The organism is Pseudarthrobacter niigatensis (genome assembly GCF_030812615.1).
In the GTDB taxonomy this organism is placed as follows: domain Bacteria; phylum Actinomycetota; class Actinomycetes; order Actinomycetales; family Micrococcaceae; genus Arthrobacter; species Arthrobacter niigatensis.
This window is the reverse complement of sequence record NZ_JAUSTB010000012.1, coordinates 1-115343: the sequence shown is the minus strand read 5'-3', so window position 1 is coordinate 115343 and position 115343 is coordinate 1. Positions and strand designations below refer to the sequence as shown.

Annotated in this window: 98 protein-coding genes (1 of these 98 running past the window's edge); 48 read left to right on the top strand and 50 right to left on the bottom strand. The window is 65.0% G+C overall.

All coding sequences use genetic code 11. The features are described 5' to 3' along the window. The 3 genes from J2T23_RS16370 to J2T23_RS16360 form a co-directional block, all read left to right on the top strand. A protein-coding gene (locus tag J2T23_RS16370; protein ID WP_236801310.1) for a DUF979 domain-containing protein crosses the window boundary here: on the top strand, positions 1-476 show its end. 496 nt of this gene lie to the left of the window's left edge; 476 of the gene's 972 nt are visible here — the last part of the coding sequence; its start codon lies beyond the left edge, outside the window; the stop codon is at positions 474-476. Positions 477-511: 35 nt separating this feature from the next. After that, positions 512-1609, top strand: coding sequence for a DUF2891 family protein (locus tag J2T23_RS16365; protein WP_307361694.1), 1098 nt, complete (start codon positions 512-514; stop codon positions 1607-1609). Positions 1610-1816: 207 nt separating this feature from the next. After that, positions 1817-2119, top strand: a complete 303-nt coding sequence (locus tag J2T23_RS16360; protein ID WP_307361693.1) for a hypothetical protein — start codon at positions 1817-1819, stop codon at positions 2117-2119. A 4-nt stretch (positions 2120-2123) separates the two neighbouring features. Here the strand turns inward: J2T23_RS16360 and J2T23_RS16355 are convergent, their stop codons facing one another. The 5 genes from J2T23_RS16355 to J2T23_RS16335 form a co-directional block, all read right to left on the bottom strand. Beyond that, positions 2124-2285: a hypothetical protein gene (locus tag J2T23_RS16355; protein WP_307361690.1), complete on the bottom strand. Its 162-nt coding sequence runs from the start codon at positions 2283-2285 to the stop codon at positions 2124-2126. Then, entirely contained in the window at positions 2278-2919 is a 642-nt protein-coding gene (locus tag J2T23_RS16350) for a hypothetical protein (protein WP_168223103.1), read from the bottom strand. Before J2T23_RS16350 ends, J2T23_RS16355 begins: the two co-directional genes overlap by 8 nt. A gap of 104 nt (positions 2920-3023) precedes the next feature. After that, positions 3024-5852 (bottom strand): FAD-binding and (Fe-S)-binding domain-containing protein, encoded by a 2829-nt coding sequence (locus J2T23_RS16345; RefSeq protein ID WP_307361686.1) that lies wholly within the window; start codon positions 5850-5852, stop codon positions 3024-3026. Between the two features lie 16 nt (positions 5853-5868). Next, entirely contained in the window at positions 5869-6615 is a 747-nt protein-coding gene (locus J2T23_RS16340) for a FadR/GntR family transcriptional regulator (RefSeq protein WP_307361684.1), read from the bottom strand. 82 nt (positions 6616-6697) lie between these two features. Beyond that, entirely contained in the window at positions 6698-8443 is a 1746-nt protein-coding gene (locus J2T23_RS16335) for an L-lactate permease (protein ID WP_307361680.1), read from the bottom strand. Positions 8444-8630: 187 nt separating this feature from the next. Here J2T23_RS16335 and J2T23_RS16330 point away from each other — a divergent pair, with 187 nt between their 5' ends. From J2T23_RS16330 to ppsA, 5 genes are all read left to right on the top strand, one after another. Beyond that, positions 8631-9434 (top strand): (Fe-S)-binding protein, encoded by an 804-nt coding sequence (locus J2T23_RS16330; protein WP_175319279.1) that lies wholly within the window; start codon positions 8631-8633, stop codon positions 9432-9434. Beyond that, the gene (locus J2T23_RS16325) at positions 9431-10981 is read left to right on the top strand and encodes a LutB/LldF family L-lactate oxidation iron-sulfur protein (RefSeq protein ID WP_141180897.1); all 1551 of its coding nucleotides are present in this window, start codon (positions 9431-9433) and stop codon (positions 10979-10981) included. Before J2T23_RS16330 ends, J2T23_RS16325 begins: the two co-directional genes overlap by 4 nt. After that, complete coding sequence (locus tag J2T23_RS16320; protein WP_141157908.1) at positions 10978-11616, top strand: LutC/YkgG family protein; 639 nt, start codon at positions 10978-10980, stop codon at positions 11614-11616. Before J2T23_RS16325 ends, J2T23_RS16320 begins: the two co-directional genes overlap by 4 nt. 9 nt (positions 11617-11625) lie before the next feature. Then, entirely contained in the window at positions 11626-12444 is an 819-nt protein-coding gene (locus tag J2T23_RS16315; protein WP_141157907.1) for a pyruvate, water dikinase regulatory protein, read from the top strand. A gap of 146 nt (positions 12445-12590) precedes the next feature. Further along, on the top strand, positions 12591-15002 hold the full coding sequence (gene ppsA, locus J2T23_RS16310; protein WP_141157906.1) for a phosphoenolpyruvate synthase: 2412 nt from the start codon (positions 12591-12593) through the stop codon (positions 15000-15002). A gap of 10 nt (positions 15003-15012) precedes the next feature. On the opposite strand, the gene J2T23_RS16305 is transcribed toward ppsA, so the two are convergent. Beyond that, positions 15013-15447, bottom strand: a complete 435-nt coding sequence (locus J2T23_RS16305; RefSeq protein ID WP_141157905.1) for a nuclear transport factor 2 family protein — start codon at positions 15445-15447, stop codon at positions 15013-15015. A 169-nt stretch (positions 15448-15616) separates the two neighbouring features. On the opposite strand from J2T23_RS16305, the gene J2T23_RS16300 reads away from it, so the two are divergent. Further along, positions 15617-16666: a helix-turn-helix transcriptional regulator gene (locus tag J2T23_RS16300; RefSeq protein ID WP_307361674.1), complete on the top strand. Its 1050-nt coding sequence runs from the start codon at positions 15617-15619 to the stop codon at positions 16664-16666. An 86-nt stretch (positions 16667-16752) separates the two neighbouring features. On the opposite strand, the gene J2T23_RS16295 is transcribed toward J2T23_RS16300, so the two are convergent. Then, complete coding sequence (locus J2T23_RS16295; RefSeq protein ID WP_307361672.1) at positions 16753-17259, bottom strand: DinB family protein; 507 nt, start codon at positions 17257-17259, stop codon at positions 16753-16755. 23 nt (positions 17260-17282) lie between these two features. Next, a complete protein-coding gene (locus J2T23_RS16290) occupies positions 17283-18173 on the bottom strand; it encodes a potassium channel family protein (RefSeq protein ID WP_307361669.1) in 891 nt (296 codons plus the stop codon). Between the two features lie 66 nt (positions 18174-18239). Here J2T23_RS16290 and J2T23_RS16285 point away from each other — a divergent pair, with 66 nt between their 5' ends. Then, positions 18240-18776, top strand: coding sequence for a GNAT family N-acetyltransferase (locus J2T23_RS16285; protein WP_307361667.1), 537 nt, complete (start codon positions 18240-18242; stop codon positions 18774-18776). On the opposite strand, the gene J2T23_RS16280 is transcribed toward J2T23_RS16285, so the two are convergent. From J2T23_RS16280 to J2T23_RS16255, 6 genes are all read right to left on the bottom strand, one after another. After that, the gene (locus tag J2T23_RS16280; RefSeq protein WP_307361664.1) at positions 18733-20409 is read right to left on the bottom strand and encodes an FAD-binding dehydrogenase; all 1677 of its coding nucleotides are present in this window, start codon (positions 20407-20409) and stop codon (positions 18733-18735) included. The genes J2T23_RS16285 and J2T23_RS16280 overlap by 44 nt on opposite strands. 110 nt (positions 20410-20519) lie before the next feature. Then, complete coding sequence (locus J2T23_RS16275) at positions 20520-21548, bottom strand: PfkB family carbohydrate kinase (RefSeq protein ID WP_307361661.1); 1029 nt, start codon at positions 21546-21548, stop codon at positions 20520-20522. A 42-nt stretch (positions 21549-21590) separates the two neighbouring features. Beyond that, positions 21591-22646, bottom strand: a complete 1056-nt coding sequence (locus tag J2T23_RS16270) for an NAD(P)-dependent alcohol dehydrogenase (protein WP_307361659.1) — start codon at positions 22644-22646, stop codon at positions 21591-21593. A gap of 31 nt (positions 22647-22677) precedes the next feature. After that, entirely contained in the window at positions 22678-23589 is a 912-nt protein-coding gene (locus tag J2T23_RS16265) for a carbohydrate ABC transporter permease (protein WP_307361657.1), read from the bottom strand. Beyond that, positions 23586-24554, bottom strand: coding sequence for a carbohydrate ABC transporter permease (locus J2T23_RS16260; RefSeq protein ID WP_307361655.1), 969 nt, complete (start codon positions 24552-24554; stop codon positions 23586-23588). The genes J2T23_RS16265 and J2T23_RS16260 overlap by 4 nt, the downstream gene beginning before the upstream one ends. 27 nt (positions 24555-24581) lie before the next feature. Beyond that, positions 24582-25928: an ABC transporter substrate-binding protein gene (locus tag J2T23_RS16255; protein ID WP_307361652.1), complete on the bottom strand. Its 1347-nt coding sequence runs from the start codon at positions 25926-25928 to the stop codon at positions 24582-24584. Positions 25929-26204: 276 nt separating this feature from the next. Between J2T23_RS16255 and J2T23_RS16250 the strand changes: the two genes are divergently transcribed. After that, positions 26205-27128, top strand: a complete 924-nt coding sequence (locus J2T23_RS16250) for an AraC family transcriptional regulator (protein WP_307361649.1) — start codon at positions 26205-26207, stop codon at positions 27126-27128. Positions 27129-27196: 68 nt separating this feature from the next. Continuing rightward, on the top strand, positions 27197-28093 hold the full coding sequence (locus tag J2T23_RS16245) for a diacylglycerol/lipid kinase family protein (RefSeq protein ID WP_307361646.1): 897 nt from the start codon (positions 27197-27199) through the stop codon (positions 28091-28093). A gap of 24 nt (positions 28094-28117) precedes the next feature. Here the strand turns inward: J2T23_RS16245 and J2T23_RS16240 are convergent, their stop codons facing one another. From J2T23_RS16240 to J2T23_RS16220, 5 genes are all read right to left on the bottom strand, one after another. Next, entirely contained in the window at positions 28118-28384 is a 267-nt protein-coding gene (locus J2T23_RS16240) for a hypothetical protein (RefSeq protein WP_141161340.1), read from the bottom strand. A gap of 92 nt (positions 28385-28476) precedes the next feature. After that, positions 28477-28917 carry a hypothetical protein gene (locus tag J2T23_RS16235; RefSeq protein ID WP_307361643.1) on the bottom strand — a complete coding sequence of 147 codons (441 nt, stop codon included), beginning with the start codon at positions 28915-28917 and terminating at the stop codon, positions 28477-28479. A 261-nt stretch (positions 28918-29178) separates the two neighbouring features. Further along, complete coding sequence (locus J2T23_RS16230) at positions 29179-29700, bottom strand: hypothetical protein (protein ID WP_307361640.1); 522 nt, start codon at positions 29698-29700, stop codon at positions 29179-29181. Positions 29701-29840: 140 nt separating this feature from the next. Further along, positions 29841-30968 (bottom strand): alkaline phosphatase family protein, encoded by a 1128-nt coding sequence (locus tag J2T23_RS16225; protein WP_307361714.1) that lies wholly within the window; start codon positions 30966-30968, stop codon positions 29841-29843. A 2-nt stretch (positions 30969-30970) separates the two neighbouring features. After that, entirely contained in the window at positions 30971-32239 is a 1269-nt protein-coding gene (locus J2T23_RS16220; protein WP_141180910.1) for an alkaline phosphatase family protein, read from the bottom strand. Positions 32240-32604: 365 nt separating this feature from the next. Here J2T23_RS16220 and J2T23_RS16215 point away from each other — a divergent pair, with 365 nt between their 5' ends. Then, the gene (locus J2T23_RS16215) at positions 32605-33990 is read left to right on the top strand and encodes an OFA family MFS transporter (RefSeq protein ID WP_307361638.1); all 1386 of its coding nucleotides are present in this window, start codon (positions 32605-32607) and stop codon (positions 33988-33990) included. Between the two features lies 1 nt (position 33991). After that, the gene (locus tag J2T23_RS16210; protein WP_168223104.1) at positions 33992-34138 is read left to right on the top strand and encodes an MFS transporter small subunit; all 147 of its coding nucleotides are present in this window, start codon (positions 33992-33994) and stop codon (positions 34136-34138) included. A gap of 135 nt (positions 34139-34273) precedes the next feature. Here J2T23_RS16210 and J2T23_RS16205 read toward each other — a convergent pair whose 3' ends face one another. Next, complete coding sequence (locus tag J2T23_RS16205) at positions 34274-34705, bottom strand: DUF2177 family protein (RefSeq protein WP_307361635.1); 432 nt, start codon at positions 34703-34705, stop codon at positions 34274-34276. Positions 34706-34940: 235 nt separating this feature from the next. Here J2T23_RS16205 and J2T23_RS16200 point away from each other — a divergent pair, with 235 nt between their 5' ends. The 8 genes from J2T23_RS16200 to J2T23_RS16165 all read left to right on the top strand — a co-directional run bounded on the left by J2T23_RS16200 (position 34941) and on the right by J2T23_RS16165 (position 44542). Further along, complete coding sequence (locus tag J2T23_RS16200; protein ID WP_141161335.1) at positions 34941-35810, top strand: DUF1295 domain-containing protein; 870 nt, start codon at positions 34941-34943, stop codon at positions 35808-35810. Positions 35811-36059: 249 nt separating this feature from the next. Next, complete coding sequence (locus tag J2T23_RS16195) at positions 36060-37262, top strand: hypothetical protein (protein WP_307361631.1); 1203 nt, start codon at positions 36060-36062, stop codon at positions 37260-37262. Further along, positions 37259-39145, top strand: a complete 1887-nt coding sequence (locus J2T23_RS16190) for a metallophosphoesterase family protein (protein WP_307361628.1) — start codon at positions 37259-37261, stop codon at positions 39143-39145. The genes J2T23_RS16195 and J2T23_RS16190 overlap by 4 nt, the downstream gene beginning before the upstream one ends. 212 nt (positions 39146-39357) lie before the next feature. Next, entirely contained in the window at positions 39358-40389 is a 1032-nt protein-coding gene (locus J2T23_RS16185; RefSeq protein WP_307361625.1) for a TerC family protein, read from the top strand. Positions 40390-40666: 277 nt separating this feature from the next. Next, complete coding sequence (locus tag J2T23_RS16180) at positions 40667-42727, top strand: phosphocholine-specific phospholipase C (protein WP_307361622.1); 2061 nt, start codon at positions 40667-40669, stop codon at positions 42725-42727. A gap of 76 nt (positions 42728-42803) precedes the next feature. Continuing rightward, positions 42804-43391: a hypothetical protein gene (locus J2T23_RS16175; RefSeq protein ID WP_246839758.1), complete on the top strand. Its 588-nt coding sequence runs from the start codon at positions 42804-42806 to the stop codon at positions 43389-43391. A 290-nt stretch (positions 43392-43681) separates the two neighbouring features. Continuing rightward, positions 43682-44179, top strand: coding sequence for a hypothetical protein (locus tag J2T23_RS16170; protein WP_307361619.1), 498 nt, complete (start codon positions 43682-43684; stop codon positions 44177-44179). A 96-nt stretch (positions 44180-44275) separates the two neighbouring features. Next, on the top strand, positions 44276-44542 hold the full coding sequence (locus J2T23_RS16165; RefSeq protein ID WP_141180921.1) for a hypothetical protein: 267 nt from the start codon (positions 44276-44278) through the stop codon (positions 44540-44542). A gap of 11 nt (positions 44543-44553) precedes the next feature. Here the strand turns inward: J2T23_RS16165 and J2T23_RS16160 are convergent, their stop codons facing one another. From J2T23_RS16160 to J2T23_RS16150, 3 genes are all read right to left on the bottom strand, one after another. Then, positions 44554-45150 (bottom strand): TMEM175 family protein, encoded by a 597-nt coding sequence (locus tag J2T23_RS16160; protein ID WP_141180922.1) that lies wholly within the window; start codon positions 45148-45150, stop codon positions 44554-44556. 36 nt (positions 45151-45186) lie between these two features. Then, positions 45187-47820, bottom strand: a complete 2634-nt coding sequence (locus J2T23_RS16155; RefSeq protein WP_307361616.1) for a PEP/pyruvate-binding domain-containing protein — start codon at positions 47818-47820, stop codon at positions 45187-45189. Between the two features lie 66 nt (positions 47821-47886). Next, positions 47887-48204 (bottom strand): hypothetical protein, encoded by a 318-nt coding sequence (locus J2T23_RS16150; protein ID WP_307361614.1) that lies wholly within the window; start codon positions 48202-48204, stop codon positions 47887-47889. A gap of 277 nt (positions 48205-48481) precedes the next feature. Here J2T23_RS16150 and J2T23_RS16145 point away from each other — a divergent pair, with 277 nt between their 5' ends. Together J2T23_RS16145 and J2T23_RS16140 are read left to right on the top strand one after the other, a co-directional pair. Then, on the top strand, positions 48482-48802 hold the full coding sequence (locus tag J2T23_RS16145) for a GYD domain-containing protein (RefSeq protein ID WP_141161327.1): 321 nt from the start codon (positions 48482-48484) through the stop codon (positions 48800-48802). Positions 48803-50027: 1225 nt separating this feature from the next. Further along, the gene (locus J2T23_RS16140; protein WP_307361610.1) at positions 50028-50699 is read left to right on the top strand and encodes a DNA alkylation repair protein; all 672 of its coding nucleotides are present in this window, start codon (positions 50028-50030) and stop codon (positions 50697-50699) included. A gap of 56 nt (positions 50700-50755) precedes the next feature. Here the strand turns inward: J2T23_RS16140 and J2T23_RS16135 are convergent, their stop codons facing one another. From J2T23_RS16135 to J2T23_RS16125, 3 genes are all read right to left on the bottom strand, one after another. Further along, the gene (locus J2T23_RS16135) at positions 50756-50911 is read right to left on the bottom strand and encodes a hypothetical protein (protein WP_307361608.1); all 156 of its coding nucleotides are present in this window, start codon (positions 50909-50911) and stop codon (positions 50756-50758) included. A 117-nt stretch (positions 50912-51028) separates the two neighbouring features. Beyond that, positions 51029-51958: an NADP-dependent oxidoreductase gene (locus tag J2T23_RS16130; RefSeq protein WP_307361606.1), complete on the bottom strand. Its 930-nt coding sequence runs from the start codon at positions 51956-51958 to the stop codon at positions 51029-51031. Positions 51959-52077: 119 nt separating this feature from the next. Continuing rightward, a complete protein-coding gene (locus tag J2T23_RS16125; protein ID WP_307361603.1) occupies positions 52078-53364 on the bottom strand; it encodes a hypothetical protein in 1287 nt (428 codons plus the stop codon). Positions 53365-53686: 322 nt separating this feature from the next. Here J2T23_RS16125 and J2T23_RS16120 point away from each other — a divergent pair, with 322 nt between their 5' ends. Then, positions 53687-54094: a nuclear transport factor 2 family protein gene (locus tag J2T23_RS16120; RefSeq protein WP_141180928.1), complete on the top strand. Its 408-nt coding sequence runs from the start codon at positions 53687-53689 to the stop codon at positions 54092-54094. A 93-nt stretch (positions 54095-54187) separates the two neighbouring features. On the opposite strand, the gene J2T23_RS16115 is transcribed toward J2T23_RS16120, so the two are convergent. From J2T23_RS16115 to pxpA, 5 genes are read right to left on the bottom strand one after another with little or no spacing between them, the layout of a single operon-like run. Then, positions 54188-55174: a 5-oxoprolinase subunit C family protein gene (locus J2T23_RS16115; protein WP_141180929.1), complete on the bottom strand. Its 987-nt coding sequence runs from the start codon at positions 55172-55174 to the stop codon at positions 54188-54190. Beyond that, positions 55164-56069, bottom strand: a complete 906-nt coding sequence (locus J2T23_RS16110) for a 5-oxoprolinase subunit B family protein (protein WP_141180930.1) — start codon at positions 56067-56069, stop codon at positions 55164-55166. Before J2T23_RS16110 ends, J2T23_RS16115 begins: the two co-directional genes overlap by 11 nt. Next, positions 56066-57415, bottom strand: a complete 1350-nt coding sequence (locus tag J2T23_RS16105; RefSeq protein WP_307361597.1) for an acetyl-CoA carboxylase biotin carboxylase subunit — start codon at positions 57413-57415, stop codon at positions 56066-56068. Before J2T23_RS16105 ends, J2T23_RS16110 begins: the two co-directional genes overlap by 4 nt. 9 nt (positions 57416-57424) lie before the next feature. Then, positions 57425-57664, bottom strand: coding sequence for an acetyl-CoA carboxylase (locus J2T23_RS16100; RefSeq protein WP_018770516.1), 240 nt, complete (start codon positions 57662-57664; stop codon positions 57425-57427). A 13-nt stretch (positions 57665-57677) separates the two neighbouring features. Further along, a complete protein-coding gene (pxpA, locus tag J2T23_RS16095; RefSeq protein ID WP_307361591.1) occupies positions 57678-58442 on the bottom strand; it encodes a 5-oxoprolinase subunit PxpA in 765 nt (254 codons plus the stop codon). 99 nt (positions 58443-58541) lie between these two features. On the opposite strand from pxpA, the gene J2T23_RS16090 reads away from it, so the two are divergent. Continuing rightward, positions 58542-59987, top strand: coding sequence for a PucR family transcriptional regulator (locus J2T23_RS16090; RefSeq protein ID WP_307361588.1), 1446 nt, complete (start codon positions 58542-58544; stop codon positions 59985-59987). On the opposite strand, the gene J2T23_RS16085 is transcribed toward J2T23_RS16090, so the two are convergent. Further along, positions 59984-61039 (bottom strand): LacI family DNA-binding transcriptional regulator, encoded by a 1056-nt coding sequence (locus tag J2T23_RS16085; protein ID WP_307361585.1) that lies wholly within the window; start codon positions 61037-61039, stop codon positions 59984-59986. The two genes, J2T23_RS16090 and J2T23_RS16085, sit on opposite strands and share 4 nt — an antisense overlap. 265 nt (positions 61040-61304) lie before the next feature. On the opposite strand from J2T23_RS16085, the gene J2T23_RS16080 reads away from it, so the two are divergent. From J2T23_RS16080 to J2T23_RS16050, 7 genes are read left to right on the top strand one after another with little or no spacing between them, the layout of a single operon-like run. Then, positions 61305-62321 carry an asparaginase gene (locus J2T23_RS16080; protein ID WP_141180935.1) on the top strand — a complete coding sequence of 339 codons (1017 nt, stop codon included), beginning with the start codon at positions 61305-61307 and terminating at the stop codon, positions 62319-62321. A gap of 43 nt (positions 62322-62364) precedes the next feature. After that, the gene (locus J2T23_RS16075; RefSeq protein WP_307361582.1) at positions 62365-63255 is read left to right on the top strand and encodes a polysaccharide deacetylase family protein; all 891 of its coding nucleotides are present in this window, start codon (positions 62365-62367) and stop codon (positions 63253-63255) included. Then, positions 63252-64643, top strand: coding sequence for an MFS transporter (locus tag J2T23_RS16070; RefSeq protein ID WP_307361580.1), 1392 nt, complete (start codon positions 63252-63254; stop codon positions 64641-64643). The genes J2T23_RS16075 and J2T23_RS16070 overlap by 4 nt, the downstream gene beginning before the upstream one ends. Continuing rightward, complete coding sequence (locus J2T23_RS16065) at positions 64630-65397, top strand: SDR family NAD(P)-dependent oxidoreductase (RefSeq protein WP_141180938.1); 768 nt, start codon at positions 64630-64632, stop codon at positions 65395-65397. The genes J2T23_RS16070 and J2T23_RS16065 overlap by 14 nt, the downstream gene beginning before the upstream one ends. Before the next feature lie 27 nt (positions 65398-65424). Continuing rightward, a complete protein-coding gene (locus J2T23_RS16060; RefSeq protein ID WP_307361577.1) occupies positions 65425-66159 on the top strand; it encodes an SDR family NAD(P)-dependent oxidoreductase in 735 nt (244 codons plus the stop codon). A 42-nt stretch (positions 66160-66201) separates the two neighbouring features. Beyond that, complete coding sequence (locus J2T23_RS16055; RefSeq protein ID WP_307361575.1) at positions 66202-66540, top strand: hypothetical protein; 339 nt, start codon at positions 66202-66204, stop codon at positions 66538-66540. Beyond that, positions 66537-67640: an oxidoreductase gene (locus J2T23_RS16050; protein ID WP_307361572.1), complete on the top strand. Its 1104-nt coding sequence runs from the start codon at positions 66537-66539 to the stop codon at positions 67638-67640. Before J2T23_RS16055 ends, J2T23_RS16050 begins: the two co-directional genes overlap by 4 nt. A gap of 54 nt (positions 67641-67694) precedes the next feature. Here the strand turns inward: J2T23_RS16050 and J2T23_RS16045 are convergent, their stop codons facing one another. Continuing rightward, on the bottom strand, positions 67695-68123 hold the full coding sequence (locus tag J2T23_RS16045) for a MarR family winged helix-turn-helix transcriptional regulator (RefSeq protein WP_307361570.1): 429 nt from the start codon (positions 68121-68123) through the stop codon (positions 67695-67697). Further along, complete coding sequence (locus tag J2T23_RS16040; RefSeq protein WP_307361568.1) at positions 68123-68539, bottom strand: SRPBCC family protein; 417 nt, start codon at positions 68537-68539, stop codon at positions 68123-68125. The genes J2T23_RS16045 and J2T23_RS16040 overlap by 1 nt, the downstream gene beginning before the upstream one ends. Before the next feature lie 353 nt (positions 68540-68892). Here J2T23_RS16040 and J2T23_RS16035 point away from each other — a divergent pair, with 353 nt between their 5' ends. Continuing rightward, complete coding sequence (locus J2T23_RS16035) at positions 68893-69984, top strand: methyltransferase (protein WP_307361566.1); 1092 nt, start codon at positions 68893-68895, stop codon at positions 69982-69984. A 55-nt stretch (positions 69985-70039) separates the two neighbouring features. Here J2T23_RS16035 and J2T23_RS16030 read toward each other — a convergent pair whose 3' ends face one another. The 4 genes from J2T23_RS16030 to J2T23_RS16015 form a co-directional block, all read right to left on the bottom strand. Then, positions 70040-71581 (bottom strand): HD domain-containing phosphohydrolase, encoded by a 1542-nt coding sequence (locus tag J2T23_RS16030; protein WP_307361711.1) that lies wholly within the window; start codon positions 71579-71581, stop codon positions 70040-70042. Positions 71582-71637: 56 nt separating this feature from the next. Beyond that, positions 71638-72393, bottom strand: a complete 756-nt coding sequence (locus J2T23_RS16025) for a hypothetical protein (RefSeq protein ID WP_307361564.1) — start codon at positions 72391-72393, stop codon at positions 71638-71640. 83 nt (positions 72394-72476) lie between these two features. After that, positions 72477-72926 carry an SDR family oxidoreductase gene (locus J2T23_RS16020; RefSeq protein ID WP_307361561.1) on the bottom strand — a complete coding sequence of 150 codons (450 nt, stop codon included), beginning with the start codon at positions 72924-72926 and terminating at the stop codon, positions 72477-72479. A gap of 168 nt (positions 72927-73094) precedes the next feature. Beyond that, the gene (locus tag J2T23_RS16015; protein WP_307361559.1) at positions 73095-73706 is read right to left on the bottom strand and encodes a hypothetical protein; all 612 of its coding nucleotides are present in this window, start codon (positions 73704-73706) and stop codon (positions 73095-73097) included. Positions 73707-73855: 149 nt separating this feature from the next. Between J2T23_RS16015 and J2T23_RS16010 the strand changes: the two genes are divergently transcribed. The 3 genes from J2T23_RS16010 (at position 73856) to J2T23_RS16000 (ending at position 77625) form a co-directional block, all read left to right on the top strand. Beyond that, a complete protein-coding gene (locus J2T23_RS16010; RefSeq protein ID WP_307361557.1) occupies positions 73856-74536 on the top strand; it encodes a hypothetical protein in 681 nt (226 codons plus the stop codon). Positions 74537-74655: 119 nt separating this feature from the next. Then, positions 74656-75477 carry a hypothetical protein gene (locus tag J2T23_RS16005; protein ID WP_307361555.1) on the top strand — a complete coding sequence of 274 codons (822 nt, stop codon included), beginning with the start codon at positions 74656-74658 and terminating at the stop codon, positions 75475-75477. A 315-nt stretch (positions 75478-75792) separates the two neighbouring features. Continuing rightward, the gene (locus J2T23_RS16000; RefSeq protein WP_307361551.1) at positions 75793-77625 is read left to right on the top strand and encodes a DUF262 domain-containing protein; all 1833 of its coding nucleotides are present in this window, start codon (positions 75793-75795) and stop codon (positions 77623-77625) included. Between the two features lie 1182 nt (positions 77626-78807). Here J2T23_RS16000 and J2T23_RS15995 read toward each other — a convergent pair. The 4 genes from J2T23_RS15995 to J2T23_RS15980 form a co-directional block, all read right to left on the bottom strand. Then, complete coding sequence (locus J2T23_RS15995) at positions 78808-78990, bottom strand: hypothetical protein (protein WP_307361549.1); 183 nt, start codon at positions 78988-78990, stop codon at positions 78808-78810. 44 nt (positions 78991-79034) lie between these two features. After that, positions 79035-80693, bottom strand: coding sequence for a thiamine pyrophosphate-binding protein (locus tag J2T23_RS15990; protein WP_307361546.1), 1659 nt, complete (start codon positions 80691-80693; stop codon positions 79035-79037). A 330-nt stretch (positions 80694-81023) separates the two neighbouring features. Further along, a complete protein-coding gene (locus J2T23_RS15985; RefSeq protein ID WP_307361543.1) occupies positions 81024-81518 on the bottom strand; it encodes a hypothetical protein in 495 nt (164 codons plus the stop codon). Positions 81519-81653: 135 nt separating this feature from the next. After that, entirely contained in the window at positions 81654-82157 is a 504-nt protein-coding gene (locus J2T23_RS15980) for an Lrp/AsnC family transcriptional regulator (protein ID WP_307361541.1), read from the bottom strand. 93 nt (positions 82158-82250) lie between these two features. Here J2T23_RS15980 and hisC point away from each other — a divergent pair, with 93 nt between their 5' ends. Together hisC and J2T23_RS15970 are read left to right on the top strand one after the other, a co-directional pair. Then, complete coding sequence (gene hisC / locus J2T23_RS15975) at positions 82251-83348, top strand: histidinol-phosphate transaminase (RefSeq protein WP_307361538.1); 1098 nt, start codon at positions 82251-82253, stop codon at positions 83346-83348. Positions 83349-83391: 43 nt separating this feature from the next. Next, positions 83392-84804, top strand: coding sequence for an amino acid permease (locus J2T23_RS15970; RefSeq protein ID WP_307361535.1), 1413 nt, complete (start codon positions 83392-83394; stop codon positions 84802-84804). Between the two features lie 277 nt (positions 84805-85081). Here J2T23_RS15970 and J2T23_RS15965 read toward each other — a convergent pair whose 3' ends face one another. Continuing rightward, on the bottom strand, positions 85082-85717 hold the full coding sequence (locus tag J2T23_RS15965; RefSeq protein ID WP_307361531.1) for a hypothetical protein: 636 nt from the start codon (positions 85715-85717) through the stop codon (positions 85082-85084). Positions 85718-85852: 135 nt separating this feature from the next. Here J2T23_RS15965 and J2T23_RS15960 point away from each other — a divergent pair, with 135 nt between their 5' ends. Continuing rightward, positions 85853-86614, top strand: a complete 762-nt coding sequence (locus J2T23_RS15960) for an APC family permease (RefSeq protein WP_307361709.1) — start codon at positions 85853-85855, stop codon at positions 86612-86614. Positions 86615-86662: 48 nt separating this feature from the next. Then, on the top strand, positions 86663-87442 hold the full coding sequence (locus tag J2T23_RS15955; RefSeq protein ID WP_307361529.1) for a carbon-nitrogen hydrolase family protein: 780 nt from the start codon (positions 86663-86665) through the stop codon (positions 87440-87442). 198 nt (positions 87443-87640) lie between these two features. Here J2T23_RS15955 and J2T23_RS15950 read toward each other — a convergent pair whose 3' ends face one another. Continuing rightward, entirely contained in the window at positions 87641-87790 is a 150-nt protein-coding gene (locus J2T23_RS15950) for a hypothetical protein (RefSeq protein WP_307361528.1), read from the bottom strand. A 342-nt stretch (positions 87791-88132) separates the two neighbouring features. Between J2T23_RS15950 and J2T23_RS15945 the strand changes: the two genes are divergently transcribed. The 5 genes from J2T23_RS15945 (at position 88133) to J2T23_RS15925 (ending at position 95286) form a co-directional block, all read left to right on the top strand. Beyond that, positions 88133-88834, top strand: a complete 702-nt coding sequence (locus J2T23_RS15945) for a hypothetical protein (protein WP_307361526.1) — start codon at positions 88133-88135, stop codon at positions 88832-88834. Between the two features lie 229 nt (positions 88835-89063). Continuing rightward, a complete protein-coding gene (locus J2T23_RS15940) occupies positions 89064-89714 on the top strand; it encodes a hypothetical protein (protein WP_307361524.1) in 651 nt (216 codons plus the stop codon). A gap of 92 nt (positions 89715-89806) precedes the next feature. Continuing rightward, positions 89807-92962: a DEAD/DEAH box helicase gene (locus tag J2T23_RS15935; protein ID WP_307361522.1), complete on the top strand. Its 3156-nt coding sequence runs from the start codon at positions 89807-89809 to the stop codon at positions 92960-92962. 265 nt (positions 92963-93227) lie between these two features. Next, a complete protein-coding gene (locus J2T23_RS15930; protein ID WP_307361519.1) occupies positions 93228-93548 on the top strand; it encodes a nucleotide pyrophosphohydrolase in 321 nt (106 codons plus the stop codon). A gap of 187 nt (positions 93549-93735) precedes the next feature. After that, a complete protein-coding gene (locus J2T23_RS15925; protein WP_307361517.1) occupies positions 93736-95286 on the top strand; it encodes a DNA/RNA helicase domain-containing protein in 1551 nt (516 codons plus the stop codon). A 170-nt stretch (positions 95287-95456) separates the two neighbouring features. Here J2T23_RS15925 and J2T23_RS15920 read toward each other — a convergent pair whose 3' ends face one another. Genes J2T23_RS15920 through pglW form a run of 6 tightly spaced genes read right to left on the bottom strand, consistent with a single transcriptional unit; the run spans position 95457 to position 113252 of the window. Then, a complete protein-coding gene (locus J2T23_RS15920) occupies positions 95457-97595 on the bottom strand; it encodes a DEAD/DEAH box helicase (protein ID WP_307361515.1) in 2139 nt (712 codons plus the stop codon). Then, positions 97592-98944, bottom strand: a complete 1353-nt coding sequence (brxD, locus tag J2T23_RS15915) for a BREX system ATP-binding protein BrxD (RefSeq protein ID WP_307361513.1) — start codon at positions 98942-98944, stop codon at positions 97592-97594. The genes J2T23_RS15920 and brxD overlap by 4 nt, the downstream gene beginning before the upstream one ends. Continuing rightward, positions 98937-101693, bottom strand: a complete 2757-nt coding sequence (pglZ, locus tag J2T23_RS15910) for a BREX-2 system phosphatase PglZ (protein ID WP_307361511.1) — start codon at positions 101691-101693, stop codon at positions 98937-98939. The genes brxD and pglZ overlap by 8 nt, the downstream gene beginning before the upstream one ends. Beyond that, positions 101690-105481: a DUF6079 family protein gene (locus J2T23_RS15905; protein WP_307361509.1), complete on the bottom strand. Its 3792-nt coding sequence runs from the start codon at positions 105479-105481 to the stop codon at positions 101690-101692. Before J2T23_RS15905 ends, pglZ begins: the two co-directional genes overlap by 4 nt. Beyond that, on the bottom strand, positions 105478-109035 hold the full coding sequence (gene pglX, locus J2T23_RS15900; protein ID WP_307361507.1) for a BREX-2 system adenine-specific DNA-methyltransferase PglX: 3558 nt from the start codon (positions 109033-109035) through the stop codon (positions 105478-105480). Before pglX ends, J2T23_RS15905 begins: the two co-directional genes overlap by 4 nt. Beyond that, entirely contained in the window at positions 109032-113252 is a 4221-nt protein-coding gene (pglW, locus tag J2T23_RS15895) for a BREX system serine/threonine kinase PglW (RefSeq protein ID WP_307361505.1), read from the bottom strand. Before pglW ends, pglX begins: the two co-directional genes overlap by 4 nt. 491 nt (positions 113253-113743) lie before the next feature. Here pglW and J2T23_RS15890 point away from each other — a divergent pair, with 491 nt between their 5' ends. Both J2T23_RS15890 and J2T23_RS15885 read left to right on the top strand, forming a co-directional pair. Beyond that, on the top strand, positions 113744-114805 hold the full coding sequence (locus J2T23_RS15890; protein ID WP_307361502.1) for an IS110 family RNA-guided transposase: 1062 nt from the start codon (positions 113744-113746) through the stop codon (positions 114803-114805). A gap of 20 nt (positions 114806-114825) precedes the next feature. Further along, positions 114826-115343 (top strand): helix-turn-helix domain-containing protein (locus tag J2T23_RS15885; RefSeq protein ID WP_307361500.1); only part of this gene is annotated, 518 nt, incomplete at its 3' end.

Genomic DNA, 115343 nt, shown 5'->3' with positions numbered 1-115343 from the left:
AAAGCCGCCGCATCCTGGAATCGATCGGCTGGGCTGCGCTGCTGCCGCAGATGCTCACCACGCTGGGCATCCTCTTCACCAAAGCCGGCGTGGGCACCGCCGTGGGCAACCTGGCCTCAGGCCTGCTGCCCAAGGGCTCACTGATCGCCGGCGTGCTGGTCTACTGCATCGGCATGTTCCTGTTCACGGTGCTCATGGGCAACGGCTTCGCGGCTTTCCCCATCATGACCGCGGCGATTGGCTGGCCCGTGCTGGTGCAGACCTTCCACGGCGATCCCGCCATCATCTTCGCCATCGGCATGCTGGCCGGCTTCTGCGGCACGCTCTGCACCCCGATGGCCGCCAACTTCAACCTGGTGCCGTCCGCACTGCTGGAGATGAACAACAAGTACGGCGTCATCACGGCGCAAGTGGGCACGGCCATCCCGCTGCTGGCGGTGAACATCGCCCTGATGTACTTCCTGGCCTTCCACTAAACCTCTTCGCCGACCCCGGCTTTCTAAGGAGCATGATGGACAACGACCTCCGCGTACAGGCGGCCCCGGACTACGCGGCCGTGGTGCTGGGCAACCTCTCCGAGCCCTACCCGCACTCGGCGCACCACACGCAGGTGTCGGCCGAGGACCGGCCCACCCCGGAGCAAATCCACCCCGCGTTCTACACCTCCTTCGACTGGCACTCCTGCGTGCACATGCACTGGCTGGGGGCCAGCCTGCTGGGCGGCACCCCCGGGTCACCCCTTGGCGGGGCTGCACCGGAAGGAGCGTCCGACGACGGCCCGGCGGCCTGGGTGGATAGCCCCACAGAGGCGTCGCTCCGGGAAGCCCTGGGCGCCAACCTCACGCCGGCCAAGCTGGCCGTGGAGCGGGACTACCTGCTGGCTAATCCGTCCTGGGAACGGCCCTACGGCTGGGCATGGCTGATGCGGCTGGCCGCGACGTGCTCTGCGTCCGCCGATGCGCAGTTGCGTGAGTGGGGCACTGCGCTGGAACCGCTGGTGGATGCCGTGGCGGACCTCAGCGCTGCGTGGATGCAGAAGGCCCAGTACCCCGTGCGCCACGGGCTGCACACCAACGCCGCATTCGGCGTGGGCTACATGCTGGACGCGTTCCGGTCACTGGGCCGCGTTGATGCTGCAAAGGCGTGCGAGGAAGCGGCACGTGGCTGGTTCGGTAACGACCGCGACTGGCCGGGCGACTGGGAGCTCAGCGGCCAGGATTTCCTGTCCGCCGGACTCAGCGAGGCGGACCTGATGCGCCGCGTGCTGTCCGCGGACGAGTTCGCCGAGTGGTTCGCCGGGTTCCTCCCGGGGCTTTCCGCGGAGTCGCGCATCCTGCAGCCGGTAAGCGTCACCGATGAAACCGACGGCTACCTGGTGCACCTGCACGGGCTGAACCTGACCCGGGCCGGGCAGGTTGCCCGGATCATCGCCACGCTTCGGGAATCCGGCAGCGCCGAGGCATCCGCCGCCGCTGCCGTCCTGGTCGAGGCGCTGGATCCGCTGCTGAAAGCCGGACTCCACGGGCTGGAGAGCGGCGACTTCATGTCCACCCACTGGCTGGCCAGCTTCGCTTGGGACGCGCTGGGATCCGTGGCGGCTTTGGACTGATTCTTTCCTGGCGGTGTATTCACTGGGGTCCGCCGGCGTCAACGGCCCCTCGGAACGGAGCAGTCATACTCCGTTCCGAGGGGGCTGTTTGTGCATCCGGGAGTACCGCCGCGTTAGTCTTGCTGCACCACGCCTGGTGGCGTGACCTGGGAGCAGCGGGCAGGGTTGTAATGAGCTGACCGTCCGCCCGCGAGCCAGAGGAAGCCGATGCGCCAGCACACCAGCACCTGCCCGTCAGACCCTGCGATGGCAGGGAAAGCAGCCACGCCCAGGCCTCGAAGGAAGCGGGCCAGGCATCCGCGGCTGGCGGTGGGGGACAGGGTCCGCTTCGCCGAGGGAACCCTGGCCGGCACCGGCGTGGTGGACGCCGTGACCTCCGACTACTCCATCATCTGGGTATGGACCGACGAGGGCCAGGGCCGGCGGATGTTCGTGCAGGGTTACGGCAGCATTGTGTCCGCGCTGCAGGAAGAGGCTGCGGAACAAGAGGACCCTGTAGCCGCCTGCTGACCAGCTAACCGCCGAGCCGTTCCGACTCGTCCGCTGCACGCCGCCTGCGCCGCTCATCCGCCTGGAGGATTCCGTCGCGGACGGCGGCGCGGACCACACCGTACAGGATGTAGAAGAAGACCGCGCCGAAGAGCGCAAGCAGGACAAGTCCGGTCGCGTTACCCATCAGTGCGCTCCTCCTCCGGCCAGTACGGCTGAACGGACGCCGCCGCCTGACGCAAGGCCCCGCCGTCGAGCATCAAGGACGTTTCCGCCAGGCCGAAGTCGGTCCATTGGGCTACCATCCGGAGATCCCCGGCAGGCGGCAGCGGCCACAGCCAGAGGGTGCCGCTGCCGGAGAACTCCGCATCGCCCCCGCCGCCACCGCCGCCGTTCAGGGCGAGGACCGGAGGCTCCGGGTTGGTGCCCGGTTCCATCAGCCCGTAGGGAATTTGGCTGCCGGTGCTCGCTTTTGAACCGTCAGGGAATTCGACGCCGAACATCAGCCCGGTCTGCCGTTCGCTGCGCCCCCGAAAGCCCCTGCCGGGCTGGAAGAACAGCGGCTGCAAATCGTCCCAGTCCCTATCGGATTGATCGGTCCGGCGGAAGAGCCAGGACAGACTGAACAGGCACCCGGTAGAGAAGACTTCGGCGCCTTTGACCGCCACCACCATTCCCGGTGTCCGGCTCACGAACCTGCCCAGATGGACAACGGCAGGCAGTTCGTAGGCGGGTGCAGCCACCCACGGCGGCGGGACGTACCTCGTGGTCCGCGGCCGGGGCGGCAGGGGAGGGACGGGAAAGTCCTGGAAGAAGGTCATGATGGTCCTTGGGTCCGCTGGCGGCGACCGACCAGCGGAACAAGCGGCTGCGCCGTCCTGGATCCCCCAATCCGTCCTTGCCCGGCCAGTCTAGCGGGGTTGCGTCAGGGCCGGGTGGCCTCCTCGAGGATTTCCAGCAGGTGGCGGTAGGAGTGGCCGGTCGCCTTGGACATCCCCAGCTCGCAGGTGCGGTTGGTGGAGGCATAGGCATCGAACTCCCGCTCGTTGATCTCGCCGGCCTGCCGGTTGGTGGCGGAGTCGGTGAGTTCAGGGTGGAGCAGGCCCCGGTCGCCGGCGAACGCGCAGCACCCCCAGTTGAGCGGCACGAACACGTCATCCGTGACGGCCCCGGCGATGTCGAGCAGCGCGGGGTTGGTTCCCAGCTGGGTGGATGAGCACGTGGGGTGCAGGGCCATGGAACCCAGGGGAGCGGTCACCGTGAGCTGGCCCAGGACGTGCTGGTGGACGAACTCCACCGAGTCAACGAAGCGCAGTCCGGCATACCGTTCCCCGTCCGCGCCGGCAAGACGCTTCATGGTCTCCAGGCCTTCCGTGCAGGAAGCGGCATCGCACACCACGGGCAGCCTGCCGCGGCCGCTGGCCTCGTACAGCTGGTCCAGGACCTTCACGGTCATGGCGTCGTAGCCCTGGGAGAAGCCCTTGGATTTCCACGGGGTGCCGCAGCACAGGCTCTCGATGCCTTCGGGGACGGTTATGCCCACTCCGGCACGTTCGCAGAGGTCCAGGAATGCCTGGGCCGAGCCCTTTCCCTTGCCTTCCGGGCCCTCCGCGGGGCCGAACATGGTGCCGATGCAGGCCGGGAAGAACACCGCCACGCTGCCTGGGTCCCGGCGTTCCCGGCGCCTGGAACCGCCGCCTGGCAGCACGTCGGCGTAGGCGGGCACCGCCTCCGGTCCCAGCAGCGCACGGCCGACGGCGGTGGCGGCCTTTGGCAGCGGCGCCGGCATGGCCTTGGCTACAGTCAGGGCCAGGCCGCCGCCGGCGGTCACGGCGCCCCAGTTTTCGGCGGCCTTGTTCCAGCCTGCCGCGGCGACGGTGTTGGCATTTTCCTTGCGCAGCCGCCGGACCAGGTCCCCGGTGTTGATCAGCACCGGGCAGGCGGTGACGCACATGCCGTCCGCAGCGCAGGTCTGCACGCCGTCGTAGTCATAGTCCTTGCGCAGTCTGGCGGCGAGGGCGTGGTCGCCGCGTTGCTCAGCGGCAGCAATGTCGCGCCGAAGCACGATGCGTTGACGCGGAGTAAGCGTGATGTCCTTGCTGGGGCACACCGGTTCGCAGTACCCGCACTCGACGCACCGGTCCACTTCCTCCTCGACGGTGGGAGCCACCTTGAGGTTTTCGATGTAGGAGAGGGGTTCGTCGGCGAGCAGCACGCCCGGGTTCAGGAGGTTGGCCGGGTCGATCAGCCGCTTGATTTCCTGCATAACCCCATAGAGCTCGTCGCCGTACTGGCGGCGGACGAAAGGCGCCATGATCCGGCCCGTCCCATGCTCGGCCTTGAGTGAACCGCCCGCGCCGAGGACCAGGTCCACCATCTCGTCGGTGAAGGCCTGGTAGCGCAGCAGTTGGTCCGGATCGTCGAAGCGCTCGTTGAGCATGAAGTGGACGTTTCCGTCTTTGGCGTGCCCGAAGATCACCGATTCCTTGTAATGGTGCTCGTGGAAGAGCCGTGTCAGTTCGCCGCAGGTGCCGGCAAGGGCGGGAACCGGGACAACGATGTCCTCCAGCAGTGCGTTGGTTCCGGAGGGGCGGGCGCCTGCCACGGCCGTGTACAGGCCCTTGCGGACGTGCCACAGGGCAGCCCGGTCTTTCGGGTCCGAGGTCAGCGCGAAGGGTGTTGCAAGGTCCAGCGAGTCGAACAGCTGCTGCGAGCCTGCCCGCTTGCCGGACAGTTCGGCGGCGTCCGAGCCCTGGTGTTCCACCAGCAGCGCGGCGTGTCCTTGGACCGGCAGGGTACGGATCGCGGCGGGGGCGTCGGCGGCGGCCTGGGCCACCTTCAACGCTGCCGCGTCCATGAGTTCGATGGTGGCAAGGCCGGTGGACACCAGGTCCGGCAGGGCTCCCATTGCCGCGTCGAGGGTGTTGAAGACCAGCAGCCCGGTGGCGGCGGCGGGTTTGACCTCGACGGTCCGGAAGACAGCCTCCGCCACGAAGCCCAGGGTTCCCTCGCTGCCGATCATCAGGTGCATCAGGATGTCCACGGGGCGTTCGTAATCCAGGAAGGAGTTCACGCCGTAGCCCATGGTGTTCTTCATCGAGAACAGTGAACGGATGATGCGGACGGACTGGTCGTTTCCCACCACCCGCCGGCGCAGCTTCAGGAGCCCCTCGTGGAGTTCCGGTTCCAGCTCGCGCAGCCGCCGGTCGGCGTCCGCATCAGCGGTGTCGATGACCGTGCCCGAGGGCAGCACCAGCACCATTGATTCCAGCGTCCGGTAGGTGTTGAGCTCAGTGCCGCACGCCATTCCTGAGGAGTTGTTGGCGATGACACCGCCCACGGTGCAGGCGATTTCGCTGGCGGGATCCGGGCCGAGCTTGCGTCCAAAGGGGGCAAGCCTGGCGTTGACGCTGCGCACCGTGGCGCCGGGCTGGACACGGACCCGGGCGCCGCCGTCGAGCACCTCAACACCGCGGAAATGCTGGCGGGTGTTGATCAGCAGGCTGTCACTCAGGGCCTGACCGGACAGGCTCGTGCCACCGGAACGAAAGGTGGCGGGAAGCCCAAGCTCCCGGCTGCGCCGGAGCAGGGCGCCAACGTCGGCGGCATTGCGTGGGGTGGCCACCCCTTGCGGGACCAGGAGGTAGTGCGAGGCGTCATGTGCCATGGCATGGCGGTCCAGGTCCCGCGTGCTGACGGTATCCGGATCCAGCAGGTGGACGGGGGATTCGGCTCCTGCGGCTGTGGTTCTCATGCGTGGCTCCAAGAAATCAGGTAATGGGGTGGGGCGGGGTGGCGTCCCCGGCGCGCTGGTAGAACCATTCGATGTGTTCGCGCAGCAGGCGTGCGGCGAGTTCGCCGTCACGGGACTGGACGGCATCAAAGATTCCGTGGTGTTGGGTGCGCAGGGCTGCCAGGACCGCCGGCCAGTCCTCCATCGCGTCCATGGCTCCCTTGACGTAGCCCACGATCGAGCCGCTGAGGGACTCCATGATGGTGGCCATGACTTCGTTGCCTGCAAGCGAACTCAGCGCCACATGGAACCTGGCGTCCAGCTCGTGGAAGGTTGCCCGGTCCAGCTCGGGCTGGTCCATAGCCTCCAGCAGTTGGGCCGCCTGTTTCCGCTCCGCGTCGCCACCTTCGCGCGCGGCACCGGCCCGGGCAGTCCACGTCTCCAGGAGGATACGGGTTTGGACGATGTCCTGGACCGGCAGCCGGTTGCTGGCAACATGCAGCCGGAGGGCGGAGGAGAGTCCGGCGGACGGATCGGAGACCACAATGGCACCGGAGGTGGGACCGGAGCCTACCGAGCTGCGGACCACGCCCATGGCGTCGAGGATACGGATGGCCTCGCGTACGGACGCCCTGGATATTCCATAGTTTTCCGCCAGGGTCCGTTCGCCCGGGAGCCGGTCTCCGACCTTGATTGTGCCGGCCCGCAGGTCCGCTTCAATGTCTTTCAGGAGCGCATCGTGGGTTCGAGGGCGGGGAGCTGCTCCGGCTGCGGGGGTTGTCACGGGCGATCCTCTGGGTGGGGGAGTGCGGGCCCCGGGTGGACCCGCACTCCGGTTTTGCGCGGGAAGTGGCCGCGGGTACTGGCTAGGGGAGCATCCAGCCCAGGACTGGGGTGGACTGCAGGTAGACGATGGTGCACAGCACCAGAAGCAACCCCACGCTCCATCCGACTACCTTACGCAGAAGGACGGACTCCTGGCCGTCGAGGTTCACGGCGGTGGCGGCAATGGCGAGGTTCTGCGGGCTGATGAGTTTGCCCACCACACCGCCCGCCGTATTGCCGGCCACGAGCAGGTTCGGGTCGATGCCTGCATTCAGGCCGGCGGTCTGCTGCAGCTTGGCAAACAGTGCGTTCGCGGAGGTGTCCGAACCTGTCACGGCCGTGCCCAACCAGCCGAGCACCGGGGAGAGGAACGCGAAGAAGCTTCCGGTGCCGGCCAGCCAGACGCCGATCGAGACCGTCTGGCCCGAGTTGTTCATGACGTAGGCGAGGGCGAGCACCGTGATGATGGTCAGGCCGGCCCAGCGCATCTTGAAGATGGTCCGTCCGATTTCGGCCACGGCGTTGCCTACTGTCATGTGGAAGCGGCCGCGGTCATCGAAGCGGGCGTAGACGGCCGCGACGATCAACCCCGTGATCAGCAGGAGCGTGCCCGGGCTGGACAGCCACTGGAAGACGTAGACGGTGGAGGACAGCGGCTTGCCGTCGGCGCCCACCAGGGCGTCGTGCAGGACAGGCCATGGAACCTTGACATCGGTGGCGGCGAGGGCAGCCGGAAGGTCGACGCCGAGCTTCCACAGTTTGGCGATGCCGAACACCACAATGACCAGGAAGTAGGGAAACAGTGCCAGCCACGTGCGTGCCGGGGTGAGGCTTTCGCCGTCGGCCGCCTCTACGGTGGCGACACTGCCGGACCGGGCGCTTCGCGGACCCTGGCCTGCCGGTGTGGTGCCGGCCGCAGCGGCCTCCGCGGCGACGCCCAGCCGGTCACGCGCTGCTGTGGTGCCCCGGGGCTTCCAGAAGCGGAAGAACAGCACAGCCGCGCCCAGGCCCACCAGCGAAGCCATGATGTCGGTGAGTTCGTAGGAGAAGAAGTTCGAGCAGAGGAACTGCGCTGCGGCGAAGGAGAATCCGATGACCAGCGCGGCCGGCCAGCAGTCCTTCAAACCCTTGCGTCCGTCCAGGATGAAGAGCAGGATCAGCGGAACGAAGGTTGCCAGCAACGGCGCCTGGCGGCCCACCATGGCACCAATGTCCGTGGCGTGCAGGCCGGTGAGTCCGGCAGCAGTGGTGATCGGGATGGCCATGGCACCAAAGGCGACCGGGGCGGTGTTTGCCACCAGCACGGCAGCAGCGGCCCGGAGCGGGGGCAGTCCCAGGGCAAGCAGCATGGTGGCGGTGATGGCCACGGGCGCACCAAAGCCGGCAAGGGCCTCGAGCAGGCCGCCGAAGCAGAACGCGATCAGGACGCCCTGCAGCCGGACGTCGCCGCCGCCAATGACATCGAACACCCGCCGGAGGTCTTCAAATCGGCCGCTAAGTACCGTGACCTGGTAGAGCCAGACGGCCATGACCACGATCCACAGCACAGGGAAGGCGCCGAAGACTCCGCCCTGGGTGGCGGACAGAAGCGCCAGTCCGGCGGGCATCTTGAAAGCCAGGATGCCTACCGCCAGGGCCACCAGCAGGGCGAAGGCCCCGGCCACGTGGGCTTTGGTCCTGACGACGGCGAGAAGGACAAAGAAGGTCAGCAGCGGCAGCAGGCCGACGATGGCCGACCAGGCAACGCTGTTCAGCACCGGGTCTGTGCTGGGGGTGAAGTGGTCCACGAAGTTCCTCCACGATGAGGGCGATGGGGATGGCTTTGGTCAGACCACAATGGTCCGACCACAGAAGTGTAGCCCACTTTCGGCCAAGATGTGAGCCGGTTCACCCTCCGCCGGCGGGGTTGTCAGTGGCCGCCATCACGTGGTCTACTGTGGTCAGACCATACCCTCACCCTTCCGGAAGGCCGTCATGAGAATTGCCTTGTTCGCCACCTGCATCGTGGACGCGATGTACCCGGCCACGGCGAAGGCCACAGTCAGGATCCTGGAGCGGCTGGGACACGAAGTGGTGTTCCCCTCCGGCCAGGCCTGCTGCGGCCAGATGCACGTCAACAGCGGCTACCTCAAAGAAGCTGTCCCGGTGGTCGCCAACCACGTGGCCGCATTCGATACCTCGGATTACGACGTCGCCGTCGCCCCGTCCGGGTCCTGCGTGGCCTCGGTCAAGCACCAGCACCCCATGGTGGCGCGCGCCTGCGGCGACGCTGCCCTGGAAGCCCGGGCCACCGCCGTCGGCACCAAAACCTACGAGCTGTCCGAACTCCTGGTGGACGTGCTGGGCGTGACCGACGCCGGGGCGCAGCTGGGTTCCTACTTCCCGCACCGGGTGACCTACCATCCCAGCTGCCACGGGATGCGGCTGCTGCGGCTCGGGGACAGGCAGTCCCGCCTGCTGCGGACCGTGCAGGGAATCGACCTTGCCGAGCTGCCCGAACAGGACCAGTGCTGCGGCTTCGGCGGCACGTTTTCCGTGAAGAACGCCGATGTTTCGTCGGCCATGCTCCAGGACAAGGCGGCCAACATCGAGTCCACCGGGGCCGAGCTCTGCACCGGCGGGGACGCCTCCTGCCTGATGCACATCGGCGGCGGACTGTCCCGCCAGGGCAGCTCCACCACCACCCTCCACCTGGCTGAAATCCTCGCCAGCACCTTGGAAGAACCGGCGTCCGTCACCGGCGAAGTCCGCGTCTCCACCGGAAAGGCCCTGCGATGACCACCTTCCTGGGAATGCCCTCCCTGCCGGCCTTCGGCTCAGGCAACCTGTTCGCCGGGGAGTCCTTCCCCACGGCGGCGCACCGTGAACTGGGCAACGCGCAGTTGCGCGCCAACCTTGGCCATGCCACCCACACCATCCGCGACAAGCGCCAGGCGGTGGTCTCCGAACTGCCTGACTGGGAACAGCTGCGTGATGCGGGGTCCGCCATCAAGCAGGCGGTGATGTCCAGGCTGCCCGAGCTCCTGGAGGAGTTTGAAACGAACTTCACCGCACGCGGCGGCGTGATCCACTGGGCACGCGACGCCGGGGAAGCCAACGAAATCGTGGCCGGACTGGTCCGGGACACCGGCGAAACCGAAGTGGTCAAGATCAAGTCCATGGCCACCCAGGAAATCGGTCTTAACGAGTACCTCGAGGAGCAGGGCATCGGGGCCTTCGAAACCGATCTCGCCGAGCTCATCGTGCAGCTGGACCACGACAAGCCCAGCCACATCCTGGTTCCCGCCATCCACAAGAACCGCACCGAAATCCGGGACATCTTCCTCCGTGAAATGCCCGGTGCCGATCCTGCGCTGACCGACGATCCCTCCGTCCTGGCCATGGCTGCCCGCGAGCACCTGCGCCGGAAGTTCCTCACGGCGAAGGTAGCCGTGTCCGGGGCCAACTTTGCCCTTGCCGATTCGGGCACCCTGGCGGTCGTGGAATCCGAAGGCAACGGCCGCATGTGCCTCACGCTTCCGGAAACGCTGATCACGGTGATGGGCATCGAGAAGCTGCTGCCCACCTGGCAGGACCTGGAAGTGTTCATGCAGCTGCTCCCGCGTTCTTCCACCGGGGAACGGATGAACCCGTACACCTCCCTGTGGACCGGAGTGACGGAGGGCGACGGGCCGCAGAACGTGCACCTGGTGCTCCTGGACAACGGCCGCAGCGCCGCGCTCGCCGATGAAATGGGCCGCTCCGCCCTGCACTGCATCCGCTGCAGCGCCTGCATGAACGTCTGCCCGGTGTACGAGCGCACGGGCGGCCACGCCTACGGCTCCACCTACCCGGGTCCCATCGGCGCGATTCTTTCCCCGCTGCTCACCGGCATCCAGGCGGAAGAAAACAACTCCCTGCCGTACGCCTCCTCCCTGTGCGGTGCCTGCTACGACGCCTGCCCCGTCAAGATCAACATCCCGGACATCCTGGTGCACCTGCGCAGCGTGGATGTGGACAGCAAACGCGGCAAGAAGAAGGTCCCCAGCCAGATGGACGTGGGCATGAAAGCCGCATCCTGGGCTTTGTCCTCGGGCAAACGGCTGGGCCTGGTGGAGAAGGGGCTGCCGCTGGGCCGCCTGGCTGCGGGGCCGGACAGGAAGATCACCAAGCTGCCCGGCATCGCCGCCGGCTGGACCCAAAGCCGCGACATCCCGGCGCCGCCGGCACAGTCATTCCGGGACTGGTGGGCCAAGGAACACCGGAACGCCGGCGACGCTCCCGGCACACCGGAAGCCGGTCCGTCCCGCACGCCGTCCCCAGACACAAAGGAAACCCCGCAATGACCGCACGCGAAGACATCCTCTCCCGGATCAGGGCCGCATTGCAGGACAGCCCGCAGGCGCCGCAGATTCCGCGGGACTACCGGGCAGCATCCGAACTCGACACGGACGCACTCATCGAGCTCCTGGTGGACCGGCTGGTGGACTACAAGGCGCAGGTGGCGGTGGTTCCGGAAACGGAGGTGCCCGCACGGATTGCCTCGCTCCTTGACGGGGCGAACAGCTTCGTCGTGCCCGAAGGGTTCGACGCCGGGTGGCTGGCAGGGACCGATGAAGGCGGCGGCGGCGGGTCCCGCCGCCGCGTCGACTCTCCGGCGGCACCGCTCAGCGTCGCCGAGCTCGATGGCATCGATGCCGTGGTCACCGGCAGCGCCGTGGCCGTCGCGGAGACGGGAACCATCATCCTGGACGGCAGCGCCAACCAGGGCCGCCGCGCCATCAGCCTGGTCCCGGACCACCATATCTGCGTGGTGAAGGCCGCCGATATTACCGGGATCCTGCCCGAGGCGCTGGGCCGGATCGACGGGACCCGGCCCATCACGATGATCAGCGGGCCGAGTGCCACAAGCGACATCGAGCTTGAACGCGTGGAAGGCGTCCATGGCCCGCGCAGGCTGGACGTCATCATTGCCCGCTAGAGTCATCCCATGACCACTGCTGCTCTACGGCCTGTCTACTTCCTGTCGGACAGCACCGGCATCACCGCGGAAACCCTGGGGAATACGCTGCTGACGCAGTTCCCCGTGGACAACTTCGACCGCGTCACCATCCCCTTCATCACCACGGCTGAACAGGCCCGCTCCGTAGTGCGGACCATTGACGGCCTGGCTGCCACAGGGCCGCAGCCGCTGGTCTTTTCCACCGCCGTCAGCAGCGAGATACGGCAGATCCTGGCCGGCTGCAAGGGTGTCATCGTGGACCTGATCGGTACGCACGTGGGGGTCCTGGAACAGGCGCTGGGGGCACCGGCCAGCGGCGAACCGGGCCGGGCGCACGGGCTGGGGAACGCCGCGCGCTACCAGTCCCGGATGGCGGCGGTGGAGTACGCGATGGAGCACGACGACGGGCAGAGCCTGCGTGCGCTGGAGAAGGCCCAGGTGATCCTGGTGGCCCCGTCCCGGTGCGGCAAGACGCCCACCACCATGTACCTGGCGCTGCAGCACGGGATCTTCGCCGCAAACTTTCCACTGGTGGATGAAGACTTCCAGCACGACGGGCTGCCCAAGCCGCTGCGGCCTTTCGTGTCGAAGTGTTTCGGCCTGTCCTCCAACCCGCTGCGCCTCAGCCAGATCCGGACCGAACGGCGGCCCAGCTCCCCGTATGCGTCCCTGCGGCAGTGCGGTTTTGAGCTGCGCAGCGCCGAGCAGCTGTACGTCTCGCACCGCATTCCGTACCTGAATTCGGCCACCGTCTCCGTGGAGGAGATGGCGGCCACCATCCTGCAGCGGATGAACCTCAAGCACTAGCCCGGAATTTCACAAACGTGGCGTAGCGCACATCATGTGGAAAGTCCGCTGCAGACCTGAAACTGTTAGCTGGATCTTTCTTCCGGCCGGCACTACCGTGCGCGGCCGGCGATGCCTACGCCACCCTCTGCAAAGGAGCAGTAAATATGACGACTGACGTTCTGTGGTTCTCTGAACTCGGACTCAAGGACCTGGACAAGGTGGGCGGCAAGAACGCCTCCCTGGGCGAGATGGTGCAGAACCTGACCTCTGCCGGCGTCCAGGTTCCGGACGGGTTCGCCACCACGGCCGACGCGTACCGCAGGTTCCTGTCCGATTCCGGCCTGGACCAGAAGATTGCCGACCGGCTGGTGGGTCTGGACACCGATGACGTGACGGCCCTGGCCGCCGCCGGCCAGGAAATCCGCTCCCTGGTCCGCGATACCCCCTTCCTGCCGGACTTCGAGGCGCAGGTCCGCGAGGCGTACCAGCAGCTGGTGGACAAGCACGCCGGCTCCGCCGACCTGTCCTGGGCCGTACGGTCCAGCGCCACCGCGGAGGACCTCCCCGATGCCTCCTTCGCCGGGCAGCAGGAAACCTTCCTGAACGTCCGTGGGATCGAGAACATCCTGCAGGCCATCAAGGACGTCTTCGCCTCCCTCTACAACGACCGCGCCATCGCCTACCGCGTGCACCACAAGTTCGAGCACGCCGAGGTGGCACTCTCCGCCGGCATCCAGCGCATGGTGCGTTCCGACGTCGGTGCGTCCGGTGTCATGTTCACCATGGACACCGAGTCCGGCTTCCAGGACGCCGTGTTCGTCACCTCCTCCTACGGGCTGGGCGAAGCCGTGGTGCAGGGTGCCGTGAACCCGGACGAGTTCTACGTCTACAAGCCCGCCCTGGAGGCCGGCCGCCCGGCGATCCTCAAGCGCGGCCTCGGCGAGAAGGCCCTGCAGATGACGTACACCAACAGCAGCGAGATCGGCCGCACCATCGATTTCGTCCCCGTCGAGGACTCCCTGCGCGCACGCTTCAGCCTGACGGACGACGACGTGGAGCAGCTTGCACGGCACGCCGTCGCCATTGAGAAGCACTACGGCCGTCCCATGGACATTGAGTGGGGCAAGGACGGGACCGACGGCGGCCTGTACATCCTGCAGGCACGCCCGGAAACCGTGCAGTCACGCCGCGCCCCCGGCAGCATGAGCCGGTTCCGCCTGAACGAAAGCGGTCCCGTGCTGGTGGAGGGCCGTGCCATCGGCCAGCGGATCGGCGCCGGCAAGGTCCGGATCCTCACCTCCATCGACCAGATGGCCTCCTTCCAGACCGGCGACGTCCTGGTGGCGGATATGACGGACCCCGACTGGGAACCCATCATGAAGCGAGCCTCCGCCATCGTCACCAACCGCGGCGGCCGTACCTGCCACGCCGCCATCATCGCCCGCGAACTGGGGATTCCCGCCGTCGTGGGCACCGGCAACGCCACTGACTCGCTGTCCGACGGCCAGGAGGTCACTGTCTCCTGCGCCGACGGCGAGACCGGCACCATCTACCAGGGCCTGCTGGACTTCAGTGTTGAGGAAACCGGCATCACCCAGCTGCCCGAGGCGCCGGTGAAGGTCATGATGAACGTCGGCACCCCGGAGCAGGCGTTCACCTTCGCCCAGCTTCCCAACCACGGCGTGGGCCTGGCGCGGCTGGAGTTCATCATCAACCGGCAGATCGGCATCCACCCCAAGGCCCTGCTGAACCTGGACAGCCAGCCCGAGGACGTGGCCGCCGAGATCCGGGAGCGGATCAGCGCCTACGACAGCCCCCGCGACTACTACATCAAGCGGCTGGCCGAAGGCGTGGCCACCATCGCCGCGGCATTCGCGCCGGAGCCGGTGATCGTGCGCATGTCCGACTTCAAGTCGAACGAGTACGCCAACCTGATCGGTGGACCGGCCTACGAGCCGCACGAAGAGAACCCGATGATCGGTTTCCGCGGCGCGTCCCGGTACCTGGAGCCGTCCTTCCGGGACTGCTTCGACCTTGAGTGCGAGGCGCTGTCCTTTGTCCGCAACGAGATGGGCCTGACCAACGTCAAGCTGATGATCCCGTTCGTGCGGACCCTGGACGAGGCGCAGGGCGTCATCGAACTGCTCGCCGAGAACGGCCTGCGCCGCGGCGAAAACGGCCTCGAAGTGATCATGATGTGCGAGCTGCCGTCCAACGCCCTGCTGGCCGACGAGTTCCTGGAGCACTTCGACGGCTTCTCGATTGGCTCCAACGACATGACCCAGCTGACCCTGGGCCTGGACCGCGACTCGGCCATCGTGGCCAACAGCTTCGATGAGCGGGACGCGGCCGTCAAGAAGCTGCTCAGCATGGCCATCAAGGCCTGCCGGGCCCGCGGAAAGTACGTGGGCATCTGCGGCCAGGGCCCCAGCGACCACGCAGACTTCGCCGAGTGGCTGGTGAAGGAGGGCGTCAATTCCGTGTCCCTGAACCCGGACACCGTGGTGGACACCTGGCTCCGGCTCGCCGGCGCGTCGGAGGAGACGCCGGATGTCGCCGCAACTGCCGGCGTCTAGCGCCTAGCCACTACCCCTGGGCCGGTTCGGGCAGCAGCCCGAGCTGGCCCAGGAGTTCCAGTTGGTCGAAGTAGGCATGGTGCGATGTGACCACGCCGTCCTGTACCGCGGTGACATCGCAGCTCCTGACCCTGACCTGCCTACCGGTGGGCGGCAGCGTACCGCCCGTAGGCAGGCCCAACTGCCCGGTGTTCGTGCCCACCACAAAGCCTTCGGCAACGGCCACGTCCCCGGCCTCATGTGTGGCTGTCCGTTCGTACCTGACGTCAGGCATCGCCTCCCAGAAGTGTGAGTAATAGTCCGCAATCGCCGTCCGGCCGCTGATGCCGGCCTGGTCAGGGGTCCGGATGACCGCGTCCTCGGCATAGCAGCCGGCCAAAGCGTCCCTGTCCTTTGCGTCCATGGCCGCCATCAGGCGGTCCATGGCATCACGTGCCTGTCCCATGTGAGCCTCCCCTGGGTGCCGGACGCCGGGCCCGGTGCCCGGCATCCATACAGGGAAAGTACGACGACGGAACGCACGGTTGCGATCCCCTCGCCGGGGGTTTCTGGGCACACTGGAATCCCCCCAACCAGGGGATTGCCGCACTGGCCGCCGGGACGATACTGGAAGTATGTGGGAGGAGCGCGCGGAGCGTGCCCGGCGGGAGATAGCGGCCATGGCCGCCGCCGGGATAGACCTGGCAGACCTCTACGCCTCGGCGCTCGCCGTCGTGCAGCGGGAGGTACCGTTCGAGCAGGGCTGCTGGGCCGGCGTCGACCCCGATTCGATGGCGATGACCTCCATCTCCAACTGGCAGCCATGGCCGGTGTCCAGCCACCAGTTCGAGGAGTACTTCCTGCGGTTTGCCCAGTCGGAGTACACCGGCCGGGAGCCGAACACTTTCGTGGAACTCCTGCGGCGTCCACGGCCCGTGGCCAGGATCTCGGACGCGCCGCACCGGGAGGTGGCCGGCAGCGTCCGGATCAACGACCTGCTCAGGCCGCTGGGCCTGGAACACGAGCTCCGCGCCGCGTTCCGGGTGGACGAGGCGTGCTGGGGAGTGGGCAGCATCTTCCGGGAAGCCGGCCGGGATTTCACCGACCGGGAGGTGGAGTTCCTCTCCGCCATCACCGCCACCCTGGCTGCGGCGACCCGCGCCGTGGTCCGCGTGGCGCGCGCCGCCGGACCGGCCGCCGTCGGGCCCGTCATTGTGCTGGCCGGCCTGCACGGCGACCTGCGCGCCGCTACCCCCGCGGCCGCTTCCTGGCTCGCAGCCGTGGAGGATGCGGCGCCGGGGCGGTTCAGCCAGACGCTCTATGCGGTGGTGGCGCAGGCCCACGCGGCAGTTTCCGGGACAGCCCGGGCACGGATGCGGGACGCCGCGAACAACTGGGTGGTGCTGCAGGCCAGCCGGCTGATCACCGGCGATGACCCGCAGCAGATGGTGGTCACCGTTGAACCGGCCACCACCCACGAACTCGCGAGCCTGCTGCTGATGGCGTACGGCGTCACAGCCCGGGAACGCGATGTGTGCCTCGAGGTGCTGACGGGCAGCTCGACGGCGGAAATCGCCCGTCACCTGTTTATCTCACCGCACACGGTCCATGACCACCTGAAATCGGTCTTCGGGAAGGTGGGGGTCGGCAGCCGGGGCGAGCTGGTGGCGCGGCTGGTGGCGTGACTGGCTGCGCCGACCTGCTGATGGTGGCAGGGAGATGCCTGGCGGGATCCAACCGGTCGAAGGACGAAGCACCGATCCACGCCGCGTCAGCCGGTGCTTTCCTCCGCCAGGATCTGTTCGCGCAGGATGTCCGCGTGGCCGCAGTGCTGCGCCAGTTCGCGAAGCATATGCAGGTACAGCCAGCGCAGCGGGACGGGTCCCCGCCTGTTCCCGGTTACCACGTCATCCAGGCCAAGGGGAGCGGCCGCGGCCCGGGACGCGGCGCAGGCCTCCCGGTGGGCTGCCCGGACGGAGGCGATGGTGTCGCCGGCATCCAGGATGAATGACTCGTCCGGCGTGGCAGGGATGCCGATCTCGCGGCGCGGGCGGCCGGTAAAGGCCTCATCGAACCAGACCTTCTCCACGAACGTGGCATGCTTTACCAGGCCCAGCAGCGTGGTGCGGGACGGGACCAGCCGCCGCCGTGCCTGCTCCTCGGTCAGCCCATCCAGGCAGGCGTTGAGCCCTGCCCGGTGCTCATCCAGGAAGAACTCGAACTGGACGCGCTCAGGCTCGTGGATGACGTCGTCCATGGAGTGGAAGTGGGAGGCCATACGCAGACCCTAGCAAGTGGACGTCAGCTTCGCGGAGCCGGGGGCCGCCGGTGCCGGTGGTGGAGCTCGTAGTGGTCGAACACGTCGGAGGACGTGTCTCCCACATGGCCGAACTTCCCGCGCAGCACGCCTGCCAGGTCCTCCAGGGCCGCGTAGAGCATCCGACCCGCAAACCGAAGTTCGGTGTTGTCGCTGTCCTGGGCTTCTGACGCCAACTGGTGGGCGTAGGCGAGGGTGGCCGGCAGCGATCCCCGCTGTTCCACCTCGTGGAAGTAGTACGTTTCGTGGAACGACAGGAGGTCGATGCTGACGGACGCCACATTTTCGGCCATCGACTCCAGCAGTGCCGCCGCGTGGCGGGCTTCCAGGGAGGCGATGCCGGCGGGGCCGGCCGCTTCCCGGAACAGGTTCAGCTGGTGGGCCAGGGCGCGGCGCCGGCTCAGTGCCGGGTAGGTCTGCAGGATCCAGGAAACCGTGGCCGTGAGCAGGCCAAAACCGGCCACCGCCTGGAAGGCCATCACCAGCCGAAGTATCGGATGGACGGCAACGATCTCGCCAAATCCCGCCGTGGAGAGTGCCACCAGCGAGATGTACAGCGCCTCGGCGAAGTCGGCCTTGCGGGGGATGTCGTTGGAGTAGGAGAAGCCGGCGGGCAAATGCGGAAGGTACAGCAGCGCCCAACCCACCGCGGCCAGGGTGGCCCAGGCGGCGATGACCGCAGCCATGGCCAGCGGCGCGGCGACGGAGGAGGCACCGCCCCTGAGTTTCCTGGACAGGAGCCAGAACCCGCGCATGATGGTCCGGCCCACCGGTCCTGAACCATGCGGATAAAGCAGGGTGTGGAAGACGTCGGCGATCATCAGCAGGATCAGTGCCGCCCCCACCGCCGTCAACAGCACGCCCTCGAAGTCCATGCCTCATCTTAAGTGCACCGGGATTAAGTACCGCGGAGTGCCCGGTCCGCTGCCTAGGCTGGCGCAATGGACTTTCAACTTCGCCAGGCCACGCCGGGGGATGCCGAAGCGGTGGTGCTCATGCAGACGCAGGCTCACGAGGAGTGCTACCCGCACCTGCTGTCGCCGGATTTTTTCCAGCAGCGCAGGGCGGCCATCCCGGAACGGGTGGAACGGCGGCGGGCTTTCCTGGACACCGAGGAGCCGCGCATCCTTGCGTTCGACGACTCCGGCCAGTTGGTGGGCTACGCGGACGCCGGTCCCGGACGCGAGGATGACGCCCCTGAAGCCCTGGAACTGTACTCGATCTACACACTCCGGCGGACCTATGGGACTGGCCTGGGGGCAGCACTGGTGAGCGCCGCCGTCGGCCCCGCCCCCACGTACCTGTGGGTGCTCGAGGACAATCCCCGAGCCTTGGCGTTTTACCTGAAGCAGGGATTCCGGCCGGACGGGAAGCGCAACACCCTCCCGCCCGAATGGGAGGCGCTGCCCGAATTCCGGCTGGTGCGGGCGCAGCTTACAGCGCTTGCGCCAGGGACCGCCCCACGGTCCGGCCGGTGAAGATACAGCCGCCCAGGAAGGTGCCTTCGAGTGCGTTGTACCCGTGGGCGCCGCCGCCGCCGAAGCCGGCGGCCTCGCCGGCAGCATAGAGCCCGGGAATGGGATCGCCGTCGCGGTCCAGTGCCTGGCCGGAGAGGTTGGTCTGGATCCCGCCCAGCGTTTTGCGCGTGACCACATGCAGGCGCACGGCGATGAGCGGACCTGCGGCGGGGTCCAGGATCCGGTGCGGCCTGACAGTACGGAACAGCCTGTCGCCCAGGAAACGGCGGCTGTTGCGGATGCCCGTTAGCTGGGCGTCCTTGGAATAGGGGTTCCGTATTTCGGCGTCGCGCTCCTCGATCTGCCGCGATATTTGCCCTTCATCCAGCAGCGGCTGGTCCGTCAGGGCGTTCATCCCGCGGACCAGGTCCGCCAGGGTATCCGCCACAATGAAATCCGCGCCGCGCTCCTTGAAGGCCTCGATGGGGCCGGCCGCGCCTCGGCGCAGCCGGGTCTTTAGCAGGAGCTTGAGGTCCCGGTTGGTGATGTCCGGGTTCTGTTCGGAGCCGGAGAGGGCGAACTCCTTTTCGATGATCCGCTGGTTGAGGATGAACCAGGAATGGCTGTACTGCTGGATGTCCGGTGTGGTCCGGAGGAAGCGGAGGGTGCCCAGCGTGTCGTACCCGGGCAGGCCGGGGGAGGGGAGCCGCCGGCCCAGCGCGTCGAACCACATGGAGGAGGGGCCCGGCAGGATCCGGATGGCGTGGTCCGGCCAGATGGGGTTCCAGTTCTGGATCCCCTCGGTGTAATGCCACATCCGGTCCCGGTTCACCAGCCGCACCCCGGACTGGTCGGCGATATCCAGCATCCGCCCGTCCACGTGCTGCGGAACTCCGGTGACCATCCTGCGCGGCGGTGTTCCCAGCCGGTCCGGCCACCAGCGCCGCACCTGCTCATGGTTGCCGCCGATCCCGCCGGAAGCGATCACCACCGTCTGCGCCCGCAGCTCAAAGTCCCCAACAATGTCCCGGTTGGAGGACACCCCACGCGGCGACGCATCAGGTGTCAGCACGGCGCCGCGCACCCCGGTGACCGTGCCGCCGTCGTAGCTTAGACCATCCACCCGGTGCCGGAAGTAGAACGTGATGCTGCCTGCCGCGGCAGCCTCGCGCGCCTTGTCCGCGAACGGTTCCGACACCCCCGTACCGGTGCCCCACGGGACATGGAAGCGCGGGACCGAGTTGCCGTGGCCGCCGGCCCTGCCGTCCCCGCGCTCGGCCCAGCCCACCAGCGGCGTGAACCGGACGCCCTGCTCCTGCAGCCAGGAGCGTTTCTCACCTGCGGCGAACTCCACATACGCCCGGCCCCACTGCACGGCCCACTCGTCCTCCGGGTGCGGGCCGTGCAGCCGGTCCCATTGCGCCGAGCCCTGCCAGTCCTGCCACGCCAGCTCGAAGGAATCTTTTACGCGCAGCCGGCGCTGCATGGGGGTGTCCACCAGGAACAGGCCGCCCAGCGACCAGAACGCCTGCCCGCCCAGGTTGGCGGCGTTTTCCTGCTCCACTATGGCCACGCGCTTGCCGGCGCGGACCAGCTCGTTGCTGGCCACCAGCCCGGCCAGGCCGCCGCCGATGATGATGACGTCCGCGTCCATGCGTGCCTGCCTGGTTTCGAAAGTTGTTGTGACTGCTTGCCAAGCTATCGCACGTTTTGGCCTGTGTCCGGCTTTTTCATGCCCGGCGCGGAGCGGCCGCCTGCCGCCTGCTAGCCTGCACGCCTGATGCGACGCGGCTGGGTCCGCAAGCAGGCGTCCGCGTCAGGCGATGCCGTCCCCAGCTCCGCCCTGCCGGGCGGGTCGGCGCCGGGGCGGGAACAGGTGATGGCCGCGGCCCTGTTTGCGTAGGCCGCCAGGACGTGCAGGCCACCGGGAGCAAGGGCCGCCAGGCGGGGTCTTGCCCCGGCTCCCAGGAGATCCAACTGCGACAGGCCGGCGATCAGGGCGGCCATGAAGGAGTCCCCCGCCCCGACCGTGTCTGCCACGTCAACAGGTTCGCCCTGCAGTTCCACCCGGCCCTGCCTGGTCATGAGCACAGGCCCCTGCGCGCCGCGGGTCAGGGCTACCAATGCGGGCCCGAGCTCCAGCCAGGCCGCCAGCGACTCGTCGGGAGTCCGTTCCGGATAAAGCCAGCCCAGGTCCTCGTCGCTTGCCTTCACGACGTCGCTCGCGGCCACGAAATCCTCAGCCTGCCGCCGGGCCGAGGCAACGCCGGGGCTGATACCCGGGCGGCAATTAGGGTCGTAGCTGACGGTGGCACTCCTCCGGGCCGCTTCCATCAGGGCAAGCGTGGCGTGGCTGCCCGGAGGAAGCAGCGTGGCGATGGAACCTGTGTGCACGTGCGTGGACGCTTCCACTGCCGCAAGGGCGGGAAGTGACGCGCCGTTAATGTCCCAGGTGACTTGGAAGGCATACGTTGCCGCGCCGTCGTCGCCGAGTGTTGCCGTTGCCGTAGAGGTGGGCGCAGTGCCGCCCCGGACCGGCGCGACGCCGTTGGACCGGAGATGCTGATCGACCAGCAGCCCGTAGGCGTCGTCGTCGTAATGCGTCACCAGGCTTGTCGCAAGGCCCAGCCGTGCGGTTCCCACCGCAACGTTCAGGGGGCTGCCGCCGGGGTGGGCGTGACGCCCGGCGAACCCCCGCCGCGGGTCATCGATGATGTCTACCAGTGACTCGCCGATCACGGTGACCCGCGGACCGCCGGCCGCGAAATCCGTTGCGTTGGAGGGTGTTGGCATGCTGCTTCCTTGCAGGGTGTTGGTGGGGATGTGGTGCCGTGGTCAGCGGCCGGGATAAACCACGGCCTTGAGCTGTCCGGCCTGCTTGCCTGCCTTCAGCGCCTCTTCAGACTCGGACAGGGCGAACTTTCCCGTCACCAGGACGTCCAGGTCCACCTTGCCGTCGGCGAGCAGTTGGATGGCGAGCGGCCAGGTATTGGTGTAGCGGAAGACCCCGGAAAGCCAGATTTCGCGGTTCTGGATGTAGGAGACGGGGAGTTCGACGTCGTCGGCCCCCAGCCCCACAAGGATGACCCTGCCGGCGGGGGCGACGGCTTTGATTCCTGAACGGACCGCCTGAGGTGCACCGGACGCATCGATGAACGCATCGACGTCGAGCCCTTCGGCGCTGTCAGTCCGGGCGTTCAGGGCGTGGGTTGCCCCATGCTCCAGGGCAAAGGCCAGCCGGTCCTCGGCGATGTCGGAAATGTAGATTTCGGTTGCACCGAACGCCCGCGCTGCCTGGGCCGCGATGATGCCGATGGGGCCGGCGCCGGCGATCAGGACCCGGCTGCCGGGCCTGATCTCCGCGCGCTCGCAGGCCCACAGACCCACGGACAGCGGTTCGATCAGGGCTGCGGCTTCATCGCTGACGCTGTCCGGAACGTCGTAGGCGAAGTCGGACTGGATGGTGACGTATTCGGCGAACGCGCCGTCTACCGGCGGGGTGGCGTAGAACTTGATGTCCGGGCACAGGTTGTAGCGGCCGGCCTTGCACTGCCTGCATTTGCGGCACGGCCGCTGGGGCTCGACGGCGACCCGTTGGCCGATGCGGGCCGGGTCAACGGCGCTCCCGACGGCGGCGATCCGGCCGGAGAGCTCGTGGCCAAGGATCAGCGGGTGGTCCACCACGTACGGGCCGATCCGGCCGTGCTCGTAATAGTGGACGTCGCTCCCGCAGACGCCGACGGCGGCGACCTGCACCAGGACCTGGTCCGCGTCGAGCTGCGGGAGCGGCAGGGTTGCCATGGCCATGTCGCCCTGGCCCTTCAGGATGTTGGCACGCATGGTTGCGGGCAGGCCGGCGGTGGGGGCGGGGGACTGGGCGGTGGTGGTCATCGGGATGTTCCTTTCGAAAGTGGCGGGCAAATTACTTGACGGCGCCCAGGGAGAGGCCCTGGACGAGTTTGTCCTGGGCGGCGAAGCCGGCGAACAGCACCGGCAGGGAAATGACGACGGCGGCCGCGCAGACTTTGGCGAGGAAGAGGCCCTGGCCGGATACGAAGCCGGTGAGGAAGACCGGTGCGGTGCCTGCCACCACGCCGGTGAGGACGCGGGCGAGGAGCAGCTCGTTCCAGCTGAAGATGAAGCAGATCAAGGCGGTGGCGGCGATGCCCGGCATCGCCACCGGGGCGATGACCTTGCGGAGGATGAGCAGGAGGTTGGCGCCGTCGATCTGGGCCGCCTCGAGCATTTCCTCCGGAACTTCGGCGAGGAAGGACCGCATCATCCAGACCGCGATGGGCAGGTTCATGGACGTGTACATCAGGATCAGGAACCAGATGTTGTCCAGGGCGCCGACGGTGCGCGCGAAAAGATACAGCGGCAGGATCGCAGCCACCACGGGCATCATCTTGGTGGAGAGGAAGAAGAACATCACATCCGTCCACTTCTTCACCGGCCTGATGGAAAGTGCGTAGGCGGCCGGGATAGCCAGCACCAGGACGAGGACCGTGGAGAGGATGGAGGCGGCAGCGGAGTTGATCAGGGACGGCCACGGGCTGACGCCGGAGGTTTCGCCGAAGAATTCCCGGTACGCGTCCAGTGTCAGGTTTGCCGCGATCGACGGCGGATTGGTGGCTGCGTCCGTCTCGGAGTGGAAGGAGGTCAGGATCATCCACACCACCGGGGAGGCGAAGAGCAGGGCCAGCAGCCATGCAGCGATGCCGGCGGCGGTGTTGTTGCGGGTGGGGTCCATCCGGGTCTTGCCGCGGCGTGCCCTCGTGCTGCCCGGGCTGGCGTGGGTGCTGCTTTGGGGCGCGGCGGGAGTAAGGGTGCTCATCGTGCTGCCTCCTTCTTGAAGAGCGAAAAGACGGTGCGGAGTGCGAAAGTGGCCACGATGATGGTGCCGATGACCACCACGACGCCGGCGGCGGACGCCAGGCCGTATTCGTTGGCGTAGTAGAACGTCTGGTAAATGGCGTAGGGCAGGTTTGCGGTACCCAGGCCGCCCGCGGTGAGGGTAAACACGGAGTCGAAGTTCTGCACGATGTAGATGGCGCCGAGCAGGCCGCCGAGTTCCAGGTACTGGCGCAGGTGCGGAAGGGTCAGGTGCCGGAAGATCGCCCACGGTGTGGCGCCGTCCATCTGGGCGGCTTCCACGGTGTCCATGGGCCGGGACTGCAGGCCGGCGAGCAGGATGAGCATCATGAACGGCGTCCACTGCCAGACCAGCGAAACGATGACAGCCATCAGGGGCGCCTGGGAGAGCAGGTCAAGCTGCGGCGGCGTGGTGTTCGCGAAAAGCGACCAGATCCAGGTAAGGATCCCGTTGACCAGCCCATAGGCGGGATTAAGGAGGGCGTGCTTCCAGATGAGGGCCGCGGCCACGGGGACCACCAGGAACGGTGCAATCAGCAGGGTTCGTGCAAGGCCCCGGCCCAGGAACTTCTTGTCCAGCAGCAGCGCCAGGCCCAGTCCGATGAGCAGGCTGGCCAGGACCACGGAGACGGTGAGGACGATGGTGGTGAAGATGGCCTGGCGGAGGTCGGGGTCGGTGAGGACCGTGGCGTAGTTCTCCAGGCCGGCGAAGGCTGTCTTGGTGGGGCTCAGGCTGTTCCAGTTCAGGAACGAGATGAACAGGGTCACCACGAACGGGAGCTGGGTGACGACGATAAGGAAGATCAGGGCGGGCAGCAGCGGCGCACGCCGTGCCCAGGCCATGGCGCGTTCACGCAACTTGGCACTTCGTGCGGGTTTGGCTGCGGTATGTCCCGGTCGGGAGATACGCGCCGTTGCGGTAGTCATGGGATTCTCCTGCGGTTTTGGTTGGTGCTACTTGTACTTGTTGCCGATTTTTTGGGCAGCGTCCTGGCCCTTGGCCAAAGCTTCAGCCACCGTGCCCTGCCCGGCGATGGCAGAACTGACGCCCTGGGAGACGGTGGTGCCCAGGGCCGCAAACTCGGGGATGCCCACAAACTGGATTCCGACGGCGGGCCGCGGCTGGGTGCCCGGGTTCTTGGGGTCAGCGTTCTCAATGGCAAAGCGTTCGGCCTGGAAGAACGGGGCTGCCTTCTGGAATTCGGCATTCTGGTAGGTGGAAATGCGTTTGCCGGACGGAACCTTCGCCCAGCCGAGCTTGGATGCCACGAGTTGTTCGTATTCCTTGGAACTGGCCCAGGCGATGAACTTCCCGGCGGCGTCCTGCTTCTTGGATGCAGCCTGCTCGGCCCAGGACCAGGTCCACAGCCAGCCGGAGGACTTGGTTTCCTTGACGGGGGCCTGGGCGTACCCGATCTTGCCCTTGACGGGGGAAGTGTCGGCTTCGAGGGCGCCTGCTGCGGAGGTTGCGTCGTACCACATGGCCGTCTTGCCCTGGCTCATGTTGTTCAGGCACTCAGTGAAGCCAGCCTGCGCGGCTCCCGCTTCGCCGTGCTGGCGGACCAGGTTGGTGTAGAACTCGGTGGCTGCCGTGAACTCCGGGCTGTTGACCCGGGCGTTCCAGTCCTTGTCGAACCAGGTTCCCCCGAAGGTGTTCACCACGGTGGTCAGGGGCGCGAAGACCTGTCCCCAGCCGGGCTGGCCACGGAGGCAAATGCCCTTCATCCCCGGTGCTGCGCCGTCCACTTTCGCCGCGATGTCCGCCACCTGGTCCCAGGTGGGTTTGTCCGGCATGGTGAGGCCCTTGGCCTCGAGGATGTCCTTGCGGTACATCAGGAAGGATGATTCGCCGTAGAACGGTTCGCCGTAAAGCTTGCCGTCCGCGCCGGTGAGTGAGGCCGTATAGGCGGGGAGAATGTCCGCCTGGTCGAAGCCGGGGTCCTTGGCAACACTGTCCAGGGGTGCCAGCCAGCCATTGGCGGAGTAGAACGGGATTTCGTAGTTGGACAGCGACGCGACGTCGTACTGGCCGGCCTGGCTGGAGAATTCCTGGCTGATCTTGGCGCGGACATCGTTCTCCGGCAGGATCGTGAAGTTGACGTTGATGCCGGTTTCCTTGGTGAAGTTGTCTGCGGTGAGTTTCTGCAGGTCCTCCATTTGGGGGTTGTTGACCATCAGCACATTGATGCTGTTGGGGTTGCCGGCGGAATTGCCTCCGCCGGCGCCCGCACAGGCCGTGGCGCTCAAGGCGATGCAGAGTGCCCCGGCAGAGAGGACGGCAGCGCGCGTTTTCGGGCGCATAAAGGACTCCTTTGTTCTTCAGGAAGATGCAGGACCGGTGCACCCGGATTGCTGCGTCGGGGTGCCGGGCTGGTGCGCGGCCACCCACCGGAATCCCCGGTGCGCCGTGCTGATGTTCCTCAAGGTTAGGTGTGGGACATACATCACAACTAGCGCCCTGGTTGCCCATTTCTGATACTTATTTTCCGCAGAGGCGCACTGCAGCACGCGCTACGCTGGGAGGGGCGGCCCGAACGCTGTCCGGAATTCATAACCAGCGGATGCACGGAGACCACCATGGCCACAGAGGATGCCGCGCAGGAAGCCACCGCGCGGCTGGCCGAAAGGCTGCTCGGCATGCGGGCCAACCGGGAGGTGATCCCACCGGATCCCAACCACTCGGTACGCTGGCACCAGCACAGCTACCCCAGCCCGCTGGCGCGGTGGAACTACCACCCGGAGTACGAGATCCACCTCATCCGGAAGGGCACCGGAAAGTTCATCGTCGGCGACCACATCGGAACGTTTGAGGCCGGCCACGTGTCGATCGTGGGGTCAGGCCTGCCGCACGACTGGGTCAGCGACCTGGAGCCGGGCGAAGTTTTGGAGAACCGGGACGCGGTGATCCAGTTCGACGGCAAGTGGGTGGAGCAAGCCTCGGCCCTGGTCCCGGAACTGGCGGAGGTCAAGCCATTGCTGGAGCAGTCGGCGCGGGGCATCGAGTTCCTGGGCCAGACCGCAGTGGCGGCAGCAGCGGCCATCGAAGACATGGGCCCAACCACCGGCCTGCAGCGGCTGCAGCACCTGTTTGAATTGTTCGCGCTCCTGGCCGGGGCGCCGGAAGGCGACCGCCGCTACCTGGCCGAAGCCTGGTTCAGGCCGCAGCTGGACGGCCAGGCTGCCGCCGTCGTCGACCTTGTCCTGGAGTACGTGTTCAGCAACCACGCCGGCAGTGTGCGGATGTCTGAGGCCGCCGCGCTGGTGGGCATGCCTGAGCCCACGTTTTCGAAGTACTTCAAGCGGGCAACGGGGCAGAATTTCAGTGACCTGGTCCGGAAGCTGCGTCTGGCCCACGCCCGGCGCCTGCTTGAGCGCAGCGACAAGCCCGTGTCCGAGATCTGCTACGAGGTGGGCTTTTCCAACCTGTCCAACTTCAACCGGCACTTCCTCAACGACGCCGGTGAGACCCCCCGGAACTACCGGCAGCGGCTGCAGGGGTGATTGGGCGGGAGCCCGCCTAGGGTTAAGCTGGAGCCACCCGCACCAGGAACCTGGAGAACACGTACGCCATGGCTGATGACGGAGTACCCACCGCACCTTTTGACCGTGCCGTCCTGATTTTCAACCCCGGCCGGCCCGGGATGGGCCAGCGGCTTGAAGAATTGCAGCGGGATTTGGCCACGGACCTGCCGGGCCTGCGCGTCGACCTGCTGCCCACTGACTTCGCGGGGCACGCCCGTGAGCTTGCGCGGACCGAAGCGGGCCGCGGCACGCCGCTCATCGTTTCGGTCAGCGGGGACGGCGGGTACAACGAGGTGGTCAACGGCGTGATGGACGTGCCCGCCAGCACGGCCGTCTGCACCGTCCTTCCTGCGGGAAACGCCAACGACCACTACCGGAGCATGCCGGTGCGGACCCTCCGGGAAGCCGTGTCGGCGGGCCGGGTCCGGCGGATCGACCTCTTGCGGATCACGTTCAGCACCAGGGCGGGGGAGCGGGTCCTGTACGCACACTCATACGTCGGGTTCGGACTGACTCCCTTGATGGCCATCGGCATCGAACAGGGCGGCAAAGGAAAAATCCTGGAGCTCATCTCCGTTGCCCGCACCCTCTCGGGACTTAAGCCCTTTGAGCTTGTGCGGGACGACGGGGCCACAGCTCGGTTCGACAGCCTGATCCTGGCCAACATTTCGCGCATGGCAAAGTACGGGACCGTCAGCGAGTCCCACCACCCGGACGACGGCCGGTTCGAGGTGGTGACGCTGCCACACGCCGGGCTGGTGAAAATGGCATTAATGACGCTCCGCGCCGTGACCCTTGGGCTGGGGCATCAGCCGAGCGTCAGCAGCTACGCCTTCTCGACCCGGGAGGCTGTCCCCTGCCAGATCGACGGTGAGGTGGTTTACGTTGAGGCCGGAACCCATGTCCTGGTTGAAAGTGCGCCGGGCGCCCTGGCCACTGTCTGAACCGCAGGCCGTCCAGAAGCGTGGCTAGGGCTGGACGGAGTCGAAGAATTTGTAGTCCGGGTCCGGTTGGCCGGGCTCGGCCTCATGGGATTTCATGCGAATGAAATCCACGTCCTGCTGGCAAAGCGTGGTCTCGCCGTGGGCATCGTCGTTGGTGCCTTGGCCCGTGGCCGCACTGATTTCCGCGGAAATTGTCCGCGGAAGGATCATGCAGCCGGGGTTGGCCAGCAACCACTGCGTCACCGGGCCGGGAAGCCGGTTCCACTGGTCTCGAATACGGATGTCTGTCATGGGGTGCCTTTCGTGGTGGGGGAGGGCGCTGCCACGCCCGGGATGCCATGGTGCCGGCCGCGGTGGACGCAAGCGGCTCGGGGCAGTAAGGCTTAGTCGAAGTGGATCTCAGCGGCGGCCCTGCGAAGGGATCCGCGGCGCTCTTCCTCGACCAGGCCCAGCGCATCCAGCTCGTTGCTGTGGTCAGTACGTTCCTGGGCCGCCTGGTTCGAGATATCACGCAGGATCAGGCCCACGAGATGGGCCAACCCCGCCTTGAGGTCAACCAGGTTGGTGTTGCTGATCAGGAGGCGGCGGTCCGAGACCCTCAGCTCCACGTCGCTGTACCCGGCATCGGCCAGGCGCTGGCGGGTACCGGCCCCGTGCAGCAGATCGACCTCGCGGGGCTGGGGCCGGCGGGAAAAGACAGCCGGCACGGTATACCGCGTTGGGCCTTGGGCAGTGCCCAGGTCGTGGGGCAACGCGGATGCGAGGACTCCGCTGACCGATAGCGCCGAGTCGGCGCGTACGGCAGAGTCTTGAATGGTGGTCATGGTGGTCTACCAGCCTTCTAAGGATGCACTGCCGGATCCCGGGACGCGGGCCGGAGGTGGCTGCGCAGGGGACCCGGGACCGGATCGCCTGCAGGGGAGGGCAACGGGTTATGCCGGTCTGGCCCGTGAATCACTTGCGGCCACCCTCGTTGTACCGATTCCTTGCCGCGCCGGCGTCGAAGTTACTCGGTACGGCGCGCGCCGGCGGCCGGTGAAGGCTGCCGGAGAATCAGGCTCATTTCCGGGGCAACGGATGTCCTGTCACGATGTCCCGAGATATTTTGAGTCTACGCCCAACAGCGGGTCCGCAGGGCGCGGAGCGGGAACCGGATCGCCGAATGAAGGACGCCGGCCGGACCGGTAGGCGGAATCAATGACGGATTCGACTTCGTCGAGCACTGTTTGGTTTCCGGGGAGGACCACATGGGCAAGGAATTCCGATTCAAGGGTTGCAATCCCCGCGGCCGCCGCGCCGAGCTTGCCGTCGATCGACATGGCCAGGGCTCGCCAGGATTTGCGGTTGGCCCGTTCGAGGACTTTCGCGTTGGCTTCGTGGACCCGGCTGTCCGCGATGTCCCCGCGAATGGCCAGGGCGCCATCTGACTGCAGCAACGGCATGACAATCCGGAATTGCCGTCCGGCGCCCCGGAACGCCACCGCGCTCCGGTCCCCTCGCTGGGTGAACAAGATGTCCGTTGCCCCGTAGTCCGTGAGCGCCTGCCTGATGTGCTTCCGGGAAGCCTCACTGCTGAAGGAATCGCCGCGGGTGTAAGGGCTTGTCATCTCCTAACTATGCGCCCCGCAGCCACCCTTTCCTAACATCGCCATAACGCATCAGCCGCGGAACAGCAATGGACCCGGCAAACGGTTCCATGCCGTCCGTTGCCGGGTCCATTCGAGGCAGGCGTGCAGCCCGGCCAGGCTCAGACGCCTGCGTTGTACACGTCCAGCCCAAACCGGTTCAGCCCGGGCGTCCCGGCGTAACCCAGGTAGGGCAGGCCGAAGGTATCCTCGATGCTGGCCAGCAGGCTGTAGTGGTTGTACGGCGTGGTGGACCAGGTGCCGCCCTTGGTGAACGGGGACAGCACCAGGGCGCCCACCCTCCCGCCGCCCATCCCGGTGATGCCGGGCAGTGCGGCGTTGGGTCCGGGACCTTCGCCGCAGCAGGCGCTGGCGTCGGACTGCGGCCCGTCTGACTCATCGAAGGTGATCACCAGGACGCCGTTCTGCTTAAACGCCGGGGAGCTGGTGATGACCGGAACCCATTGCTTGAGCCAGGCGTCAGCGCTGGCCAGTCCGCCGGGCTGCCCGTCCACGCAGGGGGAATCGTGTCCGTCGTGGCAGAGGTTGGGCGTGATCATGGACAGGTTGGGCGTTGTGGCAGCCGAGGCGAGGTCTGTCTGCAAGGCGGAGAGGTCGACGTCGTTCGTGGCGCAGTCCGGTGAGCCGGTGATCCCGGCGAAGTAGACGAACGGGTTGTGGCGGGCGGCGTACTGGTCGCCCACCTTGGCTTTCTGGGTGTCATCGACGGCGCCCAGCGCGGGGTGCCGGCAAGGGGTGCCCATGTCCTCCATGTACCCCTTCCAGGATTTCCCGGCGTCTTTGAGCTGCTCGGCCACGGTGGGAACGCTGGCCGGGAACACGCAGCCGTCGCCGACTGCCTGGCCCGGACTGGCAGTGCCGCTGCCGACGAACGGGGTGTAGGTCTGGCAGTCGGCCTGCATCTGCGGGTTGGGTCCCTGGCCGGAAATCTGCGCCACATAGTTGGGCTGGGAGTTGTGCGCCGTGCCGTAGTACTGGTTCAGCAGGACGCCCTGGCTGCGCAGGGTCTGGGAAAGATAAGGAGCGGCCGACGCCGGGCCCCAGGTTTCGTCGTAGCCCTTGTTTTCGAGGTTGATGACGAAGACGTGGTTGGCTCCGGGCAGGTAGCCCTGGCTTGGTGTCGAAGCGGTGGGGGCGCTGGTGGCGGCGGCCGGGTTGAGGGTGGCCGCAGTTCCACCGATGGCGGCAGCAAGCACGGCCATGGCGGCAAAGGCGGTGCGGAGTTTCATTTTCACGGGAGCTTCCATCCGTCAGCGAGTGCTTTTTCTTTCAGGCCGGACCATTCCTCGGCCGGGGGCGGACCCACCGGGGTGCAGGCGGGGCCGGCCACGAAGGGCGGGACCAAGTAGGTGGGCGCAGCAAGGTTCGCGGGGGTGCCAAAGTCCAGGACTTCGGCGATGTTGCGGGCCGCGTGGTCGCGCGGGGTCAGGGGAGCAAGGCTCCAGCGCCATTCGATGGCCTTTAGGACCGAGGTGTGGTCGTAGACGTCGTGGGCCACATACCGGCGCCGTGCCCGGGGTGAGACCACCAGGGACGGAACCCGGAAACCGCGGAGCGCTGTTTCGGGGCTGCTGTCCGGCGCCGTGGTGGGCGGCACGTGGTCATAAAAGCCGCCCCACTCGTCGTAGTTGACCACCAGCATGGTGTTGGCCCAGCCCGGACCGGACGTGACCGCGTTGTAGACCTCGGCGAGGAATGTTTCGCCGGAACGGATGTCGGCATGGGGATGGTCGTCTCCGGAGGTTCCGGAGCCCTCGTCGGTGAACCGCGGATCCACGAAGGAAACGGCTGGCAGGGCCCCGGCGGAGCAGTCAGCGAGGAACTCCGCGTAGGGGCGGGAGATGCCTTGGTACTTGGTTCCCCAGAGTGCCGTGAACGGGATGTCGCCGTAGTAGTACTTGCCCGGAATACCCGCCGCGGCCAGCCGATCCCAGATGGTGGGCAGGGCTGAGGTGGCGGAGGAGTTGTGGATCCGGTCCGTGGCCGCAGCATGCTGGTAGAAGCGGTTCGGGTAGGTTTCGGCCATGGTGGCGGCGAAGTAGCGGTCGCAGACGGTCCAGTCCGGGCCTGCCTGGCGCCAGAAGTCCAGATCGGCCTCGCCGTAGTAACCCACGGCGAACTCGTCGTTTTCGCCGGCCCGCAGCCAGCCGTCGTTCTTGCCGTTGTTGTACTGGATCCGGCCGCCCTCGTAGGAGTGGTCCGGGTCCGGGTGTCCGCAGCCTTGGAAATCGGCCAGGTGGTAGGTGGAGTGCGGGATGCCGTAGCGGTCGGTGTAGCTAAGCCCGGACTGCTTCCCGTCTGCCCCGGGCATCCAGCCCAGGAAGTGGTCAAAGGAACGGTTTTCCATCATCACCACGATGATGTGTTCGATGCCTGAGTCACCGGGCGCGGGAAGCGCGGGCGGTGCGGCTGAGGCCGGCCGGAAGGTGCTGCCGGCGGCCAGGGTAGTGGCGGCAGCCGTTCCCGCGGCCCCCAGGAAGTGGCGTCTTGAAAGATTCACGTCTGATTCCTTGCAGGTCAGATGGACGGCGACACGGGCACGCCCCCACCCTGGGCCAGTCGCCGGTAAGTTACTTGTCGGTAAAGTTTTGCGTTCACCAGTAGATCACGGAGAGGTCACGGCTCCGGCGGAAACCGGGGTTCGTTCACGGAGAGTTCATTGGACGTTTCCGAACCTGTCCGGCGGGTCGCTGACGGGAGCCGGAGCGCCACTCGGCGTAAAATCCACGCCGTTCGGCGCGCCAACAGTACGTTTGCTGATGATTTGCATGATGATTGCCCAAGGCAAGGGGCCGGGCTCACTAAGGTCTTTCGCCTCTGGATCGATCAGACATCGACGTCTTCGACAAGCAAAGGGAAACAACCATGGGCTTCCTGGACCGTGACCACTCCATCGCCCCGCCGGGCTTCAACCGCTGGCTGGTCCCGCCCGCCGCGCTCGCCGTCCATCTGTGCATCGGCCAGGCCTACGCCACCAGCGTGTACAAGACCGCACTGGTCAAGCATTTCGGCGCCAGCCTGACCGAGGTGGGCGTCATCTTTTCCATCGCCATCGTGATGCTGGGCCTTTCCGCCGCGGTCATGGGTACCTGGGTGGACACCAACGGCCCGCGCAAGGCGATGTTCACGTCCGCGATGTTCTGGGCCGGCGGCTTCCTCATCGGCTCGCTGGGCATCTTCACGCGCCAGCTCTGGCTGGTCTACCTGGGCTACGGCGTGGTGGGCGGCATCGGGCTGGGCATCGGCTACATCTCGCCGGTGTCCACGCTGATTAAGTGGTTCCCGGACCGGCCGGGCCTGGCCACCGGCATGGCGATCATGGGCTTCGGCGGCGGCGCGCTGATCGCCAGCCCTGTGTCCCAGGCCCTGCTCAAGGCGTACGATCCCAACTCCGGTGCGCAGGGCTGGGTTGCCAGCGGCGATGCCGTGGGCAAGCTCTTCCTCACCCTCGCCGTCGTCTATCTCGCCTACATGCTGTTCGGTGCGTTCACCGTCCGGGTGCCCGCCGACGGCTGGCGGCCTGCCGGGTTCGACCCCTCCAAGGTCAAGGCGGCCAAACTGGTGACCACCGAGAACGTCTCGGCGAAGAACGCGATCAAGACCCGGCAGTTCTGGCTGGTGTGGGTGGCACTGTTCTGCAACGTGACGGCCGGCATCGGCATCCTGGAGCAGGCGGCGCCGATGATCCAGGACTTCTTCCGGCAGTCCGACGGCAAGTCCCTGGTGAGCGCCGGCGTCGCTGCCGGGTTCGTGGGGCTGCTGTCCATCGGCAACATGTCCGGCCGGTTCGCCTGGTCCGCCACCTCCGACGTTACCGGCCGCAAGCGGATCTACATGGTGTACCTGGGCGTAGGTGCCGTGCTGTACACGGTGCTGGCGCTGGCTGGGTCCAGTGCCACGGCCCTCTACGTGGTGCTCGCCTTCATCATCATCTCGTTCTACGGGGGCGGCTTTGCCACCGTCCCGGCCTACTTGCGGGACCTGTTCGGGACCTACCAGGTGGGCGCCATCCACGGCCGGCTCCTTACCGCCTGGTCCGCCGCCGGCGTGGCCGGCCCGCTGATCGTCAACAGCATCCTGGACGCGCAGGGCAAGCCGGGCCAGCTGAATGGCGCGTCCTACCAGCCCGCGCTGCTGACCATGGTGGCGCTGCTGGTGATTGGCTTTGTGGCCAACCTGCTGGTCAAACCGGTGGACCCACGGTTCCATGAATCCCGCCCCGAACAGCACCTAACCCCCAAGGAGGCCTGAAATGAGCAGCACCGCACATCCCCACGGCGCGCACGAGCCGGTCCGCAAGTCCACCGGCAGGCTGGTCCTGGCCTGGATCCTGGTGGGCATTCCCCTGGCCTACGGGGTCTTCCAGACGCTCACCCAGGTGGCAGCGCTCTTCGGCTAGCCCCGGGCCCGGCCTCGCGTCACGCAGGGCAGGCTTTAGCAGCAACGGACGGCGGCGGGTCCCGGCTTTCCGGGGTTCCGCCGTCTTTCCTTGGTCTAAAGCATGCCGTCCGTGACGCGGGTGCGCCGCGCGGATTCACGCCACGGCGGGTTTCCTGAGCCGGCGGCGCAGGACGGATGCGGTCACCCACGTCACCAGGCTGCATGCCGCGGCTCCCCAGAGGATGTCCGTCAGGGCCACGAGGGCGGTGAAATCCTTCAGCACGGCGAACCCGGTCAGCGCCCAAGTGGCGTAAGTGAAGAAGCCAAACAGCGCAGCGCCCGTTACCCGCTGCCGCACCGTGGCCCCAGGGCTGTTGGGCCGCACGCCGTAGTGCACCATTCCCGCCACGAAGACGAGATAGAACAGCACCGCGCCGGGCAGGTTGGCCTTGGGTGCCAGCAGGTGGCCGATCTGGCTCTGGTAGAGCGGGTTGGCCACCAGCAGGATCCACACCACGTCCAGCACGGCGAAAATCAGGGCGCTGACAACGTAGGCGGCCAGCCAGTTCTTGGTGCGGGGGCTCATGGAGGACTCCTTGCGTCGGGTGCGGGTCAGGAGTGGTTCGAAGCCACGGCCGGGGGTGGACTGCCTAAACCCGAAAGCTGTACACCTCCACCCATACAATCCCGCTCACGCTACGAACACCCAGTGGACAAGGCCACCACGGCTAAGTTGTTGTTGGATGAAACCGCGCCCGTCGGGGGCGGACGGGACCGGCCGTGCAGCAGCGCGCGGCGGGCCAGGGGAAAGGAAGCTGTCTGTGAACCAGAAGAGCCGCAAGGCGCTCATCAGCACCGTCATTGCCGTTGTGGTGGCCGTGCTCATCGCCCTTGCCGGAAGCCAGGGCGGATCCAGGATTGGCGGGTTCCCGGTCTTCGCCCTGGGGGTGGCCATCGCCTTTGTGATCCAGTGGCTGGTGTTCATCCCGTCCTACAAGGCGCAGACGGAGAAGTTTTACGACCTCACCGGGGCCCTGACCTACATCTCCATCACGGTGTTCCTGGTGCTGGCGTCCCCGGGCGTGGATGCCCGCGGCATGCTGTTGGCGGCCATGGTGGTGCTCTGGGCCGCGCGGCTGGGCAGCTTCCTGTTCCTGCGGATCAGCAAGCATGGCAAGGACGACCGCTTCGATGAGCTCAAGCCGGACTTCTTCCGCTTCCTGAACACGTGGACCATCCAGGGCCTGTGGGTGGTGCTTACGGCTGCGCTCGCGTGGGTGGCCATCACGTCGGACAAGAAGGTGGGCCTGGACGCATTCTTCTGGGTGGGCCTGGTGGTGTGGCTCGCGGGCATCAGCATCGAGACCGCAGCCGATCTCCAGAAGAACCGGTTCAAGGACGACCCCAGGAACAAGGGCCGCTTCATCAGCACCGGCTTGTGGTCCCGGTCCCGCCACCCCAACTACTTTGGCGAAATCACGCTGTGGGTGGGCGTTGCCATCATTGCGCTGCCGGTCCTGCAGGGCTGGCAGTGGGCGGCGCTGGTCTCCCCGCTGTTCGTGGCGCTGCTGCTGACCAAGGGCAGCGGCGTACCGCCACTGGAGAAGAAGGCGGACAAGAAGTGGGGCGGCCAGGCCGACTACGAGGAGTACAAGAAGAGCACCCCGGTGCTGGTGCCAAAGCTCAAGTAGGGCTTGCCCCGGCAGGGCGGACGACGGCGGCACCCGGGTGGGTGGCGCCGTCGTCCGGATACTGGGGGCTTTAGGGGTAAGCGGGACGGTTGCGTTGGGCAAGTATCGTGCATGCGACGAATGCAGGTACCGGGTACTCGTGACATGTGCCGGGGGCGCCCCTACTCTTCGAGGACAGCGCGGTTATGCAGGGGCCGGATGCGCTGCGCGTGCTGCTGGGGCATGGAGTCTCAACTCCAGGGAGCGACATTGCGACATAACAGAATTTTTGGCATCGGCGGCCGCAGCGGCAACCGGAAGAATTCCCGGCGTGCCGACACAGGTGGTGGCGGTCCGGCAGGCCGTCATCACGACGGGCCGCGGGACATCCGGCCCCAGGCCCTACTGACAGCCGCCCTCCTGGCGCTCGAAGGCGGCATGGTGATGCTTCCCGTTGCCGCTACGGCGGCCGGCCCCGACCTGCCCCAGGCCACGAATTGTTCGGTGCGGATCTTCCCCGGCCTTGGCGGCCCCGGCAGCAACGCGATCGCTTCCAGCAGCAACGGCCTGGTCATCGGCATCGCCGATACAGCCGGAGGCGGTTCCGCCCCGGTGCTCTGGCGCGGCGGCCAGCCCACCCAGCTGACCATCCCCCTCGACGCCGTCGCCCCTGCCTCGGTCAACGCGGCAGGAGTTGTGGTCGGCACGGGGTATGACGCCACAAACGAAGTATTGGTGGGATGGTGGTGGCAGGACGGGCAGTACCATCCGCTGCCAGTCAAGCCCGGTGACATCGCCATACCTTCCGCGATCTCGGATAACGGAATCGTTGCCGGGGCCCTGGTGGCTGATGAAGAGCATTCGGACGGCCCGGGCGCTGACGAAGACGAACGTCCCGCCGTCTGGCCCTCCGTGACTGCCGTGGCCCGTGAGCTCACCTTGCCTGCCGGAGCGCGGGGCGGGCATGCCTTCGCGATCGGCCCGGACGGCACCGCCGGCGGGGTGGCCCTTTCCGACGACGCTACTCCGGTCCTGTGGGCGCCAGACGGCTCTGCCAAAGCCCTCCCCACCCTCAGTGGTAAAGGCGGCGTCGTCCTCGGGATCGATGCGACGGGGCAGGCGCTTGGACAGAGCGCGGTGGCGGACGGAACGCATGCCGTGACGTGGGCTGCTCCGAGTGCGGTGACCGACGTCGGGGCGGCAGCCGCCGGTCCCAAATCGAGCGCATCATCAGGAATCGCGGGCGTCACCGTGGGATCGGGAAGCTCGCCGTCCTTCCGCGGGGAGCGGCCCCAGGCGGTGATATGGATCGGCAAGAGCGCACGGATCCTGCCGCCAGGATCTGATGCCCAGTTCACTGGAGTGTCCGGATCCGCGAGTTCGGTATCCCGCCAGGGAGCGAACACCGTTGTGATCGGTTACTCAGCAGCCGACAACGGCCTGCGCCGCGCCACCGAATGGAGCTGCAAGTGAACGCCGCCCGGCTCGTGAGCCACCCGCTGCGGTGGGTGCTGGCCCTCCTCCTGGGCATTGCGCTGATACTCGCCAACTTCTACTACCTGTCCGGTTCGCGGGACTCGGAAGCCAGCGCCGCTACCACCGTGAGCCTCGGATTCGCCGGTGACACTGGCGGAAACACGGTGACCGGGAAGGTCATTGATGCCGCACACAACGGCGGCGTCGCCGCCATGTTCAACCTTGGTGACCTGTCGTACTCCCAGATCACTCCGGAATCGGCCTGGTGCTCGTTCGTCAAGCAGCACGCGGGGACCATGCCCTATGAGTTCGTGACCGGAAACCACGAGGACGACGGACCTGACGGAGTGTGGACCAACTTCGCCTCGTGCCTGCCGGACCAGCTTGGTTCGGTAGGGAACTATGCCCAGCAGTTCTACACGGACTACCCGGCCAGCAGCCCGCTGGTGCGGTTGATCATGGTTTCCCCGAAGCTGACCTTCAGCGGCAGCGGCCTCGACTGGTCCTACAAGTCCGGCACGCAGGGCTACAAGTTCGTGACGTCGGCGATCGACTCGGCCCGTGCCGCCGGGATCCCGTTCATCGTGGTGGGAATGCACATGTACTGCCTGTCCATGGTCAACTATCCCTGCGCCGCCAGCCCTGACCTTATGAACATGCTGGTCTCCAAGAAGGTGGACCTGTACATGCAGGCACACGACCACGCCTACGCGCGCAGCTACCCGCTGGCACTCAAGGGCAGCTGCACGGCCATTCCCGTCAGCAGCTTCAACCCGGACTGCGTCGCGTCCACGAATGCGAACGGCCAGTTCGCGGCCGGCACCGGGACCATACTGGCCACGGTCGGTTCGGGCGGCAGGTCGCTGAACAGCGAGAACAACACCACTACTGCGCCGTACTTCCAAAGCTTCATGGGCAGCAACAACAACCCCACGTACGGCTTCCTGAAGGTATCGGTGACCAGTACCACGCTGACCGGCAACTTCGTGCGGGCCTCGGGGGGCACGTACACGGACAGTTTCACCATCACCAGGCCGGCGGCACCTTCACCAAGTCCGACGGCGACAGCTACCGCTACAGCGACAGCTACAGCGACGGTGACACCTCCGCCGACAACCACGACGGCTCCGCCCCCTCCGCCGACAACCACGACGGCTCCGCCGCCTCCGCCGACAACCACGACCGCTCCGCCGCCTCCGCCGACATCCGCGATTTCGGTCCGGTCCACGGCCAGCGGAGCGGGGGAGTTGACCGCAGCGGGCTCGTACACGCCGGGACTGCCGGCGGGCTGGCAACCGGGCGACACGGTTTTCCTGTTCTCGCAGGTCACCGTCTCCGGATCGGCGAACACCACGGCCCCGGCAGGGTGGACGCAGGCGGTCGGTGACTTCACGAGCGCAAGCTCCACCTCCGCCCACCAAGCCGTCTGGTACCGGGTGATGCAGGCCGGTGATACCGCACCGAGCGTGCCGGAACCCGCTGCCAGGTATGCGTGGTCGACAGTGGCCGTGCAGGGCGCCAGCACCACCACGCCGCTGGACGTCACGCCGGCCACTGACACCAACAGCGGGGTGGCCTACCCTGGTGTACGGGCTCCGTCCATCACGCCGGTGACCCCAGGGGCGCTGCTGCTGACAGCCCATGGCGTGCGGAACGGCACCAACTCGGCAACCACGTCGTTCTCGCCGCCGGCGGGCATGGGTGAGCTGGGCGACTCGACGTCGAACATCGCGTCGAAGTCGAACGCGGCCCTGGAAGTGGACTCACTGGCCCTGACCGATACGTCCGCCACCGGCGCCAAGGTGGCAACCGCATCCTCAAGCTCCGGCACGGTGACCAACCAGTGCGGTACGGCGATCGTCGTGCGGCCCGCCCCATGACCTGACGCCCAAGCGGGCGACGGCGGCACCCGGCCCGGGTGCCGCCGTCGCCCGTTAATCAGCTACCATTTAAGCCATCAAGGGGAGTACTCCCGTCTGTGCGTGGCCCGTCAATACGGATGCAGCGAAGCATCCCGGGCCACCGGCTCCGGTAGAACCGGGCGGAGGAGACCTTGGCGTCACTGTCAGCGCCAACCCCTTGGAGTACCCTCATGCAGGTCACACCGCTCATCTGGATCATCACCATTGCCGTGACGGTCCTGTTCTTCGTTTACGAGTTCTTCGCGCACGTCCGCAAACCCCACGAACCGTCCATTGCCGAGTCGGCACGCTGGTCGGCGTTCTACATCGGGCTCGCGCTGCTGTTCGGCGTCGGAATCGGAACCGTCTCGGGCTGGACCTACGGCGGCGAGTATTTCGCGGGCTACCTCACCGAAAAAGCCCTCTCGGTGGACAACCTCTTTGTCTTCCTCATTGTGATGACGGGATTTGCCGTCCCCAGGATGTACCAGCAGAAGGTGCTGATGGTGGGCATCATCATCGCCCTGGTCCTGCGCGGCGGGTTCATCGCCGTCGGCGCCACGCTGATCGAAAACTTCTCCTGGGTGTTCTACATCTTCGGCGCCCTGCTGCTCTTCCTCGCGTACCGGCAGGCGTTCAGCGGCCACGATGCCAACCCCGCTGACGGCCGTTTCATGCAGCTGGTGCGCCGCGTCCTGCCGGTCACCCCGGAGTACCACCGCGACCGGCTCACCGTGAAGCTGGACGGCAAGCGGTTCGTGACGCCCATGCTGCTCACCATTATCGCCATCGGGTTCGTGGACCTGGTCTTCGCCGTCGACTCAATCCCTGCGATCTATGGCCTGACCAGCGAGGCGTACATCGTCTTCACCGCCAACGCCTTCGCCCTGATGGGACTCCGGCAGCTGTTCTTCCTCATCGGCGGCCTGCTGGAGCGCCTGGTCTACCTGGCGCAGGGGCTGGCTGTCATCCTCGCGTTCATCGGTGTCAAGCTGGTCTTCCACGCCCTGCACGTCAACGAGCTCTCCTTCATCAACGGCGGCCAGCCGCTCCTCTGGGTACCCGAGATCCCCATCTGGTTCTCCCTGGTCTTCATTGGCGCCACCATCCTGGTGGCCACTGTGGCCAGCCTGGTCAAAACCCGCGGTGGGCATGCCGGCGAGGCCGTCGGCGATGCGATTACACGTGAGGACACGGATTCCACGGCGGGCACCCGCCGATAGTCCCCGGGCGGCCACGCAAGCAGGACGGACGACGGCGGCACTCGGGTGGGTGCCGCCGCCGCCATCTATGTGTCGTACATCCGCAGGGACACTTCGTACGGGCTGACGCAGAGTTCGACGTGCTCGTCCTCCTGCGCGGTTCCCGAGGCGCAGCCTGGATTGGGTCAGTGACCTGGGAGGCTTCCTGATATTCAGGCCGTGTACACGGGGCCTTAACGCAGCGCTGGCATAGTTCCCTGCGGGGGACATCAAAAGCCAACGCATTAGGAGCTCCCCCATGGCAGGTCTCAACCGCCGTCGTTTTCTTCAACTTTCCGCCGCAGGTGCGGCTGGCACTGCAGTTTCCCAGATGATGGGCCAGAGCATCGCCCGGGCCGCGGAAATCCCGGCGAACCGGGCCACGGGCTCCATCAAGGACGTTGAGCACGTGGTGATCTTCATGCAGGAGAACCGTGCCTTCGACCATTACTTCGGCACGCTGAAGGGCGTGCGCGGGTTCGCGGACCCGCACCCGGCACTCTTGCCGTCAGGCAAGGACAGCTTCCACCAGGCCAACGCCACCCGGGAAGTGACGCCGTTCCACCCGGACGCGCCGGACCTTGGCATGCAGTTCATGGAGGACCTGGACCACTCGTGGAAACTCACGCACGAGGCCTTCAACAACGGGAAGTACGACAAATGGTTGCCGCAGAAGACGGACGCGACCATGGCGTTCTACGGCCGCCAGGACATTCCGTTCCACTTCTCGCTTGCCGACGCGTTCACGGTCTGCGACCAGTACCACTGCTCGGTCCTTGGCCCCACCGACCCGAACCGCTACTTCATGTTCGCCGGCGGAGACGACCCCGACCGGAAGGGCGGCGGCCCGGACCTGTGGAACGGCGAGAAGGGCTACTGGTGGAGCACCTACCCGGAGGAACTGGAGAAGGCCGGGGTGAGCTGGAAGGTTTACCAGGACATCGGTGAGGGCCTTGATCCGGCACACTATGAGGGCTGGACTGATGACGCCTACATCGGCAACTACGGCGACAATTCACTCCTGTACTTCAAGCAGTACCAGGACGCGAAGCCCGCAAGCCCGCTGTACGACAAAGCCCGGACCGGCACCAATGCCAAGGCCGGCGACGACCTGTTCAGCATCCTCCGCAAGGACGTTGCGTCGGGCACGCTGCCGCAGGTCTCCTACATCGTGGCGCCCGAAGCGTACTCCGAGCACTCGAACTGGCCGCCGAACTTCGGCGCCTGGTACGCCGCCAACATCCTGGACATCCTCACCTCCAGCCCAGATGTGTGGAGCAAGACGGCTGTCCTGTTCATGTACGACGAGAACGACGGCTTCTTCGACCACATCGTCCCGCCGCACCCGAACACCCCGCAGATTCCCGGCGCCTCCACGGTTTCCACTGCCGGTGAATGGTACGACGGCAGCCCCACGTTCTACGGCGACAAGGACGTCCCCGGGCACTTCGGCCTGGGCGTACGCGTGCCCATGATTGTGGCCTCGCCATGGAGCATGGGCGGCTGGGCCTGCTCCGAAACGTTCGACCACACCTCCATCGTCCGGTTCCTTGAGGCCCGCTTCGGCGTGGCCTCACCGAACATCACGCCGTGGCGCCGGGCCGTCAGCGGGGACCTGACCAGCGCGTTCGACTTCTCCAAGGCGGGTGGGGCCGCACCGGCGCTGGCGGACACGTCCGCGTACAAGCCGGCCGACCACAAACGGCACCCCAGCTACGTGCCGGTACCTCCGGCGTCGAACTCAATGCCCAGCCAGGAAAAGGGCACCCGCCCGTCCCGCCCCCTTGGCTACGCCCTGGACGTCGAGACGACCGTCCAAGCCGGAAAGCTCGCGGCGCGGTGGGCCAACCATGGAACCCTGGGCGCGCACGTCCAGGTCCGCTCCAACCTGCTCCCTGCCGGCCCGTACTCCTACACCATCGGGGCAGGAGCGTCGCTGGATGCCTCGTGGGCGCTCGGTGCCGAGTACGACGTGCAGATGCACGGCCCGGCAGGCTGGTACCGGCGGGTCGCAGGTACGACGACGGCCGCGGACATCCGCGTGAGCGTCACCGGAGATGGCAAATCCCCGCACGCGCAGTTCCGTATCGACAACCCGGGCGCCGCGGCGGTCACCCTGACCCTCGCGGACGCCTACGCCGCCGGTTCCCAGACCCTGACGCTCAACCCGGGACAGGGCAAAACCGTCGTCATCACCACCCAGGGCGGCTGGTACGACCTCACCGTCACGTCCGCCGGCGATCCCAAGCTCGTCCGCGTCCTGGCTGGCCGCATCGAAAGTGGCGGCCCGCTCACCAGTGATCCCCAACTGGGCCGCTGACCCACTCCGGCGGCGGGGGAGATCTCCCCATGCCGGCTGCGGGCGGACGGCGAGGGGTGCCGCCTAAGCTGTGGTCATGGAAATAGCATCCGCAGGTTCCGCGTCCCCGATGAAGTCCTTGCTCTACTGGCGCAAGAGCATGATCAACGGAGCCAAGACAGTACCTGCCATCGTGGCCATGGACAGCGCGGGCACGTTCAGCATGCATGACGCTGCCGGGGTGCCGGTATTTTCCGTGCCGGCATCCCAGGCGGCGGTCCGGTTCACGAGCATGGGGACGATGGTGGTCACGGCCAACGGCCGGAAGTACGACGTCACGGGTGTGGGCGCGTCCTTGTCGCCCAGCCCGTCCTCCTGGCAGCTCGCGGAGATGGCCGCCGGCGCGGATGGCCGCACGGACCCCACCGGCTTGAGCCGCGCAGGTTCCGCCGGAGCCGCCATGAGCGGAGCGGGAGGCCTGGGCGCTGTGGCGGGCGCGGCTGGCGGCGCCGCAATGATGTTCGCCTACTACCAGGGCCTGGACGCCATCAAAGCGTGGCAGGAAGCGCTCCCCAGCGCCGGCGCCACGGTGCAGAAGAGTTCGATGAAGGCCGGACTCTACATCTCGCTGGGGGTCGTGGCCGCCGTGGTTATCGGCCTCGTGGTGGCGCTGGGCCTTCGGTAGCCGCCGCCCGACCAGGGGTGGGGCGTCTTTCTGCAGGGTGCCTCCGGCCATAAACAGGCGATGAGCGCCGGCGGCCGGTAATTCCTTGTGAGAGCGCGCACCGCCGAGTCATCCCCATCGCCCAGTATGGCGGTACGCAGCAGGGCAGTATCAAGGACCTTGCGGCAAATTTGAGGCGGTGGGGAGGCCTCCCCATGTTGCGCCCTGTCTTTTCGTCCAATCGGTGTGCTTATATGGGCCTGCGCTGCAGCACCTTCGCTGCACCAGGCCACCCATCACTTGGAGTCACCATGAAGTCCTCGCAGGGCAAACTGAAAACAAAAGGTATCTCGCTGCTGGTCGCTGCCGGGGTCGCTGCCGGCGCCTCCCTCGTGGCGGCGGTTCCCGCTACCGCAGCGGGCCCGTGCGGCACGGGTTACACGTACATCGGGTCGCATCCCATCACCGTGCCGACCTACAGCAAGGACTATCGGTACGGGAAACCGGGCACCAAAACCGGCTCCATCGACGTGTACTGGAACTCCACGGCACGCAAGAACTGTTCGGTGGCCTACGCCTACGGACCCACGTACGGCATCAAGATGTACCGCCAGAACATGATCGGCAACTACCCGTCCTACGGCCCGGACGACGTTTCGAGCGGCTACTACTCGTACTATGCCGGCCCGGTCTACACCAACACGCAGACCGCCGGTGGCCAGTGCATCACCCTGGACGCCAGCTTCGGTCCGAACGCCACCGACAAATCCAGTTGGGGCGCTGCGTTCTACAGCCCGGTCCACTGCTAAGCAGGGAATTACGACGGCGGCACGCCTGGTTGGGTGCCGCCATTGCGGTTTCTGCGGGAGACTTGGGACTGCCCTTACGAACGAAAGCAGGATTCCGTGATCACCCTCCAGCAGGACGCTGACGGCTACGTCCGCATGAACCGGCACTACCCGGCCAGTGTCCGTATCCGGATCGCCTTCAACGACGGAACCACCGGCGATTTCTCCGGCCGCGCCCTCAATAACGCCTACGATTCAGCGGTCGCCGAATTCCGCGCCAAGAACGGCCTCGATGCCAGGGGGTTTAACCGGGCCCCGGCCAGCCGGACCAATTCCGGAAACAAGGTGGATTTTGTTCCAGTGCATCCTGGCATGGGGGAGTAGCCGGAACAACGCTACCCGGCGTTCTCCTGGTGGGCCCTAACGACGAACTGTTCCACCCGCCGGTCCGGAACCAGCCAGATCAGCGCGACGACGGTGAAGACGGCCACCCCCAGCAGCGGCTGGAGTAAGGTGAGGGCGATGCCGGTGAGGTAGATCAGCGGGGAGGCCTTGCCTTTCCAGTCCCTCCCGACGGCCCGGGCCAGGGGCCCGTCCTTCCCCTGCACGGCGATCAGCCGCCGCTCCAGGATGAAGTAGGCGATCGCGGCGGACAGCAGGTTGATGCCGTACAGCAGCACGGGGACCTGCAGGAACCCGGACTCGTCCATCCACCGGGTGGTGAACGGGAACAGGGACAGCCAGAACAGCAGGTGCAGGTTGGCCCAGAGGATGGTGCCGTTCACCCGGCTGGCGAGGTGGATCATGTGGTGGTGGTTGTTCCAGTAGATCCCCACATACACGAAGCTCAGCAGATAGGTGAAAAGTGTGGGCAGGATGGCGGCGACGCCTGCCCACGTTGGTTCCTCCGGGGTGTGCAGTTCCAGCACCATGATGGTGATGATGATCGCCAGGACGCCGTCGCTGAAGGCTTCGAGCCGGTTCTTGTTCACCCGAATATCATGCACGCAAAGTCAGGTGCCCGCGCGTTAAATGATGGTTACCGTGCCAGCGTCGCCGTCCACGCTCACCGTCTGCCCGCCGGCCAGCCGCTGGGTCGCCACCCCGGTGCCCAGGACGGCCGGGATGCCGTACTCGCGGGCCACGATGGAGCTGTGGCTCAGCGGGCCGCCCACATCGGTCACCACCGCGGAGGCCATCGCGAACAACGGCGTCCAGGCGGGAGTGGTCATGCGGGCCACCAGCACCTCGCCGGGCTGCATCAGGCCGAAGTCCCCGGGGCCCCGGAGGACGCGGGCGGCCGCTGTCACACGGCCGGAGCTTGCGCCGGTGCCTTTGATCACGCCGCCGGCTTGTTGCTGCGGGCCTCCCGGCATCATCGAGCCGAACGCCTTCTCCATCCAGGCCTTCCGCGGGAGCATCTGTGGCGCCGCAGCCTTGGACTGGCCGCGCCACAGCATCCTGCGGTCCTCGACTGCGGCGGCGCGGACCGGCCGGGAGGCTCCGGCAAGGGCAATGCCAGCTTCGGGCTCCGCGAGCCCGAACTCCACGGCACCCTGCAGCTCGGAGAACCGGAGCCAGAACACATCATCGGCCTCAGCGATGACGCCGGAGGCCACAAGCCGCCGCCCGAGCTCCCGCAGGAACCGCCGGAGCAACGGCCATGCGAGTCCGACGTCGGCCAGCGCGTCCTCGCGGACCGGGGCCGTCTCCTGCGCCCACCTCAGCACCCGCAGGAACAGTGCCCGACGCCGCGGACGCAGCCTGGCGGAGACCACCCGGGTCAGTTCCTCCCGGCGCTCGGTCAGCAGCCGCTGCCGCTCATGCGGGTCGGTGCCCTGCCCGCGCAGGTAAAACTTCACCGTCTCCAGCTGGGCGGACGGGTTGTCGGCCGGCACCGGGGTGGCGAAGTCCAGGTTGTAGACCGCGTGGCCGTAGAGGTCCAGATGCTCCTGGAACGCGATCCGCCACTCCTGCCACAGGACGCCGTCCACTCCGGCCGGTGCTGAACCGGTGCGCAGGCACTCGGCGAGTTCCGGCGTCGTACTTTCCAACAGGGCGGATACCAGCGAAGGGTCGCTGCGCGCCCAGCCTGCGAGGTCGTACAGCGACTTTTCCGCCCGGATCGGTTCGCTGTCGAAGCCCAGGAGGAACTCCTGGGCCGGAGGATCGCCGCGCCGCCGGACGGTCTTATAGAAGCCCTGGAAGGAGAGTTCGCTCATGTCGGCCAGCGGGATGATGGACTGCACCGCCGTGTAGTACACGGTGCCGGCGTCCAGGAGGGCCTGCACGCCCGCCAGCAGATCGGCTCCGGAAAGCCCGGCCGGCGGCTTCGCCTGCCAGTCCTTGATGATCCGTTCGTAGCGCGGATGCGAGTAGTCGCGCCAGCCCGCCACCCCCATGTGCGCCGTGCCGCGGAACAGCGCGCTCATGGCGGGGACGGTCCGGGCCGTCATCCGCAGCATGGGCCAGGTGCGGTAGTAGTAATAGGCGTAGCCGTTGACGGTGGGGAAGCGGACGTCGCCCTCGCGCAGGGGGTGGCCGCCCAGCGCCTGGTTCATCAGGGCCGAGATGGAGCGGGACACGGATCCGTCGATGAGGTCGGCGAAGAGCGGGGAGAGCGGCTCCGGCATCTGCTCCACGATGCTCGCCCGGAAGTAGAGGCCCTTGGGGTAGGGGACGGGCCATTCCGTGGGGACGTCCCCCGCGGGTTCGGGCAGCGCGGTGATGGGCCGGGACTGGAGCAGGAAGAACCTGCCGCCTGCACGCGCCCACTCGATGTCCTGCGGGGATCCGAAATGCTCGGTAGTCCGCTGGCCGTGGGCAGCCAGTTCAGCCGCCGCGGCATCGACCAGGACGGGCGCACGACGGCGGGCTTCCGCCACTTTTTCCTCGACCGTCCCGTTCTCCGTGGGTACGGTCATGAGTTCCTTGTCGCCAGTCTGCCGCGTGAGGACTTTGCCCGTGCGGGTCTCAACGGTCAGATCGTCGGTGGTGACCTGCCCGCTGACCACGGCCTCGCCCAGGCCCCAGGCGGCGCTGATCACCGTCTGGTCACGGCGGCCGTTTGAGGGGTTGGCAGTGAACATCACCCCGGCTGCCTCGGCCTCCACCATTTGCTGGATTACGACGGCGAGGCGCACCTGGGCGGGCGGGATGCCTTCGCGTGCGCGGTAGGCCATCGCACGCGCGGTCCAAAGGGAGGCCCAGCAGTTGATGACGGCCTTGGCCAGGGCGTCCATGCCGCGGACGTTGAGGTAGCTTTCCTGCTGCCCGGCGAAGCTGGCGGAGGCGAGGTCCTCGGCGGTGGCGGAGGAGCGGACCGACACGGCGGTGTCCGCGCCGCCGAGGCGCTCATAGGTGGCCTCGAGTTCCGCCCGGATGCGTGGGGGCATGGCACCTTTGCTGAACAGGGTCCTGATGAGGGCGGAGGCGTGCTCGTAGTCTTCGGCCGCCGCTTCAGGCGGGAGCGAGGCCAACTCCTGGATGGCCTCCCCGAGCTTGTTCTCCGCGACGAAGGCCGCGTAGGCGTCGGTGGTGAGGACCACCCCCGGCGGGACCGGCAGCCCGGCCCGGATGAGGCCGCCGAGGCCCACGGCCTTGCCACCCACCGCGGCGACGTCGTTCCGGTCGACGTCGCCCAGGTCCATGACGTAGGTCATGACGGTGCCCCCTTACCGTCCACCGCCGTCGTCCGTTTCGCCGGGACGAAGGCGCCGCTCCCGCAGTTAACCGTTGCCCTCATCGGTTCCGGTGTCTTCCCACATGATGTCGAGGTTGTGGAAGGTCACCGGCCCGTCGCACAGCTCCGCCATTTTCGCGGCGAAGTCCGATGTTTCGGGCCGGTTCGAGTTCTCCATGGCCGACTCGTAGGAATCGAAGTCGACGATGGTGAAGTAGTGCCCGGGCTTGTCCCTGTCAGCTGCGCCTATGATGCGGCGGAACGTTGCAGGCGAGCTTTCCCCGGTCCTGGCGGGCCTGCCCAGGTCCACGATCTCGTTAATTCGCGAGCTGTTGAATTCGATGATCTGCACAAACCCGGCCATGACGGACTCCTGACGGTGATGGACGCTGATGCCGGTCAGGCTAGTCCCGGCACCGGGCTGTGCAAAGGGGAGGAATGCCCCACTTTGCCGTTAGGTATCCCGGGATATTGACTGCCCGGGATGGGAGGAATACTTTCTGCCGTAACGGCGATCGTGGAATCCCGTTGCCACCGAACCAGGTGCCGGGTGCCCGCTGCCCCCGGCGCCACTCACGGCGCCCTGCTGACATCGCCCGCTCCGCGCCGGCATGTATGAGAACACATCAAAGGGAAAGACCATGCCGAAGTATCTGTTCGAAGCAACGTACGTGGGCCAGGGCATCAAGGGGCTCATGCAGGAAGGCGGTACCGCGCGGCGCGATGCCCTGACGGAGGCGCTGAAGTCCGTGGGCGGAACGCTGGAAAGCTTCTACTACGCCTTTGGTTACTATGACGTCCTGGGCGTCTTTGACGCGCCGGACGATGCCAGCGCTGCAGCGTTGTCGCTGCTGATCAACTCGTCCGGGAACGTCAACGTCCGGCTGAAGCCGCTCCTGACGGTGGCGGACCTGGACGAAGCCGCGAAGAAGACCCCGACCTACCGGGCACCGGGACAGTAGGGGAGTTATGCACGTTGGCCGGCGACCGCCGTCGGAAATTACGACGGCGGTGCGCTGGCTTGCGTGCCATACTGCGGACACTTCCTGGCAGCGAGGAGGGCGAGATCGTAGATCAGTTGCTGGACTTCGCGCTCTCGGCCGCTGACCCGGGGGACCGGCGGCTGGGACGCCGTGGGACGCCTTGTCGGGGGAGCGGGAACGGGCCGGTGGGCGGCGTCCGGAGGCTCCGGCGTCGTCCGATCCCTATTGCGGGCTGGTGATGCGTCCTGGCTTTTCATGGTGTCCCCCGTCCGGCCTGTGTGGACACTGTAGGAAGCCGCGCCGACGTACGGAAGGGGTTTTGTCCATCAGCGGGAATAATTGCCCGAATCTTGAGCCAATGCCGGTGCCGGACCTTCGGTAGGATCGGAGCACTGCCGCGTGCGGCCGGAATTTTGGGGGAATTTTGGGGATCAATCCGTTGCGGCGCTCTGCCGCCGTTATCCTGATGGCCGCGGGGGCCGTCGTGCTGGTGCCGGCACCGGCGCAGGCGGACTACGTCTGCTGGATGTCCGACGGGATCAGGTACTGCTACGACCCCGGCGACCGGCAGGTTCCCGAGGAGCCCCCGCCGGCGCCGGTGGTGGAACCTCCTTTCACCCCACCCGCGTACACGCCACCACTGGCCGCCCCGGCCCCTGCCCAACCCGCGCCGGCCCCAGTCCCTGACCAACCCGCCCCGGTGCCTGCCCAACCCGCGCCGGCACCGGCTGTCCAGGCGCCCACTCCGGTTCAGGCCCCGCGGGTTCCCGCACCGGGCTACATCCCGCCGCAATCCACCGGGTACCAACCGCCGGCCGTCGCAGAGGCGGCAGAGGTTGCCGAGGCTTCGGCTAACGTCCAAGCCGCTAATGAGCCTCTGGAAACCCCGCCTGCCCCGGAACCGCCTACCCCTGCTGCGACATCCGTAACAGCGACACCGGCGGAGCCCATCCAGGCCGCTGTACCGGTGGAGGTGGCGGGCGCTCCTGTTGCTGGCAGTGAACCGTTCCCTGCCCTTCCCGTCATCGGTGTCGCCCTGCTTCTCGCCGGTGCCGGTGCGTGGTTCGGGCTTCGCCGCCGGCGAAAGGCCGCGGGGATGGAGCGGACCAGGCGTGGGAGCTTGGGTGACCCAATCCGGTGAAGGTGCGGTGCCGTCGTCGTACCCTGAACCAAGAGGCAACAAGGGGAGGAAGTTGTGGCGGACATGGCGGCGCACACGACCGTTGACGAAGCGATGGCCCAGCTGGCTGAGCTCGAGGATGTAAAGGTACGCGAGGCGAACGAAAAACGCGGGGATGACCACGGCGTGAACCTCAGCCAGCTGCGCGCGCTCGCGAAGCGGCTGAAAACCCAGCAGGACCTGTCGGTCCGGCTGTGGGAGACCGGCGATACGGCAGCCCGGCTTTTGGCGCTGCTGGTTTGCCGCCCCAAGGCGTTCCGGCGGGATGAGCTGGATGCGATGCTGCGCGACGCCCGCGCCCCCAAGCTGCAGGACTGGCTGGTGAACTATGTGGTCAAGAAGAGCCCGCACGGTGAGGAATTGCGCACCGCGTGGCTGGCTGACGCGGACCCCGCGGTGGCTGCCGCCGGCTGGGCATTGACCTCGGACCGCGTGGTCAAGAAACCCGGGGGCCTGGACCTGCCGGCCCTGCTGGACACCATCGAAGCGGAGATGAAGGACGCCCCGGACAGGCTGCAGTGGGCAATGAACACGTGCCTGGCGCAGATCGGGATCGAGCACTCCGCCTACCGGAAGCGTGCCACCGCGATCGGTGAGCGGCTTGAAGTGCTGAAGGATTACCCGACGCCCCCGGGGTGTACGTCGCCGTTCGCCCCGGCATGGATCGGCGAGATGGTGCGGCGGAAAGGGGAGTAGCAGGTTTTGCGACGACGGCGCGTGCGCAGGTGCTTCCGGCCAGGTGCGGGTGCGGGCTATCCCACGCCGCTGGGCATATTTACGGCCGTTTCCCGGTTTCGGTCCGCGTAGTACGAGCGCATGCCGTGCTTTACGCCCAGCCGGATGATCCAGTACAGCAGCGTGGCGCCCAAGGCGATAGGCACGATCAGCACAGCTGCGTTAAGCAGCATCCATCCAACATTCACAATTTCCCCCAATGTGAGTTTTTCCCAGCCTCTCACGAATGCTGTTCCGACGCCGAAGGCTCCGTCCCCACGGGGCGGAGCCTTCGTCAAACCGTTATCGAATCAGGAATCCTGGTTTACGGCCATCACGATTTTGCCGCGGGTGTGGCCGTCCATGTTGGACCGGAAGGCATCGGCGGCCTTGTCCAGCGGGAAGACCTCGGCAACTTCCACGCGAAGCTTGGCCTGGTCCGCCATGTCAGCAAGAGCCTGCAAATCCGAACCTACGGGGGTGACCCACATCCACTCCCCACCGTGCTCTTCCACGTCGCTGTCGGCGATGGAGGCGTGCCGGCCGCCGTCGGCCAGCACCGCCAGCGTGGCCTCAAGGTTGCCGCCGACGAAGTCTGCGACGACCTCCACACCGTCGGGACGCAGCGCGCGCACGCGGTCCGCGAGACCGTCGCCGTAGGCAACCGGCTCGGCGCCGAGGGAGCGGAGGAATTCGTGGTTCTTCTCCGAGGCCGTGGCAATGACGCTGGCGCCCATGGCCACTGCGATCTGGATGCCGAGGGAGCCCACTCCGCCGGAGCCGCCGTGGATCAGGACAGTTTCCCCGGCCGTCAGGCCCAGCCGGTTGAGCACCTGGTAGGCGGTGAGCCCGGCCAGCGGCAGGCCGGCGGATTCGTTCCATCCGAGCGTGGCGGGCTTCCTGGCCAGGACCCGCTCCGGCAGCGCGATGTACTCGGCGAAGCTGCCGCCGTGGACGTAGTCCTTGCGGCCGTAGGCGATAACCTCATCGCCGGGCTGGAACTGCCTCGCATCGATACCTACGGACTCCACAACGCCTGCCACGTCCCAGCCGGGGATGGCGGGGAACTGCAGGTCCATGACCGCGTCCAGTCCGCCGGCCATGATCTTCCAGTCCACCGGATTAACTGCTGCCGCCTTGACCTTGACCAGGACCATTCCGGGCCCGACCTTCGGCATCGGCTGGTCGCCGTATTCGAGGACGTCCGGGTTTCCGTATTCGCTGTAAGTGATTGCCTTCATGGTTGGGACAACTGCGTGGCGGCCCTTCGCTATTCCGGATGGGGCTGGGGAGTGGCGTATCGCACGGGCAGGGCGACGGCGGCTGTCGCCGTCGTTCCAAGCGGCCAGGCGGTGGCGGGCTACTGCGCAAGATCTACGTAGGCGTGCCAGTATCTGGCGCTTTGCCTCGAGGACGCCAGCACCACCAGGCCCGTCTGGCTGTTGACGTTCTGCTTCGTTGACGTCGGATCGTTGATGTCCGTGTCGGTGCCGCTGCTGATAATGGGGGTGCCTGCCCCGGGCGCGAAGGAAACGTTGTCGATCGGCGACTTCTTGTAATAGATGGTCCCGCCCTCTTCGGGCGCCACCGCGAACATCCAGATTTCGCGGTGCTCCTCGTCGATCATGACCATCGGCCTGGTGTGGAGGTCCTGCACCTCGCCGAACTCCGCGCTGGTCCAGTCGCCCTTACCATCGCGCACCAGCAGCGCCACCAACGTTTGGCCCACCTTCCGGTTGGCGGTTTTGATCGCGGCGAAGAGACGCCCGTTGCCGTCGCTGGTCAGTTGCCTGAGGTTCAGATGATCGTTGGCGCAGCCACCGGTGCAGTTCTTTCCCCCGCCGTAAGCCACCTCTGTTTGCCACGAGTCCTCTGGCTGCCCGTCCTGATGGACGGCAAAGTAGAACTTCTTTTGTCCCGGCCGCTGGTTGCTCCACATGATGCCGATCTTGTCGCCCTGGAAAGACGTGACGGCGGAGATGTCGTCGTAGTGCACCTGGGCGTTGGTGGTGGGCAGGACGAACGGGGTGCCCCACGCCGTGTCGCTGGTGGTTGAGTGGTTGACGTAGACGCGGTTGCTGTTGTCGGAGGACACAGTGGTGTAGGTGACCCACAGCTTGCCGAGGGAGTCCTTGGCCACCGTGATCGATTCCGTGCTCCCGCTGTGCAGGGTGACGGGGAATCCAGCATCCTGCGAATAGGTCTTGGCCAACGCGTCATAGCTGAACCTGTGCAGCTCCGCGGACCCGGACGTCACCGCCAGCTGGGACGGTGGCGAGTTCCACTCCGAGCGCACCGTCGTGCTCGACACGACATAGAGCTTGCCGTCTACTGCGTCCCACAGGGCGTCTCCCCGCGCCGTCTGACGCGGGTCGACGACTGTCTCGGTCCCTTGCCACGTCTGCGTTGCGGCATCAAGCCGGTGGATCGTTGTCGCATGGGCGGATTCGCTCCACAGCAACCCCCACCAGCTCCCGTCCTGGAACCAGAGCTTGCTCTGGGCCTTGTCAGCGGTTGGCGTTCTTACGCCGTCGGCCGCAAAAGAAGGGCCAGGGATTCCGACGTCGGCAGCCTGGGCGGGGAGCGGGAGCGCGAGCGCAACGGACGCCGCGAGGAGGAGGGCGATGAGGAGGCGGAGCAGGCGCATAACAGTCCCCTTGGGTTATGTCAGTAACGCCGGGGCCGTTGCATCACCTGCCGGCGGGATCACCATACGTCCGCAGGCCACGCCCCGGATGGCCGCGGTGGCAGGAAGGGGAGCCAAAAGGGGAGAGCTTTAGGTAGGCGGCGGTGGATGCCCGGAAACCCCCTACCAGGGCGGGGAGCGCCGGCTTCTACACGGCGTCGATGGCGTCGAGCCACTCCTGGAACGTCTGGCGTCCGACGGCGGAGCCCGGCGCCGGGATCAATGGTCCATTGCCATGCCAGGCGCCCGGAGATAGCATCTGATTCCGGCCCGGGAGGTACAGATGCTCGACGATGCAGACCTTCTGGACGCGCTGCGGCGTCATTGGGACCACTCCGGCATCGATGAGGATGTGGCCCACGAGATCTATCACGACGACGCGGTGCTTGAATTTCCGCAGTCCGGCGAACGGTTCGAGGGGGTGCAGAATTTCCGCGAATGGCGGCGTCAGTATCCGGCCAGACTCAAGTTCCACACCCGACGGATCACCCGGCGCGATGACTTGGTGGTTGTCGAAAACCTGATCAGCTACGACGGTGCTCCCTGGATGTACACCGTCAACCTTCTGGAGTTCCGGGACGAACGGGTCGCGCATGAGCGCATCTACATCATGGACGGCTGGGACGCTGCGGAGTGGCGGACGCCCTGGCGCGCTGACCAGCCTGCGGATCCGCCGCCTCCTGCCCCTTAGCTGCCCGACGCTAGGGGCGCTCAGTTCGGGAGGGACTGACCAGTTCCACGTAGCCGGGAGCGGCGGGCCCTGGGCAGGGCCCGCCGCTGCCCGTCAGCGGTTGGCGCCCAGGGCCGCCCAGGCCTTGTTCCGGTGTTCGGCAAGGTCCCGGCGGGCAGCAAGGGCATCATCCAGGCTGACGGCGGCAAACCGGGTCGCGGTTCCGGGCGCAGCCCGTGCAACCAGGTCCATGTCGGCGCTGATCACGGTGCCCACCATTGCGTAGCCGCCGCCGGAGACGGCATCGCGGTGCAGGATGATCGGCTGGGTGCCGCCGGGAATCTGGATGGATCCCACGGCATACCCCGCGTCCACGATGTTGGAAGGGTCCGAGCCGGCGCCGAACGGCTGTTCGCGCTCCTTCCATTCCACGCCGGGTCCGGAGTAGCGAAGACCCATTCGGTCGGCCACGGGAGTCACCTTCCACTCCTCGTGGAGGAGATTGCCCAGGCCTTCGTCGGTGAGGCGGTGGTCGTACAACCCCAGCACGATCCGGACTTCCTGCTCCTTGGCGAAAGCAGGCCGGTATTCATCCGGGACGCTTTCGGCCTGGGGGAGGCTTCCGCCGTTGAGGGGAGCGCCCACGGGGACAACGTCTCCCGCCTCGAGCTTGCGGCCCTTGAACCCGCCGATCCCGCCCAGGCTGTACGTGGACCGGCTGCCCAGCACCTCCGGGACGTCGATGCCGCCCTGGACGGCGATGTAGTAGCGGGTGCCGCCCTGGATGACGCCGAAGGAAAGCTGGTCCCCGGCCTTCAGCAGCAGGCGGCTCCACTGTGGCCGCGGCTCCCCGTTGACCTTCACCTCCACAGGAGCGCCGGTGACGGCGATGACGGCGTCGTTGTCGGTGGTCAGCACCGGGCCCAGGTAGGTGCACTCCAGGACCGCTTCCCGTGCCGAGTTTCCCACCAGGGCGTTTCCCAGTTCGGCGGAGTACTGGTCCATGGAACCGCTTTGCGGTATGCCCACGTTGTAGTGGCCCGTTCGCCCCTGGTCCTGGACCGTGGTGGCCAGGCCCGGGTTTCCGATTTCAAATGCCATTGAGGGCCTCCATGAGTTCACGGTTGTAGCCTTCCGGGTCGGCCAGCGCCCTGGACAGGTCGAACGTCACCGGTGCCTGGCGGTAGCGGAAGGTGCCGGCGGAGATCTCCGCCTGGATGGTGTTGTATTCCGCCTCCGTGACCGGTTTGAACTTCACGATGTCCCCGGGGCGGAAGAACACCATGAAGTCCTTGAAGTCCGCCAAGGCCTGGCCGGGGTCGAAGATGGGGGCCGCGGCGACGCCGAACATCTGGTACCCGCCGGCGCCCCGGACGGAGTAGATGCAGCCGAAGCATCCGCCGTGCCCCACGGTCAGCTTGGGGGTGTCGGTCCGCGGGCTCAGGTACTTGGGCACCTCCAGCTGCTTCTCGCGGTCCACCAGCTGGAACAGGAACGGCAGCCCGGCCACGAAGCCCACCATGGACACCAGCCACGGCTGTTCGTGGTGCCGCTGGATGAACTCCGCGGCATCCTTGAGGTGGTTGACCTTGGCCGCGTAATCAATGTCGCTGCCTTCAGGCTCCTGGTGGAACCCTTCACGGAACCGCTGGGCCACTTCCGCGGTGAAGGGGTCCTCGTACCAGACCGGAACCTCGACGATCCGGGTCTCCAGTGCCCGTTCCTGGTGGGACGTCAGGTCCCGCTCGATGTCACGCACAGCAGTTTCCAGCTGCTCTGGAGGCAGAACGTCGGGGTCGAACCGCACCAGCAGGGATGCGTTGGCCGGGCAGATGTCAACGATTCCCGGGAGCCCGGCGTCGGATAGCCTGCCGGCGATGGACATGACCTTGAAGTTCGCGGGCAGGCTCATCGCTTCGGAGACTTCCACGAACAGGAATTCGTCCCCGCCCCAGGTGTAGCGCGCACCCGGGAGGATGGCGGTTTCGGTGGTCATTTTGCCCCCATGAGGTCGGCTGCGGTTTCAATGAACTTGGAGTGGTGGCTGACTTCGGCGAATTCGGGCCGCGCCAGCAGCGCCAGGTGGACGGGGACGGTGGTCTTGACCCCTTCAATGTGTGTTGCCTCCAGCGCCGCCAAGGTGGCTGCGATGGCGGCGTCCCGGTCCGCGGCGTGGACGGCCAGCTTTGCCAGGAGGGAGTCGTAGTAGGGGCTCACCACCGAACCTGCTTCCACCCCGGTGTCCACGCGGATGCCCTCCCCCGATGGCCAGTCCAGGGACCGGATGGTTCCGGGGCTGGGGAAGAAGTGGTGGCTGGGGTCTTCCGCGTTGATGCGGCATTCGATGGCGTGGCCGCTGAAGTGCACGTCGTCCTGGGAGATGGACATGGATCTGGTGGAGGCAATCAGGAGCTGCTCGCGGACCAGGTCCACGCCGGTGATTTGCTCGGTGATGGGGTGCTCCACCTGGATGCGGGTGTTCATCTCAATGAAGGCGGCCTCGTGGTTCCCGGGGTCGTACAGGAACTCCACCGTCCCCGCTCCGTGGTACCCGCACTGGCGGGCAAGGGCCACGGAGGACTCCCGGATGGTGGCCCGGACGGCGTCCGGGAGGTTGGGTGCAGGAGCTTCCTCCAGTACCTTCTGGGAACGGCGCTGCATGGAACAGTCGCGGTCACCGAGGTGGATGAAGTTGGTCCCGTCGCCCAGGACCTGCACCTCCACATGGCGGGCATGCTCCACGAACCGTTCCAGGTAGACGGTGGGGTCGCCGAAGATGGCGGCGGCCTCGCCCCGGGCCATCTCGATGGTTTCCAGCAGTTCGCCTTCGTCGTGCACGAACCGGATGCCCCTGCCGCCACCACCGGCGGAGGCCTTCACCACCAGCGGGTACCCAATCGCACGCGCAATCCCGACGGCGTCCGCCTCCGGATCCAGGGGGCCGTCAGACCCCTTGAGCACGGGGACGCCGGCGTTGGCTGCCGCTTCCCGGGCCAGGGATTTGTTGCCCATCATGGAGATGGTGTCCGCGGTGGGGCCCACCCAGGTGAGGCCGGCCTCTGCCACCTTCCTGGCGAAGTCGGCGTTCTCCGAGAGGAAACCGTAGCCCGGGTGGACGGCGTCGCACCCCTGCTCGAGGGCTGCAGTGACCAGGGCGTCCTGGTTCAGGTAGCTGGCGGTTGCCTGGGCCGGGCCCACCACCACGTAGTGGTCGGCTGTCCGGGCTGCCAGTGATTCCGCGTCGGGCTCGCTGACCCCCAGGACGGTTTCGATGCCCATCTCGCGGGCAGTCCTGGCGATCCGCACGGCGATCTCGCCGCGGTTTGCGATGAACAGTTTCATGGGCTGCCTTTATCCTTCCCGGATGACGACGATCGAGTCGCCCGGGTTGACCATGTCGCCTTCGTTGACTTCAAAGGATTCCAGGGTTCCGGCGACGTCGGACTGGATCTCGGTGAACTGCTTCATGATTTCCACGATGCCGATGGTCTGGCCGACTTCGATGGTGTCGCCTTCGTTGGCGAAGGGGGGTTTGCCCGGGCCGGGCTTGCGGTAGAAGACTCCGGGAAGGGGTGAAACGATGGTGGCCATGTGCTGCTCGCTTTCAGGAGTGGGCGGATCGGGATGAGTCGAGTGCCTTGCGCACGGCGGAGGCCACGGCGACGGCGTTGGGTGCATCCGAGTGGACGCAGATGCTCTGGAAGGCGATGTTCAGGGGAGTGCCGTCGACGGCGGTCACGGGCTCGCCTGCCACCGCCCGGCTGACGCGTTCCGCGGCGGCGTCCGGGTCGGTGGGCGCGGGCCGTCGCTGGATGAGGAGCTCGCCGCCGGGGCCGTAATTGAGGTCCACATAGAGTTCCGCAACGAAGTCCACGCCCATGGCGCGGCACACAGATTCATGGGCGGTCCCCGCCAGGCCGTAGAACGGAACGCCGAACTGTTTGGCTGTTCCGGCCGCCGCCTGCATAAGGTCTTCGTCTCCGGCGAGCATGCCGTAGAGCGCGCCGTGGGGTTTGATGTGGTTCAGGGACAGCCCGTTCTTGGCCAGGAAGGCGGTCAGTGCCCCGGTCTGGTACAGGATGATCGACTCGACCTCCTCCGGGGTGAGCACCATGCGGCGGCGGCCGAACCCCATGGGATCGGGGAGCCCGGGATGGGCGCCCACGGCCACGCCGTGTTCGGCGGCAAGGGCCACCGTCCGGTTCATGACGTCCGGGTCCCCGGCGTGGTAGCCGCAGGCGACGTTGGCGACGTCGATGATTTCCATGAGTGCGGCGTCGTTGCCGAACTCGTGCAGGCCGAAGCCTTCGCCCATGTCCGAATTCAGCAGCGCCTGAGCAGGCGTGGTTTCCGTCACGTTTTTTTGCATGCAGGCAACGGTACAGAGGCGGCGAGCCTGCAGGAATTGGGCGGATCGCCGAATGTGGCCACCCGGATTATGCTTTTTGCACTAACAAGGAGGCTTGCCGTGCGTGTTGCCGATCTCGTGGCGGATGCTGCGCTGAACATCCGACTTGCCGTGCCGGGCGGCCCTGGACGCCTGGCCCGGCCCATTGCATGGTGTGCCCCCACGGAGCACATGGACCCCACGCCGTTCCTCAGCGTCAACGCGCTGCTGCTCACTAACGGGATGGGCCTGAATGTCAAGGACTACCGCATCTGGGATGCGTACGTGGAGCGCCTGATGTCCGTTCCCGTTTCGGGCCTGGTTTTCGGCCTCGGCGCCGCACACCGTGAACTGCCGCCGGGACTGGTGAAAGCCTGCGAAGCCCATGGCCTTCCACTGCTTGAGCTTCCGCCCGAGGTGCCGTTTGTCCAGGTGATGCGGCACGTGGACCAGCTCATCGCCGCCGAACGCTATGCCGAACTGCGCGCCGGGTGGGACCTGGCGGACGAGTGCACCAGGCTGGCGGCGGGCGGCCATTCGCTGGCGCAGGTCCTGGAACGGGTGGCCACAACCATCCGGGCGCGCGTGGCGGTCCTTGACCACAATGGGTTTGAACTCATGTCGGCGGGAACGGCCGGGGGCGGAACGGCACGGACCACCCTGAGCCTGCCCAGCGGCGGAATTCTCCGGTTCAGGCTGGCCATCGAAGGAATCAAGAGCAGCCTGGTGCTGCAGCCGCTGTTGGGACCGGTGGCTGCGGTGATCGCCATGCAGCTGAGCTACACCCTCGGGTCCCGGTCGCCCCTGCATTCACGGAAAGCCGCACGGTTCATCGAGGCGCTCTACGAGGCCAGGGGGACACCGGCGCCGGCCCTGCGGCGCTACGCCGCGGAGGCCGGGTTCGAGCCGGACGCGGAGTGGGGCTCCGTGCTGATCGGCGGCGCAGGGGAAGTTGCGCCGGCCAAGCTGCGGACCATCGCCTGGCGGGTCCGGGTGGGTCTGCAGGCCGAATTCGGGACGGTGCGGTTCATGGAGGAAGCCGGCCTCACCACGGTCCTGGTGCAGCGCGGGGAAGCGGGGATGGAGCTCATGGAAGCCGTCCAAAAGTCCTTCCAGGACGCGCCGGAATTGTCCGCCGTCGTCTCCGGGTGCGGGAACCTGGACGAACTGCCGCTGGTGCTGCAGCTGGCCCGCCGCAGGATGGGTGAGCCGGGGCTTCATCGGGCGCCGGTCGCTGACCTGGCCGGTGTGGTGGAGGGCCTGCCCGGGGCCGGGCTGGTGGCGATGTCCCGGCGCCTCCTGGCCCCGTTGATGTCCGACGGCGGCACGGCCTTGCGCGAGACACTTGAGGCGTACCTGCGGTACAGCGGGAATACCCGTGAAACCTGCAGCGAGCTCTTCATCCACCGCAACACGCTGACGTACAGGTTGCGCAAGATCGAGGAGCTTCTCCGGGTTGACCTGGATGACGGCGAAGTGCGGGCCACCTGCCTGCTGGCGCTGCGGATCGTCGCCGCCGGAACCTAGGTGGCGGCCATCTCGGCGGCCGCCCTGGCGGCGCTGCTTTCGCGGACGAACAGGGTGGGTTCCAGCTGTACGGGTTCGGGTTTCTCGCCCCTGAGCACGGCCTGGATCAGCTGCACCGCCGTCCGTCCAATGTCCGCCATGGGGGAGTGGACCGAGGTCAGCGGAATGGGAAGTTCGGCGGCCAGGGAGGTGTCGTTGTACCCCACCACCGCCACGTCCTGTCCCACGGTAAGGCCGCGGGCGCGCAGGGCCCCCATCGCTCCAATGGCGGCGAAATCGTTGACCGCGAAGATTGCGGTGGGGCGCGGCCTGCCGCCGGCGAGGATTTTCTCCCCGGCCTCCCGTCCCCCGGCGGTATCGAATCTGGACCACACCACGTCGTCGTCGGAGATGGTGCCGCCCAGTGACCGCCAGCGGTCCAGGAAGCCTGCGGTGCGGTCGACGGCGGTGCTTGCGTAGGGCTCGCCGGCAATGACCGCCACCTGCCGGTGGCCCATTTCCCACAGGTGGCCGGCCACGAGTTCGCCGCCCACGACGTCATCGCAGGTGGCAGACGGGTAGCCCGTCACCCGGCGGTTCATCAGCACGAACGGGACCTTCCGCTCCGTCAGTTCCTGCAGGAGGCCGCCGTCAAGGTGGGCGTCACCAATAATGAGGCCGTCCACCCGGCGCGCCAGCATGAGGTCGATCTTGCGCCGTTGTTCGTCGGGGTCGTCGCGGGAGTTCATCACGAACGCGGAGTACCCCACCTCGGCTGAGGCCTCGTCGATGCCCTCGTACATGATGGCCAGGACCAGGTCCGAAAGCCGGGGGACGATGACGCCCAACAGTTTGGTGCGCCGCGTGCGGAGGCTGGCGGCCTGCGGGTCAGGGGAGTAGCCGCGCTTGCGGGCCAGTTCCCGGACACGCTCGGCGGTGGCGGCCGAGGCCGCTCCTTTCGCCACGTCGGAACCGGAATGCAGGACCCTGGAGACCGTGGACGGATGGACGCCCAACTCCCTGGCCAAATCCTTCAGCGTGACCGTTCCGCCGCCGTCGGCCTTTTCTTTCATGTCCCTCTCCTGCCCCCGTGGCCACTGTAGCCCAGGTCTGCCCGGGCTGCCCGGAAGGCCGCCAAGGCAACCCTTGACGTGACCCGCTTCACATCCTATAGTCGTTCATCAGCGCTACCCAAACGTTTGGGTAGACCACCCCCTACAACTTCCCCCGGCGCCCCCACCCCTGGGTGCCGCCCCGTTTTCAGCGCGTTTCCCCTTTCCGCGGAGCGTCACCCAATCGATTGGGTTGCGGGCCGCGCAGCAAACCACCGGAGCTGAAATGACTGTTACCGACTCCCACGTCGTGCTGCTGGCCACTGGAGGCACCATCTCGTCGCGTTCCTCCCAGGCCGGAGGCGCCGTCGCCTCCGATACCGGCGAGCAGGTGTTCAAAGCCCTCGGCTCGCGGGTCTCCCACCCCGTCCGGGTGCTGGACGTGTTCCAAAAGGGGTCCTACCTCCTGACATTCGACGACATGCTGAAGATCTGCGCCGCCATCCAGGAGGTTCTTAAGGACCCCACCGTCCTGGGCGTGGTGGTCACCCACGGCACGGACACCATGGAGGAGACCGCCTACCTCGCTGACCTGACACACAGCGACGAGCGGCCGGTGGTCTTCACAGGCTCGCAGCGGGCCGCCGACTCCGACGCTCCCGACGGGCCGGACAACCTTGCGCGGGCCATCGCCGTCGCCGGTTCGATGGACGGGCGGGGAAAGGGCGTCATGGTCCAGTTTGCGGGCACCATTTTCCCGGCCGCCGGCGTGCGGAAAAGCCAGACTCTTCGGCTGGATGCCTTTGCGAACCCCGATTTTGGGGTACTTGGCCAAGTATCAGCCCAGGGAGAAGTTGCCATGGACGGCAGCGGCAGGCTTGAGGCCCTGCCCCTGCCCCGGCCGGGCGGCGGCTCCCCGCGGGTGGACCTGGTTGCCGCCTACCCAGGCTCCGACTCCATCCTGATGCACGCCGCCCTTGAAGCAGGAGCGGAAGGCATCATCCTCCAGGGAACCGGAAGCGGCAACGCAAATGCCAGCCTCTGCGCAGAGGTGGCCGCCGCCGTCGCGTCCGGCGCCGTGGTGGTCACCAGCACCCGCGTGGACGCGGGACCGGTGGTGCCCATTTACGGGGCCGGCGGCGGTGGCGAGGACCTGCGGGTTGCCGGTGCCATCAGCTCCGGCCACCTCCGGCCGTCACAGTCGCTGATCCTGCTCAGCCTCCTGCTCAGGATCAATCCCGACCGGGACCGGATCACCGAAATTTTTGCCCAACGAGGGAGGCCTCCTGAACCTTCCGCCTGACACCCAGAACACCCGGTTTTGAACGAATTGAAAGGAAAATCTCATGGCTAAGGACATTCAAGTCGCCTTCGGCGTGGACGTAGACGCAGTGGCAGGCATGCTCGGCTCCTACGGAGGAGAGGACTCCCCGTGCGACATCAGCCGCGGCCTGTTCAGCGGTGAAGTCGGCGGACTCCGGCTGATCCGGTTGTTCCAGAAATACAACCTCCCGGCCACCTGGTTCGTGCCGGGCCACTCGATCGAGACCTTCCCGGAACTGACCCAGATGATCGTGGACGCCGGGCACGAGATCGGCGTGCACGGATATTCGCACGAGAACCCGATCGCCATGACGCGGGAGCAGGAGACCGCCATCCTGGACCGCGCAATCGAACTGATCGAAAAGGTGTCCGGCCGCCGGCCTACCGGCTACGTCGCGCCGTGGTGGGAGTTCTCTCCCGTCACCAACGAGATCCTCCTGGAGCGCGGCATCAAATACGACCACTCCCTGATGCACCGGGACTTCGAGCCGTACTACGTCCGGGTGGGGGACTCGTGGAAGAAGATCGACTACACCAAGGACGCCCAGACCTGGATGGAGCCCCTGGTGCGCGGCCAGGAAACGGACCTGGTGGAAATCCCGGCCAACTGGTACCTCGATGACCTGCCTCCCATGATGTTCATCAAGGCATCCCCGAACTCGCACGGGTTCGTCAACCCCCGCGACATCGAAGAGATGTGGCGGGACCAGTTCGACTGGGTCTACCGCGAAATGGACCAGGCCGTCTTCACCATGACCATCCACCCGGACGTCTCCGGCCGCCCCCAGGTGCTCCTCATGCTCGAGCGGCTGATCGAACACATCAACTCCCACGAGGGCGTCAGCTGGTGCACCTTCGACCAGATCGCCGATTCCTTCCTTTCCCGCAGCCCCCGTAAGGACAACAAGTCATGACCATCCAAGAACCGGCTGTCGACCTGTCGCAGCCCCGCCCGGACGAGAAGCGCCGCTTCCCGGTCTTTTCCAAGCGCCACACCACCACCGCCACCGTCCTTGCCCTGCTGGCCTGGACCGTAGCCGTCTTCGACTACGGCCTGTTCGGCACCCTGCTGCCGGCCATGCAGCAGGAATTCGGCTGGTCTGCGCCCGAGGCATACGCCATCAACACCTGGATCGCCGTGGGCACCGCCATCGTCTGCTTCGGCATCGGGCCCGTCATTGACCGCCTGGGCCGCCGCAAAGGCATGATGACCACCATCGGCGGGACCGCCGTCGTCTCCGGCCTCACGGCACTGATTCCCACGGGGATCCCGTTCCTCAGCAACGCCATGCTGGTGGTGATCCGTTCCTTCGGCGGCCTCGGATTCTCCGAGCAGGCCGTGAACGCCACCTACATGAACGAGGTCTACCAGGTCACCGAAGTAGCGGACAAGCGCAAGCGCCCGGGCTTCCACTACTCCTTCATCCAAGGCGGCTGGCCGCTCGGCTTCCTGCTGGCAAGCGCCCTGGCCCTCGCCTTCCTGCCCTCCCTGGGCTGGCGTGCCCTCTACCTGATGGCCACCATCCCGGCCGCCGTCATCGTCTGGGTCATCGCCCGCAAGCTCAAGGAAACGCCCCAGTTCGAACTGCACCACAAGCTGACCGAGCTCGAAAAGAGCGGCAAGACGGCGGACGCGCACTCCCTGGCCCACGCGTACGGCGTCGAGCATTCCTCGGCAGCCCCGCTCAAGCGCATCTGGGAGCCGCACCTGCGCCGGAACACCTTTGTGTTCTCGCTCGCCTGGATTGTGAACTTCTTCGGCATCACCATCTTCAGCGTCCTGGGCAGCTCCGTGCTCAAGAACGCGAAGGGCGTGGAACTCTCGGACGCCTTCTGGATGCTGATCGTCATCAACCTGCTGGCATACTTCGGCTACGTCTTCCACGGCTGGCTCGGTGACAAGATCGGCCGGAAGCGGACCATCATCGGCGGCTGGATCCTCTCCGGTATTTCCTTCTCCATCATGCTCAGCCCCATCGCCACCAGCCCGTTCATGATCATCCTGACCTACGGCGCCGGACTGTTCTTCCTGGTGGGGCCGTACGCCGCCATCCAGTACTTCATGGCCGAGTGCTACCCGGTCAGCTGCCGGGCCACCGGAACCGCCTTCATCGGCGCCATGAGCCAGCCCGGAACCATCCTCGGCGGCGCCATCTTCACGGCCATTGCTGCCGGCGCCGGCACCGGTACCGCAGCCCTTTGGGTGGGTGCCCTGGGCACCCTGGTCTCCGGACTCCTGATGATCGCCGCCAAGCCCCCTGCCGAAGCCCTGATGGAGGACCACCCCCATGACGTCGCCTAGCAAAGCCGCCATCATCACCGGTGCCGCCAGCGGCATCGGCCGTGCCCTCGCCGTGCACTACGCCCGCCAGGGGGTGGTGTCCGTCATTGGCACCTTCCCGGGCGACCCCCACGATCCGGAGGAGACCCTCCGGCTGGTCAAGGAGGCCAACGGCGAGGCGGTGATCCACGAAGTGGATGTCCGCACCACCGCCTCCGTGGATGCCCTGGCCCAGCGGGCCGTGGACGAGTACGGCCGGCTGGACTACGCCATCGCCAACGCCGGCATCCTCCGGAACTCCCCGCTGGGGGAGATGACGGACGAGCGCTGGCACGACATGCTCAACGTGGACCTCACCGGCGTGCTGCGCACGCTGCGTGCCGGCGCGGAGAGAATGACCGACGGCGGCGCCCTGGTTGCGGTCTCGTCCATCGCCGGCGGGGTGTACGGCTGGGAGGAACACGCCCACTATGCCGCCGCCAAGGCAGGCGTGCTGGGCCTGGTCCGCAGCGTGGCCGTTGAGCTCGGGCCGCGGCAGATCCGCGCCAACGCCGTCATCCCCGGCCTCATCGAAACCCCGCAGTCCCTCGACCCGGTGAACTCGTTGGGGCCGGAGGGCCTGAAGCGGGCCGGGAACGACATCCCCTGGGGCCGGGTGGGCACACCGGAGGAGGTGGCCAGCGTCATCGGCTTCCTCACCTCCGACGATTCCCGCTACATCACGGGGCAGGCGCTGGTGGTTGACGGCGGCCTCACCGTGAAGATGCGCGCCTGACAGCACACCTGGCAAGGAAAGGACACCATGAACACATCGACCCATGTTTCCGGGAACGCCCAAGCCGCGAACGGACGCGGGATAGTGGTCACCGGCGGTTCCAGCGGAATCGGCAAAGCCATCGCTGAGGCCTTCCTGGCCAACGGCGACCGTGTTGCCGTGCTGGACCGGGCCGGAGGGGACGGCGCCATCCGCGTGGACGTGGCCGACGAAACCAGCGTGCGCGCGGCCTTCGCCGAGGCCCGGGAGGCGCTGGGCGGCATCGACGTCCTGGTCAACAGCGCGGGCCTGCTGACGGAGTCTCCGCTGGAGGACATGTCCCTGGCCATGTGGAACGAGACCCTCACGGTGGACCTGACCGGTGTGTTCCTGTGCTGCCGGGAGGTGGTGGGGGAGATGCGGCAACGCAAGTGGGGCCGCATCATCAACATCGCCTCCCAGTTGGCCATCAAGGGCGGCGTGGGGCTGGCCCATTACAGTGCCGCCAAGGCCGGCGTCGTCGGCCTTTCCAAGGCGCTTGCCCTGGAAACGGCGCCGGACAATGTGCTGGTCAACTGCATCGCCCCGGGGCCCATCGAGACGCCGCTCGTGGAGGGCATCTCGGAAAGCTGGAAGGCCGCGAAGCGTGCCGAGCTTCCGCTGGGGCGTTTCGGGACGCCCGCGGAAGTGGCTCCCGCGGCTCTCCTGCTGGCCAGCGATCCGGGTGGAAACCTCTTTGTGGGACAGATGCTGGGGCCCAACTCCGGCGATGTGATGCCTTAAGGAAAGGGGAGCGACATGTGCGGTGCCTGCGGAAGGACCACCGTGGCGGACCCCGCCCTGGGCCCGGTGCGGACCATGCGGCAACACCTGATCGTGGCAGCCACGGTCAACGCCGTCTGCGCCGGCCTCCCCGGTGCTCCGAAAGTGAACGCCCTCAAAGACGGGTGGCTGATGACCGGGGCCGCCGGAGCCTCCGCGCAGTGCCAGACCCTCGACGAACTGTGGTCCGCGGTGCTCGGCTGCTTCCAGGACCCGGCCGTCCTCGGCCGCCTGATGAGGCGCCGGCTGGCGTACGCCGCTGATCCGGCCAACGCGGGCCTGCCTGCGCGGGCAGCCGGTCTTCCGCCGGACCCCGAACACTATCAAGGAGATTTTGCATGACTGATTACTCCCCGCTCTGGTCACCCATCCGGATCGGCGCCACCCAGCTGGACAACCGGGTGGCCCTGGCTCCCATGACACGGATCAGCGCCACCGAGGACGGGCATGCCACGGAGAGAATGGCGGCCTACTACCGGACCTTTGCACGTGGAGGCTTCGGCCTGCTGGTCACGGAAGGCATCTACCCGGACACCGCCCACAGCCAGGGCTACCATCACCAGCCCGGCATTGCGACGGAGGAGCAGGCCCGGTCGTGGGCCACGGTGGTCGACGGCGTTCATGCGGAGGGTGCGAAGATCTTCGCCCAGCTGATGCACGCGGGTTCCCAGAGCCAAGGGAACAGGTTTGTGTCCTCCTCCGTGGGGCCATCGGCGGTGGCACCCAAGGGGGAGCAGCTGGGGTTCTACCGCGGCGAAGGTCCATACCCGGTTCCCTCCGCGATCACCCTGTCCCAGATGAAGGACGTGCGGGACGGGTTCGTCACGGCCGCGCTGCATGCGCAGCAGGCGGGGTTCGACGGCGTGGAGATCCATGGTGCCAACGGGTACCTGCTGGACCAGTTCCTCACGGACTACCTGAACCAGCGCGATGACCATTACGGCGGATCCCCGGAGAACAGGGTGCGTTTCGCCGCTGAAATCTGCCGGGACGTCCGCGAGGCTGTCGGCCCGGACATGACCGTTGGCATCCGCATTTCCCAGTCCAAGGTCAGCGACACCGAGCACAAGTGGAGCGGGGGAGTGGAGGAAGCCGAGGTCATTTTCGCCACCCTGGGCGGGACGGGGATTGATTTTGTCCACACCACCGAATACCGCGCCACCGAGCCCGCGTTCGCGGATGCCGAGGAGACTCTCGCTGCGCTGGCAAAGAGGTACTCGGGCCTTCCTGTGATCGCCAACGGCAAGCTCGATGATCCGGATACCGCAGTGTCCATGCTGGTGGACGGCTCGGCGGATGTTGTGGCGCTGGGCAAGGGAGCTTTGGCCAACCGGAACTGGCCGCACCTTGTCCGCAACAACCTGGAGTTCGGGGAGCTCGACCCCGCCGTGTTCGCTCCTTTGGCGGACGTTAAGGACTGGGAGCTGGAGGATCCGGCATAAGTCCCCAACAATGGGCCGTGTGACACCCAGCGCCAGCTGGGCGTCACGCGTCTCTCACCCCGCGGGCCGGGCCAGGCGGCGGAGCAGAGATATGGCGTCGTCCACGGGCACGGGCTCGAAGAACGTGGCGTCGGCTAGTTCGACGGCGGCGATGGCCCGGGGAGCCAGCTCGGCTCCGCTGCTGGTCACCCGCAGCCGTTTGGCCCGGGTGTCGGTGGGGTCGACTTCCCGTTCGATGAGTCCCTTGGCTTCCAGGGCGCGAAGGACCTGGGAGGCCATCTTGACGTCGGTGCCGGCCTGCCGTGCCAGGGCCAGCTGGTTGGGGTGCTCGCCCTGGTTGTTGAGCCACCAGGCGCAGGCGAGCAGCACGAATTGGACGTGGGTGAGATCGAGTGGGGCGAGCGCTGCGGCGATGTCCCGCTGCCAGCGCAGGGTGGCGTGCCAGAGCAGGAATCCGGGGCTCTCGCCGGGGTTGAGCGGCATCAGCCGCCCGCCATCTTGACCAGCGCGGCCATGGTCTCCGGCCAATCGGCGGTGATGCCGGGCCCGATCTGCGGGCCGGCCTCGTCGGCGCCGTCGCCGGTGATCTCCATCCGGTACACCACTCGGTTAAGGTCCTGGCCGGCTGTATCGATGCGGTGGGTGGTCCTTAGGAGGAGGTCGCCGAAGCGGGCCTCGTCCACGAAGCGTTCGTTTTCGACTGCTTCGGCGATGACCAGGGGGATCGGTTCGTCCCCCGGAGGCGTCATCAGGATCTGGGTTCCGGCCTCGAAAGGTCCGTTGATCTCGGTCTTCTCGATCTCCCCGTTCCAGGCGCCCCAGTTCTCGACGTCGGACCAGAGCCGCCAGATGGCTTCTGGCGTGGCGTTGGTTTCGATGCTGTGCTCGTATTCCCACATGGTGGCCTCCTCCAAAGATGATCTATATAAAGATTATCGCTGCACAGATTATCTATGCACAGATTATCTTCTGGCCAGGGGGGAACCGCAGGTTTACCTGTACCCTGACACAGAAGGTTCTGGGCTTCAGCCCCCATCGACCAAGCCCGCGTTTGTTGCCGGCGGACGGTCTGGACTCCTGGCATCGTCCTCTTCGACGTCGTCGACCCCCCGCTGCAATCGGCTCGAATCCGGTCGCACCCAACATTTTGGAATGGAACTTCATCCCTACTGGCACCCCAGCTCCGGCGGAAGTTTCGCCCTTTGACCCCACCCCTTTGAACACAGCGGCGGCCGCCGGGCATGTGACCTGGATGGACGCTGGCACCGGGATGGCCGCGCGGTGGCGGTCGGCCAACGGCAGGTCGGCGCCGGGGCGGGTGGAGGTGGTGGACGATTCCCTCACGGCCGACGATGCGTACCGCATGGCATCACAGGGGATCGCGATGCTCTGGCACGGAGACTTCCACAACGCCCGGCAGATCCTCAACGCCATGGACCGCCGAATCGGCGCCGGAAAGAAGGCAACTGGTACCCCCGCAGAAAAGTTCTACCGGCACCGGCAAGCCGCCTCACACCGTGCACGAATCCTGGGCCTGCTGCTGATTCCCCTCGATCCCGGCCCGGTGGTGCCCCTGCGCCGCGCACCGGACATCCGCGAAGCCGCCGCGGCAGCGTACGGAGACATAGGAGAATCTTCCGTGGTGTCCCTGCATGAGCTCGTTGGGGCCATCGGCGCCCACGAGTGGCGGCGGACCGGCGTCTACGTCGATGCCCTCCAGGACCGCATCCACCCGCATTACGGCACGTTCTTCCCCACCCGCAGCGAGTATGTGGACCTCGTGGCGGCGGCCGCGCTGCCCGCTGACACGCTCGCGTTCGACGTCGGGACAGGCACCGGAGTGCTCGCCGCCGTCCTCGCGCGCCGCGGCGTCCGCCGCGTGGTGGCGACGGACAACGAAGCACGCGCCATTGCCTGCGCTACTGAGAATTTCCGGAACCTCGGAGTCCAGGACCGCGCCGAGGCTGTCCTGACCGACATGTTCCCGCCCGGACGGGCACCGCTGATCGTATGCAACCCGCCCTGGATCCCGGCCACACCCCATTCCAGCCTGGACAACGCCGTCTACGACCCCGGGAGCAGGATGCTGTTCCGCTTCCTGACCGAACTCCCCGGCCACCTGGAGCCTGGCGGTGAGGGCTGGCTTGTCCTCTCCGACCTCGCCGAGCACCTCGGCCTCCGCTCGCGCGAGGACCTGCTCGCCGCCGTCGAAGCCGCCGGGCTGAAGGTGGCGGAACGGCTCGACACCAAGCCAACGCATCCGAAAGCTTCGGACCGCGACGATCCCTTGTTCGCGGCGCGCTCGGCCGAAGTCACGTCACTGTGGCGGCTTGTCAGCCAATAGCCTCAAGGGACGTGGCGCCGGGCCACCGCGGCCTGCCCTAGTTGGGCGCGGCCCGCTACTCCGTCAGCCCATTCCTGATCGCGAACAACGTGGCACCCACCCGGTTGGTGGCACCGATCTTGGTGTAGATGTGCTCCACGTGGTTGCGGACGGTCTTCCGGGAGAGGAAGAGGGTGTCTGCGATCTGGGCCGGAGTCAGGCCGCGGCACAGCATGCCGAGGATTTCGACTTCGCGCTGGGTGAGCCCACCTGCGGCGGCATGCGGACGGCGGGGCTGCTGGCCGGCCGCCACCAGCACAGCCTCCACTGCTCCGGCGGCGAGCCTTCCCGCCGAAACTTCCTGCCGGAGCCTTGCCGCTGCATCGGCCGGAGTGAGCGCTGGCCGGTGCGGGCGTGGCTCCACGGAGGCATGGTAGGAGTCCGCTGCCGCCAGGATCCGCTGCTTTATCCCCAGCTCGTTTCCGCCGATCCCTCGCGGATAACCGGACCCGTCGAGCCGCTCGTGGTGTGAGCCGGTCAGGGCCGCCTCGCCCTTCAGCCCTGGTACGCGGCTGAGAATCCGTTCGCCCAGGTACGGATGCATGCGGATACGTTCCAGCTCCAGCGCGGAGAGGGGTTCCTTCTTGTCCCACACCTGGTTGGATACCCCCAGACGGCCCAGGTCGTGCACCCAACCCGCGCGGCGGAGCTCCCTGACGTCGTCCGCCGGCAGCCCGTGTTCCTCGCCTGCCGCGGCCGCGAGCGCCGTCACCGCGCGGGAGTGTCCGGCCGTGTAGGGGGACTTGAGGTCCGCGAAGTCGCCGATGGCGCGCAGCACCGTGTCCAGCTGGCTGCCGGACAGGGGAGCATCGGTGGGGGCCAGGTCCAGGGCGGCCTGCCAGCAGTCGACGTCGAGGAGTCCTCCGGTGAGAGCCTCAGCCTGGTCGATGAACAGCCCGGCCAGTGCCGGATCGAACTGGCTCCCGCGGCGTGCCTGCACCATGGCCACCGCGCCGGCCACTCCTTCCCTCCGCAGGAAAACCTCGGCCGTATCCGCCAGGTGCATGATCCGCATCTCCAGCGGGATGTCCGGCCCCGCGACTCCCTCCGGCAGGCCCTTGCCGTCCCACCGCTCAAAGGTGTGGGTGAGCAGTCCTGCCACGCCGTCGTCGAGCCCTACACTGCTGGCCAGCACCCCGGCGGAGACGCAGTGCGAGGCAATCATGGTGCGTACCGCCCCGCTGCCGGTGGCCGCGAAACGCGTCCAGCGGGCGACGCGGGCCAGCGGCGGGAGGCCGGCGCCGGCGTGGCTGAACATGCCGGCGTACATGGGCAGGCCGTGCTGGTCGCGGCGGTAATAGTCGGCGCGGAAGGCGATATCGTCAGTGAACAGCGCGGCGAGTTCGAACGAATCCGCGTGGCAGCCGATCCAGGCCAGCTGGTTGGCGTAGTAGATCCTGCCCTGGCCGGCGTCGTCAACGCCCGCCGCGCCGGCGATCCGCAACGCCAGCAGGGACGCACGCAGCATGTGCTCCATCGGCTGCCCCAGCCCCAGGTCGATGGCGAGCGACAGCGCGGCCAGGACTTCGCTGCGGCCGGGCGCAGCCGGTGACTGCATCACACCTGCCATTCTAGGAAGCCGCCAGCTTGGGCAGTAGGGACCATCCTTGGCCGTTATGCCGCTTGGTTCTTCCTTGTCCGTGCCTGGACAGGACCTGGTCCGGCGGATTGTGCGGTGGACGGGAACCTGACGCCCACCTGCGCTCCGAACAGTCCACGCTGTGGAAGCCAGAAGTCCGCCAGATGGTCCTGGACCGGCAGTGGGCCGGGCCGTCCGGCGTCCTCACCGCGGATGGTGGCCTCGGAATCCGTCACGAGCCACAGCCGCCGCGGCTGGGCCTGGAACGTCTGGCCGTTGGGCACCACACCCGAGACTTTCATCCTGCCCGCGCCGAGCAGCGGACCGGCGAATGCCCCCATGGCCCGGAGCACCAGCTCGTTCCGCCACAGGCTCTCCGGCATGCGCACGGCCATGGCGGTCAGCATCGTTGTGGCCGCGGAGGTGCCCAGCTGCAAGCGCCAGTCCACGACGCCGGGAACAGTGATGACGGCGGTGAAGGGCCCGCTCCACTGGATGTCGACGTCGGTCTCCACCGTATGGTGGACGGCCGCCCCGAAGTAGCGGGCGCAACTGAACTCGGGCGCGGTGTCGGCGTAGATGGTCCACTCGCCGCCGGGCGTGCGGTGCCAGACAGAGCGGTAGCCGGGGCCCACGGAGCTCACCGGGAAATCCCGGAAGGCCAGGTAGTGGCCGCTGGTGAAAGGCAGCCCTAGGACGGCGTAGCCGGCGAAGTGCTCGGCAGCGTCCTCGGGAAGTTCGGCAAGTGTCGGTGTTGCCTCTGCTGATGACTGCGGCTGGTAGATGGTCATGGCCGCCTCCTTTTCTCTATGCCTTGAGACTAGGAGCGGGCCGCGGCAGGGACATGGGGCAGTTGCCCCATTTAGCGTCGGTTTTACGCGGCGCCTATGGCGTCGAGCCACTCCTGAAACGTTTGGCGTCCGACGGCGGAACCCGGCGCCGGGATCAGCCCGCCGTTGCGCATTGCCTTGCCCATGGGGCCCGGCACCCGGAGCGGAACGATCAGTTTTTTCTGCCGCGTCTTGGCCAGATAGGCCGCCACCAGGCCCTTCAGGTGTTCGGTCCGCGGGCCGCCGAGGTCTGGTAGCCGCCCCTTCGGACCGGCCTCGGCCGCGTCCACCAGGGCTGCGGCCACCTCCTTTGCCGCCACCGGCTGGGTGTCCATCGTGGGCACGAGGACCAGCGGGCCCACTGAGGCGGCCTTGATGGACATCGGCACGAACTCGTGGAATTGGGTGGACCGGAGGAGGGTCCAGGGAATGCCGCCGTGCCTGACTTCGTCCTCCTGCACCAGCTTCCCGGCGTACAGTCCCGAGGCGCCCACGTCCAGATACACATCCCCGTCGAGGAGATTGAGCGCAAGCGCGGTTCCGCGCTCCGGGCACCGAACCGGTCAGCGAGTTCGAGGAGTTCGGTCCCGGCGCCGGCGAAATGGGCTCAGCCCACCGGGATCAGCGGCCGCGGAACCCGCTGAGACGGCCGTCCGATGGAGTTACTGATGGATTTCCAGATCGGTGATCTTCCAGTCGGTGTCCTGAAACGTCAAGGTAATTTTTCCGATCTTTCCGCCGTCCCCGCCTTGGCCGGATTTTTCGATGCCCTTGATCGCGATATCACTGGCTTTGATCGTCGCTGTATCTCCATTGATGGTAATACCGGACTCGTTAGCAGTCATTTCAGTATCGGGAGTGAGCATTGCTGCCAGCGCAAAAATGCCGACTAAGGCCGCGGCCTTCTTCTCATCCAAAGCCAGATAAGAGTAGGACTGGGGAAATGCGGCTTTAAGTTTTGCTGCCTTCTCCTCGTCTGTTCCGCTGGCCGCGCCTCCGGTCATTGCCGCCTTCATATAACCGTCCGATTCGTTGGAAACGGTCAAAAGAAACGAGTCGAGCATCTTCTTGACCTCGGCAGGCCTGTGCTGGACAACCGGCGGCGCAACCACAGCAGACGTTTCTTGGGGACCTGACCGTGCTGTGGTTGCACTGCCGGCACCGCAACCTGCAATGCCGACGAGAAGGCAGAGCGCAGTGATGGTGAGAGCGGTGCGGTGACTGATTTCCTTCATTTCTTCCCCAATTTTGATCGTGTGGCGCTGGATCAGCATACGTCTCTGCCTCCAATTTGCCGCACAATGACATACTGCCCTTGAAGGGTTCTAAATTGATCCAATGACAGTTGACCAGCAGTGTCCTTCGAAAAAATACAAAGAACATAAGGGGAATAGATATGCGGGCTAGGGTTGTTGCGCTGAGCATGCTGGCTATTGCGCTACTCGGGACTGGTTGCGCTGGCGAAAAAGATGTTGTCGAGCAGAAGACTGGGAGTGCAGCCTCAGGCAGTTCTGCATCCAGTTCGGCAGTTCCGACCAAGGCTTCAGGGTCACTCGTTTCAAGCGGCTTCGGACAGAAAGACGAATACGTGTGGGTCACTTCGCTTGTCCATAACGACTCTGGCAAAGTCGGGCAGACGGTAACGGTCCAGTTCAATGCCAAGGACGCGGCAGGCAAATTGGTCAAGTCCACCAGCCAGGTCGAAACCTTCACCCGGGTCAATCAGGACATCGCGGTTGGAACACAGATCGACGTGCAAAAGGATGTCAAGATTGCCACGGTCGAGGCAACATTACTGATTGAGGACCGCGGCACGTTCTCGAGAGAGCCGTTTCCGGAGATGCCGATGACGCCTGTGACTGTAGTGGCGGACCCGTACGGCGGTTCGACCGCAACCTTCGAACTTACCAATCCCACTGGCCAGCCGGTCAAGAGTCCGCGACTGGGCATCATCTGCTATGACGCGGTAAACACGATTATTGGCGGTGGAGTCGACTTCCCTGAACTCGTACCGCCTTCTGGAAAAGTCGTGGTGGAGGCGCGCCTCCTTACATCCAACGTGCCGGCCTCTTGCAGGGCTTTCGATGGCGGACCCATGTTCTAAGCGTGTGAAGTTCCACCTCGGCGTGTTGAGGACAAGTTGTGTGGCGTGGGCAGGATATGAGATGGGCTGCTAACGTGGGGTCGCTCCATGTCGTCAGTGCGCTCGGAAGGTAAGTCTTTATGGCAATTGATCTCGTGGAGTGTTCCAACTGTGTGACAGATGAGCACGTTAAGCTCGTCGAACGGCTAACGGGGACTCAAAAGAAGCTCAAGTGCTCAAACTGTGGACAAGAGTGGCTCCGCGGCGAGCCCGCCCGGCAGAAGATACACCTGCCGTCTCTGGAAGAGATCAAGAAAAGGTTCCCTAAACCAGGGGATGTCGATCCCAACAAGCTTGCACGTGCCAACGAACTCAAGTTGGAATTCCTCAGACGCGAGCCCGAGCCTGTACCCAGCGTCGCCCCTTACTGGGCGAAATACCAGCAAGTGTTCAGTGGCGACGGCCTGGCAAAAGCGGACCCCAGAGATTTCAAAGACTTCGCAAACTCCAACGTCGGCGCGAATCCGGGGAATATGTCCGTCTTCAATGAAGCGTGGAACGAAATGGGTGCTGAGGCCGGTGCGGCTCAGGTCCGCAACGCAGTCGAGTATTTGATTCGTGGCACATCGCCGGTCGACTTGGAGGACCGTCTCACTGCTCTGATTAATGACACCACGTCCCTCGGGATGAAGGGCTTTAAGGAGGCTCTCCTTACGAAGGTTCTGTGCATCGTATATCCAGACAGGTTCCTGACCATCCTCATGTACACCGGCGCGGTCGGAAAACGGGAAATTGCGCGCTCTCTCTGGGGTCTCGAACTGCCCGACCCAGCGAGGGTAGATTGGACTATTGGACGTCTTATCCTTTGGAGCAACGATTTGCTACTGGCACTTCTCGGGGAGGGCTTCCGTCACCAGCAACACGCCGCGGAATTCCTGTGGTGGGCAAAGGACAAGGCCTAGACGGCGTTACTCCACTAGCTGGATACTCGCAACGCTCTTGATGATCCTGGTTCAGCTGCCGCGTCTTTCTCTCGACCCGACTCAGTGCATCTCTGATGGGCCATGATGGGCTTGGCTGCTCGAGTGAGGATTGCTGGGCTAGCTTTTAGGCCACGTTTGGCCAATACAGCCAGTGCCGGTCCGGGTAGTCGATGATGACCGTTCAGGACTCGAAGTAACGGCCAGGATCACAACTCACTGGTCGACACTCTATGCATCAGTGCAGGGCGAAACGTTGCCGCAAAGTAAGGTTTGAGCGTGGGACACAAAGAACCGATGTCGATCGCAACAGCGCTGCGACAAATTCAGGAGCGCAAGCTTATCCTTCCAGCGATCCAGCGAGAGTATGTCTGGAAACCCTCCCAAATTATCCGCGTCTTCGACTCCATCATGCGCGGGTATCCAGTTGGGAGTTTTCTCTCGTGGAGGGTACGTCCGGAGACGGTCAGCAAGTTCAAGTTCTACGGATTTATGAAGGACTACAGCGCCTTCGACAACCGACATAACCCGGTAGTTGACATACCCACTGATCGTGAGGTCGTTGCTGTCCTCGACGGTCAGCAGAGATTGACCTCACTTAACATCGGGCTACGGGGCACATACGCGTACAAGGTCCACGGCGGGTGGTCGAACAAGCCATGGTCCTACCCCGAGCGGCGCCTTTATCTGAACCTTTTGGAAGAGGCGCCTGAAAATGAGTTCGGTCTCAAATATCACTTCCAGTTCCTGACCAAGAATGACCTCGGTTCAGCAGCGGATGCCGAGACGAAGTCATGGTTTCCGGTGTCCGAGATCTTTGACGCAGCCGAACCAGGCGCCATGATGCAAATTCCGGCGAGGTACGGAGTCGGGAACAACGAGACTGCAGTTGCGCTCATCGCGAAGCTCTGGCAGGAAATCCATCACAGCGCTAGCCTCCATTTCTATGAAGAGGACGTGCAGGACATTGAACGTGTCCTCGATATCTTCGTGCGAGTCAACTCCGGCGGCACTGTACTGTCCTATAGCGACCTCCTTCTGTCTATAGCGACGGCACAGTGGGATGGTGACGCTCGAGCCGCAGTCCACGGTTTGGTGGACTCCCTCAACCAGACGGGGAACGGGTTCAACTTCTCCCGGGACACGATCTTGAAGTCGGGGCTTGTGCTTGCGGATGTTGGGGACATCGGGTTCAAGGTCAAGAACTTCACGACCGCCAACATGTCTAAACTTGAGGCCGGTTGGGATGAAATGAGCGCTTCCCTCCACGTTGCGGTCGGACTTCTTAGCGACTTCGGACTGTCAGGCGGAGCATTAACCGCGGATAGTGTCCTTATTCCAGTGGCCTATTACGTGCATCGCCGGAGGCTTGGCCACGCATACCGCGAATCACCTGCGTCCCGTGAGGACCGTGAGGCACTGCGTTCGTGGGTTCTGCGGTCCCTTATTGTGCGCGGAGTATGGGGCTCTGGCCTGGACACTTTACTCCGCGACCTGCGAGAGATCATCAAGTCCCAGGGCGGTTCGGGATTCCCAGCCGCGGCTATTGAACAGGCTATGGCAACTCGAGGCAAGTCGCTCGCGGTTACAGACGCTCTAGTCGACGACATCTTGAGATTGGAGTACGGCAAAGCTCGAACCTTTGCAGTGCTCGCAGCGCTGTTCCCGCATGTCGATACGCGCAACCAGTTTCACGTCGACCATGTGTTCCCGGCTGCCCGGCTGGAGAAGAAGGTGCTGGCGGGCCAAAAAACTGCCGACGGCACACCTCGATTCACCGCTGAAGCCATCGACGAGCTCGTCTCGCTGCGAGATCGATTGCCGAACCTGCAACTGCTCCCAGGACTCGAAAACATTGGTAAATCGGACAAGGCACCGGACGACTGGCTTGCGGCGGAGTTTCCAGCGTCAGATAACCGCAGTGCCTTCCTTGCGCGGCATGCACTGCCGTCCCCGTTGCCCCACTCCGTTGACGAGTTCGCGCCGTTCTTTGAGCAACGCCGCGGCAATCTAACGGCGCGCATCCTGGACATGTTCAGGGCCGGGAGCCCCGAGCTTGACCTAGCTCAAACGAGTCCTCCACCCGCAGACTTGGACGAGGAACTCGCAGAAGGCGACTACGAGGACTGAACCAATCTTGGCGTTGACGGTGCCGCCGGAGGGCAGCTATCACTCGTTTCCTCCTTTCAGATGCTACTCGGGAGGTTAGCCCTGCGGAATAAGTGCTGTGCTACCAAGAGGGCCGAAACCATGCGTCGAGAGATCGCGTAGGTGGCGCTTCAAAACAAGTCCGGTCCACCGTGGGACGATAACGAACTAGCAGTGTTGACTTTGCAGGACCGCCGCCCTTTGCGGTTGTCGCCGGGTACTACGCACCTAGTCGATCTTCAGCTGGGGGCGCAGAAACGTGAACCTTGAAGACAAGGCAGTCACGGCTGAATATGGTGAGTTTGAGTCATCAGCAGCGGTTTTTCTGAGCTATTGTGCGGATGATCGCCGCTATATTAAGTGACTTCACAAGTGACAGCTACATCTTCAAGTTCGATCGTAGGAAACTCCTTGAAGAAATTCCGTGGGAGAAGGCCAGGGATTACCGTGCTGGTGGGCGGGGACGCGAAAATGTTCTAACCGCTGAAGGACTTATGGGTCTGGATTTCTTGCCCCGAAGTCATTTCCTCGGGGCGGTCATCCGCGCGGCGCAAGGTGCCGATGTGGTCCGGCACGAAGTTGCGACAGAGGTTGAGGAGCTGCAGATGCAATTCCTTCCCGGCAACTTCAGTGTTGGCTCTGGTAGTCGTAGACCCCAGTTTGTAGTTCAGCCGGACGCAATCTTCGAGACTACGAATACCTACAGCCAAATGCATCAGGTACGGAAGCTTTCATCCCGAGCAATTGGCCCGTGAGTAAGTCACACTCATGTCCAAAGCCGGTCCGGCAACTCCCATGCTCTTACTTCTGGGCGTGACGCCGCCGCTCCGCGTCAAGGGCAACGGTCAGCTTGAGATCGCCGAAGCTGTGGGACGATTTCTTGGCCCGGTCCTAGACCGCGTAGTCGATGACGAGCTTCCTTCCGAGTCCGTGCTTATGTCACGGCTACCAGAGGTTTTCTGCTGGATATCTTGGCAGGAATTGGACAACGTTATGTGCGAATCAGCGGCAATGTTCTCAACAGGTCATCCTTCCGGAGACGCCTCCATTCAGCGCACTGCGGCGTTTGTCCATGACGCCATTGCCTGGCATGCCTGACCAAGTCCCAGCTCCGACACTCGCGCTCCAGAAAGTGCAACTTCCGGGCAGCCGATAAATTGAGAATCAGCGCTTTCGGGGGACGTTAGCTCGAACGTCGGCAGCCTGTTCCTCATCGAGCACCCAGCGCTCGTACTTACGGTGGTTCGGATACTTCTTGCGTAGGTAGTCCCGGACCACCTTCCCTGGCCGTTGTTCGTCGACGTAACCAAGTTCCCGAGCGAGTTCGGCGGGTTCGTACGTACTCATGACTTCGAGTGTAGGCCTGGGTGCTGGCGTTCTGTGCTAAGGACCTACCCCGCGACAGCCGCCTTCGCTGCCCGCGTGGCGTTCATCCACTCGGTCAGCCACGGCGCCCGGACGCTGGACGTGATCCGGCAGTCGACCACAAACGTTCCCTTCGCGCCGGCGTCGATCCAGTCCTGCAGCGCGGACAGGTCATCCAGCGAGCGGATGACCGCAGACTCCGCTCCCAGAGCCCGGGCAACACCGCTGAAGTCCACCTCGGGGATCAGCATGGGCTTTTGAGTCAGGCCCTCGGAGCCGTACTGGTGGATCTCGGCCCCGTAGGCGGAGTCGTTGTAAATCACCACGATGGCGCTGCGGGCCGTAGAAATGAGCGATTCGAGGTCGGACAGGCCCATCAGGAACCCGCCGTCGCCGGAGGCAAGGACCAGCGTGCGGCCGTCCTCCAGCGCACGGGCGGCCCCGACGGCGCTGGCCAGGCCCAGCCCGATGGTCTGGTAGGCGGTCCCCACCATCACCAGGTCCTGCGGCCGCGGGATGTTCCAGTACATGGGCGCCCAGCCGATGAAGTGCCCGCCGTCCTGGACCACCGTGCGGCGCTCCGGCAGCACGGGGTCAAGGGCGGTGGCGAGGGCGCGCGGGTCCAGCCGGCCATCCTCAGTCTCGGCCGAACCCAAATCATGCCCCGGCCCCGCAGCCAGGCGCCGAGCAGCTTCCGCCCGCCAGCCAGCCACAGCGGCCTCGCCGTCCAGCAGCGACAACAGACGCGAAGCAGCGGCCTTCGCGTCCGCCTGAATGAACAGGTCCACCCGCGGGTTGGTCGGCTGCAGCGCTGTGTCGATCTGGATGACAGTGCTGTCCGGGCCCAGCAGGTGCCCGAACCGCATGGTGAACGGGCTCAGGCTGGCCCCTGCCACCAGGACCACGTCGGCCTCGCCCATGAGCCCGGCCGCGGTGTCGGTGCCGAAACCGCCGGCCACGCCCAGGTACCCCTCGCCATTGAGGAGGTTGAGCGCCAGGGCGGTTCCGGCGGTCAGTGCGCCGAGCCGGTCGGCGAGTTCGCGCAGTTCCTGGCCGGCGCCGGCGAGGTGCGCACCCCGGCCGGCCAGGATCAGCGGACGCCTGGCACCGGCGAGGAGGCGGGCAACCTGCCCAAGGCCGCCGTCGACGTCGTCCGTCACCTTTGGTGGCGCTGCTTCCGGAAGGTCCTCGTCCGCAGCATCGAGTGCGGCGAGGTCGTACGGGATGGCAAGCACGACGGCGGTGCGCCGGGTGAGTGCGTAATCCACCGCCTGCCGGGTGATGGCGCCCGCGGCGCCGCGGGTGACGGTGAAGGTGGCCGCGCCGAGTCCGGCGGCGATCGCCGTCTGGTCCACGTCCCAGGGCCGGGCGCCGGTGCTGGGGGCGTCGCCGGTGACCAGCACCACCGGGATCTGCGCCTGGACGGCCTCGGCGAGGGCGGTGAGCGCGTTGGTGTAGCCGGGGCCGTAGGTGGTGGTGCCCACCGCGAGCCGTCCCGAGGTCCGGTAGTAGGCGTCGGCCGCGGCGATGGCGGCGCCCTCGTGCCGGACGGGGGAGAAGCGGAGGCCCTGCTGCTCGGCGGCGTCCAGGAAGTGGACGTTGCCGTTGCCCATGACGCCGAAGACGTCGCTGACATAGCTGCTGAGAACCTGTGCCACGCGGCCGGAGACGGTAAGAGAAGTCATGCAGGCATCGTGTGGGCTGCATCTCACGTTTGCAATACCGTCGTATTCAGTTGGGACTTTTGGCAGCAGGGGAGCAAGAAGGTGACAAAACGCCCAGCTAAGCCAACAACTCAGGAGCGGCATCAATCGTTAGTTGGAGTGTTTCAGTAGGGCTGGCCCACCCGTCGATGCCTAAGTTTGAACGCCAGGTCGCTGAGGGACCATCCGGTAGCGTCACCTAGGTATGGCTGCTGATCTCACGAGCAGCAGCCATACCTTTGGAATTAGCGAGGCCGAGCAATTTGGTGCGGTCCTACCCTGCGTAGACCGTCACGGTCACATGCTGCGGGGTCAGTTCTTTTTTAGGTTTACCGTCGTGGTAGTTCCCAGTGCACTGACCTTGTAGCTGATGCTGCCGCCTTCGTACTTGAATTCCTTGGTCGCGTCACTGGATGCGAGGAGGGCCGACTTGGTGGCATCGACATCCCGTTGGGACGTCCAGGTGTAGGGCTCGCTGGCGCTGGTGGGGCCGGCGAACGTGCCAACCCAGTAGATCGAGGTCGTATTGCCACCGTCGGAAACCCACTCGATAGTCATCTTGTCGGCGGTGATGCTTGCCTGCTGGTACGACTTCTCGCTGTTCGGGTTGCTCTGCTTCCAAGCGCCAGTCAGGTCCGGGACCTTCGGAGCCTCCTGCGTCGTCTTAGAGTCGGAAGCAGCGCCCGCGGTGCTTCCTGCGCCGCCGCAAGCCGTCAAGGCAAGAACGGCAACGAGAGCAAGTGATGAAATGGACTTTTTCAAGGATTCCCCCAAATGGAAATAGGTAATTGAAGCATCAAGAATCATATGCCGGGAGACCGCCGGTGGTCGCACGCAGAACCACGAGTCGCGCGCCCAACAATAGAGACATTCCGTTGCGGCAAAGTTGCAAACATTCCAAGCGCCTCTATTTGGGTACTGCGGATCGCTATGTCATCGCGCCTAGTCAGCCGGACGCGATTCCTGCTCGGACAGCCGGCTGATGAGGCCGTCGTACCGGGGCGGCATGAGTTCCAGGATGGAGATGGCCGTGCTGGTCCGCTCGATCCCGTCGATCTCCAGGATCTCGTTGGTGATGCGGTAGAGGTCGGCCGTGCCGCGGGCCACCACCTTGGCCATGAGGTCCGCGTCCCCGGTGGTGGCGTGCACCTCGATGACCTCCGGGATGGCGGCGAGCCCGTTCTCCACCGAGCCGGTCCGCGTCTGGCTGATGGACAGCGAGAGGAAGGCCATCAGTTCGTAGCCCAGCGCGGCGGGGTCCAGCCTGCGGCTGAAGGAGCGGAGCGCGCCGCTGCGCTCCAGCCGTGCCAGCCGGGCGTGGACGGTGTTGCGTGCGACGCCGAGGGTCCGGGAGAGTGCCAGGGCGCTGGCTTCGGGGTCCTTGTCCAGGGCAAGAATGATCCTGCCGTCCAGGGAATCGAGGGTGCGAGAGTTCGCGATGGTCATATTTTCACCACAAGTACTAGAAGTTGAGCAGAAGTCCCAAGCATGGAAGCGTACCTTGCATTGTGGTCCGGGTCACTTCCATGATCGGAATTCATGACCAGTGATCAGCTTGTTGCCGCTCCCGAAACTGCGTTGCCCACCCTGCGTGGCGCAGTGGCCGGCCTTCCGTCCTACGTCCCGGGCCGGCGCGGCACCGGCGCGGACATCGCCGCCCTCGCCAGCAACGAAAGCCACTACGACCCCCTGCCCGCCGCCGTTGCTGCGGTGGCCGAGGCGGCCGGGAGGATGAACCGCTACCCGGACATGGCCGCCGTCGAACTCCGCGAACGGCTCGCCCGGCACCTAGGCGTCACCGCGGAGGAAGTGGCGGTGGGGCCCGGCAGCGTGGGCGTCCTGCAGCAGATCATCACCGGACTGTGCGACGCCGGGGATGAGGTGGTGTTCGCGTGGCGCTCCTTCGAGGCGTACCCCATCCTGGTGGAGCTGGCGGGCGCCCGGCCGGTCCGCGTGCCGCTGGACGACTCCGAGGGCCACGACCTTGAGGCCATGGCCGCCGCCGTCACCGACCGCACCAAGGTGCTCCTGCTGTGCACGCCCAACAACCCCACCGGCGTACCGATCAGCCACGGCCGCCTCGAGGCCTTCCTGCAGTCCGTCCGCTCCGACATCCTGGTGGTGATTGACGAGGCGTACGTGGAGTATGCCGACGCGGGCAGCGGCCCTGACTCCCTGGCGCTCTACCGCCGGTACCCGAACGTCTGCATCCTGCGCACGTTCTCCAAGGCCTACGGGCTCGCCGGCCTGCGCGTCGGGTACGCCATTACGACGGCGGCAATCGCTGACGGCCTGCGCCGCACCGCCCTGCCGTTCGCCGTAAGCGCGCTGGCCCAGAAGGCGGCCATCGCGTCGCTGGACGCGGGTGAGGAGATGGAAGCCCGGGTTTCCGCCGTAAAGCAGGAGCGCGCCCGGATGGCCGCGGAGCTGGCAGCCCAGGGCTGGACACTGCAGCCAAGCCAAGGGAACTTCCTGTGGATCCGCGCCGACGATGCCCTCCTGGCAAGGCTGGTGGACGCGTTCGACCACGCGGGCATCCTGGTCCGGGCGTACCCGGGCGACGGCGTGCGGATCACCGTTGCCGATCCCGCCTCCAACAACCGCGTGCTCCGGCTTCTCGAAGCCCACGCGGCCTGAAGTTTATCCCCAACAGTTCTACCTACAACTAAGAGGAATCCCCATGGAACAACAGACAAAGACGTCTGCCCGCCCCCTCGGCGCGGCCCTCAAACCCCGGCAGCTCACCATGATGGGCTTGGGCAGCGCCATCGGCGCGGGCCTGTTCATCGGCTCCGGCGCGGGCATCCAGGCCGCCGGCCCGGCGGTGCTGATCTCCTACCTCGTGGCCGGCACGCTCATCATCCTGGTGATGTGGGCGCTTGGCGAGATGGCCGCGGCCAACCCGGACAGTGGCGCCTTCTCCGTCTACACTGCCAAGGCCTACGGGCCGGTGGCCGGCGCCACTGTGGGCTGGCTTTGGTGGCTGCAGCTGGTGGTGGTCATCGCCGCCGAAGCCCTTGGTGCGGCGGGGCTGCTGGCCACGATCTTCCCGGCCCTTCCGGTGTGGCTGATGGCCTTCGTGTTCATCGTGGTGCTGACCGCCGTGAACCTGACCAGCGTGAAGAACTTTGGCGAGTTCGAGTTCTGGTTCGCCCTGTTCAAGGTGGCGGCGATTGTTGGGTTCCTGCTGGTGGGCTTTGCGCTGCTCTTCGGCCTGGTGCCGGGCGTGCAGTCGCCGGGCATGGCCAACTTCACCGGCGCCGGCTTCGCGCCCAGCGGCTTCGGCGGAATCGCGACCGCACTGTTTGTGGTGGCGTTCGCGTTCGGCGGCACCGAGATCGTGTCCGTGGCCGCAGCCGAGACCGCCGAGCCGGCCTGCAGCGTGAAGAAGGCAGTCCGGACCGTGCTGTGGCGCATCCTGGTGTTCTACATCGGCGCCATCTTCGTCATCGCTGCGGTAGTCCCGGTGGGTTCGGCGGGGCTGAAGAGCCCGTTCGCCGCTGTACTGGACGCCGCCGGCATGCCGGGTGCGGCCACCGCTATCACCCTGGTGGCCGTCGCAGCGCTGCTCTCCGCGTTGAACGCCAACCTCTACGGTGCTTCGCGGATGGCATTCTCCCTGGCCGAGCGGGGTGAGGCACCGCGCTGGCTCGCTTCCGTGTCCAAGGCACGGGTTCCCGTCGTTGCCGTCCTTGCCAGCGTTGCCTTCGGCGTTGTCACGGTTGTCCTGGAGCTGATGTTCCCCGAGATGGTCCTTGGCGTCCTGCTGAACATCGTTGGTTCCACGTGCCTGCTGGTGTGGACGTCAGCTCTCCTGGCCCAGCTCGCACTGCGCCTTCGCGCCGACCGCGAGGGGACGGAGCTTCCCCTGCGGATGCCGGGCTTCCCGTGGCTGACTTCCCTTGGCCTGGTTATCCTCGCGGCGATCTTCACGGTGGGCTTCATCGGCGAGGACTCCCGTCCCCAGTTGCTGAGCACCTTCGCGCTCGTGGCGGTGCTGACGGTCGGGTGCTGGGTGAACCACCGGTCGCGGAAAGTATCGGCAGCCGTTGGATCTTCGAAAGAGGCCAAGCAGTCGGTTCTTATCGACTGAAGCACGTGCTCTGAACGAATTTTTTGGTTCAGGCACATGACGGGCGCGTCCGGCTTTGGTAGGGCGCGCCCGTCGGCCTGATCATGCGAGCATCGCTTCGGGTGTGATGGCTGTGGTTTCTTGAGGTGGCCATGTTTCCAACTGACGACGCACGTGTTGTGCGACTTCTGCATCGCTGGATGTGTTCGCCGGAACGTGACCATCTACAGGCCCAAAAGGGACTTTGCTATGTCTACGCTGACAACCCATTCGAACCCTTCAAGATCCTTCGAGAAACTCAGAACGAATACTCAAAGCCGCCGCTGAGGCCGGATTTGAGGACGAGGATGCCGTGAGCCGAGGGTAGGTCAAGGACGACTTTGGCCGTGACTTTCTCCGCGGGGCCCATTCCGCCACTCGGGAAAGTGGCTGAATCCGCGATGCAAGAGTAAGTCGCGATAGTACTTAGACTGCCGTTGAACGTTGTTCCATTCTCTGCGATGTACTTAAAGTCACGGCCAGATATGTCAAACTTCGGGTAAGTGGATTCAGCCAGTTCAGGTGTCGTTTCCACCGTTATGTCGATAAAGACGATCTGGCCGTTCTCAGCGGGCCTTGAATACTGTTGGTCGCAGGCACCGGGTGTGATGGTATTTACCGTGAACTTCGTGCCGACTTTATTCGTGGATCTATCCGATATAGTGCCGATATCTCCCGGCTGCATCAAGAGATTGCCCCTGACTGACTTTTTGTCATCCCGACTCGGCGTTGGTGAAGGCGTGGTTTTGACAACGGGCGCAGCCGAAGGCGCCGATATCGGCGAAGCGTCTCCTGCCCCGGTCGCTGCCGGAGTCGCGTTCTGGCTACCAGATCCGCAGGCCGTCAGTGTCAGGGTTGCTGAGACCCCGAGAATTGCGAGGATCTTACGACGCATGTCTCTCCCTCCTTAAGGCAGGCACATTATCGCCCCCCGGTCGATGATGCAGTCCGCATCTCCGTCATCGTGGCATTTTTCACTCAAGGATTACCTTGTAATTGATCAAGGTTTCCCTTTTCTCAGGAAGGACAAATTTGTTCCGGGCAGAGTGGTTCCGTCCTTCAAGGTCCAGCCGTCACCACCCTCTCCGAGGAAACCGTCAACCCGCGCCGGACCGTGCCGCGCGCCATCATGCTCGTGGCCCTGATCGGCGGCGGCATCTTCGTGGCGGTCTCCTACGTGACCCAGCTGGTCCACCCCGGCGGCGTGTTCGAGGACTCGGCCTCCGCGGCCAGCTCCATCGCCCTGCAGATCGGCGGGCAGCTGTTCGGCGCCGTGTTCCTGGCCGGCCTGGTGGTGGCGCAGTTCGCCTCCGGCCTCGCCGCGCAGGCCAGCGCCTCCCGGTTGCAGTATGCGATGGGCCGCGACTCCGTCATCCCCAAGGCCGTCTTCGGCCGGCTGAACGAGAAGTTCCACACCCCGGTGGCGAACCTGGTGATCACGGGTATCGTGGGCCTGATCGCGATCTTCCTGGACGTGGCCACATCGACGTCATTCATCAACTTTGGTGCCTTCACCGCCTTCACGCTGGTGAACGCGTCGGTGGTGTTCCACTATGTGCGCCAGCGCCGGGCCGGGCATCAGCTGAACCCGGTGTCTTACGTGGTGGTCCCGGTGATCGGCGCCATCATCTGCGCCTACCTGCTCTCCCAGCTGGACAGCAACGCCATTACGCTGGGACTGTCCTGGTTGGTGCTGGGCGTGCTGGTCCTGGCCCTGATCACCCGCGGGTTCAAGGCCTCGCCGCCGGAGATGACGGCCACGGAGAAGGCGACGGTCGAGGCGGCTGCCTGAGTTTTGGTTGGTTTGGGTCCTGCTGTTGGGCCGAGGGAAGGAACACTCGTGAAGATAGCGCTGGGGCAGCTGGAGTCGGGCGCCGACATCCGGGCCAACCTCGCCGCGATCGACCGGTTCGCCGCTCAGGCCGCGCGCAACGGTGCCGCGCTGGTCGCCTTCCCGGAGTACGCCACCTATGAGAAGAAGAAAATGGACGCGACGTTCCCGGAGGTGGCCGAGCCGCTGGACGGTCCCGTCTGCCGGGAGCTTGCCGCCATCGCCCGCCGCCACCGCATCGCGCTGGTGGCGGGCGTGGTGGAAACCTCCGAGGAGCCGGGCCGGGCGTACAACACGCTGGTGGCTTTCGGGCCCGACCGCGGCTGGCTGGCTTCCTACCGGAAGATCCACCTTTTCGACGCGCAGGGCTTTGGGGAGTCGACGTTCATCAAGCCGGGCCCGTCCACGGATCCCGTGGTGTTCGAGCACGGGGGAGTGCAGTTCGGACTGATGACCTGCTACGACCTGCGGTTCCCGGAGCTGGCCAGGTCACTGGCCGACGCCGGCGCGCATGTCCTGCTGGTCTGCTCGTCCTGGGTGCCGGGCGAGCACAAGACGGAGCAGTGGCTCGCTTTGAACGCGGCGCGGGCGATCGAGAACAGCGTGTACGTGGCGGGTGTTTGCCAGGCACCGCCGGTATCCGTGGGGCGGAGCGTGCTGGTGGACCCGATGGGGGTTGTCGAGGCTGACCTTGGGCTGGAGCCGGGCGTGCGGGCGGTGGAAGTTTCGCTGGAAACGGTGGACCGGGTACGGGAGTCGTTCCCGATGTTCAGGCAGCGGCGGTTGTAGGGGCAAGTCGGCGGCCGAGAGCAAGCCTGAGGGACACTGATCCAGAACTTAGGGAATTTGATTTGGGTCTGGGAGAGCTCCGCCATGCGTCGGCGACGTAGAGGAGTTCGGGATTGCGGGAAGCGGCGGATGCTGTTTCGATGCACTTGGCGGCCAGGATTGGTCGTCGTATCCGACTATGACCGAGCTGTCCTCCGATCAGTGAATTTCCGACTTGAGGGTGGTCAGGCTCAGCGCCAGTGGGTCCAGAAGGCCGCCCGGATGCATCGGTGCTTCGCCGCGGCAGCCAAGTAGCTTCAACGCGGAGGCAGCGGAACCGGCAGCGTTGCGACGCTGTTTCAGCTCCATTCTCTGGGCTCCCTTGCGGCTGGGCCTGCCATGCAGACGCGGCGGCGGCGGTCAGGATTGTGCGGATGGGAGGTTCCCCCACTGGCAAACGGCGGCAGGTGGACGGGTTACCTGTTCATTCATGCTGGGACAGGTTCGTTGCTCATCGGGGTTGACACAAAGTCCAAATTGACTCTCGGCTTGCTTATGTGGATAGTGCTGGCCATCTGGCGCGCCCATAATTTAACTTTATGGAGGATGTATATAGAATTTTGACAGGCGAATTTTTTGACAGTCGATAACATATAATCGTTTTATGCGCGGAAGATAGCTCCGGCATTGTATGATCCAGGGGGAAGTGTCATGAATCGAATCAGTAATAACAAACGCAGCCAGAGGGTTAAGCGACCACGCCGGTACCAACAGCTGACGCTATTCGCTTTTATGACCCTTCTGATACTCACCATCCCGGCGATACTCATTTTCACCGGCAACCCTGATCCTGCCCTTGGCGCCCTGCTGCTCTTCCCGTCGTTGGCTTACACAAGTCAACTCGCGTCAGCCAGTATGCGATCAGCGCGCTTCCGACACTGGTTCCGATGGCTCTGCTTACTCGGAGGAATTGGCTACTTGTTTCTATGGGTGATTGGTCTCCAAGGAACGAAGTACTTCACTGACGCTTTGCTTGCTGCAACGCTTGGTGGGGTCGGTCTGCTCTATTGCTTCATCGTCGACCTTCTAACGCCCTCTTCGAATGAAGGGAGAGTACAGGAAGCGGACCGCCCCAACTGGATTGCCTCACACGAAACAGGAAAGTTACCCCAAGGTGTGCAATTTGATCCTCTGGACGGAATTTCGGGTATGCCGGCTTCCCCGGGCATCGTCACTGTCATCGTTCACGAGGCCAATACAGGGATGCGGGTGAGGAAGCTCATCTACAGCGTTTACGACCTGTCGAAGCAGGCTCCACAAAATACAACAGTGAGCCTCTCAACCTCTGCTTCTAATGCAGCCGCTGATGTAGAGCCTTCCCAAGATGACGAATCGCTATCAAACCTGCGTTAAATGCTATCCGCCACACATCTCTTGGATCAGCAGACCAGCCTGAGATGGTCAGAGTGAGTCCGGCGCCGGTGGTTGCCCACCTCGGGAAATGGGCAGACAGCGGAGAAGAGGTGGAACGAACTGACTTCACGTTCGGTGGAGACGCATGCCCGTGGATCGGACACTGTTCCAAGTTCCCGGAGGGCGATGGCATTTTGCTTGTCTGCTGGACTTGTATCAGAGTTGTTCTGTGCCGCAAACAAAGGGAAAAGTACCCCAAGCAACCCAACGAGGTAACTCCACGAAACAATGGACTGGCAATTTGTCGAATCCTTTGCTAATTGCCCTAATCAGCGCCCTTGTCGGTGCGTCCAGTGCTCTACTTGTTGCTGGCATCGGGGCGGTTGTGACAACGCAGACGGTTCAGCAACAGCTTCAGGCAGAAAAGGAGAAAGAGCATCGGGAGAAAACGCCGGCGGTCTACACTTCCTACCTTGACTCCGCGAAACGCTACCGTGCGGCCCAAATGAACCTTGCTACCTATTCACGTTCAAGGGGCATTCAGAACCCTGACTCTACACAAGGGAGAGCCATGTCGCTCTCGGACCCAGCAGTTAAGGACCTACTTCTGGCGCGCGATGCTGCCGCAACAGATTACGAGTCTGCGATCGACAATCTCGCCGTGTATGGCTCTGATGAGGCGTGGAATATCCACAAGAAAATTGCTGCCGGGTTAACCCCAAGTAAAGTTATTGATGCTGATGGGGATGGCGTAGACGAAACAGGCTTTGGTAACTATATGGACGATTTGCGCATTGAGTTCTGTGAAACTGTCTCATTGAAAGATGAGGCATGCCATACACGTCGTCTGGCCCCGGAATTTGTGCAGGCCTTTCGGTAAGTTAGCTACCGGCCGAAGTCACTCCTCTCAGATCCAGCAGCTTCTCCTCGTCGTTGACCGCAAGCTCGCTTAGGTTGCCGTACTCTAGCGCCGTGATCAACTTCATTGGGGGTAAAGCACCAGAATCCTTTCCCGAGGGGCTCTATGAGCTGCTCCGCACGGAGGAACTCGACAAGAAGCTTCGAGAGAGGCCGGATATTACGGCGCAGTTCGCGTCGACTGAAGCAGACAATGTGCCAGCCTTTCTGGCGCGGCACGTGGCACGTGCGGTTGAAATAGCTGTCTCCGACGCAAGCCCTGAGGATCGTGTTGGGCTGGTAAATAGGGTTTTGCGGCAACTAAACGTCACGGACACGGTCGCACCAGGCCCCACTGTGCTCCACTCGCTCCACCGCCCGGACGCACTCAAGCGGCGCCAACTTCGCCGCCCCACCACGAGGCTGAGCGATTCGGCACTCCTCACCAACAGCAAAGACGACCCGAACCTCGCGGCAGAGCTCCGGGCCGAGATGGAGTCCGCTGACACCGTCGATCTCCTTTGCGCCTTCGTTCGCTGGACCGGCCTGAGGCTCCTGCAGCCCGCGCTTGAACAACTCAAGGAGCGCGGCGCCAAGCTCCGGGTCATTACCACCACCTATATGGGTGCCACCGAACGCCGCGCCATTGACGAGCTCGTCAACCGGTACGGGGCCGAAGTCAAGATCAGCTACGAAACCCGGGCCACAAGGTTGCACGCCAAGGCCTGGTTGTTTCGCCGTAACACAGGTTTCGACACCGCGTACGTCGGCAGCTCTAACCTCAGTCAAGCTGCACTGCTGGACGGGCTGGAGTGGAACGTCCGCCTCAGCTCGGTCGCGACGCCCGCCCTCCTGCAGAAGTTCGAGGTCACCTTCGACAGCTACTGGGAGCAGCGAGCCTTCCAAAGCTACGACCCGGAGCGCGACGGCGAAAAGCTGGACGCCGCACTGGAACGCAACGGCGGCCGACGTACCGCGGTGCCGGACGCGCCCACCGGGCTTGAGGTTCAGCCGTTCTTGCATCAGGAGGAGATGCTGGAGGACCTGGAAGCGGAGCGGCTCAAGGGTTTCAACCACAATCTCCTGGTCGCCGCCACGGGCACCGGCAAAACAGTCATCGCGGCTTTGGACTACAAACGGCTGTCCGAAGGTGCCGGCCGCGACCTCAAACTACTCTTCGTCGCCCATCGCCGGGAGATTCTCAAGCAGGCGATGCGCACCTACCGTGACGTCATGCAGGACGGCGTCTTCGGTGAGCTCTACGTGGGGGAGCACAAGCCGCGGGAGTGGAAGCACATCTTCGCGTCTGTCCAGTCGCTGTCTTCCCTCGGCATCGAGCAGCTGAAGCCGGACTTCTTCGACGTCGTCGTCATCGATGAGTTCCACCACGCTATGGCGCCCACGTACCGCCGCCTGCTGGACCATCTGAAACCGCAGCAGCTACTCGGACTCACGGCTACACCGGAACGCGGTGACGGCGTCGACGTCGCCAAGCAGTTCTTCGAAGGCCGCACCGCCAGTGAACTGCGCCTCTGGGATGCACTGGACGCTGACCTGCTGGTGCCGTTCCACTACTTCGGCGTCTCCGATGACGTCGACCTGAGCCAGTTAGAGTGGAAGCGTGGCAACTACGACACGACCCAGCTGAGCGCCCTCTATACGGGCAACGACGCCCGCGCCGCAAAGGTGATCCGCGAACTCCGCGACAAGGTCACCAGCACCGACCATATGCGGGCAATCGGCTTTTCTGTTTCAGTGCAGCACGCCCACTACATGGCTGAGGTGTTCAACCGGGCCGGCATCGCCTCCGTGGCTGTCGACGGCACCACTGACAATGCTGACCGCGAGGAAGCTCTCAGGCGCCTGGGGCAGCGGGAGATCAACTGCATCTTCGCCGTCGACCTCTTCAACGAAGGGCTGGACCTGCCGCAGGTGGACACCATCCTGCTGCTCCGGCCCACGCAGAGCGCCACGATCTTCCTCCAGCAGCTCGGGCGCGGGCTGCGCCGTGCGGAGGGCAAAGCGGTGCTGACGGTCCTGGACTTCATCGGCCAGCAGCGCCGTGAGTTCCGCTTTGACCTGCGCTACCGGGCGCTGACCGGCTACGGGCGCAAGGAGCTGGAGAAGGCTGTTGAGGAGGAGTTCCCGTACCTGCCGTCCGGCTCCCAGATCGTGCTGGACCGGGTCGCGCAGAAGGTGGTGCTCGACAACATTAAGGCGCAGCTCCGGTTCAACCGGGCGCAGCTGGTCCGAGACATAGCATCGTACGCCGAGACCGAGCTGGAGGCCTATCTGGAGCGGTCGGGGAACGACGTGAAGACGATCTACCGTTCCACCCGGGACTCGTGGACGGGCTACCTCCGGCAGGCAGAGCTGATTGACGGGTTCTCGCCGCTGGAGGCGGTTCTCAGTGGGAGGATCCAAGTGCTCTCAGATGCCGATGAGAAGAAGCTCTTGGGCCGGATGGCTGCGCTGATCCACGTGGACGATCCGGAACGTGCCGCGGCCTATTCCATGCTGGTTACTCCCGACGCGCCCCGCTATGCAGAGCTTGGCATGCGCGAGCAGGCTTTTGCGCGCATGCTTTTTTACACGCTTTGGGATGACGGTGGCGGGTTCAAAACGTACGACGACGGACTGGACTACCTGCGCAGCTACCAGTTTGTGTGCAGCGAGATCCGCCAAGTCGTGAAGCTGGGAGTGACCGCATCCAAACACGCAGCCAAGAGCCTCGGCGCGGGGCTGCGGCACATTCCACTGCTTTCGCATGCCACCTACCGGCGCGAAGAGGTTCTGGCTGCGTTGCAGTACGCTTCTCTGGAGCAGGGCAAGAACGTACAACACCGCGAGGGCGTTGCGTGGTGTCCGGCAACGGCGACCGATGCCTTCTTTGTCACGCTGAACAAAGATGACAAGAAGCACTCGGCGACGACGATGTACAAGGACTACGCGATAAGCCCGGAACTGTTTCACTGGGAATCGCAGAATGCAACGTCACCTGGCAGCACGACGGGGAAGCGGTACCTGGACATGGCGACCCACGGTTCAAAGGTTCTGATCTTCACAAGGGATACGGCGGACGACGAGACAGGCCTGACAGTTCCCTACACGTGCCTGGGCCAGGTGGACTACGTCCAGCATTCAGGAGAGAGGCCCATTGCCATCACGTGGAAGCTGCGCCGGCCGATGCCCGCGGATGTTTATGCGACGGCTGCTGCAGTGGCGCAGTAGTTTTGTATGACACGAGGTCAGCTCGTGGCTTCTTCTCTAAGTCGCCATAGGTGGTGGAGAATTTCTCGAACTTTAGGGAAGAATTGACGTTCAGTAGATGGGCAATTCGTTCTTAGTGATCTACTCGCTTTGTTTGCGTCCGCACGGTTGCCAGATAGTAGAAGTACCGAGGAGCTTCGCACGACCCTGGGGAACTCGTGCCTGCGACTGCACAAAAATTCGGACGCTCGGGCTTGCTTCATTGGGTGCATGCTACGGTGAAATCATGTCTGATAATTCTGTAGTTCGGTTGCTCCGAGAGTTCGTTGCGGAGCGTGAGTGGAGTCAGTTCCACAGTAGCTCGAATTTGGCGAAATCGATCTCAATTGAGGCGGGCGAGCTCTTGGAATGCTTCCAGTGGGACGAAGAAGCTGAACCGATGCGAGTTCAATCAGAACTTGCTGATGTATTGACCTATGCTTATTTATTGGCTGATCGTCTAGGCCTTGATCCTGACACGATTGTGGCCGAGAAACTGGAAGAGACTCGGACTAAATACCCAGTAGAGAAGGCTCGGGGGCGTAGTTCGAAGTATGACGAGCTTTAGGATAGAACGACGGAATTTTTCGCCTCACGAGATTGAGCTGTTGAGCCGCAGCGGCGACCAATTCACTAACTGGCCAGTTGTCTACACGTTGAATGACTCAAGAGATGTGTACGTCGGCGAGTCGAGAAGTGTAGCTTCTCGCATGCGGCAGCATTTGAAGTCGCGCGAAAAGAGTGGCTTACAAAGGATGCACCTTGTCATCGATGATACTTTCCATAAGTCTGCCTGCCTTGATCTGGAATCGTTCCTAATTCGACTTTTTGCTGGCGAAGGGCGCTATCAGGTACGTAATGGAAATGCGGGGGTCAGTGACTCGGACTACTATGATCGCGCAAAGTACACAACCTCTTTTGAGCAAATATTCGAGGAACTGCGCGCAGAAGGAATGTTTGAACGCTCGATCCCTGAGATTGAGAACAGCGATCTCTTCAAGTTTTCGCCGTTTAAAGCTCTTAATCACGATCAGGCGGGTGCCGTCGGAGAGATTCTCGATGGCCTTCTCAATGATATAGAGCGTGGAGAACCAAGCACCAGCGTCATCCAGGGGGATCCAGGCACTGGAAAAACAATCATTGCAATATATCTCATGAAGCTGCTACGCGACATTCAGCTTTCTCAAGAGGGTGAAAGTTTTGATAGTGACTCAATTTTTTCGGATTACTTTGTAGAAGGCAACCGTGATCTCATTGCTAATCTTAAGGTTGGCCTAGTCATCCCCCAGCAGTCACTGCGTTCAACCATCAAAAAGGTTTTCAACAAGACGCCTTCTCTTCAGCCTGGCATGGTCCTGAGCCCATTTGACCTGTCACCCTCCGAGCAGCCGTACGATTTGCTGATAGTGGACGAGGCTCATCGGCTCAGCCAACGCGCAAACCAGCCGTCTGGTCCTCAAAACAAGAAATATCGTGAGATTACCGAAGCCCTATTTGGCGTAGATGACCTATCGATCACGCAGCTGGACTGGGTTCGTAAGAGCAGCAAGCACCAGATCCTGCTAGTGGACGCTGAACAGAGCGTTAGGCCCGCGGACTTGCCCAAGCATTTAGTTCAATCCCTCATACTTCGTTCGCAAGTTGAGAAAAAGTTTTATCGTTTGCATTCACAGATGCGCGTCCGTGGTGGGACGGACTACATCAAATATATTCGTAAGATTCTTTCGTCAGAACCTCCCGTTTATTCACCGATTGAGAATTACGATTTTCGGTTTTATGATGATGTCAGGGATATGCGTGAGGCCATCCGTAGGCGAGAGGCAGAGGTACAACTTGCGCGACTTGTCGCAGGCTTCGCTTGGCCCTGGAAAACAAAAACCGACCCTGATGCTTTTGACATCGAAATTGATGGACTTCGTCTTCGCTGGAACCAGACCCAGACTGACTGGATCAACTCAAGGAATTCAATAGATGAGGTTGGCTCTATTCATACAGTCCAGGGATACGATCTAAACTATGCGGGTGTCATTATCGGACCTGATCTCCGCTTTGATCTGGCGGATCAATCCATTGTTGTCGATCGAACTAGCTACTTCGATAAGAAAGGCAAAGACAACAACCCTAAGCTTGGGCTGGTGTACACCGACAGTGACTTGCTTAGGTACATTACGAATATCTACGCCGTCCTCATGACGAGGGGCATGCACGGGACCTACGTTTACGTGTATGACAAAGCACTCCGCGAATACCTGAGGAATTTCATTCCTCAGTCCATGGAGCGTGGTCGCAATGATTCTTCCCGATGATTTTCGATTGCGGGAGGGCTTTTTGTTTAGGATGGCGCAAATCGTGGGCTAAGAGCCGATGTGGCTCACATTCGACCATCGCTGCCACCGACAACGACTCGGAGCTGTCATGTATCAACGCTGCCAAGGTTCCGGCGTTCCGAGAATGGAATGGTGACTGCCGCACATAACTACGTTTCCGACGTTGCCACGCCGCATCTGGCTATTTGAGTAGCGCCGAAGTGGTCGCTGCTTCGCTCGGCGAGGGTGCTCACGGCAAGTGATGCGGGCAAGAGTTCCGCGAACTTTAGCGTTTTGAGCGCACGCTCATCAACCTGCGGCAGGAGCCTTTGCGGCTCGTCTTGAAGCACACCCTGGATCTCGCGCATGGCCTCAGCGAGAGCGGGAGCGGTGGTGTCCCCGCGCAGCCCGATCTGCCAGTTGTTGAAGGCCCGCGACTCGTCGAGCAAGTCAGGCGCCACCTCTATCAGGCCAGCGACCAGGACGCCGTTGGCACGAGCTCCAGCCCACGTCCACCAGCGAAGCCTCCCATTCGACTCACGGAGCATGACAGTCGAATCACCGGAAACCCGGCCTGCATATTCTTCCCGCAGCTCGCCCAACTTGGTCACAGCTCTTTTGGACAGCAGCACGCCGGCGGGAACGGCTCCGAGCAGCGCCCGCCGAGTTGCATCGCTCAGGGCATAGGACTCGGGCTGCGGCATGCTTGACCATTTAGAGTCCGCGGCGTTTGCAGACGGCTCAACGTAGGCGCGGTGGCGCTTCCAATCAACGTAGTTCACCTGCCAGGCTCTGCCTCCGAGCGTAAGCAGTCTGGGACCGTCAACTTTGCGTTGCAACACCATCGGATCAACGGAGCCGATTTCCTCGCGGCCGTGCAGAATTACGACCTGCGGGTCGGCCGTGAACACGGCCATGAGGTCCCGGTAGTGGATGCCGCCGTACTTTCGCTCAGCTTCGGGACCCATGAAGAGCATCCCCTGGTCCGAATCGAGGTGTCCCGTTTCCACCAGCCCTGTAGCGATGGCTTGCCACTCGCCCGGCGAGGCGAGCTCGAGCTCGGAGAACCACTCGTGCCAGGTGTTGGCCCCGATTCGCCGTTCCTGGAGTGTCAGCCCCAAGAGTTGCTGCGCGGCCACGTGCAACGGAGTTGGCGGGGGTGTGACAGGCTCCACATAGCCCTCTGACCACAGCAGCAAAAGCCCGCAGGCCCGGAGGAATTGTGCGTCGTCGGTAGACAGGAAAAGCATATTCCGCTCGGTCCCCGGTCTGCGGCCGGTCCGGCCGAGTCGCTGTAGCACCGAGGCCACGGTGCGCGGCGCGCCGATCTGGATGACCCTGTCGAGGTCACCAACGTCGATCCCGAGTTCCAAGGTAGAGGTGGACACTATGACGCAGTTGCGGGCCTGCGAGAACGCTGTTTCCGCTTGCCTGCGGGCATCCACGGACAAGGATGAATGCGAAACGAAAGTCTCCACCTCAAGGTCGCGCAGCCCCAGCGACACCTTTTCCACCGTTCGTCGCGAATCGGCAAAGACGAGGCGTTTCTCGCCGCGATGCAGAGCCGCTATCACTTTGGCTGCATTTAGGTCGCTGCCTACGAAATCGAGCTGCATCTCCGGTACGGCAGCGGAGCCACCGTCCGGAGCGATGACGGAGGCGGGTATCTCCGAGATGCGATTGCTGCCTTGCAGCCATTTCAAGAGCTCTTGCGCATTGCCCACCGTCGCGGACAGTCCAATCCGCTGGAGCGGACGGCCAGCCAGCTTAGAGATGCGTTCCACAACTCCCAGCAGGTGCCAGCCCCGATCGTCCCCGGCGAAGGCATGTACCTCGTCGACGACGATGGCACGTACATCTGCAAAGAGTTGCCGCGGATCCGCCAGAGTGGAGACCAACATTGATTCCAGCGATTCCGGTGTGGTCAGCAGAATGTCGGGTCGATCGAAGACTTGGCGTTTGCGGGCACCTGCAGTGGTGTCGCCGTGTCGGACCGTCGCGGTGCGCCCGAGCCATCCGGAATAGGATGCCACCCGTGGTTCCAAGTTGTTCAGCAGCGCGCGCAGGGGACACACGTAGAGCACAGAAGTCCCGGTCCACGCCTCTTCGGACATCCGGGTCAGCAGAGGGAACAACGCTGCCTCGGTCTTACCGCCGGCTGTGGGAGCCAGGAGCAGACAATCGTTGCCGCCCAGGACGGGACCGATGGCCTCTGACTGCAGCGGCCGCAGGCCGCCCCAGCCAAGGGTGTTTGCGATGTGGTGCTGGACCACTGTGTGGAGCGCGTCGAACCCCGCAAGCTGGGTCATAGGTTGAGTTCGACGTCGTCCGCGGTCGCCGCATAACCGCCGGCCGCTCCGGCGGTGCCGCCAACGGCGTTGCGTTCCTCTGGGCTTAGTTCCTCGCGGGCGAGGGTCAAGGCGTAGTGCTGGCGCGGGTCGAAGTCACCGAACTGGTCAACGCGGTCCAGTACGTCGCCGATGAGTTTCTTCAGGAAGATCCTTGGCGCGATGCCCACCTTGCCGCCCAGCCCGCCGGTCACAGCATCTGCTAAATCAGAGATGTAAGGATCGTCGACGAGCTGGCGGATACGGTCTGGAGCATCGGCACCGAGAAGGTAGAGGTCCCGTACCTTGATGCCCAACGCTTCAAGCGCTTCACGGTCGAAGCCGGCCAAACGGATCTGTACGGCCCGGGGGTTGTCGAATCGCGCATCGGTCCCGAAGTCCGTAGCCAGCCGCTGGGCCAGGGGCGCCAGGCGGGGCACCCCGGACGGTCCGGTGAAGAAAGCCGGTGTTCCAGTCAGAACCAGATACAGCCCTGGGAACCGACCGGAATCCACTTCGTCCATGAGCTGGCGCAGCGCGTTGAGGGCTTTGTCCCGCACATCCGAGCGCATTCGTTGCAGGGTCTCAACCTCGTCCAAAACCACCAGCAGGCCGGGATGCCCGGCGTCGCGCAGGATCAACAGCAGACCCTGCAGGAATCCCAGGGCACCGAAGTGGTCAAGGTCGCCACGGATGCCAGCCCCGCGCTTGGCCGAAGCGCCCACATGAGGCTGCCCACCGAGCCATGCGGCAAGCCCGTCTGCCACCGCAGCATCTCCAGCGGCTACGGCCGCACGGTAACCGCGGAGGGCCTGGGCAAAGGCAGGTGTCTTCGCACTCACCTCGGCCAATCGCCGGTCCAGCAACTCATCCGCGGCGGCCGCTAGCTCAGCCGCTGAAGCGGTAGCCACCGCGGGGTCTGCGGCGATGGCATCGTCCTCAAGGGTGAACAGCCAAGCATCCAGGACGGAACGGAACGCGCTGGGCGCCACCGAAGCAGTGCGCAGCGATTCGGTAATCCGCCGGTAGACGGTTTCAAGCTTATGCAGCGGGGTCTCGGTCTCGGAAATCTGCACTTCGGCGGCGGCGAAACCCATCCTGAGCGCCTTCTCCGCAAGATGGCGGGTGTAGAAGGTCTTACCCGTGCCGTACTCACCACGGACAGCCTTGACCACGGCACCACCACCTGCGACCGTCTCGAGTTCCTCGTCGACGGCGCGCTGGAAACGCTCCAGACCGACGGCCAGCAGATCGAGCCCGTTGGAAGGAACCGTGCCGCGCCGCAACGCGTCGATCACTTCACGGCGCCTGCGAGGCGAGACGTCAGCCATGATCTGTCACCCCGAATTGTTCGCGGAGCAGCCGTGCGTCCAGGACCAGCATGGAACCGTCGACACGCAACACCCCGTAGCCTTCGACGTTGAGCAGCTTCTGCAGTTGGGCCACCGCGCCATCCATGCGCGCGGGTGCGACCTGGAGGACGACGGCGGCAGCCTCCTTGGCCAGCCGGGTCCCGGACCCGGCGGCCAGCGCATCCACCAGCGAAGCGACTTGGCTGTCGGAGACTGCGAGTCGGCCCGCGATCGCTTTCTGCGCCTTGTACATGCCTGAAGATACGACGGCGGCGCCCAACCGCGGCGCGGCGGGCACCGGGTCGGAGGAGTCGAGGATGTCGAGCATCGATGGCGTGTTGTCCTTGGCGGTCTTCGTCAGCCCGGCCCCCGGGATTGCCGGGCGCGCCGCGCCGCCGCCGGCCACAACTGACCACCACAGCGGTTCCTGCGACGGCGCCAGCTTCCACCCGTCGGGGACGTTGTCGCCCGGAACGAGAACCACAATGGGAACTACTACCTCGGCGGGGGAAGCGCCTCCGTGGTATCCGGCCTTAATCGGTCCGTAGCGCAGGGTTTCATCGACGGCGAGCACTGCGCGCCCGCCCTCGGCGAGAACCCGGCGTCCTTGGACAAGAACCTCATCCTCACCAATGGGGGTCTCCGGCAGCCGGGACCGTGCGCTGCTCGTTTCACCGAACGCGCGCAGTTCCCCGCGGCGGCGCTCCACAATGTGCCCATGATCGGACGTCATGACCACGGTGCGTCCGGCTGCCATCGCGGCGGATAGCAACGGTCGCAGGTGCCGGATGGTGTCAGGCGTCCACGTGGTTCCGGCCGGGTCGCTCTTGTCCAAGGCGTCATCGATGGTGTTGAGAACGCACGCCACGAGGGGCGTCTGCTGGTCGGCGATGACAACGGAAATGTCGTCCTGCAGGGCCAATCCAGGCCGCGACGAATCCAGTGGCGCCTTGTGGAAGAGCTGCGACTGGGCGATCCCGCCGGCCTTTGTCAGCGCGGTGAAGCCGGACAATTCGCGGGACTGCCCTCCCGACGTCAGCTGACCGCTGAACAGGGAAGCTCGGCTGAGGTTCGTGAGCGTCGGCATCACGGCCACGGCGGACCCACGGCGTTCCGACGCAGCCGGGATGACCTCGGCCCAGCCCTCGTTCCCATGAAGCACGGTGGAGGCGAGTTCCGCGGCGCTGGCGGCGCTCATGCCGTCGAGAACCAGCAGGAGCGTGTTCTTTGCTCGAGCGAGTGGCAGAACCACTGAGGGCAGCAAACGCTCCAGATGCCAGACGGGGTCTCCTGCACCGTCCAAGCGACCCGCCGCTCTGCCTTCGTCCGAGGAGGTTGACGTAGCCAGCAGCCGCGCGAATTCTCGGTCATGGCCGTGGCGCCGTTGCTCAGTGAGTCGCAGGATGGTGGCGAGACCTTCGCCCAAGAGTTGGTCGCTGACGCCGGCAGCCACATCGTTGTAGGCGGTGTCGACCCAGGCGTGGACGTGAGCGTGCAGATGCACGGCACTGATGAAACTGTCGGGAAGAGCGTAGTCGCCGGTGAGCCAGCGGGCCAGTCTGACGGCAGCGTGGAATGGGGCTACGCGCGGATCCTGGGCGTTGCCTCGTAGCGGATATGCCAGACGGTGGTCCTCGGCCGCTGCCCAGGCCTTTTCTACGGCGTCGATCCCCGACCCAGGGAACGAACGTAGCGTTTCCGCGAGCCGTTGCAGCATCGCGGTGAGTCCGGCGGGGAGCAGCTGCGAATCTCGGCCCAAGCTGGAAGCCTGGATCTTAGTGAGTAATCTGTCGGCCGCCTGCAAGGCCGCGTGGGCCTCCTGCCAGCGGGCCGGATCCTCCAGTTGCGCTTCTACAACGTTGCGGGCTGACTTACCGAGTGCCGCCAGCATGGAAGGGGTGATTGGTTCCGCGGAGCCGGCCCAGAGGTGCTCGAGACGTGCCAGCGCAAGCTCGCTGAGCTGCCGGTCCTGGGCTGTCCGCCCGCCAGTCTCGGTAAGCACGTTCAAGGCGATGCCGACCGGCACTGCTTCGGCGGCGCGGCCGGTGAGAAGAAACCTCAGGAGCGGCTTCCCTGCCAGCCCTGCGCGGTCGGTCAGCCATTGAAGAACTGCGTCGGCAAGTTCGTTACCGCCAAACTCGCGCAGGTCTGCCATTCGATCTGTGGCATCGGTTCGCATGGTCCAATCGAGGACGCTGAGGCCATCTACCGGACCACGCTGCAGTGCCAGCTGCCGCTCCGCGACTGAAGCGAAGGCATGATCGATGGTCAGGACTGCGCCGGGAGCTGCAGGCCATCCTTCATCCGGGGTGATGCGCAGTAGGCCTTGTGCCACTGGCAGCCGCTGCTTGAGGGTGGACAGCGGCCGGTCGATCCGATCAGCACCAAAACGTTCCTTGAGTGCTTCCCACGCACCTGGTGTCTGGAGCCTTTGGTTCGCAAAGTGCCCGAGGATTCCGGCCCCCAGATCCTCTTCCGGCCGGTCCGTCAGGATCACGAGCCATTCATCACCAGCACGGTTGCGCAACGCGTCTCGGATGGCCAGCGATGAAACACACGGCAGGACGTGTACGCGCTCTCCGGAATCCGCGAAGCGTCGTTCAGCATCGGCGTCCGGGACTGCACGGAGGCCGATCACGCGCTGAGTGCTGTGCTTGCGGGCCGCGGAAATAAGGGAACGGACAACTGCGGTGCTCACCGTGCTCTGAACCGCTGCCTGGCCGTTCACCCGACGATCCTCCACTGCACCTCGACACGGCGACCAGGGTTTTCAAGGATGAACTCCTGCAGTTCGGCTACCACGTTGTCTCCTCCATGGGCTGTGCGCCACTCACCACCTGGAGTGACTGGCTGCGGCGGCGTGAGCGGAAGGTCGACATCGTCCGGACGTTCGGGTTTACCTTCGTTAGGTTCGGGTGTAACCACCGGTGGAACAGGTGGAGAGACAGGAATGGGAGGCATGACAGACGGGGGCGACGCCGTGGCGAGCCAATCAAATATTCCGTCTTCGGCGGTCTTGAGCGCCTTCGCGCATGCGTAGGCGTGCTCATGGCCGCTCAGGGCGGTTGTGAGCTGGTCGAGGATGTTTTGGGCGGCATCCGCGCGAGTATCTTGCCCCTTGGTAGCTTCACGGACGGGAGCCAGCCGGTTCCACGCGAAGGTCGATACGGCTGCGGCAACTTCCTTGGCGCGGGCCAGGGATGCTGCCGCTTCCTCTGGCGAAGCCGGGAGATCAAGGCCAGCCAAGGTCTGGATCAGCGTGACACCGTTCTGGTGCTGCAGCGCTCCCAGAGTAGTTGCAATCCCGCGGGCAAGTTGAAGGCGTGGCCCGCCGTCGATCCCGAGTCTTGTTGCGGCGGACTCCAAGGCGTTGACGAGCACATCCGCATCAGTAACAGTTCGGCGTGCGAGCGTTCGGGTCGCGTCGGCAAGGGTGGCCACGGCGGCCGGGGTGCGGTACATCGGAGCCTCGATACCCAAGACGCGGCCCGCGGTGGCCCGGGCGGCCTCCCATTCCTCTTCAGTGGGCATCGGCTGCGGGCGCAGCTCCATGCTGGGCTGGAGCGAACCAGGCGGTGGGGTGGCGGATAAGGCTCCGCCATGGTTGAACCAGGCACGCTGGCGCAACAAACCCCACGCGATGACGATCAGGTCCGAGACCTCGTTGCGCAGCCCATGTGCCGGTTCGACTCCGGCGATGATTTCGCGCAGCTTCGAAACGGTGACGGGGTCGTCATTGCCTATGCCGGCGCGGGAGAGCCCTCGCTCAAGCGCGGCACCCCACGGTCCGAAGCGGCCGTCACCGAAGAGGAAATGGGTTTCTCCTGCGAGCCCGACTTCTAAAGGGTTGGCGATCCTGCGGACTGTCCGGGCATCTCCCGGGTAGGGAGCGCGGCCTTCAGGATCGGCAGCGGCGGCCTCAAGCGCGGCGGCAACCGCCTTGAGGTCGGCGGCCCTGATCTCGGTATCCTCCGGCTCGAAGCGCGGGTGTCCGGGGTAGGAGGATTCGAATGCTCGATTTACCAGTTGCCTGAACCCTGCCCCAAGGGTTGCCCCTACGGGCGGCTGGGGTACGTATTCCGGATCCAGCGAATACAGGACTTCCACATGTGCCGGATCCTCCAGCAGAGTCCCGGGTGCGGGGGTTGCTGCGCCATACGCCTGCTGGATGATACGCAACAATCCTTCGCGCAGGGCCGCTTGCTGCGACTCGAGGATACCGCGTGCCTGTTGGCGGTCGACTTCGCTGAGGTGGTTGGCGTGGCTGTTCCACCGGTCCCCGGTACCCTCCAACAACCAGTCGAGAACCACGAGCCGGCGCAAGTCGCGCATCGAATCTGACGAGAGGAAGCGGGGAAGCCAGACGACCGTTCGCGAGGTGAAATTGCGGGCGCGCAAGTTTTCGATGCGCTCGATGTCCTCGGTGGCGGTGTGCTGTTGCTCATCGAAGGGGTGGTCGATGACGAAGCGCCAGGCGCCGGCCCCTGCCCGGAAATGCTCGTCCGTGAGCCAGCCTGCATCGCGCACATTGCCGAAGACCAGTTCGACCTCGCGTTTGGAGCCGCGCCACACCACCGGGTGCCGGTAGACGTTCCAGGCATCGGGGTCGCCGAGTTCCAGACCGAGTCCTTCGGCAACCAGCTTGCGGATGAGCTCACGCTGGCGCCCCGGATTGTCCTCGCCCTTGGCTTTCTCCACGATTGACTCGTAGTCCACATTAGACAGTTGGACCCGGATGATGGGATTCAGCGGTTCGGAGCCCACATGGATTTCGGGCACCTCACGGGACCAGTTCTTGACCTTGGCCAGCACAATGTTGGCCTCTCCGCCGGGCAACGGGGAAGCGATGGATCCGTGGTTCAGCGAAGCGAGCCGGGCCGCCGTCAACGCCTTCAGGGCAGGGACGTTGGGAGCGACAGCGGAGAGCAGCAGCGTCTTGGCGAGTCGGTCGTCCGCGCGGAATGCCGGAGTCAGCCGGGACGGGTCCTGCAGGTCGGCAGCGGCAAGGTGGTGGGTGGAGAGGATCTTGGGCAGCAGCTTGTCCTGGTACAGCTGGGTCGCGGACCGAAAGAGCGCCGCGGCCTGCGCGTCAAGGGCAGCCCCTGCCTGGCCCTTGACGATGTAGTCGAAGCTGTCACCGACCGGGATGACCTCCTCGATGCTCATTGTGTTCCGGCGGTCAACGAGCATCTGTTGCATGACCTTCAATGCGGTCCGGTCACGCTGCATTACGCTGGCCAGCGATCGAAGGGTGGAGACCAACGCGGGGGCAAACGGGTAGGTGAGCCGGAAGGCCTTCTCATCCGAACCACGGTGCTGGTCGTCCGAGTTGACTCCGTCGAGAAGTACGTCCCAGACCTTCGGGTTGCGGTCCAGCCGGGTGAAGGCGTCGTCTACGGACTGCCTGCCGGCGTCGTCCCTGGGCATCAGGAGGCGCTTGCTGGCGACAAACGGGAGGTTGTCATCGCCCAATTCGATCTTTGCGAAGCGTCCCTCCTGGTGCCGGAACGCAGACTCGAGGGCCTCCTGCTGGACGCCGTTGGCACCGGCGTCCGCGAACCACTTTCGCAGGTCCATCTGCCTCGCTACGAACGAGACCAGAGGCGCTTCGAGGCTCCCGTAGGAGCCCTCCACTAATTTAGTCAGCTTCTGCGATTCCCGGCGGAAAAACTCCGGTTCATGCATGCCGAAGGCAAGCCAGAGGACCAGTTCGTCGAGGAACAGGACGACGGCGTCGTACCCCAGCGACTTGGCGTGTGCAGACATGGCGGCGAGGCCTGTGTCCAGATCCACGTACTCACCGGAGCGAACGTAGGCCTTGAAGTACGTCCCGACCAGGGCGCTAACCAGCGACTGTCGCTCTATGCTCTGAGCCGGCGCGGTGAGAGCAGTCTTGTAGCGGTCGAGCCCCCATCCGCTTGAGCCGAGCAAGCCGGAAAATTCATCGAACTCATCGTCGACCTGCCCGCCGCCGAGGCCCTGAAGGAACGCATCGTCTCCGATCTGCTGCCGCAGATTCTCGGCGTCCTCAAGGAGTGCGTCGGACGCGAAGAGGGCCGGCAAGGATGTTTCACGGTGCGCGACTTGTATATGGCGTACGTAGGCGTCGAAGATCACTTGTTCCATCGACTTGCCGTCCAGGAAATGGAAGGCCAGCGGCAGAATATTCCGGCCGGACAAGACGGAGTCATGCCGGGCCACGGTTTCCTGCAACTCCACTACTGAACGTGCCTTCGGATCATGACGCAGTAGCGCGTGAAGGATGGCCATGAAGTGGGATTTACCAGAGCCGAAGGACCCGGTCAGGAACGCCCCGCGGTTGATGCCAGTGGTGAGCGCGTTGGACACTAGTCCCATTGCGGAATCGAACGCCTCGACCAACGATGGCGTGACCACATAGTCGTCGAGGGCGTGGCGGGCGCCGTCGCCGCTGACAGCGTCGGTCAGGCGGAGGACATAATCCTCCACCCCCGCGCGTTCAGGAATGTCGAAGACGTCGCGAAGCAGGATGGTCATGCGTACTCCTTGGCGGCACGGCGGCCGCGAGTGGACGTGGCGGGGCGCCATGCCTTCAGATCGGTGGCTGAGGCGTTGAGTTGGGTCATGCGTTCCTCCAATTGTGCGGAGCAGAAGTCAGCCATGCTCATGCCGAAGTTCGGATCCAGATCGCCATGCCACTGCTTAACCCAAGGCAGCAGTTCCGCCATGCCGGCTACAAGCGGGATCAGCTGAGCATCATCGGTTCCTTCGGCGATCCGCTCGTCCATGATGGTAGCGAGGACGAGGAACTGCTGAACGTGGTCCCACCCGGCCCACCCGAGCAGCAGCGTCGGGTCGGCAGAGCGCCCCGCATCCGGATAGAGAATGAAGCGCTCCTTGGGTACGTCGAGCTTTCCGCGGGCCTGCCACCAAGAGGATTTGCGGAAGTCTGCCGTGGAGTATTTGGGGGGCACGGGGATTTTGCCTACGTCCTCACCGGCGTCCTCACGACGCTGCAGCTCCCACGTTTCCTCCCACGCCTTGTGCTTCCGCAGACCGGAATCCTTGAGTCGCTGGGCCGCGAGGTAGGGGACTGCTTCATCGGTGAGTAGTTTGGTGAGTGCGTTGGTGACGTTAACGTCGACGCTGCCATCCCAGAGGGCAAGGACGCTGACGAGATCGGCGTCCCGGGAGACCATGTCTGCGAGTTGTGCGATGCTGCGGGCGACCGGGCGGTCGTGAGAGTCAAACCAGTACGAGCGGTCCTCGAGTCTATCCAGCAGCCAGCGACACAGGGCACGGTCGCGGTAGCGGTCCCACGGCTCGGTGGCCCAGCGGCGCTTGTGCTCCGGCCTCTCCAACAGTCGGATGTGCGGGTTACGCTCAATGGCCTCCAAGCGGCGCTGGACAATTTTCTGATACGCCGATGGCCAGTCCACTGGTATTTCCTCGGTTGCCCTAGAGCCATGGCGTGCGAACCAGGCAGTGTCAGCGTTGCCTGCCGCCATATTACGAGCGAGATCGATCTCGAAGGCCCGTTCACCGAGACTGATTTCGGGGAGGTCACTATCTGTATAAGTCAGATCTTCATCGATGAGCCCAAACAAGCGGTAGACATCCCAATCCAGTTCCTCCTGACGCGCGATCATTTGGTAGTGAGTGGAGTCGTACTGCTTGCGCGCCATTGACAGCTTTTTAGCGGTGGGTAGTTTGTCTTCGGAGATGACGTCTGAGAGAAGTGCAGCTCTTTGATTAGCCAGACGGTCCAACTGGCTGCTCAGGTCTGACGGTAAGGACGTGGGTAACGGAATGTCGGCGACGTTCGTTGGGTTGAAACTGTAGCGCTCCATCCATGCCTCTGCCTGGATACCCCGCCCGATCCCGGACCCTCCCTTGGCACCGCATACCTGACGCAACCAGAAGCAGATTGCGGATGAGTTTAGTACGCCTAATAGGCTCATATGAGATTGCTCGTCGGTGCCTTCAGCGAGCTTGATGACCGGCGCGCTCTGCTTGAAGACCTTCCCGCCTCGATCAAGAACGAAATGATTATGTGTGGAAACTTCCGCAAATGTAATCGAAAGGGGCGTTCGCATCTTTGACGTGTAGCATTCCAAATGGTCGTACCAAGGCCGGTCTCTTTCCGACATCGTTTGTCCGAAGACCACACGTTGCGCGAGGAGTGTACGCAGGGGCCAAAGGCATTTGGCTATCACCGGATGCTCCTCAGGAATCCACGAAGGCTTGAAAACGTCATCGTACGGCCACCAGATAAACGACTCTCCCCTGAGGGCAAAGTCGCGGACATCTTCTCCGATTACAATTCGTCGGGTCTGACTAATCTGGTCGATGGCCTTTGCGCGCGATGGTGTTGTAAACCAGCCGTCGTCCTCTCCGACAACGGTAGTGCGTCCAATGTTTACTGCGTGTGTCGATAGCCGCGAACTACAGGTGTTGAGTCTGTCCAGTAGTGCACCGGCCCCGCCGCCATTTAGGCTCCAGGGGTGTGCCGCTAGTGCTGTCCGTGGTAGATCCACGACCGTGACCCATTCCCCGTCATATCCTGGGTGACTAACGTGGCTGGTCATGTCTTGCCAGACATGGCCTTCGGAGGCATCTTCTGGGCGCCCGGGTTCCCCGCGGACACCTAGGACTGCCCGGACGAACTGGCTGGTCGGTGGCTGCCGGCGACCGACCATGATGACGGTTGGTGTTCCGTGCCCTGGAATATAAGCTCCGGAGGTATCCGCCACAAGTCGAAGGTCTTGTCGAACGAGAAATTCTTCAATTAGTTTTGAACCGAACTCCTTTTTCATGAATGAATTCGCCGTAATTTGGCCGATCCAGCCAGCCTCTTGCCCGTCCCGGGCTCGTTTCGCTAGCCCGAAGAACCGTTCCATGAACGGAACGGTGAGAGTCAGTTGGCCTTTGATTGACTTGTAGCGTTCGCGGTATTGCTTCCGCGGGGACGAGTCAGGCGCCGTGATGTACGGCGGGTTTCCGATGACCACGTCGTATTGATCCGAAGTAAGGAGCCGATTCAGTTGCTCGAGGTCTTCGGTGGCGTACGCAAAACTGCTCACTGCAGTGTCCACGTCAGCTATTCCCAGATCTAGTTCACGCTGAGCACGGCCGTGTAGTAGGGAGTCTCCGGCGGCGAGGTGGAACTTGAAGGCAGGGGCGCGTTCCAGATCGAGCTCGCCGGTGGACTGGAGCGCGGCGACGGTCAGTCTGAAGCGGGCGATGGCCACGGCGAAGGAATTCAGATCCACTCCATGGATCGAGTCGAGTGCCTTTTGAACTCGGTCACGGGTTTCCAGGCCCGGCGCCTTTGCATCCCACGCCGCCAGCAGTCGCTGGAACGCTCCTAATAGAAAGTGCCCGGATCCGCAGGTCGGGTCAATGAGTTTGAACCCGTCCAGAGATCGCTCGGATATTGCCGGCATTAGGGTCTGATCGAGGATGAACTCCTCAACGAACACGGGGGTCTGCAGCAGCGCGAAGGTCTTCTGCGCGTACTCCGAAAGGTCCTGGTACAGGTCGCCGAGGAATCGGGTGGAGAGTTCGCTGTCCTGGAAGTTGTGGAGCGGGACGCCGGCTTCGTCCGTGGCGCGCCAGAAGTCAAGGATTTCCTTGGCCATGGAGCCGGAGGGGGAGACCTGCCACAGGGCTGCGTGCTCGTCTACCAGAGCCGTGGTAGAGGGGAAGGACTTTAGATGGGTGATGCCCTCCATGATCCACTCGCGCCAGGTGTTCTCGGGGTGGGCCCGGAAGTAGGCGTTTTCGGCGTCGAACGCTTCCTGCCGGCGGGCGCCGGGACCGGCGATCCAAACCTTGGAGAGCAACGCATTGTCCTCGCAGAAGCGCAAGAACACCGTGGTTAGGACCCAGCCGACGGCAGCCTGGGTGATGCGGTCGTCACGCCAACTGATCCAAGCGGAGGAGGTGCGTTCGGCGCGCAGGGCGTCCGCGTGCTCGGTCTGCCACCTGGCCTTGAGCTCTGGATCTTCTTCCAGCCTAACGCGCAGGTCGTCTTCGACCCGGAGCACCAGCTTCTGCAGCTTGGGAGTGAGTTCCTTGCCAATGGTCATGCGGTGGCTCCTTCGACGGCTGCCGGGATGAGGTCTGTCTGGGCGTCAATCCAGGCTGTTTCGACACGAAGATACTGGTTAGGGGACGTTTGTACCGAGACGCCGTCGAGCAGCGGTCCTTGGTTCGCTCCGACCTGGGGCAGGATCACCCACACCGCCTGGCCGCGGGGGGTGGCCAGATCGCTCCAACGCCGGATGAGGTCGGCATGTCCATAGCGGACCAGGGGGGAAGCTTCGACGATGAGGACCGGCCGGGGTTCCTGTTCGGGAACGTCGGCAGTCGCCTGGGCGATGGCCGCCTCGACAACAGGCACGGCCAGCTTCACTGCTGCGGCCACACCGCGGGAAGCTCGGTCGTTCTCGGGCTGCGCGTCCGCGCGCACAAGCGCCTCCCAGGACGGGAAACCCTCCCGGAGGCTCAGGGACTTCAGCTCGTCCAGCAGCAGGGCCGTGACATCAATCCGTTGCGCATTGAACTCCGCTGCCAGCCGGTCGGCCAGCGCGTCGCAGCGGTCAGCGCGGGCACCCAACGCCAGGAAGGACCGCAGGGTGATGCTCTCGTTGAGCCTTTGCTGCGGGGTGGAATCGCCGGATACAAGGCTGCCGACATGCGTTCCTGTGCCTAGGCGCGAGGAACTGCTCTGTGTTGGTTCCACAATGGTGGGCGCACCGTAGGTCCCAGAATCGGGATCGTGGACCAAGTCCAGGCCGGCCTCACGGAGCAGCTCGGCGAGACGTCCCGACGTCGGAAGACCCTGCACGGCCGGGAAACGGACGCGCACACGGTCCACGATTTCGCGGGGCGAGAGTCGCTGCGGCCCCGCGACTCCGCGCAGGGCAAGCCCCAGCGCCTCGACCTGGGACAGATCCCGGTGGTGCAGCTCGCCGGAACCGGACGCTGCGGCATGGCGCGATAACCCGGCGGCCAGACGCGCCAGCCGGACCCTGTCGCGCAGCAAAGGATCTTCGATGCCTGCAGCGTCGAGTATCGCTGACAGGCGCAGCTGGACGCGTTCGGCAGGAACAAGGGCGGGCTGTGCCGTCGACTCTGACAGCAGTGCATCGCCTTCGCGGCCCAGGCGTTCTGCCACATCCAACAACGGCGCCTCGCTGGCGATCAGCAGTGCGCTGCCCTCCCGCCGGCGCAGTTCAAGGGGTTCGTCGTTGACATCCGCGCGCTTGAGGGCCCGCTGACGGTCAATGACGATCCGCAGGAGACCCCGGGCGATGCGTTCATTCTCGCCGGTTCGTTCGGACTCGACCGTGGTCTGGGACAGTACTTCCGCGGCCAGTTCATCGACCGTGGCTGTCCCTCCAAGGGCCCCAAGGCGCTGGTTCACCACGCTGGTGAGGTGACGCAGGTAACCCAGCACGCGTGGTTCCTCGGCCCAGGAAGTCTGGAGTTTTCCGACCAACTGGTTCGCGCCGGCCGAGGTCACAGGGTTGGGCAGATTCGCACCCAGCTGCGCCTGTGTAGCGAACGCGTCCACGTCGCCGTATGTGCCAAGGATCAGGCCGGCGGCAGCTCGGGACTGCACCGCCTTCCTTGTCCCAGCGGCCTCGATGAGCTGTTCGGCAAGGGCCAACACCGAGGGGAGCGGCGCAGTCCCCTGATTCCCCTGCTTCTTCTCGCCGAACTTCTCCCGCCACAGGCCTGCCCGCGCTGAAGCCTCCCGACGGGTGGCCAGTGCCACGCCGCGAAGGGCGTTGAGTCGGATCGGGTCAACGGCTGTGAGTTCCCCAACGGTGGCGACTCCGAGCGGTTCAAGAGCGGAGAGGGCGCGCGCCGAAAGGCCGGACTGCTCCAACGGGGTGGCCGGTGTGGCCACAGCCGCGAGCTCGTCCGAGTTCTCCGGGGCGGTGGTGGCATCCGTCGGGAACGCAGCCCGCCAGTTCTCCAGCATCTCCGTAGCAGTGTCATAGCGTCGCCTGGCATCGCGGGCCAGCGCCGCGCGGAAGAAGGAGACGAGGCGTGGGGCAACGGCCCGGTCGAAGTCGTGGGCCTCGATGGTGGCTTCGTCCGGTACGGACGCGGGGTTGGCAAGCGGGTCACCATAGAACGGCGTGTGACCGGTTGCCATTTCAAACAGCACGACGGCGGCGGCGTATCGTTCCGCGGCGGAATCGAACCGAGTCCGGACCCCACCCAGGAATGGATCAAGATATGGAGGGGTTCCTGCAGCGATGTCCGACGCCGCAGCGCGGGAAAGAGAGAAGTCGAAGAGTACGAGGTGTTTGCCGCTGCGCTCTGTCCGAACGCCCAAGTTGCCTGGCTTGATGTCGCGGTGATCGACACCGTCCTTGTCTAGTTGAACAAGTGCCTCAAGGATGTCCCGGCCGAGTCTTTCCAGCAGGTCCAGGGAGAGACGTTTACGCTCGCGCAGCAGTTCGCTGAGCGTTTGCTCGCCAGCGCTCTCCAACAGCAAAGCTGAGCGGTCGCCGAGGGAGAGCGGCCCATCGATAATCTTGACCAAGCGCGGACCAGACAGCGCACGCAACACTGCGGCCTCTTCGTGGAGCCGCTGCGCCGCCTTCGCATCCACCGCAACCTTCAACACCCGCTGCGCGCCGTCGTCGTCCGCGTCTTTAACCAGCAGCCCGACCGCAGTCGAGCCGCGCCCGAGCCGGCGAACGACAGTAAATCGTCCGTCAGCCAAAACTGTGCCCGGAGCAGCCTCGACGGCGTCGACGTCCTCACTTGCCAAGGCGGAGGGCGAGGAGGAATCGAATAAGGCGTCCAGGAACTTACCGACGCCGTCGAACCGCTCGCCGGGGGCGGGCCTGGTGGCACCCAGGACGGCTTCGCGGATGCTGGGCGAGATCGAGGGCAGCTCGAGGGACAGGTCCAGGCCGAGCTGGTTCCGGAGGCGCTCCGCGAGGACCAGCGACGAATCAGCGGGACGTTGCGACGCGAGGATGAAGTAAGCCAGGGCGCCAAGAGAAAAGACGTCCACCCGGATACGGTCTGCTGATTCCGGTTGCCAGCGTCCCTCTGGAGCTTCAAAAGCTTCGGTCAGCCACGCGTCAGCCTGATTGGGGTCCGGCCTGCGGTCCAGCAGTGAAGTGACGCCATCGGCGGCGTGGCCGGTCAGCACCTCGCCTGAGGCCAAGCCAGCGCTTTGCCAGTCGCCGATGAGAACCTTTGGCTGTCCGTGAACCGTCTTGACCCAGACGGCCTTTGGACTCAGGCCACGATGGACCACCTGGTTACGGTGGGCATAGTCGAGGGCTTCTGCCAGCTGACGGATGATGGACAGGCGCTGATCCAGAGGCAGCCCGTTAGGCTGCCCGGCGAGCCAGAGATCCAGCCGCTGCATGCCGTCGGAATAGTCGTAAACCAATCCGACACCGAGCTCAGAGTCGACCAGATCGCGGGGCCTCAAGAGACCGTCGTGTGAAAGTCGGCTCATGAGCCGGAATTCGTGTTCGGCGATCTTGTAGTTCCGGCTGGCTACTGACTGCGCTGTCCCCGGCGGCGTGACCTGGAAACGGATCCGGACCGTTTCCTGTTTGGACACTTTGTGATAGCCGCTCCAGTCCTGCCATCCCGGGCCCTCGTCAAGAGCTCCGTCTGCGATGATCCATGACCCGGCCTCGCGTTCGCGGCGCTGAACCAAGCCGATGCGAGCCATGAGGTCTACGAGGATAGCTTCTTGGTTCTGGCCGATGGCTGCATTGGCACGTGGTTCCTGGCCAATCAAGTCGCTGATGCCCGGAAGATGGCTGACAGCTTCGGCGTCATCGAGTCCATAGAGACCGAGGGCCGAAGAAGCCGGGAGCTCGCTGACGAACCTTGGGTGATGTAGGAAGACGGCTTGGTTGACGAAAGGGACAAGGCCGCGCACCTCGTCGAATCCAATGCCCTTTTCGCGTGCCCAGTCAGCCAGCGCATCTTTGAGCTTTGAGGCCAGGTACTGGGCCTTGCGTCTGGCTAACAGAAGGGGCGACGGTTCCGCGCGGCGGCCATCACGGAGCCACTGCGTATCGTTGCCGGTCAGCCGGCCGGAATAGTACTTGAGCTCAAGCAGGTGCAGGCCGCCGCGGCCCAGCAACAAGGCATCTACCTCGTGCCAGCCACCGCGGCCGTCACGGAACTCGAAGTTGCTCCACACACGGTAGGGGCTCTGAGCGGGGATCTTGTTCTTGAGGTAGGCAAGGCCCTCGACCTCATGCGGAAACTGCGAATCGCTTACTTCGATCCAGCGGTCTTGCTCCACACCAGTTCCCCCACGAGACATGCTTCCGTACATATAGACACCACTGGCTTACATTACCAACCTTGCGAGGCGTGTTTACGGTCCTAGCTGTACTGAGTCAGGACGTTGGTTACATCGTGAATAGGTGAAGACCTCTTAGGTTGGTGGTTACCACACACAGCCAACGACTAAGAGGTCTTCACTATTGGTTTGTGAGGGTCAAAACTTCTGGCCTGACCAACGGCATGGCAGCCGGCCCGGCACGCCGGGAGAGGAGAAGAATGCTCTCGGGGTTGCCGGTCTGGCCCAGAGGTCTTCTGACACCCCCTCCGTTCGACGGGTGGGAGTTGTCCTCGACATGACCTGCCGATCGGCCAGCCTCACAAGAGGCGTGGCCGGGCAGGCTGCCGTGTCCTGATAGGAGTCTGACAAGCGTCCCAATAGTGAACTGACTGGCAGGCCCGCCCGGCTGCGCACCCCCATTTGAAACGGAAAGGTGCGCTAGAACCATCATGCAACGCAACAGTCCCAACGTGTACGTGGGGATAGATACCCACGCGGAAACCCACTTCGTGGCGGTCATAGACGAGCACGGGCGGCGCCTCACGGACCAGGAGTTTCCAGCCACTGCCGGTGGATACCGGAAGATCATCGAGTTCATCCGTGCGAACGGCAACGCGCTTAGCATCGGAGTTGAATGCACGGGCAGCTACGGCGCTGAAATCACCCGGCAACTGGTGGGAGCAAAATTCGAGGTTATCGAGGTCAATCAGCCCAGCCGCGATCAACGCCGGCGGCGGGGGAAGACGGATCAGCTCGACGCTTACAGCGCTGCGGAAGCAGTCATGAGCGGCCGAGCGAGCTCTGCGCCCAAGGGCCGCAACGGGCTCGTCGAAGCCCTGCGAAGCCTGAGGACAGTCCGGGAGTCTGCATTGCGGGACCGCACGGCAACCATCAACCAGATCAAAGCAATGCTCATCAGCTCCCCTGAGAATGTGCGCTCACCATACCGGTCGTTGACAACACCCCGGCTCGTCGCGGCGCTGGCTGCCACCCGCCCCCAACGGCAGCCAGTCACGTCAGAAGAATGCACCCGCTATGCGCTGCGCCTGTTGGCAAAGCGCTACCAGGAACTCGATGAGCAGGTCCGGGATCTCACGGCTCAAATCGACCGTCTCCTCAAAGCCCACGCACCCGGCCTTATGAACGTCTTTGGTTCGGGCCCCGACACCGGCAGCCAACTGCTCATCACCGCCGGCGACAACACGGCACGCCTACGAAGCGAAAAACAGTTCGCGGCCCTGACCGGCAGTTGTCCGCGGCCTGCTTCGTCAGGGAAAACAGAACGAAACCGTTTGAATCGCGGCGGCGACCGGAAGGCCAACTCCGCGCTCCACCACATCGTGTTGGTCAGAATGCGGTACGACCAGCGAACCAAAGACTATGTCGCCCGACGAACAGCCGAGGGTCTCGGCAAAAAGGAAATCATGCGCTGCCTCAAGCGCTACATCGCACGCCAAGTCTTCCCTGTCCTGGTACAAACACTCCGCCTCAACGAACAAGGCATGACTTGAAAAATGTCTATAGGAGTGTCATGTCCCACCGTAATGCCCGCCTGACTCCAAACGGTAGGCGCATCATCATCGAGCGCGTCCTCGCCGGCCGTCCCGTGGCCCATGTCGCGAAGGAAATGGGCATCTCGCGGACCTGCGCACACCGCTGGCTCAGCCGGTACAGGACGCACGGCTGGGCCGGCCTTGAAGACCGCAGCTCCCGCCCAAGGTCGTGCCCGCACGCCACCCCGGCAGGCGTCGTTGCCGACGTCCTGGCAAAGCGGGTTGAGCACCGCGAAGGGCCAGCGGGCCTGGCAGCCCGGTGCGGGACGAGCGCCCGGACGGTCTCCCGGATCCTGACCCGCGCCGGCAAGCCCAGACTGTGGGACCTGGACCCGGTGACCGGTGAACGGATCCGCGCGTCCCGTGCCACGGACCGCCGCTACGAACGCGACGCTCCAGGCGACATGATCCACATCGACGTCAAGAAACTAGGCCGGATCCCGGACGGCGGAGGTTGGCGGGCCGACCCGAATCAATCCGCCCGCAACCACTCAAC

What these genes read in the sequence shown, in the direction of transcription:
- J2T23_RS16365 (WP_307361694.1), top strand. Translation starts at nt 512, where the DNA reads ATGGACAACGACCTCCGCGTACAGGCGGCCCCGGACTACGCGGCCGTG.
- J2T23_RS16360 (WP_307361693.1), top strand. Translation starts at nt 1,817, where the DNA reads ATGCGCCAGCACACCAGCACCTGCCCGTCAGACCCTGCGATGGCAGGG.
- J2T23_RS16355 (WP_307361690.1), bottom strand. Translation starts at nt 2,285, where the DNA reads ATGGGTAACGCGACCGGACTTGTCCTGCTTGCGCTCTTCGGCGCGGTC.
- J2T23_RS16350 (WP_168223103.1), bottom strand. Translation starts at nt 2,919, where the DNA reads ATGACCTTCTTCCAGGACTTTCCCGTCCCTCCCCTGCCGCCCCGGCCG.
- J2T23_RS16345 (WP_307361686.1), bottom strand. Translation starts at nt 5,852, where the DNA reads ATGAGAACCACAGCCGCAGGAGCCGAATCCCCCGTCCACCTGCTGGAT.
- J2T23_RS16330 (WP_175319279.1), top strand. Translation starts at nt 8,631, where the DNA reads ATGAGAATTGCCTTGTTCGCCACCTGCATCGTGGACGCGATGTACCCG.
- J2T23_RS16325 (WP_141180897.1), top strand. Translation starts at nt 9,431, where the DNA reads ATGACCACCTTCCTGGGAATGCCCTCCCTGCCGGCCTTCGGCTCAGGC.
- J2T23_RS16320 (WP_141157908.1), top strand. Translation starts at nt 10,978, where the DNA reads ATGACCGCACGCGAAGACATCCTCTCCCGGATCAGGGCCGCATTGCAG.
- J2T23_RS16315 (WP_141157907.1), top strand. Translation starts at nt 11,626, where the DNA reads ATGACCACTGCTGCTCTACGGCCTGTCTACTTCCTGTCGGACAGCACC.
- ppsA (WP_141157906.1), top strand. Translation starts at nt 12,591, where the DNA reads ATGACGACTGACGTTCTGTGGTTCTCTGAACTCGGACTCAAGGACCTG.
- J2T23_RS16305 (WP_141157905.1), bottom strand. Translation starts at nt 15,447, where the DNA reads ATGGGACAGGCACGTGATGCCATGGACCGCCTGATGGCGGCCATGGAC.
- J2T23_RS16300 (WP_307361674.1), top strand. Translation starts at nt 15,617, where the DNA reads ATGTGGGAGGAGCGCGCGGAGCGTGCCCGGCGGGAGATAGCGGCCATG.
- J2T23_RS16295 (WP_307361672.1), bottom strand. Translation starts at nt 17,259, where the DNA reads ATGGCCTCCCACTTCCACTCCATGGACGACGTCATCCACGAGCCTGAG.
- J2T23_RS16290 (WP_307361669.1), bottom strand. Translation starts at nt 18,173, where the DNA reads ATGGACTTCGAGGGCGTGCTGTTGACGGCGGTGGGGGCGGCACTGATC.
- J2T23_RS16285 (WP_307361667.1), top strand. Translation starts at nt 18,240, where the DNA reads ATGGACTTTCAACTTCGCCAGGCCACGCCGGGGGATGCCGAAGCGGTG.
- J2T23_RS16280 (WP_307361664.1), bottom strand. Translation starts at nt 20,409, where the DNA reads ATGGACGCGGACGTCATCATCATCGGCGGCGGCCTGGCCGGGCTGGTG.
- J2T23_RS16275 (WP_307361661.1), bottom strand. Translation starts at nt 21,548, where the DNA reads ATGCCAACACCCTCCAACGCAACGGATTTCGCGGCCGGCGGTCCGCGG.
- J2T23_RS16270 (WP_307361659.1), bottom strand. Translation starts at nt 22,646, where the DNA reads ATGACCACCACCGCCCAGTCCCCCGCCCCCACCGCCGGCCTGCCCGCA.
- J2T23_RS16265 (WP_307361657.1), bottom strand. Translation starts at nt 23,589, where the DNA reads ATGAGCACCCTTACTCCCGCCGCGCCCCAAAGCAGCACCCACGCCAGC.
- J2T23_RS16260 (WP_307361655.1), bottom strand. Translation starts at nt 24,554, where the DNA reads ATGACTACCGCAACGGCGCGTATCTCCCGACCGGGACATACCGCAGCC.
- J2T23_RS16255 (WP_307361652.1), bottom strand. Translation starts at nt 25,928, where the DNA reads ATGCGCCCGAAAACGCGCGCTGCCGTCCTCTCTGCCGGGGCACTCTGC.
- J2T23_RS16250 (WP_307361649.1), top strand. Translation starts at nt 26,205, where the DNA reads ATGGCCACAGAGGATGCCGCGCAGGAAGCCACCGCGCGGCTGGCCGAA.
- J2T23_RS16245 (WP_307361646.1), top strand. Translation starts at nt 27,197, where the DNA reads ATGGCTGATGACGGAGTACCCACCGCACCTTTTGACCGTGCCGTCCTG.
- J2T23_RS16240 (WP_141161340.1), bottom strand. Translation starts at nt 28,384, where the DNA reads ATGACAGACATCCGTATTCGAGACCAGTGGAACCGGCTTCCCGGCCCG.
- J2T23_RS16235 (WP_307361643.1), bottom strand. Translation starts at nt 28,917, where the DNA reads ATGACCACCATTCAAGACTCTGCCGTACGCGCCGACTCGGCGCTATCG.
- J2T23_RS16230 (WP_307361640.1), bottom strand. Translation starts at nt 29,700, where the DNA reads ATGACAAGCCCTTACACCCGCGGCGATTCCTTCAGCAGTGAGGCTTCC.
- J2T23_RS16225 (WP_307361714.1), bottom strand. Translation starts at nt 30,968, where the DNA reads ATGAAACTCCGCACCGCCTTTGCCGCCATGGCCGTGCTTGCTGCCGCC.
- J2T23_RS16215 (WP_307361638.1), top strand. Translation starts at nt 32,605, where the DNA reads ATGGGCTTCCTGGACCGTGACCACTCCATCGCCCCGCCGGGCTTCAAC.
- J2T23_RS16210 (WP_168223104.1), top strand. Translation starts at nt 33,992, where the DNA reads ATGAGCAGCACCGCACATCCCCACGGCGCGCACGAGCCGGTCCGCAAG.
- J2T23_RS16205 (WP_307361635.1), bottom strand. Translation starts at nt 34,705, where the DNA reads ATGAGCCCCCGCACCAAGAACTGGCTGGCCGCCTACGTTGTCAGCGCC.
- J2T23_RS16185 (WP_307361625.1), top strand. Translation starts at nt 39,358, where the DNA reads ATGCAGGTCACACCGCTCATCTGGATCATCACCATTGCCGTGACGGTC.
- J2T23_RS16180 (WP_307361622.1), top strand. Translation starts at nt 40,667, where the DNA reads ATGGCAGGTCTCAACCGCCGTCGTTTTCTTCAACTTTCCGCCGCAGGT.
- J2T23_RS16175 (WP_246839758.1), top strand. Translation starts at nt 42,804, where the DNA reads ATGGAAATAGCATCCGCAGGTTCCGCGTCCCCGATGAAGTCCTTGCTC.
- J2T23_RS16170 (WP_307361619.1), top strand. Translation starts at nt 43,682, where the DNA reads ATGAAGTCCTCGCAGGGCAAACTGAAAACAAAAGGTATCTCGCTGCTG.
- J2T23_RS16155 (WP_307361616.1), bottom strand. Translation starts at nt 47,820, where the DNA reads ATGACCTACGTCATGGACCTGGGCGACGTCGACCGGAACGACGTCGCC.
- J2T23_RS16150 (WP_307361614.1), bottom strand. Translation starts at nt 48,204, where the DNA reads ATGGCCGGGTTTGTGCAGATCATCGAATTCAACAGCTCGCGAATTAAC.
- J2T23_RS16145 (WP_141161327.1), top strand. Translation starts at nt 48,482, where the DNA reads ATGCCGAAGTATCTGTTCGAAGCAACGTACGTGGGCCAGGGCATCAAG.
- J2T23_RS16140 (WP_307361610.1), top strand. Translation starts at nt 50,028, where the DNA reads ATGGCGGCGCACACGACCGTTGACGAAGCGATGGCCCAGCTGGCTGAG.
- J2T23_RS16135 (WP_307361608.1), bottom strand. Translation starts at nt 50,911, where the DNA reads ATGCTGCTTAACGCAGCTGTGCTGATCGTGCCTATCGCCTTGGGCGCC.
- J2T23_RS16130 (WP_307361606.1), bottom strand. Translation starts at nt 51,958, where the DNA reads ATGAAGGCAATCACTTACAGCGAATACGGAAACCCGGACGTCCTCGAA.
- J2T23_RS16125 (WP_307361603.1), bottom strand. Translation starts at nt 53,364, where the DNA reads ATGCGCCTGCTCCGCCTCCTCATCGCCCTCCTCCTCGCGGCGTCCGTT.
- J2T23_RS16120 (WP_141180928.1), top strand. Translation starts at nt 53,687, where the DNA reads ATGCTCGACGATGCAGACCTTCTGGACGCGCTGCGGCGTCATTGGGAC.
- J2T23_RS16115 (WP_141180929.1), bottom strand. Translation starts at nt 55,174, where the DNA reads ATGGCATTTGAAATCGGAAACCCGGGCCTGGCCACCACGGTCCAGGAC.
- J2T23_RS16110 (WP_141180930.1), bottom strand. Translation starts at nt 56,069, where the DNA reads ATGACCACCGAAACCGCCATCCTCCCGGGTGCGCGCTACACCTGGGGC.
- J2T23_RS16105 (WP_307361597.1), bottom strand. Translation starts at nt 57,415, where the DNA reads ATGAAACTGTTCATCGCAAACCGCGGCGAGATCGCCGTGCGGATCGCC.
- J2T23_RS16100 (WP_018770516.1), bottom strand. Translation starts at nt 57,664, where the DNA reads ATGGCCACCATCGTTTCACCCCTTCCCGGAGTCTTCTACCGCAAGCCC.
- pxpA (WP_307361591.1), bottom strand. Translation starts at nt 58,442, where the DNA reads ATGCAAAAAAACGTGACGGAAACCACGCCTGCTCAGGCGCTGCTGAAT.
- J2T23_RS16085 (WP_307361585.1), bottom strand. Translation starts at nt 61,039, where the DNA reads ATGAAAGAAAAGGCCGACGGCGGCGGAACGGTCACGCTGAAGGATTTG.
- J2T23_RS16080 (WP_141180935.1), top strand. Translation starts at nt 61,305, where the DNA reads ATGACTGTTACCGACTCCCACGTCGTGCTGCTGGCCACTGGAGGCACC.
- J2T23_RS16075 (WP_307361582.1), top strand. Translation starts at nt 62,365, where the DNA reads ATGGCTAAGGACATTCAAGTCGCCTTCGGCGTGGACGTAGACGCAGTG.
- J2T23_RS16070 (WP_307361580.1), top strand. Translation starts at nt 63,252, where the DNA reads ATGACCATCCAAGAACCGGCTGTCGACCTGTCGCAGCCCCGCCCGGAC.
- J2T23_RS16065 (WP_141180938.1), top strand. Translation starts at nt 64,630, where the DNA reads ATGACGTCGCCTAGCAAAGCCGCCATCATCACCGGTGCCGCCAGCGGC.
- J2T23_RS16060 (WP_307361577.1), top strand. Translation starts at nt 65,425, where the DNA reads ATGAACACATCGACCCATGTTTCCGGGAACGCCCAAGCCGCGAACGGA.
- J2T23_RS16050 (WP_307361572.1), top strand. Translation starts at nt 66,537, where the DNA reads ATGACTGATTACTCCCCGCTCTGGTCACCCATCCGGATCGGCGCCACC.
- J2T23_RS16045 (WP_307361570.1), bottom strand. Translation starts at nt 68,123, where the DNA reads ATGCCGCTCAACCCCGGCGAGAGCCCCGGATTCCTGCTCTGGCACGCC.
- J2T23_RS16040 (WP_307361568.1), bottom strand. Translation starts at nt 68,539, where the DNA reads ATGTGGGAATACGAGCACAGCATCGAAACCAACGCCACGCCAGAAGCC.
- J2T23_RS16035 (WP_307361566.1), top strand. Translation starts at nt 68,893, where the DNA reads ATGGACGCTGGCACCGGGATGGCCGCGCGGTGGCGGTCGGCCAACGGC.
- J2T23_RS16030 (WP_307361711.1), bottom strand. Translation starts at nt 71,581, where the DNA reads ATGCAGTCACCGGCTGCGCCCGGCCGCAGCGAAGTCCTGGCCGCGCTG.
- J2T23_RS16025 (WP_307361564.1), bottom strand. Translation starts at nt 72,393, where the DNA reads ATGACCATCTACCAGCCGCAGTCATCAGCAGAGGCAACACCGACACTT.
- J2T23_RS16015 (WP_307361559.1), bottom strand. Translation starts at nt 73,706, where the DNA reads ATGCTGATCCAGCGCCACACGATCAAAATTGGGGAAGAAATGAAGGAA.
- J2T23_RS16010 (WP_307361557.1), top strand. Translation starts at nt 73,856, where the DNA reads ATGCTGGCTATTGCGCTACTCGGGACTGGTTGCGCTGGCGAAAAAGAT.
- J2T23_RS16005 (WP_307361555.1), top strand. Translation starts at nt 74,656, where the DNA reads ATGGCAATTGATCTCGTGGAGTGTTCCAACTGTGTGACAGATGAGCAC.
- J2T23_RS16000 (WP_307361551.1), top strand. Translation starts at nt 75,793, where the DNA reads ATGTCGATCGCAACAGCGCTGCGACAAATTCAGGAGCGCAAGCTTATC.
- J2T23_RS15995 (WP_307361549.1), bottom strand. Translation starts at nt 78,990, where the DNA reads ATGAGTACGTACGAACCCGCCGAACTCGCTCGGGAACTTGGTTACGTC.
- J2T23_RS15990 (WP_307361546.1), bottom strand. Translation starts at nt 80,693, where the DNA reads ATGACTTCTCTTACCGTCTCCGGCCGCGTGGCACAGGTTCTCAGCAGC.
- J2T23_RS15985 (WP_307361543.1), bottom strand. Translation starts at nt 81,518, where the DNA reads ATGATTCTTGATGCTTCAATTACCTATTTCCATTTGGGGGAATCCTTG.
- J2T23_RS15980 (WP_307361541.1), bottom strand. Translation starts at nt 82,157, where the DNA reads ATGACCATCGCGAACTCTCGCACCCTCGATTCCCTGGACGGCAGGATC.
- hisC (WP_307361538.1), top strand. Translation starts at nt 82,251, where the DNA reads ATGACCAGTGATCAGCTTGTTGCCGCTCCCGAAACTGCGTTGCCCACC.
- J2T23_RS15970 (WP_307361535.1), top strand. Translation starts at nt 83,392, where the DNA reads ATGGAACAACAGACAAAGACGTCTGCCCGCCCCCTCGGCGCGGCCCTC.
- J2T23_RS15965 (WP_307361531.1), bottom strand. Translation starts at nt 85,717, where the DNA reads ATGCGTCGTAAGATCCTCGCAATTCTCGGGGTCTCAGCAACCCTGACA.
- J2T23_RS15950 (WP_307361528.1), bottom strand. Translation starts at nt 87,790, where the DNA reads ATGGAGCTGAAACAGCGTCGCAACGCTGCCGGTTCCGCTGCCTCCGCG.
- J2T23_RS15945 (WP_307361526.1), top strand. Translation starts at nt 88,133, where the DNA reads ATGAATCGAATCAGTAATAACAAACGCAGCCAGAGGGTTAAGCGACCA.
- J2T23_RS15930 (WP_307361519.1), top strand. Translation starts at nt 93,228, where the DNA reads ATGTCTGATAATTCTGTAGTTCGGTTGCTCCGAGAGTTCGTTGCGGAG.
- J2T23_RS15925 (WP_307361517.1), top strand. Translation starts at nt 93,736, where the DNA reads ATGCACCTTGTCATCGATGATACTTTCCATAAGTCTGCCTGCCTTGAT.
- J2T23_RS15920 (WP_307361515.1), bottom strand. Translation starts at nt 97,595, where the DNA reads ATGACCCAGCTTGCGGGGTTCGACGCGCTCCACACAGTGGTCCAGCAC.
- brxD (WP_307361513.1), bottom strand. Translation starts at nt 98,944, where the DNA reads ATGGCTGACGTCTCGCCTCGCAGGCGCCGTGAAGTGATCGACGCGTTG.
- J2T23_RS15905 (WP_307361509.1), bottom strand. Translation starts at nt 105,481, where the DNA reads ATGACCATCCTGCTTCGCGACGTCTTCGACATTCCTGAACGCGCGGGG.
- pglX (WP_307361507.1), bottom strand. Translation starts at nt 109,035, where the DNA reads ATGACCATTGGCAAGGAACTCACTCCCAAGCTGCAGAAGCTGGTGCTC.
- J2T23_RS15890 (WP_307361502.1), top strand. Translation starts at nt 113,744, where the DNA reads ATGCAACGCAACAGTCCCAACGTGTACGTGGGGATAGATACCCACGCG.